General features: G+C 68.2%; 90 protein-coding genes (1 of these 90 running past the window's edge). 45 read left to right on the forward strand and 45 right to left on the reverse strand.

Features of this window, described 5'->3' with window-relative positions:
• Positions 1–43: 43 nt before the first annotated feature.
• The 4 genes from ACLKM7_RS13715 to ACLKM7_RS13730 form a co-directional block, all read right to left on the reverse strand.
• Positions 44–1603: a PTS mannitol transporter subunit IICB gene (locus ACLKM7_RS13715; RefSeq protein WP_436447720.1), complete on the reverse strand. Its 1560-nt coding sequence runs from the start codon at positions 1601–1603 to the stop codon at positions 44–46.
• Positions 1600–3246: a phosphoenolpyruvate--protein phosphotransferase gene (ptsP, locus tag ACLKM7_RS13720; RefSeq protein ID WP_436448043.1), complete on the reverse strand. Its 1647-nt coding sequence runs from the start codon at positions 3244–3246 to the stop codon at positions 1600–1602. Before ptsP ends, ACLKM7_RS13715 begins: the two co-directional genes overlap by 4 nt.
• Positions 3247–3323: 77 nt before the next feature.
• Positions 3324–3599, reverse strand: a complete 276-nt coding sequence (locus ACLKM7_RS13725) for an HPr family phosphocarrier protein (protein ID WP_436447721.1) — start codon at positions 3597–3599, stop codon at positions 3324–3326.
• A gap of 17 nt (positions 3600–3616) precedes the next feature.
• Positions 3617–4003 (reverse strand): PTS sugar transporter subunit IIB, encoded by a 387-nt coding sequence (locus tag ACLKM7_RS13730; protein WP_436447722.1) that lies wholly within the window; start codon positions 4001–4003, stop codon positions 3617–3619.
• A gap of 163 nt (positions 4004–4166) precedes the next feature.
• On the opposite strand from ACLKM7_RS13730, the gene ACLKM7_RS13735 reads away from it, so the two are divergent.
• Positions 4167–6104 carry a BglG family transcription antiterminator gene (locus tag ACLKM7_RS13735; RefSeq protein ID WP_436447723.1) on the forward strand — a complete coding sequence of 646 codons (1938 nt, stop codon included), beginning with the start codon at positions 4167–4169 and terminating at the stop codon, positions 6102–6104.
• A 465-nt stretch (positions 6105–6569) separates the two neighbouring features.
• Here ACLKM7_RS13735 and ACLKM7_RS13740 read toward each other — a convergent pair whose 3' ends face one another.
• From ACLKM7_RS13740 to ACLKM7_RS13760, 5 genes are all read right to left on the reverse strand, one after another.
• Positions 6570–7154, reverse strand: coding sequence for a GNAT family N-acetyltransferase (locus ACLKM7_RS13740; RefSeq protein WP_436447724.1), 585 nt, complete (start codon positions 7152–7154; stop codon positions 6570–6572).
• 68 nt (positions 7155–7222) lie between these two features.
• Complete coding sequence (locus tag ACLKM7_RS13745) at positions 7223–7792, reverse strand: dihydrofolate reductase family protein (RefSeq protein WP_436447725.1); 570 nt, start codon at positions 7790–7792, stop codon at positions 7223–7225.
• A 10-nt stretch (positions 7793–7802) separates the two neighbouring features.
• Positions 7803–9293, reverse strand: a complete 1491-nt coding sequence (locus ACLKM7_RS13750) for an MFS transporter (protein WP_436447726.1) — start codon at positions 9291–9293, stop codon at positions 7803–7805.
• Between the two features lie 116 nt (positions 9294–9409).
• Positions 9410–11335 (reverse strand): phospho-sugar mutase, encoded by a 1926-nt coding sequence (locus ACLKM7_RS13755; RefSeq protein ID WP_436448044.1) that lies wholly within the window; start codon positions 11333–11335, stop codon positions 9410–9412.
• A 56-nt stretch (positions 11336–11391) separates the two neighbouring features.
• Entirely contained in the window at positions 11392–12225 is an 834-nt protein-coding gene (locus ACLKM7_RS13760) for a purine-nucleoside phosphorylase (RefSeq protein WP_436447727.1), read from the reverse strand.
• Positions 12226–12319: 94 nt separating this feature from the next.
• Here ACLKM7_RS13760 and ACLKM7_RS13765 point away from each other — a divergent pair, with 94 nt between their 5' ends.
• Positions 12320–13777 (forward strand): NAD(P)H-quinone dehydrogenase, encoded by a 1458-nt coding sequence (locus tag ACLKM7_RS13765; RefSeq protein ID WP_436447728.1) that lies wholly within the window; start codon positions 12320–12322, stop codon positions 13775–13777.
• A 566-nt stretch (positions 13778–14343) separates the two neighbouring features.
• On the opposite strand, the gene ACLKM7_RS13770 is transcribed toward ACLKM7_RS13765, so the two are convergent.
• Both ACLKM7_RS13770 and ACLKM7_RS13775 read right to left on the reverse strand, forming a co-directional pair.
• Positions 14344–16110: an acetyl/propionyl/methylcrotonyl-CoA carboxylase subunit alpha gene (locus ACLKM7_RS13770; RefSeq protein ID WP_436447729.1), complete on the reverse strand. Its 1767-nt coding sequence runs from the start codon at positions 16108–16110 to the stop codon at positions 14344–14346.
• A 75-nt stretch (positions 16111–16185) separates the two neighbouring features.
• Positions 16186–16866 carry a Maf family protein gene (locus ACLKM7_RS13775; protein ID WP_436447730.1) on the reverse strand — a complete coding sequence of 227 codons (681 nt, stop codon included), beginning with the start codon at positions 16864–16866 and terminating at the stop codon, positions 16186–16188.
• A gap of 139 nt (positions 16867–17005) precedes the next feature.
• Here ACLKM7_RS13775 and ACLKM7_RS13780 point away from each other — a divergent pair, with 139 nt between their 5' ends.
• Genes ACLKM7_RS13780 through ACLKM7_RS13795 form a run of 4 tightly spaced genes read left to right on the forward strand, consistent with a single transcriptional unit; the run spans position 17006 to position 21343 of the window.
• A complete protein-coding gene (locus tag ACLKM7_RS13780; protein ID WP_436447731.1) occupies positions 17006–18355 on the forward strand; it encodes a class I SAM-dependent RNA methyltransferase in 1350 nt (449 codons plus the stop codon).
• A gap of 9 nt (positions 18356–18364) precedes the next feature.
• Positions 18365–19039: a response regulator gene (locus ACLKM7_RS13785; RefSeq protein WP_436447732.1), complete on the forward strand. Its 675-nt coding sequence runs from the start codon at positions 18365–18367 to the stop codon at positions 19037–19039.
• Positions 19014–20276: a sensor histidine kinase gene (locus tag ACLKM7_RS13790; RefSeq protein WP_436447733.1), complete on the forward strand. Its 1263-nt coding sequence runs from the start codon at positions 19014–19016 to the stop codon at positions 20274–20276. Before ACLKM7_RS13785 ends, ACLKM7_RS13790 begins: the two co-directional genes overlap by 26 nt.
• A complete protein-coding gene (locus tag ACLKM7_RS13795) occupies positions 20273–21343 on the forward strand; it encodes a hypothetical protein (RefSeq protein ID WP_436447734.1) in 1071 nt (356 codons plus the stop codon). Before ACLKM7_RS13790 ends, ACLKM7_RS13795 begins: the two co-directional genes overlap by 4 nt.
• 282 nt (positions 21344–21625) lie before the next feature.
• Here ACLKM7_RS13795 and ACLKM7_RS13800 read toward each other — a convergent pair whose 3' ends face one another.
• Entirely contained in the window at positions 21626–21856 is a 231-nt protein-coding gene (locus tag ACLKM7_RS13800; RefSeq protein ID WP_436447735.1) for an acyl-CoA carboxylase subunit epsilon, read from the reverse strand.
• Between the two features lie 37 nt (positions 21857–21893).
• Positions 21894–23492 carry an acyl-CoA carboxylase subunit beta gene (locus tag ACLKM7_RS13805; RefSeq protein ID WP_436447736.1) on the reverse strand — a complete coding sequence of 533 codons (1599 nt, stop codon included), beginning with the start codon at positions 23490–23492 and terminating at the stop codon, positions 21894–21896.
• Between the two features lie 101 nt (positions 23493–23593).
• Between ACLKM7_RS13805 and ACLKM7_RS13810 the strand changes: the two genes are divergently transcribed.
• The gene (locus ACLKM7_RS13810; RefSeq protein WP_436447737.1) at positions 23594–24391 is read left to right on the forward strand and encodes a biotin--[acetyl-CoA-carboxylase] ligase; all 798 of its coding nucleotides are present in this window, start codon (positions 23594–23596) and stop codon (positions 24389–24391) included.
• Positions 24392–24439: 48 nt separating this feature from the next.
• Here the strand turns inward: ACLKM7_RS13810 and ACLKM7_RS13815 are convergent, their stop codons facing one another.
• Positions 24440–25114: a hypothetical protein gene (locus tag ACLKM7_RS13815; protein WP_436447738.1), complete on the reverse strand. Its 675-nt coding sequence runs from the start codon at positions 25112–25114 to the stop codon at positions 24440–24442.
• 115 nt (positions 25115–25229) lie between these two features.
• Complete coding sequence (locus ACLKM7_RS13820) at positions 25230–25796, reverse strand: PH domain-containing protein (protein ID WP_436447739.1); 567 nt, start codon at positions 25794–25796, stop codon at positions 25230–25232.
• A gap of 130 nt (positions 25797–25926) precedes the next feature.
• Between ACLKM7_RS13820 and ACLKM7_RS13825 the strand changes: the two genes are divergently transcribed.
• From ACLKM7_RS13825 to ACLKM7_RS13845, 5 genes are all read left to right on the forward strand, one after another.
• Positions 25927–27063 carry a 5-(carboxyamino)imidazole ribonucleotide synthase gene (locus ACLKM7_RS13825; protein ID WP_436447740.1) on the forward strand — a complete coding sequence of 379 codons (1137 nt, stop codon included), beginning with the start codon at positions 25927–25929 and terminating at the stop codon, positions 27061–27063.
• Positions 27064–27159: 96 nt separating this feature from the next.
• Positions 27160–27627 carry a 5-(carboxyamino)imidazole ribonucleotide mutase gene (gene purE / locus ACLKM7_RS13830; protein ID WP_436448045.1) on the forward strand — a complete coding sequence of 156 codons (468 nt, stop codon included), beginning with the start codon at positions 27160–27162 and terminating at the stop codon, positions 27625–27627.
• Positions 27624–29096, forward strand: coding sequence for an LCP family protein (locus ACLKM7_RS13835; RefSeq protein ID WP_436447741.1), 1473 nt, complete (start codon positions 27624–27626; stop codon positions 29094–29096). Before purE ends, ACLKM7_RS13835 begins: the two co-directional genes overlap by 4 nt.
• Entirely contained in the window at positions 29096–30223 is a 1128-nt protein-coding gene (locus ACLKM7_RS13840) for a glycosyltransferase (RefSeq protein WP_436447742.1), read from the forward strand. Before ACLKM7_RS13835 ends, ACLKM7_RS13840 begins: the two co-directional genes overlap by 1 nt.
• 85 nt (positions 30224–30308) lie before the next feature.
• Positions 30309–32870: a hypothetical protein gene (locus ACLKM7_RS13845; protein ID WP_436447743.1), complete on the forward strand. Its 2562-nt coding sequence runs from the start codon at positions 30309–30311 to the stop codon at positions 32868–32870.
• 36 nt (positions 32871–32906) lie between these two features.
• Here ACLKM7_RS13845 and ACLKM7_RS13850 read toward each other — a convergent pair whose 3' ends face one another.
• A complete protein-coding gene (locus ACLKM7_RS13850; protein ID WP_436447744.1) occupies positions 32907–34313 on the reverse strand; it encodes a sugar nucleotide-binding protein in 1407 nt (468 codons plus the stop codon).
• A complete protein-coding gene (rfbB, locus tag ACLKM7_RS13855) occupies positions 34313–35311 on the reverse strand; it encodes a dTDP-glucose 4,6-dehydratase (RefSeq protein WP_436447745.1) in 999 nt (332 codons plus the stop codon). Before rfbB ends, ACLKM7_RS13850 begins: the two co-directional genes overlap by 1 nt.
• Before the next feature lie 70 nt (positions 35312–35381).
• Between rfbB and rfbA the strand changes: the two genes are divergently transcribed.
• Genes rfbA through ACLKM7_RS13885 form a run of 6 tightly spaced genes read left to right on the forward strand, consistent with a single transcriptional unit; the run spans position 35382 to position 44172 of the window.
• Positions 35382–36254, forward strand: a complete 873-nt coding sequence (gene rfbA / locus ACLKM7_RS13860) for a glucose-1-phosphate thymidylyltransferase RfbA (protein WP_436447746.1) — start codon at positions 35382–35384, stop codon at positions 36252–36254.
• Between the two features lie 17 nt (positions 36255–36271).
• Positions 36272–38218, forward strand: a complete 1947-nt coding sequence (locus ACLKM7_RS13865; RefSeq protein ID WP_436447747.1) for a rhamnan synthesis F family protein — start codon at positions 36272–36274, stop codon at positions 38216–38218.
• Positions 38215–40155 (forward strand): rhamnan synthesis F family protein, encoded by a 1941-nt coding sequence (locus ACLKM7_RS13870; protein WP_436447748.1) that lies wholly within the window; start codon positions 38215–38217, stop codon positions 40153–40155. The genes ACLKM7_RS13865 and ACLKM7_RS13870 overlap by 4 nt, the downstream gene beginning before the upstream one ends.
• A gap of 38 nt (positions 40156–40193) precedes the next feature.
• Positions 40194–41108: an ABC transporter permease gene (locus tag ACLKM7_RS13875; protein ID WP_436447749.1), complete on the forward strand. Its 915-nt coding sequence runs from the start codon at positions 40194–40196 to the stop codon at positions 41106–41108.
• 2 nt (positions 41109–41110) lie between these two features.
• On the forward strand, positions 41111–42325 hold the full coding sequence (locus tag ACLKM7_RS13880) for an ABC transporter ATP-binding protein (RefSeq protein ID WP_436447750.1): 1215 nt from the start codon (positions 41111–41113) through the stop codon (positions 42323–42325).
• A gap of 5 nt (positions 42326–42330) precedes the next feature.
• A complete protein-coding gene (locus ACLKM7_RS13885) occupies positions 42331–44172 on the forward strand; it encodes a glycosyltransferase (protein WP_436447751.1) in 1842 nt (613 codons plus the stop codon).
• A 297-nt stretch (positions 44173–44469) separates the two neighbouring features.
• Here ACLKM7_RS13885 and ACLKM7_RS13890 read toward each other — a convergent pair whose 3' ends face one another.
• Together ACLKM7_RS13890 and ACLKM7_RS13895 are read right to left on the reverse strand one after the other, a co-directional pair.
• Entirely contained in the window at positions 44470–45876 is a 1407-nt protein-coding gene (locus ACLKM7_RS13890) for a glycosyltransferase family 4 protein (RefSeq protein WP_436447752.1), read from the reverse strand.
• A complete protein-coding gene (locus ACLKM7_RS13895) occupies positions 45873–47468 on the reverse strand; it encodes a DUF2142 domain-containing protein (RefSeq protein WP_436447753.1) in 1596 nt (531 codons plus the stop codon). The genes ACLKM7_RS13890 and ACLKM7_RS13895 overlap by 4 nt, the downstream gene beginning before the upstream one ends.
• 109 nt (positions 47469–47577) lie before the next feature.
• On the opposite strand from ACLKM7_RS13895, the gene ACLKM7_RS13900 reads away from it, so the two are divergent.
• Genes ACLKM7_RS13900 through ACLKM7_RS13915 form a run of 4 tightly spaced genes read left to right on the forward strand, consistent with a single transcriptional unit; the run spans position 47578 to position 51874 of the window.
• Entirely contained in the window at positions 47578–49428 is a 1851-nt protein-coding gene (locus ACLKM7_RS13900) for a hypothetical protein (RefSeq protein WP_436447754.1), read from the forward strand.
• A gap of 43 nt (positions 49429–49471) precedes the next feature.
• Positions 49472–50203, forward strand: a complete 732-nt coding sequence (locus ACLKM7_RS13905; RefSeq protein WP_436447755.1) for a glycosyltransferase family 2 protein — start codon at positions 49472–49474, stop codon at positions 50201–50203.
• Positions 50200–50634 (forward strand): DUF2304 domain-containing protein, encoded by a 435-nt coding sequence (locus ACLKM7_RS13910; protein WP_436447756.1) that lies wholly within the window; start codon positions 50200–50202, stop codon positions 50632–50634. The genes ACLKM7_RS13905 and ACLKM7_RS13910 overlap by 4 nt, the downstream gene beginning before the upstream one ends.
• Positions 50624–51874 carry a hypothetical protein gene (locus ACLKM7_RS13915; RefSeq protein ID WP_436447757.1) on the forward strand — a complete coding sequence of 417 codons (1251 nt, stop codon included), beginning with the start codon at positions 50624–50626 and terminating at the stop codon, positions 51872–51874. Before ACLKM7_RS13910 ends, ACLKM7_RS13915 begins: the two co-directional genes overlap by 11 nt.
• Here ACLKM7_RS13915 and ACLKM7_RS13920 read toward each other — a convergent pair.
• From ACLKM7_RS13920 to ACLKM7_RS13945, 6 genes are read right to left on the reverse strand one after another with little or no spacing between them, the layout of a single operon-like run.
• A complete protein-coding gene (locus ACLKM7_RS13920) occupies positions 51871–52806 on the reverse strand; it encodes an NAD-dependent epimerase/dehydratase family protein (RefSeq protein ID WP_436447758.1) in 936 nt (311 codons plus the stop codon). The two genes, ACLKM7_RS13915 and ACLKM7_RS13920, sit on opposite strands and share 4 nt — an antisense overlap.
• Complete coding sequence (locus tag ACLKM7_RS13925) at positions 52803–53813, reverse strand: GDP-mannose 4,6-dehydratase (RefSeq protein WP_436447759.1); 1011 nt, start codon at positions 53811–53813, stop codon at positions 52803–52805. The genes ACLKM7_RS13920 and ACLKM7_RS13925 overlap by 4 nt, the downstream gene beginning before the upstream one ends.
• Before the next feature lie 55 nt (positions 53814–53868).
• Entirely contained in the window at positions 53869–54966 is a 1098-nt protein-coding gene (locus ACLKM7_RS13930; protein ID WP_436447760.1) for a glycosyltransferase family 4 protein, read from the reverse strand.
• 33 nt (positions 54967–54999) lie between these two features.
• Complete coding sequence (locus tag ACLKM7_RS13935) at positions 55000–56100, reverse strand: acyltransferase family protein (protein WP_436447761.1); 1101 nt, start codon at positions 56098–56100, stop codon at positions 55000–55002.
• The gene (locus ACLKM7_RS13940; protein WP_436447762.1) at positions 56100–57236 is read right to left on the reverse strand and encodes an NAD-dependent epimerase/dehydratase family protein; all 1137 of its coding nucleotides are present in this window, start codon (positions 57234–57236) and stop codon (positions 56100–56102) included. The genes ACLKM7_RS13935 and ACLKM7_RS13940 overlap by 1 nt, the downstream gene beginning before the upstream one ends.
• Before the next feature lie 51 nt (positions 57237–57287).
• A complete protein-coding gene (locus ACLKM7_RS13945) occupies positions 57288–58178 on the reverse strand; it encodes a glycosyltransferase family 2 protein (RefSeq protein ID WP_436447763.1) in 891 nt (296 codons plus the stop codon).
• A gap of 73 nt (positions 58179–58251) precedes the next feature.
• Here ACLKM7_RS13945 and glf point away from each other — a divergent pair, with 73 nt between their 5' ends.
• From glf to ACLKM7_RS13965, 4 genes are all read left to right on the forward strand, one after another.
• Positions 58252–59388, forward strand: coding sequence for a UDP-galactopyranose mutase (gene glf / locus ACLKM7_RS13950; protein WP_436447764.1), 1137 nt, complete (start codon positions 58252–58254; stop codon positions 59386–59388).
• A gap of 22 nt (positions 59389–59410) precedes the next feature.
• A complete protein-coding gene (locus ACLKM7_RS13955) occupies positions 59411–60217 on the forward strand; it encodes an ABC transporter permease (protein WP_436447765.1) in 807 nt (268 codons plus the stop codon).
• Positions 60217–60975, forward strand: a complete 759-nt coding sequence (locus ACLKM7_RS13960) for an ABC transporter ATP-binding protein (RefSeq protein WP_436447766.1) — start codon at positions 60217–60219, stop codon at positions 60973–60975. Before ACLKM7_RS13955 ends, ACLKM7_RS13960 begins: the two co-directional genes overlap by 1 nt.
• A gap of 106 nt (positions 60976–61081) precedes the next feature.
• On the forward strand, positions 61082–61435 hold the full coding sequence (locus ACLKM7_RS13965) for a hypothetical protein (RefSeq protein ID WP_436447767.1): 354 nt from the start codon (positions 61082–61084) through the stop codon (positions 61433–61435).
• A gap of 15 nt (positions 61436–61450) precedes the next feature.
• On the opposite strand, the gene ACLKM7_RS13970 is transcribed toward ACLKM7_RS13965, so the two are convergent.
• The 6 genes from ACLKM7_RS13970 to ACLKM7_RS13995 form a co-directional block, all read right to left on the reverse strand.
• A complete protein-coding gene (locus ACLKM7_RS13970; RefSeq protein WP_436447768.1) occupies positions 61451–63763 on the reverse strand; it encodes a glycosyltransferase family 2 protein in 2313 nt (770 codons plus the stop codon).
• Positions 63764–63771: 8 nt separating this feature from the next.
• Positions 63772–66300, reverse strand: coding sequence for a glycosyltransferase family 2 protein (locus tag ACLKM7_RS13975; RefSeq protein WP_436447769.1), 2529 nt, complete (start codon positions 66298–66300; stop codon positions 63772–63774).
• Complete coding sequence (locus tag ACLKM7_RS13980; protein WP_436447770.1) at positions 66297–68426, reverse strand: acyltransferase family protein; 2130 nt, start codon at positions 68424–68426, stop codon at positions 66297–66299. The genes ACLKM7_RS13975 and ACLKM7_RS13980 overlap by 4 nt, the downstream gene beginning before the upstream one ends.
• 129 nt (positions 68427–68555) lie before the next feature.
• Positions 68556–69818, reverse strand: coding sequence for a nucleotide sugar dehydrogenase (locus ACLKM7_RS13985; RefSeq protein WP_436447771.1), 1263 nt, complete (start codon positions 69816–69818; stop codon positions 68556–68558).
• Positions 69819–70008: 190 nt separating this feature from the next.
• Positions 70009–70959 (reverse strand): class I SAM-dependent methyltransferase, encoded by a 951-nt coding sequence (locus ACLKM7_RS13990; protein WP_436447772.1) that lies wholly within the window; start codon positions 70957–70959, stop codon positions 70009–70011.
• Between the two features lie 310 nt (positions 70960–71269).
• Positions 71270–72127, reverse strand: a complete 858-nt coding sequence (locus ACLKM7_RS13995) for a hypothetical protein (protein ID WP_436447773.1) — start codon at positions 72125–72127, stop codon at positions 71270–71272.
• Between the two features lie 265 nt (positions 72128–72392).
• Here ACLKM7_RS13995 and ACLKM7_RS14000 point away from each other — a divergent pair, with 265 nt between their 5' ends.
• Positions 72393–73382, forward strand: coding sequence for a hypothetical protein (locus ACLKM7_RS14000; RefSeq protein WP_436447774.1), 990 nt, complete (start codon positions 72393–72395; stop codon positions 73380–73382).
• 36 nt (positions 73383–73418) lie between these two features.
• Here ACLKM7_RS14000 and ACLKM7_RS14005 read toward each other — a convergent pair whose 3' ends face one another.
• Complete coding sequence (locus tag ACLKM7_RS14005; protein ID WP_436447775.1) at positions 73419–75815, reverse strand: glycosyltransferase; 2397 nt, start codon at positions 75813–75815, stop codon at positions 73419–73421.
• A 250-nt stretch (positions 75816–76065) separates the two neighbouring features.
• Here ACLKM7_RS14005 and ACLKM7_RS14010 point away from each other — a divergent pair, with 250 nt between their 5' ends.
• A complete protein-coding gene (locus tag ACLKM7_RS14010; RefSeq protein WP_436447776.1) occupies positions 76066–76917 on the forward strand; it encodes an ABC transporter permease in 852 nt (283 codons plus the stop codon).
• Between the two features lie 506 nt (positions 76918–77423).
• A complete protein-coding gene (locus ACLKM7_RS14015; RefSeq protein ID WP_436447777.1) occupies positions 77424–79088 on the forward strand; it encodes an ABC transporter ATP-binding protein in 1665 nt (554 codons plus the stop codon).
• Positions 79089–79090: 2 nt separating this feature from the next.
• Here the strand turns inward: ACLKM7_RS14015 and ACLKM7_RS14020 are convergent, their stop codons facing one another.
• Complete coding sequence (locus tag ACLKM7_RS14020) at positions 79091–81412, reverse strand: glycosyltransferase (protein ID WP_436447778.1); 2322 nt, start codon at positions 81410–81412, stop codon at positions 79091–79093.
• Between the two features lie 391 nt (positions 81413–81803).
• Here ACLKM7_RS14020 and ACLKM7_RS14025 point away from each other — a divergent pair, with 391 nt between their 5' ends.
• From ACLKM7_RS14025 to ACLKM7_RS14055, 7 genes are all read left to right on the forward strand, one after another.
• Positions 81804–83168, forward strand: coding sequence for a sugar transferase (locus tag ACLKM7_RS14025; RefSeq protein ID WP_436447779.1), 1365 nt, complete (start codon positions 81804–81806; stop codon positions 83166–83168).
• 219 nt (positions 83169–83387) lie between these two features.
• Positions 83388–84227 (forward strand): glycosyltransferase family 2 protein, encoded by an 840-nt coding sequence (locus ACLKM7_RS14030; protein WP_436447780.1) that lies wholly within the window; start codon positions 83388–83390, stop codon positions 84225–84227.
• Positions 84224–85198, forward strand: a complete 975-nt coding sequence (locus ACLKM7_RS14035) for a glycosyltransferase (RefSeq protein ID WP_436447781.1) — start codon at positions 84224–84226, stop codon at positions 85196–85198. The genes ACLKM7_RS14030 and ACLKM7_RS14035 overlap by 4 nt, the downstream gene beginning before the upstream one ends.
• On the forward strand, positions 85198–86361 hold the full coding sequence (locus tag ACLKM7_RS14040) for a glycosyltransferase (protein ID WP_436447782.1): 1164 nt from the start codon (positions 85198–85200) through the stop codon (positions 86359–86361). Before ACLKM7_RS14035 ends, ACLKM7_RS14040 begins: the two co-directional genes overlap by 1 nt.
• Before the next feature lie 46 nt (positions 86362–86407).
• Complete coding sequence (locus ACLKM7_RS14045; protein ID WP_436447783.1) at positions 86408–87295, forward strand: glycosyltransferase family 2 protein; 888 nt, start codon at positions 86408–86410, stop codon at positions 87293–87295.
• The gene (locus tag ACLKM7_RS14050; RefSeq protein WP_436447784.1) at positions 87285–88331 is read left to right on the forward strand and encodes a Stealth CR1 domain-containing protein; all 1047 of its coding nucleotides are present in this window, start codon (positions 87285–87287) and stop codon (positions 88329–88331) included. Before ACLKM7_RS14045 ends, ACLKM7_RS14050 begins: the two co-directional genes overlap by 11 nt.
• A 108-nt stretch (positions 88332–88439) precedes the next feature.
• Complete coding sequence (locus tag ACLKM7_RS14055) at positions 88440–90221, forward strand: DUF4012 domain-containing protein (protein ID WP_436447785.1); 1782 nt, start codon at positions 88440–88442, stop codon at positions 90219–90221.
• A gap of 37 nt (positions 90222–90258) precedes the next feature.
• On the opposite strand, the gene ACLKM7_RS14060 is transcribed toward ACLKM7_RS14055, so the two are convergent.
• The 4 genes from ACLKM7_RS14060 to ACLKM7_RS14075 all read right to left on the reverse strand — a co-directional run bounded on the left by ACLKM7_RS14060 (position 90259) and on the right by ACLKM7_RS14075 (position 96667).
• Positions 90259–92655 carry a GH39 family glycosyl hydrolase gene (locus ACLKM7_RS14060; RefSeq protein ID WP_436447786.1) on the reverse strand — a complete coding sequence of 799 codons (2397 nt, stop codon included), beginning with the start codon at positions 92653–92655 and terminating at the stop codon, positions 90259–90261.
• 119 nt (positions 92656–92774) lie between these two features.
• Entirely contained in the window at positions 92775–93767 is a 993-nt protein-coding gene (locus ACLKM7_RS14065; protein ID WP_436447787.1) for a glycosyltransferase, read from the reverse strand.
• Between the two features lie 57 nt (positions 93768–93824).
• Positions 93825–95210: an O-antigen ligase family protein gene (locus tag ACLKM7_RS14070; protein WP_436447788.1), complete on the reverse strand. Its 1386-nt coding sequence runs from the start codon at positions 95208–95210 to the stop codon at positions 93825–93827.
• Positions 95207–96667 carry an O-antigen ligase family protein gene (locus tag ACLKM7_RS14075; RefSeq protein WP_436447789.1) on the reverse strand — a complete coding sequence of 487 codons (1461 nt, stop codon included), beginning with the start codon at positions 96665–96667 and terminating at the stop codon, positions 95207–95209. The genes ACLKM7_RS14070 and ACLKM7_RS14075 overlap by 4 nt, the downstream gene beginning before the upstream one ends.
• A gap of 82 nt (positions 96668–96749) precedes the next feature.
• Here ACLKM7_RS14075 and manA point away from each other — a divergent pair, with 82 nt between their 5' ends.
• From manA to ACLKM7_RS14095, 4 genes are all read left to right on the forward strand, one after another.
• On the forward strand, positions 96750–97901 hold the full coding sequence (gene manA / locus ACLKM7_RS14080; RefSeq protein WP_436447790.1) for a mannose-6-phosphate isomerase, class I: 1152 nt from the start codon (positions 96750–96752) through the stop codon (positions 97899–97901).
• Between the two features lie 172 nt (positions 97902–98073).
• Complete coding sequence (locus ACLKM7_RS14085; protein ID WP_168912385.1) at positions 98074–98400, forward strand: WhiB family transcriptional regulator; 327 nt, start codon at positions 98074–98076, stop codon at positions 98398–98400.
• Positions 98401–98489: 89 nt separating this feature from the next.
• Positions 98490–101513, forward strand: a complete 3024-nt coding sequence (locus tag ACLKM7_RS14090) for a glycosyltransferase (protein ID WP_436447791.1) — start codon at positions 98490–98492, stop codon at positions 101511–101513.
• Positions 101510–102925, forward strand: coding sequence for a DUF5719 family protein (locus tag ACLKM7_RS14095; RefSeq protein WP_436447792.1), 1416 nt, complete (start codon positions 101510–101512; stop codon positions 102923–102925). Before ACLKM7_RS14090 ends, ACLKM7_RS14095 begins: the two co-directional genes overlap by 4 nt.
• Positions 102926–102932: 7 nt before the next feature.
• Here ACLKM7_RS14095 and ACLKM7_RS14100 read toward each other — a convergent pair whose 3' ends face one another.
• The gene (locus tag ACLKM7_RS14100) at positions 102933–103373 is read right to left on the reverse strand and encodes a metallopeptidase family protein (protein WP_436447793.1); all 441 of its coding nucleotides are present in this window, start codon (positions 103371–103373) and stop codon (positions 102933–102935) included.
• Positions 103374–103556: 183 nt separating this feature from the next.
• Here ACLKM7_RS14100 and ACLKM7_RS14105 point away from each other — a divergent pair, with 183 nt between their 5' ends.
• Both ACLKM7_RS14105 and ahcY read left to right on the forward strand, forming a co-directional pair.
• Complete coding sequence (locus tag ACLKM7_RS14105; RefSeq protein ID WP_168912382.1) at positions 103557–103763, forward strand: DUF3499 family protein; 207 nt, start codon at positions 103557–103559, stop codon at positions 103761–103763.
• 56 nt (positions 103764–103819) lie between these two features.
• Positions 103820–105298, forward strand: a complete 1479-nt coding sequence (ahcY, locus tag ACLKM7_RS14110) for an adenosylhomocysteinase (protein WP_436448046.1) — start codon at positions 103820–103822, stop codon at positions 105296–105298.
• Between the two features lie 17 nt (positions 105299–105315).
• Here the strand turns inward: ahcY and ACLKM7_RS14115 are convergent, their stop codons facing one another.
• The gene (locus ACLKM7_RS14115) at positions 105316–106161 is read right to left on the reverse strand and encodes an RDD family protein (protein ID WP_436447794.1); all 846 of its coding nucleotides are present in this window, start codon (positions 106159–106161) and stop codon (positions 105316–105318) included.
• Between the two features lie 16 nt (positions 106162–106177).
• Here ACLKM7_RS14115 and ACLKM7_RS14120 point away from each other — a divergent pair, with 16 nt between their 5' ends.
• From ACLKM7_RS14120 to katG, 3 genes are all read left to right on the forward strand, one after another.
• A complete protein-coding gene (locus ACLKM7_RS14120; protein ID WP_436447795.1) occupies positions 106178–107173 on the forward strand; it encodes a stage II sporulation protein M in 996 nt (331 codons plus the stop codon).
• Between the two features lie 106 nt (positions 107174–107279).
• Positions 107280–107750, forward strand: coding sequence for a Fur family transcriptional regulator (locus ACLKM7_RS14125; RefSeq protein WP_436447796.1), 471 nt, complete (start codon positions 107280–107282; stop codon positions 107748–107750).
• A 39-nt stretch (positions 107751–107789) separates the two neighbouring features.
• The gene (gene katG, locus ACLKM7_RS14130; protein WP_436447797.1) at positions 107790–110102 is read left to right on the forward strand and encodes a catalase/peroxidase HPI; all 2313 of its coding nucleotides are present in this window, start codon (positions 107790–107792) and stop codon (positions 110100–110102) included.
• 69 nt (positions 110103–110171) lie between these two features.
• Here katG and aqpZ read toward each other — a convergent pair whose 3' ends face one another.
• From aqpZ to ACLKM7_RS14160, 6 genes are all read right to left on the reverse strand, one after another.
• Positions 110172–110969 carry an aquaporin Z gene (gene aqpZ, locus ACLKM7_RS14135; RefSeq protein WP_436447798.1) on the reverse strand — a complete coding sequence of 266 codons (798 nt, stop codon included), beginning with the start codon at positions 110967–110969 and terminating at the stop codon, positions 110172–110174.
• A 147-nt stretch (positions 110970–111116) separates the two neighbouring features.
• Positions 111117–112418, reverse strand: coding sequence for a DUF58 domain-containing protein (locus ACLKM7_RS14140; RefSeq protein ID WP_436447799.1), 1302 nt, complete (start codon positions 112416–112418; stop codon positions 111117–111119).
• Between the two features lie 5 nt (positions 112419–112423).
• Positions 112424–113413: an AAA family ATPase gene (locus ACLKM7_RS14145; RefSeq protein WP_436447800.1), complete on the reverse strand. Its 990-nt coding sequence runs from the start codon at positions 113411–113413 to the stop codon at positions 112424–112426.
• The gene (locus ACLKM7_RS14150; RefSeq protein ID WP_436447801.1) at positions 113410–114600 is read right to left on the reverse strand and encodes a DUF4350 domain-containing protein; all 1191 of its coding nucleotides are present in this window, start codon (positions 114598–114600) and stop codon (positions 113410–113412) included. Before ACLKM7_RS14150 ends, ACLKM7_RS14145 begins: the two co-directional genes overlap by 4 nt.
• Positions 114597–115298, reverse strand: a complete 702-nt coding sequence (locus ACLKM7_RS14155) for a DUF4129 domain-containing protein (protein WP_436447802.1) — start codon at positions 115296–115298, stop codon at positions 114597–114599. Before ACLKM7_RS14155 ends, ACLKM7_RS14150 begins: the two co-directional genes overlap by 4 nt.
• On the reverse strand, positions 115289–115343 hold the 3' portion of the coding sequence (locus ACLKM7_RS14160; RefSeq protein ID WP_436447803.1) for a glycerophosphoryl diester phosphodiesterase membrane domain-containing protein. It continues 1442 nt past the right edge of the window; the window shows 55 of its 1497 coding nt (coding positions 1443–1497); the start codon falls outside the window, past its right edge; its stop codon occupies positions 115289–115291. Before ACLKM7_RS14160 ends, ACLKM7_RS14155 begins: the two co-directional genes overlap by 10 nt.

Here is a 115343-nt window from a genome sequence, read left to right on the forward strand (position 1 = left end):
GGAGCCGGGGGCCTCCCGCCGCCCGGCTCCACCGCTGTCTCAGCTACGCACCATCCTCATGCTGCGCGCGGACGAGGTCCACGACCTCGTCGTACTTCGGCGAGTTCATGAAGTTGTCTACCGAGACGTGGACGGCGTTCGGCGTCTGCTGACGCGCCCGGTCGGTGAGCTGGTTCTGCGTGATGACGAGGTCGGCCGAGGCATCCAGGTTCGCGATCGCCTTGTTGACGACCGTGACGTCCTCGATGCCCGCCTTCTTCATCTTGTTGCGCAGCACGCTCGCGCCCATCGCGGACGAGCCCATGCCGGCGTCGCACGCGAACACGATGCTCTTGATCTCGCGCTCGGTCATGGTGGCCGGCTCGATGCCGCCGCCGGTCTCGGTCGCCGCGCCGCCGCGGAGGCCGCCGAGGTGCTCGGACGACTTGCCCTTGGCCGCCTCGGTCTGCGTGATCGCTGCTCCGAAAGCGTCGTCGGTGGCCGCCATGGCCTCGAGATCCCGCTTGCGAGAGGCCCGCAGGATCACCCAGGCGATGAGGAACGTGACCGTCGCGGACAGGATCACCGACAGGATCACCGCCAGGTAGGCGCCGGAGGCCGTCTGAGCGAGCACCGCGATGATGCTGCCTGGGGCGGCCGGCGCTCGCAGCGCGCCGCCCAGGAGCATGTTCGTCGTGACACCGGTCATGCCGCCGCCGATCAGGGCCAGGATCAGGACCGGCTTCATGAGCGCGTACGGGAAGTACACCTCGTGGATGCCGCCGAAGAACTGGATCACCGCGGCACCCGGAGCCGACGCCCGCGCCGCACCCAGGCCGAAGAAGGTGAAGGCCAGCAGCAGGCCGACGCCGGGTCCCGGGTTCGCTTCGAGCAGGAAGAGGATCGACGCGCCGTCCTCGGCCACCTGCTGGATGCCCAGCGGCGTGAGGACGCCGTGGTTGATGGCGTTGTTGAGGAAGAACACCTTCGCCGGCTCGATGATGATGCTCGTGAGCGGCAGCAGGTTCATCTCGACCAGCCAGTCGACGGCGGTGCTGAGCCCGCGCATAACCCCGTTGACGAGCCACGCGATCGGGTAGAAGCCCACGATGGCCATGACGAAGCCCCAGATGCCCGCTGAGAACATGTTGACGAGCATTTCGAACCCGGCCCGGATCTTGCCCTCCCACAGCGAGTCCAGCCACTTCATCGTGTAGGCCGCGATCGGCGCCATGATCATCGCGCCGATGAACATGTGCACCTGGCCCAGCTGGTTGTCCTCGGGCAGCGTCGCGTTGACCTGCGCGATGAGGAGGTCGGACCCGGCGATCGCGCCCATGGTGGCGATCGATGCCACGACACCGCCGCGGATGCCGTACACGATGCTGCCGCCGGTATAGGCGATCAGCAACGGCAGCAGATAGTGGATGAAGGGTCCGACGATCGTCGCCAGGTCGGCGTTCGGGGTCCATCCGACATCGATGAAGAACGCGGTGAAGATGCCCCACGCGATGAGCGCCGGGATGTTCGGCATGATCATGCCGGACAGGTAGGTGCCGAAGCGCTGGACTCCGACCCGTGCTCTGCTGCCGCCCGTCCGTGCGGGCGTGGACGCCGTTGTCATTGCTGTGCTCCCTTGTTTTCGGGGTTCGCGTCCGCGGATGCGGCGCTTCGGGTTGAGGCGGCCTCCTGGGCCGCGGTGCGGGCGGATGCCGCGGAGTCGGCCGCGAGAGCGGCCTGGGCGATCTCTCGCGCGCCCTCGAGGGTGTGCTCGAGCAGTGTCGCCCGCACGTCGGCGAGCGCCGTCGGGGCCATCGAGAGGCTCGTCGCGCCCAGCCCGACGAGCACCACGGCCAGCAGCGGATCGGCCGCCGCCTCGCCGCAGATGCCGACGGGCTTGCCGGTGGCGCGGCCGGCATCGCCGACCTCGCGGATGAGGCGCAGGACGGCCGGATGCCACGGGTCCTGGAACGTCGCCACCGAGCCGAGCAGGCGATCGGCGGCCAGCGTGTACTGGGTCAGGTCGTTGGTGCCGATCGACGCGAAGTCCGCGTGCTCCAGGATGCGGTCGGCCAGCAGCGCCGACGACGGCACCTCGACCATCACCCCGGCGGTCTTCACGCCGTAGTCGCGGGCGACGTCGACGAAGTACTGCGTCTCTTCGACTGTCGCCACCATCGGCGCCATGACCCACAAGTCGGCCTGGGTCGCGGCATCCGCTTCGGCGAGGGCCGTGAGCTGCTCGCGCAGGATGTCCTCGCTCGCTCGCAGGGCCCGCAGACCCCGCAGCCCGAGCGCCGGATTCTCTTCGTGGGCGTCGTTGAGGAACGGCAGCGGCTTGTCGGCCCCGGCGTCCAGCACGCGCACGACGACCTTCTTGCCCGGGAAGGCGGCGAGCAGCTTGGTGTAGGCCTCGCGCTGCTGCTCGACCGTCGGTGCCTGGTTCGCGCTCAGGAACAGGAACTCGGTGCGGAACAGGCCGACGCCCTCCGCTCCGAGCTCCACCGCTTCGGCGGCGGCGTCGGCGTTGCCGAGGTTCGCCAGCAGCGGTACCGGCGTGCCGTCCGCGAGGGCGCCGTCGGTGACGGGAGCGGTGGCGGCCGCCGCGCGTGCAGCGGCGCGGTTCTGTGCGCGGTCGAGCTCGTCGGGCGTCGGATCGGTGGTGACGACGCCCGCTGCGGCATCCACGATCACCGTCTGTCCGTCGCGCAGGCCCTTCGCCTCGACGGTGCCGACCACCGCCACGATCGACTTCTCGCGGGCGAGGATCGCCGTGTGCGAGGTCGGTCCGCCCTCGGTCGTGACCAGCGCCAGCACCTTGTCGAGATCGAGCAACGCCGTGTCGGCCGGCGCCAGATCCTTCGCGACGAGGACGAACGGATGCCCCGGGTCGGGCACTCCGGGAGCCGCGACCCCGCGCAGCCGGGCGATGACCCGCTGTGCGACGTCGTCGAGGTCGGCGGCGCGCTCGCCGAGGTAGCCGCCCATCGCGGCGAGCTGATCGCGGAACGACGCGAACGCGTCGAACACCGCGTACTCGCCGGTCTTGCCCTGTGCGAGACGTGCGTCCACCTCGTCGGCGAGGCTCGGGTCCTCGGCCATCATCGCCTGCGCCTCGAGCACGTCCTGCGCGGCACCGCCGGCCTGCGCACCCCGCTGCTCGAGCTCGCGCGCGACGGCGGCGACGGCATCCGTCACCCGCACCTTCTCTTCGTCGGCGCTCAGCGTGCTCGCCGCATCGCTCGGAGCCGGCAGCGGTTCGGCCATGCGCGCGACCGGTCCCTGGGCCACGCCCAGACCGATCCCGACGCCTCGAAGCTCTCGAGTCACCTGCTCGGCCATGGTCATGCCGCGTCGTGGTCGGTCGTGAGCAGCTCGGCCAGAGTGTCGAGCGTCGCGTCGGCCCCCTCGCCGTCGGCGGTCAGCGTCACATAATCGCCCTGCTCGACGCCGAGCGCGATCACCCCGAGGATGCTCGCCGCGTTGACCGGGCTGCCCGAGTCCTTGGCGATCGTGATCGGGATGCCGGCATCTTTCGCCGCCTGCGCGAAGAGCTTCGCGGGGCGGGCGTGCAGCCCGTGCGAGGAGCCGATCCTGACCGTGCGGGAGATAGGTGGCATGTCGTGTGACCTCTCTGTCAGATGTCGTGGCCGTCGCTGTCGGGTTCGGAAGTGGTCGGTGCGGCCGGCGCCGGCTCCGCGGCCGGAAGCGGCCCCCCGGAACCTCCGACCGCGGCGCGCACCAGCGCGAGTGTGCGGGTGCCGTCCAGATCCGTGAAGATGTCGGGCGGCAGCAGCACCACCGTTGTGCCCCGTGGCGCGGCATCCCGTTCGATGCGCTCCAGCGCATGACCGAGATGCGGCCCCACGAGGACGACGTCGGCGGCGTCGAGGTCGATCGGAAGCGACTGCTCGGTGCCGGCGAAGGCGATGTAGGCAAGGCCCTGGTCGTGTGCGGCGTGCCGGACGCGCTGAGCGACGAAGGTGCTCGAGGCACCAGCTCCGCAGACCACCAGGATCCTCATCGACCCGCCTCCTCGTGAGCCCATTCTTGTGAAACAGCTGGGAGCCGACAACCACTCCTTCTTCCGCGGGGGCGGAAACCGCGCCCGGCCCGCGCCAGTCGTCGATCGAGCGGGGCGAGACGAGCGCTGCGAACCTCGCCCGACCGCATGGTTGACTGGCAGCGTGACGAGGGCGAGACAGGACCGGCTTCTCGGCTTCCTTGTGCGCGACGGGGAATGGGCCACCGCTGCGACTCTCGCCGATGCGCTGGGTGTGACGCCCCGGAGCGTGCGCTCGTACGTCACGTCGCTCAACGCCCGCGTCGCACCGGGGATCGCCGTCGAGTCCGGTCCGCAGGGCTACCGCGCCGGAGTCGACGCTGCCGCCGCCCTGCGCGCGGCCGGCGACGCCGGCACGCCGCGTGATCGGCTTCACACGCTGGTGCGGGCGCTGCTGGACGCTCCCGACGGCATCGACGTGTTCGAGACCGCCGACGCGCTGCACGTCTCGCCGGCGACTCTCGACGCCGATCTGGCGCGCGTGCGCGGATTGCTCGGAGGCACCGAGCTCACGCTCGAGCGGTCGGCTTCGCGCGCGCGCCTGCGGGGCACCGAGAGCGCCCAGCGGCGGCTGCTGAGCAGGCTCGCGCACGACGAGATGGATGCCGGCTCCTTCGATCTCTCGGCGCTGCGCCGCACCCTGGGCGAAGGTTCGGTGGGTGCGCAGGCGTTCGGCCCGTTCAAGACGGAGCTCGTCGAGCGACTGGGCACGATGGGCTGGTTCGTGAACGAGTTCGGCATCGGCGACGTCGTCATGCACATCGCGATCGCCGCCGACCGCGTCTCGCGCGACCGGCCCCTCGACGCCGTCGCGATCGCCGGCGACGAGCGCCCCGAGCAGGCGGAGGTCGCCGCCGTCATCGCCGAGCTCGCGGAGCGCCATCTGGGCGTGCGGCTCGGGGCGGGCGACCTTCGCCACCTCGCGATCCTCGTGCTGACGCGGGTCGTGGCCCCGGGCGCCGCGCAGGCCGACAGCGCCCGCGAGCACACCCGGGCCCAGCTCGAGCCCGAGGTGGAGTCCGCCGTGCGCGACATCGTCGGCCAGGCGGCGGCGGAATTCCTCGTCGACATCGTGCACGAGGACTTCCTGCTGCGGCTCGCGCTGCACGTGCAGAACCTGCGGTTGCGCGCGCGGGAGCAGGCGTGGTCGCGCAACCCGCTCACGCGGTCGCTCAAGTCGACGTACCCGATGATCTTCGAGGTCGCCGTCTACATCGCCAACGGCCTTCACGAGCGGCTCGACATCCCGCTTCTCGACGACGAGATCGCGTACATCGCGATGCACGTCGGCGGGCGCCTGGAACGCAGCCGCCAGGCCGATCAGCTGCTCACGGCGACGATCGTGTGCCCCGGCTACTACGAGCTGCACGAGCTGCTGCGCTCGTCGGTGGACCGCTCGCTCGGGCAGGCGATCGAGGTCGTGGGCGTCGAGACGCGCGTCGACCCCGACTGGGCCTCCATCGACACCGATCTCGTCCTCACCACCATCGACCCGGCCGTGCCGGGGGAGCGGATCGTGCGCATCCAGCCGTTCCTGACCGACGCGGATGTCGAGCGCGTGCAGGCAGCGGCCGGCCGCATCCGTCGCTCCCGTCGCCTCGCGCGGCTGCGCGCCGAGCTCGAGCGCTACTTCGAGCCGACCGGCTTCGTGCGGGGCCTCGATCCTGCGCTGGGCGAGGAGGGTGTGATCCGCCTGCTCGGACAGCGGCTCGTCGAGCGCGGCGTGATCGACGATGACTACGTCGACCGGACGATCCAGCGCGAGCAGCTGTCGTCGACGGCGTTCACCGATGCGCTCGCCGTGCCGCACGCCCTCGGCATGACGGCATCCCGCACCGCCATCGCCATCGGCATCGCCGACCCCTCGATCCCGTGGGGTGACGGGCGCGTGCAGGTCGTGGCGCTGGTGGCGTTCTCAGAGACCGACCGCGAGGCGTTCCAGACCGTGTTCGAGCAGTTCGTCGAGGTGTTCTCGGAGCGCGACAGCGTGCAGCGCATCGTGCGCCGCGCGACGTCGTTCGCAGCCTTCCTCGACGAGCTCGTCGCCGTCATCGACGGCTGACCGGCGGCAACCCTCGTCGCCCGCGCTCGGTGGCTGCCCTGCCCTCGGGTGGCGCAACTCGCGGGATGGTTCCGGCGATGCGGCGTGTTGTGCCACCTCAACCGCGGCTGCGAAGGCCGCGACGGATGCCGCGGGCCGGGGTCAGCGATGTCCTTCGGGTGGCGGAACACGCGGAATGACGGCGGCGATGCCGCGTGTTGCGCCACCTCAACCGCGGCTGCGAAGGCCGCGACGGATGCCGCGGGCCGGGGTCAGCGATGTCCTTCGGGTGGCGGAACACGCGGAATGACGGCGGCGATGCCGCGTGTTGCGCCACCTCAACCGCGGCTGCGAAGGCCGCGACGGATGCCGCGGGCCGGGGTCAGCGATGTCCTTCGGGTGGCGGAACACGCGGGATGGTTCCGGCGATGCGGCGTGTTGCGCCACCTCAACCGCGAAAACGGCGACGGATGCCGCGGGCCGGGGTCAGCCGCGGGCGAGGCGCTCCTGCAGGCCGAGCTTCACGGCGGGCCACTCCTGAGGGAGGATCGAGAACACCACGGTGTCGCGGAGCGTGCCGTCGGGGCCGAGGCGATGATTGCGCAGCACGCCGTCCTGCTTGGCGCCGAGCCGGGCGATCGCCGCGCGGGACTGCCGGTTGTGCCAGTGCGTGCGGAACTCGACCGCGATCGCGTCGCACTCCTCGAAGGCATGCGACAGCAGCAGCAGCTTCGCGGCGGTGTTCACCGCGGTGCGCTGCACCTCCACGCCGATCCACGTGTGTCCGATCTCGACGTGGCGGTTCGGCTGGTCGATGTTGCAGAAAGTCGTCGTCCCGACCACGCGGTCGGTGTCGAGCTGCCGCACCGCCCACGGGTTCATCATGCCCTCGTCGCGCCACGCGAGGCGTTGCGCGATGTCGTCCCTGATGCTCTCGGGCCGCGGCACCGACGTGTACCACACGTGCTCGAGGCCGACGGTGGCGTGAGCGAGATCCTGCTCGTGCTCGGGAGCGAGGGGCTCGAGGCGCACGAAGGCGTTCTCGAGGGTGACGGGCGTCGTCAGCAGCATTCTTCGAGCCTAGGGCTCACCGAGCGCCGGGCGAGGCCCGGGCGGCGCCGACGTGACAGTGCGTCACGTCACGTCGCGACTCGCGCGGGCCGGAACCGCAGAGCGACCGCGCCCGACCGGAACTCCTGGCGGTGCACGAGCTCGAGCTGGATGCGCTCGCGCAGCCCCGCGAGAAGCGTCGGCCCGTGTCCGGCGAGCACCGGCTGGACGACGAACTCGTACTCGTCGATGAGCCCCAGATCCGCCAGCGCCAGGGGGAGCGTCACGCCACCCACCCACAGGCCCTCGCCAGGCTCCTCCTTGAGCCGCCTAACCGCCGCCCCGAGGTCGCCGCGCATCACCTCGGCGTTCCAGTCGACCTCGTCGAGCGTGCTCGACACCACGTGCTTCTTCGCCCCGTCGATGGCCTCGGCGAAGGGGGTCTCCCAATCACGCATCCAATCGGGCCACGTGCCCGTGGCCGGCCTCCGCCACGCGGACTGCATCATCTCGTAGGTCACCCGGCCGAAGAGCAGAGCATCGGCCCGCTCCATCTCGGCGGTCCAGTACTGCATCGACTCCTCGTCCGGCGGCAGCCCTGCCTCGTGATGGCAGCAGCCGTCGAGCGTGACGTTGATCGAGTATCGAAGGGTTCTCATCTCGTTCCTCTCACGCGTCCTTCGTGTGCATCTCGGCCTCGACGACGGCGGCGCCTGCCGCCGGGTCTTCGCCGGCGACGGTGGCGGCCCGCCGAGCGGCGGCGATCGCTCGCTGACCGGCCGGCAGCCAGACCGCGAGGCCGACGACGATGAACGTCAGCACACCCGCGGCGACCAGCAGCACCTCGATCGGCATGACGTCGGCGAGCGGACCGAACACGACCATGCCGATCGGCATCGCGACGGCCATCACGATGCCGACGAAGCCGAACACGCGACCCTGGCGCTCGGGCTCGACGGTCTCTTGCAGCAACGTCATGGACGGCGTCGAGAAGAACGGCACCGCGAGGCCGACGAGGAACATGAAGCCGAAGAACACCCAGATGTTCGACGAGAGGCCCAGGCCGATCGAGAGCGCGCCGAAGACGAGCGACGAGACGATGATCAGCCCGATCCGGCTGCGCTTGGCGAAGAAGGACGCGACGAGGATGCCCCCGAGCATCATCCCGATGCTGAAGGCGATCTCGAGCACCGCGAGGTTGACGACGTCCTGCGCCTCGCCCGCCGGGAAGGTGCGCACCAGCATGAGCGGCGTGAGGTTCGACGGGGCCACGGTGAGCAGGAAGATGATCGCGAAGAGCACCAGCAGCCACCGCACGAACGCATGGTTCACGATGTACCGCACGCCGTCGACGAGGTCGGCGAAGTAGCCGGTCTGCACGTCGCCCGCGCGGCGGATCGTGGCGACCGGGATGAGCGCCACGATCCCGATGCCGATCACCGCCGTCACGACGTCGATGAAGAAGATCGGGATCAGCGAGGCCGCGGACCCGTCCGAGGCTGCCGACGCCCACGCGTACAGACCCCCGGCGGCGGCGGGAGCCAGCAGCATCATCGCCGATTGGATGGAGCCGTTGATCCCGTTGACGCGGATGAGGTTGCGCGTCGGCACGATCTGCGGAAGCAGGGCCGAGACGGCGGGCATCTGAATGCCGGCACCCGCCGAGCGGATCGCCATCGTCGCGAAGATCAGCCAGACGGCGTCGTAGCCCGTCATCATGATCAGCGCCAGCGCCAGCGTCGTCACCGCGATCGCGGCGTCGGCGCCCATGATCAGATACTTGCGGTTGTGGCGGTCCGCCCACACGCCGCCGAAGATCGAGACGATCGCCTGCGGCAGGAATCCGAACACCGCCGCCAGGGTCATCACGAGGCCGGACTGGTACGTGATCGTCAGGTACCAGAACACGGCGTACTGCACGAGCATCGAGCCGAACAGCGTCACCGTCTGCCCGCCCAGGAACATCACGACGTTGCGCAGCCAGTGCGGTGGATCCGGCGTCTCGTCGGCGTCGTCCGCAGCCGCGGGCGTGCCCGACCCCTCGCCGGGTGTCACGTCCGTGGCTCCCGCAAGCCCGGCGGCGCCGAGCGGTGAAGCTTCAGGGGGAGTGGGGGCCGGGGCCGAGGCATCCGTCTCGTCGTTCTCCCGCGCGCCGGTCATCGTTCGCTCCTCGTATCGATGCGGAATCTCCCCCCGCGACATCGCATCGCGATATATCGCGAACGTGACTCTAGCACGAGGGTCGGACACCGCGCACGGATGCCCGAGCCTCGGGTTCAGCCGCCGTACTCGGCGAGGAGCGCCCGAGCGCCGTCGGCGAGTGCCGCGATGCGCGCCGCGGCGTCCTCTCGCGAATCGCCTCGAACGTCGAGGTACAGCTTGAGCTTCGGCTCGGTGCCGCTCGGCCGCACGATCAGTCGGGCGCCGTCGGCGAGCCACAGCCGCAGCACATCGCCCGGCGGAAGGTCGTCGATGCCCTCGAGCAGATCGTCGACGCGCTCGACGGCGGCGTCGCCGACGGATTCCGGATGCCGCGACCGCAGCGCCTGCATGATGCGGGCGATCTGCGACACGTCGTCGACGCGCACCGACACCTGATCGCTCGCGAACGAGCCGAACGTGTCGTCGAACTCGTGCAGGAGGTCTGCGAGGGACGCATTGCGGCCGCGCGCCTCGCATACCATCCCGAGCATCGCGACGGCAGCCGAGACGCCGTCCTTGTCGCGCACGGTCTCGGGGTTGACGAGATAGCCGAGCGCCTCTTCGAATCCGTACACGATGCCGGGGGCGCGCGAGATCCACTTGAAACCGGTGAGCGTCGCGTGGAAGGCGAGGCCGTAGTGCTCGGCCACGGCATGCAGACCGGGTGACGACACCAGCGAGCACGCGAGCGATGCGCCCTCGGTGGCGCCCGCGGCAGCGACGCGCTGCGCGGCGCGCCAGCCCAGGAGCAGGCCGATCTCGTTGCCGCTCAGGCGGCGCCACCCGCCGTCGGCAGTCTCGTCCGGGATCGCGACGGCCAGCCGGTCCGCATCCGGGTCGTTGGCGATCACGAGGTCGGCGCCGGCCTCGCGGGCCGCCGCGAACGCGAGGTCCATCGCGCCCGGCTCCTCCGGGTTGGGGAAGGCGACCGTCGGGAAGGTGCCGTCGGGCTCGATCTGCGGGGTCACCGGGATCGGGGACGGGTATCCGGCGGCCTCCACGATGCGCGACAGGGTCTCCCACCCGACGCCGTGCATCGCCGTGTAGACCCACTTCAGGCCGTCCGCGCCGGGGGGAGCCGGCGCCACCGCTGCCGTGGCGGCGATGTACGCGTCGACGACCTCCTCGGTCGCGACCTCGAACGCGAGCGACCGCGGCAGCGTGCTGATGTCTCCGGCTTCCGCGACGGCCTGAATGTGCGCCGCGATCTCGGCGTCGGCGGGCGACACGATCTGCGAGCCGTCGTCCTCGCCCCCGAGATACACCTTGTAGCCGTTGTCGTCCGGCGGATTGTGGCTCGCGGTGACCATGACGCCCGCTGCCGCGCCGAAGTGACGCACGGCGAAAGCCAGGACCGGCGTGGGGAGCAGGCGCGGCATGAGGATCGCTCGCAGACCGGCACCGGCGAAGATCTCGGCCGAATCGCGTGCGAATACGTCGGAGTTGCGGCGACCGTCGAACCCGATCACCACGACCGGGGCGTCATCGAGGATGCCGGGGGTCTCGGGACCCTCGGCGGCCAGGGCGTCCACGGTCGGGGGCTGCACGAGCGCGTCCGCGGTCGGGGCGTCAGTCTCGGCGTCGCGACCCGGTTCCTCCTGGGCGGACCCTGGGGTCTCCTCGGGCTCGGTCTCGTGCTCGGCGTCGGTCTCGGCCTCTGGCGGTGCCGTGGCAGCCGGCCGTGCCGGGGCATCCGTCCCGCCGGCGTCGAGCGCCGGCATGCCCGCCTTCTCGCGCACGTACGCGGCGAGCCCCGCCGCAGCCTGCGCGACGAGCACGCGGTTCATGCGGTTGCTGCCGGCCCCGAGCGCGCCGCGCAGTCCCGCGGTGCCGAAGGCGAGACGCTTCGAGAATCGATCGGTCAACCCAGCCTGTGCGGAGGTATCGCCGGCCTCGGCCGCCGCGAGCAGTTCGCGCAGCTCGGTGCGGGTCTCGCCGTCGGGGTCCTGCGCGAGCCACGCCCGCGCAGCCTCGAGGATCGAGCCACCGCCTGCGGGCACCGCGTCGGGAGCGGGCTCCTGACGTTCAGGGTCGGCCGCCGGCACTTCCGCGCTGTTCACATCGCCCCGATCACGCGAGCGAGCAGCGACGAGATCACCGGCTCGGCCTCACGGCCGGCCTCGATGACCTCGTGATGGCTGAGCGGAGTGGTCTGGATGCCGGCAGCCATGTTCGTGATGAGCGAGAAGCCGAGCACCTCCATGCCCGCCTGCCGTGCCGCGATGGCCTCGAGCGCCGTCGACATGCCGACGATGTGACCGCCGAACGACTTCGCCATCTGCACCTCGGCCGGCGTCTCGTACTGCGGACCGCGGAACTGGCAGTACACACCCTCGTCCAGGCTCGGGTCGATGGTGCGGGCGAGGTCGCGCAGCCGCATCGAGTACAGGTCGGTGAGGTCGATGAAGGTCGCACCCTCGAGCGGCGATGCGCCGGTGAGGTTGATGTGGTCGCTGATGAGCACCGGCTGCCCGGGGGCCCACGTGTGCTTGATGCCTCCGGCGCCGTTGGTGAGCACCATCGTGCGGGCACCGGTGGCCGCGGCCGTGCGCACGCTGTGCACGACGCGACGCACCCCGTGACCCTCGTAGAAGTGGGTGCGCGCACCGATCACCAGCACGTGACGGCCCTTGGGGGTGACGACGCTGCGGAGCGTGCCGACGTGCCCGGCGAGGGCGGGGGCGCTGAACCCGGTCACCTCCGTGGCGGGGAACGTGGCCGTCGTCTCTCCCACGAGCTCAGCGGCCTTCCCCCACCCCGAGCCGAGGGTGAGCGCGATGTCGTGGCGCGCCACGCCGGTGATGCGCGCGATGTCCTCTGCGGCCTGGGCAGCGACCTCGAACGGGTCGGCGGCGGGGTCGTCGAGAGGATTGCCGGTGGTGTCTGACATGCCCCCACTCTAGGAACCCGGCGGCACAAGGGCCAGCGAACCCGCGGCACCGACGCGGCGGCACGGTCGTGGCCGGGGCATCCGTCAGGAGAGAATGGAGCACATGTCCTTGAGCTTCGAGCGCACGCAGAGCGTCGCCATCATCGGCGGCGGACCCGGAGGCTACGAAGCGGCGCTGGCCGCCGCCCAGCTCGGAGCCGAGGTGACGGTGGTCGAACGCGCCGGTATCGGCGGCTCGGCGGTGATCACCGACGTGGTGCCGTCCAAGACGCTCATCGCGACGGCCGACGCCGCGGTGGCGATCTCGGGAGCCAGCGACCTGGGTGTACAGCTGTTCGCCAAGGGCAAGGACGGCAAGCCGCTCAAGCCCGAGATCGCGATCAACCTCAACGCCGTCAACAAGCGGCTGCTCTCGCTCGCGCGCCAGCAGTCCGACGACATGCGCGCCTCGCTCGTCGAGGCAGGCGTGCGCATCATCTCCGGCCACGGACGCCTCGAGGGCGACAACGCGGTCGTCGTGTCGACCGGTGCCGGTGGCACCGACTTCGACCGCATCGAAGCCGACACCCTCGTCGTCTCGACCGGCTCCTCACCGCGCGAGCTGCCCACCGCGAAGCCCGACGGGGTGCGCATCCTCACGTGGACGCAGCTGTACGACATGACCGCCATCCCCGAGCACCTGATCGTGGTGGGCTCCGGGGTCACCGGCGCCGAGTTCGCGGGCGCCTACATGAACCTCGGCGCGAAGGTCACGCTCGTCTCGAGCCGGGACCAGGTGCTGCCCGGCGAAGACTCCGACGCGGCGGCGGTGCTCGAGAAGGTGTTCAAGCGCGGCGGCATGACGCTGCTGTCGAAGTCCCGCGCCGACAAGGTCGAGAACGTCGGCGACGGCGTCGTGGTGACTCTCAGCGACGGCCGCACGGTCGAGGGCAGCCACTGTCTCGTGGCGGTCGGCTCGGTGCCCAACACTTCCGGGATCGGCCTCGAGCAGGCCGGCATCCACATGACCGATTCCGGTCACATCCAGGTGAACCGCGTCGCGCGCACCTCGGTGCCCAACATCTACGCCGCGGGCGACTGCACGTCGTTCATCCCGCTCGCCTCGGTCGCCTCGATGCAGGGCCGGACGGCCGTCTTCCACGCGCTCGGCGACGTCGTGATCCCGCTCGAGCATCGCCGCATCACCTCGAACATCTTCACCGCCCCCGAGATCGCGACGATCGGCTGGCAGGAGAAGGACATCGCCGACGGCCTCATCAACGGCGTGGTCCACAAGCTCCCGCTCGCGGCGAACCCGCGCGCCAAGATGATGGGGATCAAGGACGGCTTCGTCAAGCTCATCGCCCGTCAGGGCAGCGGCACCGTGATCGGCGGCGTCATCGTCGGCCCGCGCGCGTCCGAGCTGATCTACCCGATCGCGATCGCGGTCGAGCGGCGCCTGACGGTCGACCAAGTCTCGCGCGTGTTCGCGGTGTATCCGTCGCTGTCGGGCAGCATCACCGATGCCGCCCGCGCGATGCACGTCGTCGACCACACGATCTACGGCGGCTGAGCCCGGCCTCGCTTCCCACTGCGGAAACACCAGCCGGTGACGGCGACGCGCCGGCGGCGGGCGTTGCCGCGCGGCGTGTCGCGTGACGGACTGGTGTTTTCGCTGGGGAGTCGGGTGGCGGCGGGGCCGGCTGCAGGGGGACGGATGCCTCGGGTCGAGGCATCCGGAATCCGGCAGCTGATGGTGAGCAGCTGGTGGCCGAGCTCTGTTCCCACTGCGGAAACACCAGCCGGTGACGGCGACGCGCCGGCGGCGGGCGTTGCCGCGCGGCGTGTCGCGTGACGGACTGGTGTTTTCGCTGGGGAGTCGGGTGGCGGCGGGGCCGGCTGCAGCGGGACGGATGGCTCGGGTCGAGGCATCCGGAATCCGTCAGCTGATGGTGAGCAGCTGGTGGCCGGGCTCGGTTCCCACTGCGGAAACACCAGCCGGTGACGGCGACGCGCCGGCGGCGGGCGTTGCCGCGCGGCGTGTCGCGTGACGGACTGGTGTTTTCGCTGGGGAGTCGGGGTGGCGGCGGGGCCGGCTGCAGGGGGACGGATGGCTCGGGTCGAGGCATCCGGAATCCGTCAGCTGATGGTGAGCAGCTGGTGCCCGGCCGAGACCGTGGTTCCGGGGTCGGCGTTGATGCCGCCGATGACGCCGTCCTTGTGCGCCTGGATCGGCTGCTCCATCTTCATCGCCTCGAGCACGACGACGAGGTCGCCCTTGACGACCTGCTGGCCGTCCTCCACGGCGACCTTGACGATCGTCGCCTGCATGGGCGCCTTGACGGCGTCTCCGGATGCCCCGGCCACGACGGTCGGCGCGTGCGAGCGACGCGACGGGGGCACGGCGGCGGGGCGGCCGCTCGAGCCGGGCGCCGACACGACGCGGTCGGGCAGGCTCACCTCGAGGCGCTTGCCGGCGACCTCGACGACGACCGTGTGGCGGTGCTCGGCGGGCTTGAGTGCCTCGAGCTCGCCGTCCCACGCCGGGATGTCGTTGACGAACTCGGTCTCGATCCACCGCGTGTACACGCCGAACCGGCCGTCTTCGGCGGTGAAGGCGGGGTCGCGGACGACCTTGCGGTGGAAGGGGATCACGGTGGGAAGACCGGCGACCTCGAACTCGTCGAGGGCGCGGCGCGCGCGCTCCAGCGCCTCGGCGCGGTCGCGGCCGGTGACGATGATCTTGGCCAGCAGTGAGTCGAACGCGCCGCTCACGCTGTCGCCGGCGGTGACACCGGAATCGAGACGGATGCCGGGACCGCCGAACGTCTTGAAGACGTGGATCGGGCCGGGCTGGGGGAGGAACCCGCGGCCGGGGTCTTCGCCGTTGATGCGGAACTCGATCGAGTGCCCGTCGGGGGTGGGGTCGTCGTAGCCGAGCTCTTCGCCCTCGGCGATGCGGAACTGCTCGCGCACGAGGTCGACGCCGGTGATCTCCTCCGAGACCGGGTGCTCGACCTGCAGGCGCGTGTTCACCTCGAGGAACGAGATCGTGCCGTCCGCTCCGATGAGGAACTCGCAGGTTCCCGCACCGATGTAGCCGACCTCTTTGAGGATCGCCTTCGACGCGTCGTACAGGGTCTTGTTCTGCTCGTCGGTGAGGAAGGGCGCGGGCGCCTCTTCCACGAGCTTCTGGTGCCGCCGCTGCAGCGAGCAGTCGCGCGTCGAGATGACGACGACGTTGCCCGCGGCATCCGCCAGGCACTGCGTCTCGACGTGGCGCGGCTTGTCGAGGTACTTCTCGACGAAGCACTCGCCGCGGCCGAACGCCGTGATCGCCTCGCGCGTGGCGGACTCGAACAGCTCGGGGACCTCCTCGAGCGTGCGGGCGACCTTGAGTCCGCGACCGCCGCCGCCGTACGCCGCCTTGATCGCGATGGGGAGGCCGACCTCCTGCGCGAACGCGACCACCTCGTCCGCCCCCGAGACAGGTCCCGGGGTTCCGGGTGCGAGCGGAGCGCCGACCTTCTCGGCCACACTGCGGGCCGTGACCTTGTCGCCGAGGGCCTCGATGGCCGCGGGCGACGGTCCGATCCAGATCAGGCCCGCCGCGATCACGGCGCGCGCGAAGTCCGCGTTCTCGGCGAGGAAGCCGTAGCCCGGGTGCACCGCGTCGGCGCCGGAGCGACGGGCGATCGAGAGGATCTTGTCGATCGACAGGTACGTCTCGGCGCTGGTCGAGCCGTCGAGCGCGTACGCCTCGTCGGCGAGACGGGCGTGCAGGGCGTCGCGGTCCTGGTCGGCGTACACGGCGACCGACGCCTTGCCGGCGTCGCGGGCGGCGCGGATGACGCGGACGGCGATCTCGCCGCGGTTGGCAACGAGAACCTTGGCGATCTGGGGCATGAAGGCCAGCCTACCGACGGGTTTGATCGGACTTTTGACCGGTTCGTACAAGAACCGAGCAGAAACGTGGGATTCCTACGACAAGTTCGGCGTGTCGTCGAGTGACGGGTCGGTCGTGTTCCAGAGCGCCGTCCACTCCACTCCGAGATCGCGTACGAGGCGCCGCAGGGTCGACACCGACATTCCGACGACCGTCGACGGGTCGCCGTCGACGCGGTCGATGAAGGCCCCGCCGAGGCTGTCGACCGTGAACGCGCCGGCCACGTGCAGGGGCTCGCCCGATGCGACGTACGCCTCGATCTCGGCATCCGTCACGTCGTCGACGAACGAGACGGATGCCGCGGCCGTCGCATGCACCTCGCGCGGAGGCACTCCCGGCTCGAGGCGCACCACGGCGTGGCCCGAGTGCAGCACACCGGTGCGCCCGCGCATCGCACGCCAGCGCGCGATCGCGCTGTCGGGCGTGTAGGGCTTGCCGAGCACCTCTCCGTCGAGCTCGAACATGGAGTCTCCGCCGATCACGATGCCGTCGAAGCCGGGGATGTCGTCGGCCAGGCGTGCAGCGACTTCTGCAGCCTTGCGTCGCGCGAGCAGCAGCACGTGCTCGTCGGGATCCAGTCTCCGGCCCTCGGAGGCCTCGACCGCCTCGACGACCGCTTCCTCGTCGACGTCGGGGGCGATGGTGAGGGGACGGATGCCGAACTGCTGCAGCAGCATCAGCCGGGCGGGAGAGGTCGAGGCGAGGCACACGCGCATGCCCCCAACGGTACGCGGCGGTCATCACCGCGATGAACTGGCCTCCGGGTGTTCACTTGCCCTACTTGTACGGGGACCAGTGGCGCGGCGTACATTCAGGGCAAGTGAACCCCGTTTGGCTGGGTCGTAAGCTCGACGGGTGAGCGAACCAGGCGAGACCATCGACCTCGAGATCACGGGTGTCGCCCACGGCGGCGTGTTCGTGGCCCGCCACGAGGGGCGCGTCGTGTTCGTCTCGGACGCGATTCCCGGCGAGCGTGTGCGGGCTCGCCTCACCGACACCGGCAAGAAGTCGTTCTGGCGTGCCGAGACGCTCGAGGTGCTGGACGCCTCGCCGCACCGCCAGCCGCACGTGTGGCGACAGGCCGATGTCGACGTCGCGCCCGAGAAACGCCCCGGCGGTGCGGACTTCGGGCACATTGCGCTCCCGCACCAGCGCGAGCTCAAGCTCCGGGTGCTGCTCGAGGCGCTCGAGCGGTTCGGCGGGATGACGGCTCCCGTTGCCACCATGCGGGCAGCTGGCCAGGCCCTCACGGACACCGTGGACGTCATCGACGACGAGACGCCCGACGGCACTCGCTGGCGCACCCGCGTCAGCCTGCACGTGGACGACGAGGGGCGTATCGGGCCGTACGCGGCGCGGAGTCATCGCGTGATCGAAGTCGACGACCTGCCGCTCGCGACCGCCGAGGTCGAGTCGGCCGCCCGAGGCCTGCGCGGTCACGCCACCGGCCGCATCGACCTCGTGCAGCCCGCCGACGGCAGAGTGCGCGTCCTCCCTCGCCCGGAACGGCGGACGGATGCCGGGAGCCCGCGCGCCGGTCGTTCGCGCAGGCCGTCCAAGCCCGCGCCGAAGGCCGAAGTGGTGATCGAGCGGGTAGGCGGCCGCGAGTTCCGCGTCGACGCCGGTGGCTTCTGGCAGGTGCACCGGCTGGCGGCGCACTCGCTGACCACGCTCGTCTCGTCGCGGCTGCGCGCCGCGCGGCCCGACGGCCCGGCCATCGACCCCGAAGCGTGGCACCTCGACCTGTATGGGGGAGTGGGCCTGTTCGCCGCGACCCTCGGCGACCTCGGCGGACCCGCGACGCGCGTGACGACGGTCGAGTCCGACCCTCGCGCCACGGAGCACGCCGGCGAGAACCTCGCCGAATGGGTCGGAGCCCGTGCCGAGACCGGGCGCGTGGACCGGTGGCTCGCGCGACTGGAGGCCGAGGCATCCGTCACCGAACGCGAGCGTCTGTCGCGCGGAGTCGTCCTGCTCGATCCGCCGCGGTCGGGGGCCGGACGCGAGGTCGTCGAGCGCATCGGCGCCCTGACGCCGGCGACCGTCGTCTACGTCGCGTGCGACCCGGTCGCGCTCGCTCGTGACCTCGCGACCTTCCGCGACGTCGGCTACGAGGCGGCGTCCATCGACGCGCTGGACCTCTTTCCGCACTCTCATCACGTCGAGGCCGTCGCCGCCCTCACGCGGCGCGACGCGCGTGGGTAGGCTGACGGCATGACGCGTGTGGCTCTCATCGACGACCACGAGTCGGTCCGGCTCGGGCTCGAGGCCGCGGCCGCGCGCGCGGCGACGAAACAGGTGGTGTTCTCGGGCAGCACCGTGACCGAGTACCTGAACTGGCGCGCATCGTCGTCGGCGGCGCCGGCAGACGTCGTGGTGCTCGATCTCACCCTCGGGGACGGCACGACCGTGACCGAGAACGTGCGCCGTATCGTGCTCGACGGCTCGAGCGTGATCATCCACAGCGTCGCCGACCGGCCCGCCGCGGTGCGCGAGGCGCTCGCCGCCGGCGCCGCGGGCGTCGTCAGCAAGTCCTCGCCGATCGACGACGTGATCGCCGCGATCCGCACCGTGGCCAAGGGCGAGCCGCTGAACAACGTGGAGTGGGCCAGCGCCGTCGAGGGCGACCGTGAGTTCGCCGACGCGCAGCTGTCGGCACGCGAGCGCGAGGTGCTCCGGCTGTACGCCGCCGGTCTGCCGCTGAAAGTGGTGGCCGACAGGCTGGGAGTCGCCTACTCCACGGCCAAGGAGAACATCACCCGCGTGCGCGTCAAGTACGTCGAGGTCGGCCGGCCTGCACCCACCAAGGTCGATCTGCTGCGGCGGGCCATGGAGGACGGACTGCTCGCCGATACGGCGACGGATGCCGGAGGCACGCGTGGCCGGTGACGGCCAGACGGTACTCGACACCGCGTGGGCGCAGATCCCGCGTTCCCGTGAAGCGACCTCGGGCATCGGGACGTTCACCCGCTCGCGCGTAGAGCGGATCATCTCGATCGCCACCGCCTCGGGATCGGTCATCATCGGGACCCAGGCCTTCCTCATCGCCCTCGGCTCCACGCAGGAGCGGGCAGAGTGGCACGTGCCGCTCATGGTGGTGGTGTTCGGGACGCTCGCCCTCATGCTCCTCGCGTGCGCGATCGGACGCGCCGTGCGAATCGCATCGGGCGTCTTCGCCCTCGTGTATGTGGGCGCGCTGGCCGCGTGGCCGGTCGCGACGGCCGGCGTCGTCCCGGAGTCGCTGGACGAACCCTGGATCTGGTTCCTCGTGAACCTCGCGACCCTCGCCGCCGTCCTCGCGTTCCCGCTGCCGCTCCAGATCGCATGGACCGTGCTGGCTCCCCTCCTCTTCTACTTCGTGCGACTCGTACAGGGCGGGTTCGCGCCCGACTTCTGGATCGCGGTGGGGCTCGACGTCTCCTTCGCCGTCATCCTCGGCGGAGTGCTCCTGGCACTGGGATGGATGCTGCGGTCGGTCGCTGCGAATGTCGACGAGACACGCGCGCGCGCCGTGACCTCATACACGCGGGCGGCCGCTGAGGACGCCGCCGAGCAGGAGCGCGTCGCGGTGGCGGCGCTCATGCACGACAGTGTGCTCGCGGCGCTCATCGCCGCCGAACGCGCCACGACGCCGCGCGAGCGAGCGCTGGCCGCCACGATGGCGCGAGAGGCTCTGACGCGTCTGGCGAACACCGAGCAGGATTCGCACGAGGGGACGGACGAGCCCCGCGATGCGGTCGAGCTCGCCGGAGACATCGAGGCTGCGGCGGCCGAGCTCGGGGCCGCCGTCGACGTGCATCGAGAGATCGCCGCCGACAGCAAGCCGCTTCCGGGCCGCGTCGCGCGAGCCCTGGCGCTGGCTACGACACAGGCGGTCGCCAATGCCCTGCAGCATGCCGGCGGCGCCGGCCTGGGCATCGCGGTGGTCGCTGACGAGGGACGGGTGCGCGTCGAAGTGCACGATGCCGGCGAAGGGTTCGACATGGCTGCCATCCCCGATGATCGACTCGGCATCCGAGCGTCGATCGTGGCGCGCATCGCTGCTGTGGGAGGGGTCGCCGACATCGAGACGGGCCCGCATGGCACCATCGTGCGGCTGACGTGGAAGCCGGTGCTGCCCGCATGATCAGCGTCAAGAACATCCTCACCCTGCTGGCTGTCGCCTTCACCGCATACATGGCTGCGCGGGGACTGTGGTGGACCGAACCGGTGTCCCAGCCGCTGGTCATCGTCGCGGCGCTCGGGATGTACGTCGCCGTCACCTGGCTCTGCATCTTCTGGCAGTCGTCGGCCGATGCTCCGGAGGTGGAGCACGACGACCGAGATCGAGCGCGCCGCGGGCAGCGACTGCCGGTGCTCCCACTCGTCCTCGCGATCGCATGCGCGGTGGTCGTCCCCAACGCGATCTCGTGGGCGGTGGGCGAGGGGGCGCGTACGGAGTCCTTTGCCACCTGGTACATCGGCGGTATCGGCGCGCTCATGGTGATCGTCATCGTGCGCGGACGCCCATGGACCGCGTGGGCGGGCTTCGCACTGCTGGCCATCGCGTCCATCGCTTGGATGGGGGTGCTGCCCGCGATCCAGCTGGGCCTGATCGGGTCGCTGGTGTGGCTGGTGGTGGCGCAGCTCGTGGTCCACTCGGTGAACCGCGCCGCTCGGGACACCTCCCGGCTGACGCTCCTGCAACGCGCGGCATCCGCCTGGCAGACCTCGCAGGTCGTGCGCCAGCGCGAGCGTCGCGTGCAGGTGCAGAAGGCACTCGCGGTCGCCGGACCCGTCCTCACCCGCACGGTCGCCCAGGGCGGCGAGCTGACCGATGACGACCGACTCGAGGCGCGGATCGCCGAAGGCCGCCTGCGAGACGAGATGCGCGGTCCTCGCCTGCTCGACGACGACGTGCGGGCAGAACTCGAGCGTGCGCGCCGGCGGGGTGCCAACGTCACGGTTCTCGACGAGGGCGGGCTGGACGACGTCGACGAAGAGACTCTGGCGGTCATCCGGGCTCAGCTGGCCGACACCCTGCGCTCGGCGAGTTCGGATCGGCTCTACATCCGCACGTCCCCTGACGCGCGCGTCGCCGTCACCGTCGTCGGCCGCTCGCCCTCGGTCGGCGCGCCCAGCGACGAGGATGCCGTCGACCTGTGGCGCGAGATCCCTCACCCCGACGCGGCGCGACACGCCGACGCGGGCTGAGCGGAGGGGTCGCAGACCCGCGCAGACAAGCTCGTCCCCCATTCAGCAGGGGGAGGGGAAGCTGAACAGGGGACGGAATCGAAGGAGGCGAGGGGCGGCGAAGCCGCCCGCCCCTCGCCTAGCGGACGGTTACCCGAAAACCGTCCGCGTGGCCGAATCCGGGTGGTCCGCAGAGCGGAAATCGGATCGGCCGAACGCAGAAGCGTTCCAGCGATACAAGTATCGCCGTGCCGCAAGACCCGCGTCTGTAGGTATTTCGGGGGACAAAACCGGCAGAACGGCTCAGCCGCCGAACCTTCCCCAGCCGAGGTCGCGGCGCAGCGGCTGGCGGAGCGATCGCTGGGAGAGCTCCCATGCGCTCCGCGACCGCCGGTCGTCGGCGACGGCCTCCGCCGCCTCGCCGGTGTAGGCCTCTGTCACCACGGCGATGAGTGCCGCGAGCTCGTCCTCCGTCGGCGACCCGCGGTGCACATCGATCGTGACGCGCTCGATGTCGTCGTCGGCGATCGTCATCGTGTCATCCCGCCCATGCTCTTCACGCGCACCAGGGTCACAGCGGGATGTTCCCGTGCTTCTTGGGCGGCAGGCTCGCGCGCTTGCCACGCAGCGCGCGCAGGGCCTTGGCGATCGAGACCCGGGTCTGGGCCGGCTCGATGATGCCGTCCAGTTCGCCGCGCTCGGCAGCGAGGAACGGGGATGCCACGTTATAGGTGTACTCGTTGGCCAGGCGCGTGCGCACGGCCGCGACATCTTCGCCGGCTTCCTCGGCCCGCTTGATCTCGCCGCGATACAGGATGTTGACCGCGCCCTGACCGCCCATCACCGCGATCTCGGCGGTCGGCCATGCGAGGTTGATGTCGGCGCCCAGCTGCTTGGACCCCATCACGATGTATGCCCCGCCGTACGCCTTGCGAAGGATGACCGTGACCAGGGGCACGGTCGCCTCGGCGTAGGCGTAGAGCAGCTTCGCGCCGCGACGGATGACGCCGGTCCACTCCTGATCGGTGCCCGGGAGGTAGCCGGGCACATCGACGAGGGTCACGATGGGGATCGAGAACGCGTCGCAGAAGCGCACGAAGCGGCTCGCCTTCTCACCGGCCTCGATGTTGAGCGTGCCCGCCATCTGCGACGGCTGGTTGGCGATGATGCCGACGCTGCGCCCCTCGATGCGGCCGAAGCCGATCACGATGTTGGGCGCGAACAGCGGCTGCACCTCGAGGAAATCCTCGGCGTCGACGATCCCGCGGATCACCTGGTGGATGTCGTAGGGCTGATTGGGAGAGTCCGGAATGATCGCGTTCAGCGCGCGGTCGGCATCCGTCGTCTCGAACTCGAAGTCCGCCTCGTACACGGGGAGTTCGGACATGTTGTTGTCGGGCAGGAATCCGAGCATCGTCCGGACGTAGTCGATCGCGTCGTCCTCGTCCTCGGCGAGGTAGTGCGCGACGCCCGAGCGGGTGTTGTGCGTATAGGCGCCGCCGAGCTCTTCCATGCCGACGTCCTCGCCGGTGACGGTCTTGATGACGTCGGGACCGGTGACGAACATCTGACTCGTCTTGTCGACCATCACCACGAAGTCGGTGAGGGCGGGGGAGTACACCGCGCCGCCCGCCGCCGGACCCATGATGATCGAGATCTGCGGGATGACGCCCGAGGCCTGGGTGTTCAGGCGGAAGATCTCGCCGTACTTGCCGAGGGCCACGACGCCCTCCTGGATCCGCGCGCCGCCGGAGTCGAGGATTCCCACGATCGGGATGCCGGAACGCAGGGCGAACTCCATGACCTTGATGATCTTCTCCCCGGCCACCTCGCCGAGCGAGCCGCCGAAGGTGGAGAAGTCCTGCGAGTACACCGCGACGGTGCGCCCGTGGATCGTGCCGACGCCGGTGACGACCGAGTCGCCGTACGGCCGGGAGCGGTCCATGCCGAACGCCGTGGTGCGGTGGCGCACGTATTCGTCGAGCTCGACGAAGCTGCCCGGGTCGACGAGCTGTTCGATGCGCTCGCGCGCGGTGCCCTTGCCCTTCGCGTGCTGCTTCTCCTTCGCGACCGCCTCGGCGTCGAGGACGGCCTCCTGATAGCGGGCGCGGAGGTCGGCGATCTTGCCTGCGGTCGTGAAGAGATCGGGCTGGTCGGTCACGGGTTCCACCCTATCTGCGGGCTCGCGGCATCCCTTGGAGGGTTCGCACAAGGGGTCGCGGCATCCGCTGTGCCTATCCCGTCGCGGCCGACCTCGATAACGTGGCGTACATGCCGATCCCCGAACACGGATATCCGCTCACGGCCGCGATCAGCCCTCGCGTCCAGGTCGTCGAGACGACCGAATCGACGAACGCCGACGTCGTGCGGCACGTGGTCGAAGCTTCCGGCGAGTGGCCGCACTTGTCGGTTCTGCTCACGACCGACCAGCGCGCCGGTCGCGGGCGCCTCGACCGGAAGTGGGTCACGCCGCCGGGCACGGCGCTTGCTGTGTCGACGGTCGTGCGGGTGTCGGGCATCCCGTACGCCTCGCGCGGATGGATCCCGCTCATCGCAGGTGCCGCGATGACGCGGGCCGTCCGTGCCCAGCTCGCGGGAACCACGCACACCGCGGCGCTGAAATGGCCGAACGACGTCATCCTGGACGGCGGCAAGGTGTGCGGGATCCTGGCGGAAGTCGTGCCGGGGCATGCGGATGCCGTCGTCATCGGCACAGGCGTCAACACGCGGATGCCACGCACCGACCTGCCCGTCGAGACCGCCACGTCGTTCGAGGCCGTCGGGCTCGAGTGCGACGACGACCGTCTGCTCGCCGATTACCTTCGTGCCCTCGACGAGCAGCTCGGCGCGCTCGTCGGCGCCCGCGGAAACGCCGCCGCGGCCGGTGTGCACGCCGAGATCGAGGCGCTGTGCGGCACGGTCGGCAGTGATGTGGCCGTGGCTCTGCCCGACGGCGAGACGCTTCGCGGCCGGGCGAGCCGCATCGACGAGGAGGGCCGGCTGATCGTCGTGCAGCACGACGAGTTCGAGAGCGCGGTGTCGGCCGGCGACGTCATCCACGTGCGCTGAGGCGGCGTGCGCTGAGTGCGCGGTGCGCGCGGCTGTGCTCGTGGGAGGTCAGAGATCCGAGAAGTCGTTCGAAGGCGACCACATGCCCTCGACGATGTCACCGTTCAGGGATAGGCCGATGAATTCAGCACCGACCTCACCCGGACGGCTGAGCGAAGTCGTCTGCGGCACCGTTCGCATGCCGAGGTTGATAAGTTCGGCTGCCCCGTCCCCGTCTCCGTCCCATTCTCCCCAACCACCCGCCGCGAGTACTTCAGCCCGGGTTGACCCGACTCCGATGCCCTCCGCAGTCTTGACCTCTGCGTCGCCCACGGTGGGGCTGAGGAACGTCACTGTCACCGGGCCCTGGTCGAGGCTGGCGATGGTCACATCCGCCCACCGGAAAGAAGTGCCGAAGACGTCGCCGTTGCCCCACGGGTCCTCGATCTCCTCTTCGGCCGGCGGCTGCCCGCTAAGTTGCTCGATCAGGGCGACGAGCGGACCGGGTTGATCCAAAGCGACGATTTCAGTGCCGCCGTTCTCCCTGTATTCGATCGTATCGAGTGTGACGATGAGCTCGGCGGCCGAGGCTGGAGCACTCGTGGAGGAGGGTGCCGCCTCGGGGGTGGAAGCACCCGTCGCTGTGGGTGGCGTGCTCGTCGGGTCGGGCGACGCGGCGCCAGCGCACCCGGTGAGCAACAAAGCCAGCAGGAGGATCGACGTGGATATCGAACGAACGCGCATCTACGTAATTTACGTCCCCTTGGGCGTGGACCTGGCATGCGCGCTCAGTCCGTCGTGTCGGCCGGTGACATCATTCGCGTGCGTAAAGACGACCCGCGCCGACGTCGGAGCGCGCCTAGGCGTTCGGGTCGTGCTCGGCGACGCCCGGTGGCAGCGGCTGCGCGTCGCGGTGCGCGAGGATCTGGTTCACCTCGACCTGATCGACGAGCGCCTCGTGGACCAGTCCGATGTGGGGGATGTTCTTCAGCCGCATCGGCTCGTCGACGCCGTTCGAGAGCGTGAGCGTGCCGGTTCCCCACATGCGCTGCAGGATGCCGCGATGCTCGCGCACCGTGTACCCCCGCACATGGTGCAGCTCGCGACGCCGCGTTCCGAAGATGCCGGACCGCTCCAGGACCCGCCGCGTCGTGATCGTGTACACGTGCGACCACCACGCGAGGAAGGGCAGGAGTACCAGCAGCAGGACGATGCCTGCGGCTGCGGTCAGCAGCATCCAGTTCTCGAGTGGCGCCGGAAGGTTGCCGTAGAAGTAGCCGCACGCCCCGGCCACGACGATCAGCACCAGGGCCGACCAGGTCAGCCGGCGGGCGTGCGAGCGGAACCGCGCGACGCGCAGCTCGGGCGTCGGGGCGCCCGGCGCAGGCGTCAGGGGACGTCCCGCGATGCTCGACGGCTGAGTCACCCTCCTATTCTGGTCCCTCCCACCCCCATGGCCCGGTTCCGACTCCCGGGCGATCCCGGACTGCCGCGGCCCGATGCGATGCGCGGCGGTGGGGGATGATGGAGGGGTTGTCCATCGAGGAGGGAGCGGCATGGCGCTGCGAGTAGGAGTCGTCGGCGGCGGGCAGCTGGCCCGCATGATGATCGCGCCGGCCGTCGAGCTCGGCGTCGACCTGCGCGTGCTCGCCGAAGAGGACGGGATGGCAGCATCCCTCGCCGCCACTGCCGTGGGCGACTACCGCGACGCCGAGACGGTGCTCGCCTTCGCGCGCGATGTCGATGTGGTCACGTTCGACCATGAGCATGTGCCGCAATCCGTGCTCGCCACCCTCGTCGACGCGGGCGTCGCGGTGCACCCCGGCCCTCACGCCCTCCGCTTCGCGCAGGACAAGTTGGTGATGCGTGCCCGTCTGCAGGAACTCGGGATGCCGCAGCCCGACTGGGCGGCTGTGTCGGACGCAGAGCAGTTGCAGGCCTTCCTCGACGATCACGGTGGCCGCGCCGTCGTCAAGACGCCGCGCGGTGGCTACGACGGCAAGGGCGTGCGGGTCGTCTCGGCGGGAACCGAGGCCGATGACTGGTTCGCGACGCTCGCCGAAGACGCGCGCGGCGGCGCCCTCCTGGTCGAGGAGCTCGTCGACTTCACTCGCGAGCTCGCGCAGCAGGTCGCCCGGCGCCCGTCCGGTGCCGTCCGGGCGTATCCCGTCGTCGAGACGGTGCAGCGAGGCGGCGTGTGCGCCGAGGTCATCGCCCCTGCGCCGCATTCCGGGGGACGGCTCGAGGAAGTCGCGGCGCGCATCGGGATCACGATCGCCGAAGGACTGGCAGTGACCGGGATGCTGGCGGTCGAGCTGTTCGAGACCACCGACGAGCGCCTGCTCGTCAACGAACTGGCGATGCGGCCCCACAACAGCGGGCACTGGAGCCAGGACGGCGCCGTCACCAGTCAGTTCGAGCAGCACTTGCGCGCCGTACTCGACTTGCCGCTCGGCGACCCGTCGCCGGTGTCGGAGTGGGCCGTCATGGTGAACGTGCTCGGCGGGCCGGCCAACGGCTCGCTCGACGAGCGGTTCGACGCAGCGATGACCAAGCACCCCGGCGCCAAGATCCACACTTACGGCAAGACGCCGCGACCCGGTCGCAAGGTCGGGCACGTCAACGTCGTGGGCGACAACCTCGACGATGTCGCATACGAGGCCCGGGCCGCGGCATCCTTCTTCGTCGACTGAGCCGCGCCGTTGCGGGGATCTTCCAGGCACGCGCCCTAGCCTTGACGGGTGACTGGGCACCTGCATTCTGCTGACGCGCCGCTGGTCGGCGTCGTGATGGGCTCCGACTCGGACTGGCGGGTCATGAGCGACGCCTCCCAGGCGCTCACCGACTTCGGCATCCCGCACGAGGTCGAAGTCGTCTCGGCCCACCGAACGCCCGACAAGCTCATGCGCTACGGCCGCGAGGCGCGAGGCCGCGGGCTGCAGGCCATCATCGCCGGTGCCGGTGGCGCGGCGCATCTTCCCGGCATGCTGGCATCCCTCACCGCTCTTCCCGTCATAGGGGTTCCGGTGCAGCTCGCCACTCTCGACGGGCTCGACTCGCTGCTGAGCATCGTGCAGATGCCCGCGGGCATCCCGGTCGCCACGGTCTCGATCAACGGTGCGAAGAACGCCGGCCTGCTCGCCGCGCGCATCCTCGGCGCCTCCGATCCTGTGGTCGGCGATCGCATCGAGGAGTACGCGCGAACCCTCGAGGGGCAGGTCGAAGAGAAGAACCGGCGGCTCAAGGAGTCGCTGTGAGCGTCGTGAGCCCGCCGCGATCCTCGGCCGCGCCCAGGCGCGCGGTCGTCGAAGAGCGACCGATGCGATATCCGGATGCCTCGTCCCGGGCCGTCATGACCAAGCGTGGGTGGTGGCTCGTGCTGCTGAACTTCCTGATGCCCGGGTCGGCGCAGGCGCTTGCCGGCAATCATCGGCTGGGACGCCTCGGTCTCGGCTCGACACTCCTGCTGTGGACGCTCGCGATCATCGCGGTGCTGTTCGCGCTGCTCGCACCCACCGCGGGATTGAGCATCGCCACCGGAGCCTGGATCCCTGACTTCCTCGCGCTGCTGCGACCCCTTCCGCTACTGATCGCGCAGGGCCTGCTGATCGGGTACGCCGTGCTGTGGATCGTCCTCACCGTCGACACGCTGCGCCTCGTGCGCCTCGTCAAAACCGGGCCGGCGGCGCGCTTCGGCATCGCGGGGCTCGCCGTCGCGCTGCTCGTCGTTGCGAGCGGAGGCGCTGCGTACGCCGCCAACGTCGCCGGAACCACCCGCGACACCCTCGGCGCGATCTTCCAGGCGACCGGTCCCGTCGTCGAGCCGTCGGACGGGTACTACAACATCCTGCTGCTCGGCGCCGACAGCGGCGAGGGCCGTGACTCGATGCGGTTCGACAGCATCTCGGTCGTGTCGGTCAACGCCGAGACCGGCGCCACGACGATCACCGGCATCCCGCGTGACATGCCGCACTTCCCGTTCTCGGAAGGCCCGATGCAGGACAAGTACCCGAACGGCCACGAGGGTCACGCCGACGCGAGCTGCGGTTGGGGGAGCGGCATCAACCAGCTGCGCACAGAGGTCGAGGTCTGTCAGGACGGCACCGCGCTGTATCCGGATGCCGAGGCCAACGGCTCGGAGCCGGCGATCGAGGCGACCAAGGACGCCGCCGAAGGCATCCTCGGCATCGAGATCCCCTATTACGTCTTCATCGACATGCACGGGTTCGCGTCGCTCATCGACGCCCTCGGTGGTGTCGACATCGAGGTCGCGCAGCGACTTCCGAAGGGCGGCGGGCCCGCCTATCCGGGTCAGCCCGTCGACGAATGGGCCATCGGGTGGATCGAGGCCGGACCGCAGCACATGGACGGCGACACAGCCCAGTGGTACGCGCGTTCGCGCTACACGACGGACGACTTCGACCGCATGGGGCGCCAGCGCATCCTGCAGCAGGCGATGCTCGGCCAGTTCACGCCCCAGACGGTGCTTACGCGCTTCCAGGAGATCGCCGCTGCCGGCACCGACATCGTTCAGACCGACCTGCCGCAGTCGCTCGTGCCGTTCCTCGCCGACCTCGCACTCAAAGCTCGGGAACAGCCCGTGACGACGATCGAGCTGACGCCCAAGGGCGGCATCGACGAATTCGACCCGGACTACGCCTACATCAAGGAGCTGGTGCACAACACGCTCCACCCACCGACGCCGACCGCCGAGCCGGAGGGCTGATGGTCGCGACACTGCGCGTCGTACTCGACCAGGTCGTGGCGCCGACCGACCGGCCGCTGGCCGAGGCATCCCGCGAGCTTGCTCGCGCCCTGGTTGCCGGTGCGCCGTCGGGGTGCGAGGTCGAAGCGATCGTGCCGGCAGGGGGCGAGGACGTCGGCGAGGCCGTTCCCGGGCTGGCAGATGTGCGACGTGCCGCCCTCGCACGCCGTGAACTGTCGGGAGCGCTCCAGTTCGGGCTTGCGACCGGTCTCGGTGGCGGCATGATCCACTCCCCATCGCTGTTCGCGCCCCTTGTGAAGCACGACCGCGTGCACAACAACGATCAGACGGTCGTCACGGTGTGGGATCTTCGCCCGTGGGAGGCCCCGGTCGAGCTGCCTAGGCCGGTCGTCGCGTGGCACAAAGCCATGCTGCGGCGCGCGGTGAAGTACGCGGACGCCGTCGTCGTGCCGACGCATTCCCTCGCAGCGCGGCTGGTCGAGATCGCGCCACAGCTCGGCGATCGGGTGCGGGTGATCGCCGGCGCCTCGCCCATCGGCTTCTCGGTGCCGTCCGACGAGATCGGGCGTCGCCGTGCGTTGGACCTTCCCGAGGGCTTCGTGCTGCTCGCGGGCGGACCCCTGGGTTCAGAAGGCTTGGACACCGGACTCGCCGCGGTTGCGGCATCCGGGGTGGACCTTCCCGTCGTCGTGATCGACGTCGAAGAGGGTCACGAGCCGGCGGTGGTCGAGCTTGCATCGGCGGCGGGTGTGCCGGAGCGGCGGATGCACGTCCGTGGATCGTTGGACGCTGCGGATCGTGGTGCCGTGTTCGGCGGTGCGGTGGCGTTCGTCGCGCCGTCGCGCCGCGCAGCCTTTCCGTGGCGGGTCGTGGACGCGCTCACTCTGGGTGTGCCGGTGGTGGCCGCTTCCTCGGCCGTTCAGGACGAGGTCGTGGTGGACGGGGGAGTGCTCGTGCCGGGCGCGGATGCCGCGGAGGTGGTGTCGGGGATGGGTGAGGCACTCGCAGCCGGCCTTGGGTCGACCGCGGCCGCCGAGCGACTCGGGGTGCTGGCCGGCGACCGCGGGCGCGCCTTCTCGTGGAGCGAGGCCGCCGACAAGGTGTGGATGCTGCACGCCGAGCTGTAGCCCTCGGTCCTACCAATCCCCGGCGCGTCGGCGAGGCAACGCGCGAGCGGGACACGTTTGCGTCACACTGAAGAGGTTTCCGCATGTGAGCAGGGGGGATCTGCGCGTGTTCCAACGCCGTCAGCTCGGTGTCGTCGCTGCTGCGATGAGCCTCCTCGGCTCGTTGCTTCTGGCACCCGCGCCGGGATTCGGTACGGCCTCGCAAGCGGCTGCCACCGAAGCGCCTGCGGCGGCCGGTCAGGCCGCGATCCCAGGATTCGTTGCGAACGCGGAATCTGCTGCGAAGACCATGCGCGTCAAGAGCGCCGATCTTTCTCAGTTCCGACCCGGTCACATCATCAGCGACGCGAAGTTCTTCGACCGCGGGGCGATGACGGAAATGCAGATCCAGCAGTTCCTGGAATCCAAAGTTCCCAGGTGCGATGCCGGCTACACGTGTTTGAAGGACTGGTACGACACATCGCGGAGCACCAACGCGGATGCCATGTGCGGTGCATATTCGGGCGGAGTGCGGGAGCGAGCCTCGCGCATCATCTATAAAGTCGCGCAGGCGTGCGGGATAAGTCCGCAGGTGATCCTGGCGACGTTGCAGAAGGAGCAGGGACTCGTCACTCATAACTGGCCGAGCGAATGGCGCTACACGATCGCGATGGGACAGGGCTGTCCCGATACAGCCGCGTGCGACACCCGCTACTACGGGTTCTTCAACCAGGTCTACGGTGCGGCGTGGCAGTTCAAGCGCTACGCCAACCCCCCTGGGACCAGCAACTACTTCAATTGGTACGCACCAGGCAAGACCTGGAACGTTCGGTTCCACCCCAATGCGGCGTGTGGAACCTCGCCGGTGTACATCGAGAACCAGGCCACCGCGAACCTTTACTATTACACGCCGTATCAGCCCAACGCCGCCGCACTGGCGGCGGGATACGGCGAGGCGAACGACGCGTGCTCGTCCTACGGGAATCGGAACTTCTACAACTACTTCACCGACTGGTTCGGGTCGACGGCCGGTGGCGGCGACCCATTCGGGAATGTGGAGTCTCTCCAGAGTGTCGCAGGTGCCGTGCGCGTCACTGGATGGGCCGCAGACCCCGACACGACGAATCCCATTGAGATCCACGTGTACGTGGGCGGCGTGGGCCGAGCCTTCACGGCCTCCAACGCGCGACCTGACGTCGGCGCCGCCTTCCCCTCGCTGGGGTCCATGCACGGCTTCGACGTGAGGGTACCGGTGCCGGCCGCCGGTACGCACAACGTGTGCACCTACGCGATCAATGTCGGAACCGGAACAAACCGGCTGATCGCATGCGGCGCGGTCACGGTGACGGGAACGATCGACCGTGCACGCGTCCCCTTCGGGAGCTTCGACTCCCTCGCAGTCTCTGGCTCCGTCGCGACCGCCAAGGGGTGGGCGATCGATCCCGATACGTCAGGACCTATCGCCGTTCGCCTGACAGTCGGGAACACGACATCCCAGGTCAGTGCGAACCAGAATCGAGCCGATGTGGGGGCGGCGTATCCCACGGCTGGTCCGAACCACGGCTTCGCAACCAAGCTCACCCTCCCCGTCGGCACTTCCACCGTCTGCGCGACTGCCGTCAACAACGGAATCGGCGGAGACGCCGCGCTCGGCTGCAGGTCGGTGACGATAGCACCACCGCTGCCGACCGAGAACAAGGCGCCGATCGGCAACTTCGAGTCGCTGGGAGCGGCGAAAGACTCATTGAGCATCGGTGGCTGGGCGCTGGATCCGAATGTGGCCGGTCCTATCGAGGTGCACATCTACGTCGACGGCGTCGGCAGGTCCTACACCGCAAACGTGTCGCGTCCTGATATTGCTGCGGCGTACCCGGGGCACGGTGACAAGCACGGGTTCACCGTCCAGGTACCCGCGTCACCGGGCTCGCATCAGGTCTGTGTCTACGCGATCGACAATGCGGGCGTCTCCAATCCGACCCTCGGCTGCCGATCGGTGACCGTCTCCGGCCCGGCGCCCGCAGTGAACAAAACGCCGATCGGCAACTTCGAGTCGGTGGGGGTTTCTGCGGGTTCTCTGAGCATCGGTGGCTGGGCCTTGGATCCGAACGTTGCGGGTCCGATCGAGGTGCACGTCTATGTGAACGGGGTCGGCAGGTCCTACACGGCAGACGTGTCGCGGCCGGATATCGCTGCCGCGTACCCCAGTCATGGCGACAGACATGGCTTCGTGGTCCAGGTGCCGGCCTCGAGCGGGACGCATCAGGTCTGCGTCTATGCGATCGATGACGCAGGTGTCTCCAACCCCACGCTCGGCTGCCGCTCCGTCACCGTCTCAGCGCCGGCGCCAGTGGCGAACAAGGCGCCGATCGGCAACTTCGAGGGGGTATCGGCAACGGCTGGCACCATCTCGGCGTCGGGCTGGGCGATTGATCCCGACACCACGAGTCCGATCGAAGTCCATGTGTATGTCGACGGCATCGGCCGCGCTTACCCTGCGAACCTCAGCCGCACCGATGTGGCCGCCGCGTACCCCGCAGCGGGCGACGCCCACGGATTCAACGCCTCAGTAGCGGCGGCGCCGGGACTCCGGACGGTGTGCATCTACGCCATCGACGCCGCAGGGGGATCCAACACCACGATCGGCTGCAGAAGCATCACTGTTCCCTAGCGTCGAGGTTTCGCGTGTCGGGCAGTGCGAGAGCGGTCAGTTCGCGAGGAAGCCCCGCAGCATCGACATGGCGTCGGCAGGCTCGAAACCGGTAGCGCGAATCTTGGCCAGGTCGAGGGCGCTGTTCCGCGGGCGCGGCGCTACCGGTCCGGCCGCGGAGGCGAAGTACTCCTCGGTGCTCACTCCGCTCACCTTCGAGGGGTCGTGGCCCGTGAGCGTGAAGACCTCTCGAGCAACGTCTGCCCAGCTCAATGGCGCCCCGCTGCAGGTGAGGTTGTAGGTGCCGAACTTCGCACCCGAGTCGATGAGGTGAGCGATCGCGCGCGCGATCTCTGAGGTGAAGGTCAGTCTGCCGCGTTGGTCATCTACCACGTTCGGGTCGATGCCCCGCTCCGCGAGCGAAGCCATCGTGCCGACGAAGTTCTTTCCGTCCCCGATCACCCAGCTGGTCCTGACGATGTAGTGTTGCGGCGCGGTCGCCGCCGCCGCGTCGCCCGCCGCCTTGGTCTGCCCGTAGACGCCCAGGGGCGCCACCGCGTCCGTCTCGCTGTACTCCGTCGACTTCGTCCCGTCGAACACATAGTCGCTCGAGATGTGAACGAGCGTGATCCCGTACTTCGCGGCGATCCGCGCGAGCGCGGCCACTGCTGTCGCATTGGTCGCCCAGGCATCGCGACGGCCTGCGGGTGTCTCGGCGAGATCCACCGCGGTGTACGCGGCCGCATTGATGATGACCTCATAGTCACGCCAGTGGCGTGCCGAATCGAGATCCGTCATAGTGAGATCGAAATCAGCCCGGGCCGCGTACTCGACATGGGATGCGTCGCCGAACTCGCCACGCAATGCCCGCCCGAGCTGCCCACCGGCTCCTACGACGAGCACCTTGCGGGGGAGGACGGGGGTGACGTCGGCGAGCCGTGGGTGTGCAAGATCCTTCGCCGAGATCTCCACATCCGACAACGGGATCGGCCACGCGATCGCGGCCGTCTCGTCGGCCAGATTGAGGAAGGCGTACTCCGCCTCTGGCGACCAGTGGTCATTGACCAGGTACGTGTACGCCGTATCGATCTCAAGCGTCTGGTAGGAGTTGCCCACGCCTCTCGGGACGAAGATCGCGCGCGAAGGATCCAGTTCGGTGCTGAAGACCGCACCGTATGTCGGCCCCTCGCGAAGGTCGACCCAAGCGCCGAATATCCGGCCGGTCGCCACCGATACCCACTTGTCCCACGGTTCGGCGTGAATACCTCGAGTCGTTCCGACAGCGTCGTTGAACGAGATGTTGTTCTGGACGGGACCGAAGTCGGGCAATCCCAGCGCCATCATCTTCTCGCGCTGCCAATTCTCCTTGAACCATCCCCGCGAGTCCCCGTGCACAGGCAGATCGAACACGACGAGGCCCGGGATGTTCGTCTCGGTGCGTGCCAGGGCCTTACCGAAGCTCATCACTGACCCTTCGATGCGTAGAAGGCTTCGACGCCGTCCTTTGACGGCGCCCACCAATCCTCGTGATCCCGGTACCACTGGATCGTCGCAGCGAGACCAGCCTCGAAGTCGCGGTACGCGGGCTGCCAGCCCAGCTCCGTGCGCAGTTTGGTCGAGTCGATCGCATACCGCAGATCGTGGCCTGCTCGGTCTGTGACGTGGTCGTAGGCGTCCGTCGGCTGACCCATGAGGCTGAGGATCGCCTCGACGACCTCCCTGTTGTTCTTCTCGCCATCCGCCCCGATGAGGTATGTCTCACCGAGCACACCCGCCTCGAGAATGGCCAGGACAGCCGAGGAGTGGTCGTCGGCATGGATCCAGTCGCGCACGTTCTCGCCCGCGCCATACAGCTTCGGGCGGATGCCGCGGATGACGTTCGTGATCTGCCGGGGGATGAACTTCTCGACGTGCTGGTAGGGCCCATAGTTGTTCGAGCAGTTGGAGAGAGTGGCGCGGACGCCGAACGACCGCACCCACGCCCGCACGAGCAGGTCACTGCCGGCCTTCGTCGACGAGTATGGCGATGAGGGGTTGTAGGGCGTCAGCTCGGTGAAACGGGCCGGGTCATCGAGTTCGAGATCGCCGTAGACCTCGTCTGTCGAGATGTGGTGGAAACGGCGGTCGTGTCGACGCGCTGCCTCCAGCAGGGTGTACGTGCCGATGATGTTCGTGTCGAGGAATGGACGTGGGTCGTGCAGCGAGTTGTCGTTGTGGGATTCAGCCGCGTAGTGGACAACTGCATCCACCTGTGAGAACAGGTCGTCGACGAGGGTCGCATCGGTGATGTCGCCGTGGACGAAGGTGAACCGGTCTGACGAGAGCCCGTCGAGTGAGGCCCGATTACCGGCGTACGTCAGCTTGTCGAGGACGGTGACATGGTCATCGGTGTTCTCGAGCACATGGTGGACGAAGTTCGAGCCGATGAAACCGGCGCCGCCAGTGACCAGGAGTCTACGCATCGTTCCAGGATACTGGGCAGTGCTTTGGGCCAGGTTTGGTGCTCCTCGACCCATGCCGGAGACTAGATGCATGCGTGGCATCATCTTGGCAGGCGGCACGGGCTCGCGACTGCACCCGATCACCCTGGGAATCTCAAAACAGCTCGTCCCTGTCTACGACAAGCCGATGATCTTCTACCCGCTGTCGACCCTCATCCTCGCGGGCATCCGCGACATCCTGATCATCACCACTCCTCAGGATTCGGACCAGTTCGAGAGGCTCCTCGGGGATGGCAGCCGCTTCGGCGTCTCCATCACCTACGTCAGGCAGCCGTCTCCTGACGGGCTGGCCCAGGCGTTCATCCTCGGGGAGGAGCACATTGGCAGCGACTCGGCCGCGCTGGTGCTCGGAGACAACATCTTCTATGGCCAGGGGATGGGCACGAGGCTGCGCCAGTACACCGAACTTTCCGGGGGCGTGGTCTTCGGCTACTGGGTGGACGACCCGACGGCATACGGCGTGGTCGAGTTCGACGGTGACGGCAACGTCGTCTCGCTCGAGGAGAAGCCCCTGGCGCCGAAGAGCAACTACGCGGTCCCGGGCCTCTACTTCTACGACAACGATGTGGTCGAGATCGCGAAGAACCTGACGCCTTCTGCGCGGGGCGAGCTCGAGATCACCGATGTCAACAAGGCTTATCTGGAGCGCGGAGATCTGAAGGTGGAGCTGCTTCCACGTGGCACTGCCTGGCTGGACACGGGCACTTTCGATTCGCTGAGTGAGGCGACCGACTTCGTTCGCACGGTCGAGAAGCGGCAGGGTCTGTCGATCGGCTGTCCCGAAGAAGTGGCTTGGCGCATGGGCTTCCTGACCGACGACGAGCTGCGCCAGCGGGCGGAGCCGCTGGTGAAGAGCGGCTACGGCGCCTACCTTTTGAAGGCGCTGCAGCAGGGTTTGCGCTGAACGGCTCCGAGTCGCCGATGAAGTCCGACGACGTAACCGCTGCCCCGTCCGCCGACGCCGTGACGAATGGGTCCCGACTCATCGTCTACGCGCTATCGCGAGCCGACCGTCGCATCGACGATTTCGTGCTGCACGCGCTGTCGGCGTTGCGCCCGCACGGTGAGCGCGTCGTCGTGATTGTGCCGGATGATGCACAGGTTTCGGAGCTCGAGCGACTTCGTTCAGTTTCGGATGACATCCTCTCCGTCGCCGCGACCGGATTCGATGCCGCCTCGTACGCGCTCGTCGTCGATGCCGAGGACGACATCTCCCGGTACGACGAGGTGGTGCTTACCGGAGATGCCTGGTTCGGTCCCGTCTCCCCTTTCGGTCCGGTGCTCGAGCGTATGGCGGGCGAGTCCTCGGTGGTGTGGGCGATGGTCGAGAACGCGGCAGGGCTGCCTGAGGCGTTCCCGCATGCCGAATTCTCTCGGCCGGTTCTGCCGTGGGCATGGATCGCGGTGCGCCGCGCCGCGTTCGCGTCCGGTGAGTGGAAGCGGTACTGGTCCGAGCGCGCCACCGACCTGGGACCCGGGGAGGAGACGGCATTCCTTCGCCATTTCGAACAGGCAGGGTATGAGCCGTCGTTCGCGTTCCCCGCCGCCTCGTACCCGAGTGCCGATCCGGCCCTCCTCACCCCGAGCCTGCTGCTCGATGAGGGATGCCCGTTCCTGCTGAGAGCGCTGTTCCTTCAGTACCCGCCATTCCTCGATCGCTTCGCCGTCATCGGCCGCGAGATCCTCCAGCATCTCGACGAGCTCGGCTTCCCCATGGCGCTGGTATGGCAGAACCTGGCCCGCAACGTCCAGCCGAAGGCGCTCTACGCGATCGGCGGCATGGTGGAGGTACTCCCGGACATCGACATCACCTACGACCACAGTGCACCGCTGCGGATCGCCGCGATCGTACACGTGAGCGATCTCGTCTCGGTGCCGGATCTCTTCTCGCGCTTGGGGCATTTACCGTCGCCCTATCATCTGTTCGTCACTACGACAGACGGCAAGCGGGCAGCGCGACTCCAGCGCCTGCTGGAGGGCCGCGACGACCCCCATCTTCTTTCGTTCGATGTGCGAGTGACGCCCGCAAACCGCGGTCGCGACATGAGCGATTTCTTCGTTGGGTGCCGTGACGTTCTGCTCAGCGGGGACTTCGACCTCGTGGTCAAGGTTCACGCCCGTCGTACGCGCGCAAAGACGGTGAACGTCCGTCGCTATTTCCGGCGATACCAGTACGACAACCTGCTGAACAGTCCAGGGTACGTAGCCAACCTCGTCGCCCTGTTCCAGAAGGAGCCCGGACTCGGCGTCGTCTTCCCTCCGATGATGCACATCGGACACTCCACGATGGGCCACGCGTGGGGAGGCTTGAGAGAGACTGCGGAGGAACTGGCGCGTGATCTCGGCATCGCGGTCCCCTTCGACGCCGTGTCCCCCCTCGCGCCCTTCGGGGGGATGTGGATCGGTCGGCCCGAGGCGCTTCTGCCTCTCATGGGCAGACGCTGGATGTTCCGAGACTACGGAAAGCGGACCGGGCAGCCCTATCGGAATCTGGCGCGGGTGCAGGAGCGCCTCATCGCCTACGCTGCCGCTGATTTGGGGTACCACACTCGGACGGTGCTCACTCGGGAGCATGCGTCCATCAGCCACACCATCCTCGAGTCCAAGATCGACAACCTCTTCTCGACGACGCGGGGGTGGCCGGTCGAGCAGATCGCCCTCATGCAGCGTGCGGGAGATGTCGGGCATTTGGGGATCGTCGCGCTCGCGCGCATGTACATCCGACTGAATCACCGTCGCCTCGCGCGGATGACGATGCCGCTGTTCGAGCTCGCGCTGCGCACGGTCGTCGTCATGAAGTACGTGCGCCGCGGTGGCCGCATTCTCACCTCGGTCATGAGAGGGCGCTCGCTGGAGGGTGGACGATGAAGACCGCGGAGCTGATCACCTTCCCGACGAAGGACGCCGCCGAGTTCCCTCCCGACGGACGGCGGCTCCTGATCTACGTCATCTATGACATCCGAGGTGACGTGGAGGAATACATCCCCTACGCGCTTACGCGTCTGCGTGAGCATTGCGCCCGAATCTTGATCGTCGTCAACGGTGCGCTGTCAGAGATCGGCAGGTCTCGGCTCGCCCCGCTCTCGGATGAGATCGTCGTCCGGGAGAACCGTGGGTTTGACATCTGGGGGTACAAAGCTGGGCTGGATGCGGTAGGTGAGGACATCGCGGAGTATGACGAAGTACTCCTCGCCAACGACACGTGGTTCGGCCCCATTCGCCCCTTCGGCCCGATCTTCGAGCGGATGGACCGCAGCGCCCTGCACTTCTGGGGGATGACCGATCATGTGAGAGTCGAGCCCAATCCGTTTACGAACTCGGGATACCTGCCCTACCACCTGCAGTCGTACTGGATAGCCGTGCGACGTGACATGTTCTTGTCACAGGACTGGATCGAGTATTGGCGCGATCTTCCTCAGATGGACACCTACGCTGATGCTGTCGTCAAGCACGAGGGCATCTTCACCGAGCACTTCACAGATCGCGGCTATGTCGGCGAGGTCGCCTTTCCGACGCTCACCGACAAGGTGGAGAATCACGCGGTCCTCTACGCCGAGCAGTTGATCCGTGCCGGGTGCCCGACGCTCAAGAGACGGCCGTTCTTCCAGTGGCCCGCTTATCTGGACCACCTCGCGGTCGTCGGCCGGTGGACGCTGGACGCCGTCGAAGAGTACGGCTACCCGATCGAGCTGATCTACGCTGATCTGGCCCGTAACGTCGAGCCCCGCACGCTCAACGCCGACGCTGCCATGCTCGAGGTCCTACCGGACTTCCCATTCGCGTACGATCCGGCGATTCCGCTGAGGATGCTCGCGGTGGTGCACATCTTCTACCCCGAGATGACCGACGAGCTCCTTGACCGCCTGAACGTGCTCCCCGGCGCGTTCGACCTCGTTGTGACCACATCGGATGATGAGAGGGCGAAGACCATCCGTGAGGCCATCGCGGCCAGGCCCACGCCAGGATCGATCGAAGTGCGCGTCGTCGGGTCGAACGATGGACGGGATCAGTCGGCGTTCCTCATCGGATGCCGCGACCTGCTGTTGAGCGACGATTACGACCTGGTCATCAAGCTCCACTCGAAGAAGACGCCGCAAGATGCGCACAACGTCGGTCGACATTTCAAACGTCAGCAATTCACGAACCTGCTCAACAGTCCCGGGTACGCCGCGAACCTCGTCGGGCTCTTTCAACGAGAGCAAGGTCTCGGACTGGTGTTCCCCCCGACGATCCACCTCGGTTATCCGAGTCTCGGCCACGGTTGGTGGGCGAACAAGCCGGCGTTCGAGGAACTCGCACGGGAACTCGGCATCCGGGTTCCGATCGACGAAATATCGCCGCTCGCGCCGTTCGGGTCCATGTTCGTCGCGCGCCCGGCTGCGCTTCGCCTTCTGGTCGAGCGCGAATGGAGATACGAGGAATTCGGGGGGGCGGAGGCCTACCAGGACGGGGGGCTCGCGCACGTGCTCGAGCGGATGCCCGTGTACGCGGCCGGCGAACTCGGGTTCCATAGTCGCACCGTTGCCAACGCCGAGTACATCGCCTCCAGCTATGCCGCACTCGACTACAACCTGGATCAATTCTCGAGCACATTGCGGGACAGTACGATGGAGCAGATCCAGTTGCTGCGGGCCGCAGGTCCGGTGGAGTACGGAACGCTGACAGACTTCGCACGCATGTACTCCCGCTTGCGCCGACCAGGGGCGGAGGCGATTCTGGTCGCTGCGGCGGAGCGGATCCTGAGAGTCCGTGGCGCGCTTGGGCGCGTCAGGGCAGTGGTCCATCGGCTCCGCCCACGCCGTTGATCAGTGTCCCAGGGGCGCACGGTTAGGATTGACCAGTTATGCCCGAGTTCATCCCCGCCGCTGAAGAGCGCTTTGCCCGTCTGGACGGGTTGCCCATGCGCAGCGTTGGCGCGCCGGGATCGGGCTGGGACGCCTTCGCGCGACCAGTGCGGGAGATCTTCGCGCACCGCGAGATGCTGGGACTGCTCGTCCGTCGGGATCTCAAGGCGCGATACAAGGATTCGGCGCTCGGCTTCCTCTGGGCGCTCGCGCGTCCGCTCGTGCAGCTCGCCATCTACTACGTGGTGCTCGGACACTTTCTGGGCGCGGCGCGCGGCATTCCCGACTTCGCGGTCTACGTCTTCGCCGGCCTCACGGCGATGGGACTCTTCCAGGAGATCGCGGTCGGTGGTACCGGATCGATCATCGCCAATTCCGGCCTCGTCAAGAAGGTCTACATGCCGCGCGAGGTGTTCCCGCTTGCCAGCGCGGGCTCTGCGCTGTTCAACTTCGGCGTGCAGGTCGTCGTGCTGTTCATCGCGACCCTGCTCGTGGGCAAGCCACCTTTCACTCTCGACTTCTTGTTCGTCTTCCCTTCGCTGGCGGTCCTGCTGGTGTATGCACTGGCTTTCGCGCTGCTCTTCTCGGCGTTCAACGTCTACCTGCGCGACATGCAGTATCTCGTCGAGGTGGCGACGATGCTGCTGTTCTGGATGTCTCCGATCGTCTACTCGTGGCAGATGGTCGCGTCGATCATCACGAACCCCATCCTGCTCGAGATCTATACCGACAACCCGCTGACCTTGGCTGTGCTCGGCTTCCAGCGAGCCTTCTGGGTCGCGGGAGAGGACTTGGCGCAACCAACTCACCTGCTTCTCAGACTTTTCATCGCTCTTCTGATCGGGCTCGTTCTGTTGCTGGTGAGCCACCGTGTCTTTCTGCGCCTACAGGGCGACTTCGCACAGGAGCTGTGAGCATGACCACCACGTCCACAGCCTCGTCCACGGCGCGATTGCGCCCCGAGGTCGTCCGGATCAGCAACGTTTCGAAGCGCTTCACGGTGCGCAAAGACTCCTCGCTCAAGGAGCGCATCGTCACGCTGGGGAGAGCCGGCCGGGCGCACAAGCAGGATTTCTGGGCGCTCAGCGATGTCAGCCTCGACATCCGTGCAGGAAACACCATCGGTCTCATCGGACACAACGGCTCGGGTAAGAGCACCCTGCTGAAGGTGATCGGCGGGATCATCCAGCCGACGTCAGGATCGGTCGAGCAGCGCGGTCGGATCGCGGCGTTGCTCGAACTCGGGGCTGGCTTCCACCCCGATCTCACCGGGCGCGAGAACGTCTTCCTCAACGCTTCGGTACTGGGACTGAGCGCCGAGGAGACCGCCGCGCAGTTCGACGCGATCCTCGAGTTCTCAGGCGTCGGCGAATTCATCGACACGCAGATCAAGTTCTACTCGTCGGGCATGTACGTCCGGCTCGCTTTCGCCATCGCCGTACACACCGACCCCGACATCCTCCTCGTCGATGAAGTGCTGGCGGTCGGCGACGAGCAGTTCCAGCGGAAGTGCCTCGACAAGATCAGAGAGTTCCAGTCCGAGGGGCGAACGATCATCATCGTGAGCCACGCCCTCGACCAGATCGCCGCACTGTGCGACCGCGTCATTCTTCTGAACCGCGGACAGATGGCGTACGACGGCATACCCGTGACGGCGATCGAGCGTTTCCGTGAACTCCTGGCGAACAACGCCGTGGGCCAGGCGCGGCCGGACGAGATCAGCACCGCCATGGCCATTCAGGGCATCGAGATCCTGGGCGCGGACGGATCGGAACGGCACACGCTGTCGGTGGGTGAATCCTTCGTCATGCGCGTCCGCGTCAAGTCATATCTGCCTGTGAGCGAATGGGCGATCGGCTTCAGTATCGACACGGAGATGGGCCAGATGGCCCTCGCATCCAACACGGATCTGCTCGAGCTGCAACTCGCTCCCCTCGATGGCCAGACGTCCGTGGACATCGCGGTCGATGGTGCGCAGCTCAGCGCTGGTCGCTACGTGGTCAACGCAAACGTCTCAGGCATTAGCGTCAGCGCCTCGCACTCGCTCATGCAGGGTGCTCAGTTCACCGTCGAAGGCCGACAGGTCACCATCGGGCCGGTCGCGGCCTCCATTCGCGTCGTCGAGAACTAGCACGGATGCCGGCAGCAGTGCGGAGGCAGTGCGTCCAGCGCATTCTGTTCCCCCAGCCGGGAGACGACGATGCGCGTTCACTGTACGTCCGCGCGGAGCCGGGTACGGTGTCCTGGGATCGGTCGAGCCTCACGATCGCAGGCGGTGCCACGGCATCCCTCTCGACGTATTTCGGAGCCTTCCCGGCGGGGCACTGGCGAACTCACACCGGCGTCGAGCACGTCACGGTCGTGGCGGAGTTCGATCGCCCGGCGACCGTTCGCGTCTGCGCCGCCGACGATCGGGTGGGGCGCCGCGTCCTGGCGACGGTCACTGCCGACGGCGCATTCTCGTGGGACCTCGCGATCAGCGACGGCACCTGGTTCTGGCTCGAGATCGACGCCGGTCGCGAGGGCACGACGCTGCGCGAGGCAGCCTGGCTCGCAAGAGAGGCGCCCTCTGCCACGGCGACCGTCTGCATCACCACCCACAACCACGGCGCGGATTGCGTCGGCGTGCTGGAGCGGCTGGCAGCGGATGAGAGCGTCGCGGAGCAGGTGGTGCGGATCATCGTGGTCGATCAGGGCGATCGGCCGGTGCGCGCGGCGCCCGGCTTCGCCGAGGTGGCAGTCGTGCTCGGCGAGCGGCTCACGCTTGTCGAACAGCCCAATCTCGGGGGATCCGGGGGCTTCAGTCGGGGCATCGTCGAGTCGCTCGAAGAGGATGCCAGCCATGTGCTACTGCTCGACGACGATGTGCTGCTCGAGCCGGAGTCCCTCCGGCGGATGCTGGCCTTCGCGGCCCGCGCGTCGGGTGAGTGCATCGTCGGCGCTCAGATGCTGAGCCTCACCGACAGGACGCTGCTCCACTCCGTCGGCGAGCGGATCGAACCCCGCGGATTCTGGTGGACCTCGGTCGACCCGGCCCTGGCGCCCGTCGATGTCGTGGCCGCGACGCTCGAGGACACTCCGGGCCTTCGCGTCGTCCATGACGTGGATTTCAACGGGTGGTGGATGTGTCTCGTGCCGCTCGCACTGGTACGACGGGTGGGCGCATCCCTCCCTCTCTTCATCAAGTGGGACGACGCCGAGTTCGGCCTGCGAGCCGCCGCCGACGGCGTGCCCACAGTCACTCTCCCCGGTGCCGCGATCTGGCACATGCCGTGGACAGGCAAGGATGACGGCCTGGACTGGCAAGCGTATTATCAGCTGCGCAATCGACTGGTCACGGCGTTGATCCACTCTCCGTCCCACCGGGGCGGCGGCGTGCTGTCGTCGTCATTCGCCCAGGATGTCAACCACCTGCTCTGCCTGCAGTACGGGTCGGCGGCGGCGCGCCGGGTTGCGCTTCGCGACGTGCTTCGCGGTCCGGCGCACCTGCCCCACACGATCGCCCGCCGCACCGCCGACATGCGTGCCCTCATGGAGCGCGCCGGACAGACGATCGTTCCGCACACCGCGCTCCCGGGCGATCGTGGTCAGTTGCCGCCGCCGCCGCCGTCCGGGCGTCTGGAAACCGCGCGACGCCTGGCGCACGTCGTGGCACATCAACTCCGAGGGGCTCGCACGGCACACGGAGAACCGGTCGACCTCGCGCTTGCGCGCTCCGAGGGAAAATGGTGGGCGCTCGGGCTGGTCGACAGCGCGACGGTCGAGAGCGCCACAGGCAAGGGAGCCTTCATCGCGCGCCGTGATCGGCGCCGGTTCACCCGGCTGCTGTGGGACACGCTCAGCTTGCGCGCCCGTCTCTGGGTGCGCTGGCCGCGGTTGGCCCGCGCGTATCGGGCTGCAGCTCCGGGACTGGCCTCGCCGGCCGCATGGCGCAGGCTGTTCGAGGTTGCTGAGACCGAACTCCTCCACGACGGGTAGCAATCGAGCGCACAGCAGGCCGACTCGCGGAACTGAGTCCGCGCCCCCTTTGCTTCTGAGACCCGGGCAATGGAGCGGGGCGTATGGGTGTGCCCTTCGACATGAGATCAGCCGAGCTCGGCCGAGCGGCCGCTCGATTCTGGCTTGGCCCGGCGTGGTACTCAGGCTGCTGGGGCTCCACGGGGGCCGGGGTTCGCTCCGACTACGAGCATCTCGGCCGTGTCGTGTCACGCCAAGCGCGGCTTGAGACCGTCCCGACAATGCGCAACGGGCGTGGGCGGAGGTTCGCCGCCGGCGTCAGTCTCTCTGGAGGCGCTCCCGCCGGGTCAGCATCTTGCTGCGCACGAGCGCCGGCCCTCCCTGTTTCCAATAGTGACGGAACAGTGCGAGATCCCTACGCGGTCCGCGTGGCATCGCCAGGATCCTCTCGAACGGCGTGCCGCCCGCCGAAGACCTCTTGAGCACGAGCTCGCGGTCGGGGGCCGGGCGGGGGTCGACGCAGAACTCGACGAGGGGGGCGAGAGCGCGCGACCACGTGAATTCGTCCCGGACGATGCGGAGGTTGCGTGCCGCCGTCTCACGCGCCTCTTCGTTGCACACCATCTCTATGATCGCAGCGGCGAGTGCAGTCGCATCGGCGGGCGGAACGACGCGACCGATGCCGCGGTCCCGGATCAGCGTGGCGAAGCTGTCACCCTCGGTCGCGACGATCGGGAGCTCTGCCCAGAGGTAGTCGAGGATGCGCGTCCGGAATGCGAACCGCGTCTCGGCATGCAGGAGATGCGTGCTCACTCCGAGGTCGGCATCGAGCAGATAATCGGCGCGTCGCTCGTAATCGACCCAGGCGTCGTTGAAGAATACCGTGCGGTCGATGAGCCCGAGCCGCTCGGCTATCTCGACGGTGTCGGCGAGCGCCCGCATCTCGGGGATGTCGGGATTGAAATGTCGCGCGCTCAAGAAGAAGAGCTTGATCTCTGGATGGTCCTCCGCCAGCAGCCCCATAGCCTCGACGAGGGTAGCCGGATCGAACCAGTTGTAGATGCCGCCGCCCCAGATGAGAACCTTGTCGTCGGCGCCGATCCCGGGAACCGTGCCCTTGATGCCATGGCTCCGCTGAACGGGGCGCTCCTCGGGAAGCCCGAACGGCACGAGCCGCAACAGCGATTCGAAAGTGGGATCCGCAACGTACGTCGTCGGATTCAACCGACCCATTGATGACAAACCGCCGAGCCAGAGGTCGCGCTGCGCTTCAGACGCACACAGAAAGCAGTCAGCCCGGCCGAGCTGCTCGTTGAGCAGAGACACCGCCTTCGTGACCTCGTCGGCCCACTCGGCCGGCGGTGCGTACTTGTTCATCTCCAGCTGCTCGAGCTGGAACGGGTCGTAGAGATCGGCGACGACGATCTTCTGCGTCTGAGCGATGCTCGGAAAGACCCGGAACGACGTGCCTTGCACGATGATGACGTCGGCCCACTGCTCATGGTCGCGCATCTGACGGTCGTCGGCCTCTCGCACGTGCACCGTCTCGAAGCGGTCGGACGCACGTTCGATCCGATTCCACGAGACGATCCGCACGTCGCAAACCGCCGACAGGGCGTCGGCCATGTGCCATACGCGGATCGCCGGTCCCGCCATCCGCTCGCCGATCAGGTCGCCCGTGATGATCAGCACGCGAGTGCGTGCCACGGCGGCTTCCGGCGTCACGGGGTCGCGCCTTCACGGGCAAGAGCGTCTTCGTTCGTGATGGTCCTGTCCGACCCAGCAGCCTCGGGACGTGGAACTGCCGGCGTCTCGTGGGACTCGCGGTCGCCGTCAGCATCCGGCGATGGGATCGCGTCCTCGTTCGCTGCGCGTCCGATGGGAAGCTGGAACGCGAGCAGCGCGAGCATCCCCGCGAACGCCAGCCCGCCACCGAGCCACACCAGGAGCGGACTGGGCATCCATGCCCACCACCACTCTGCATTCGCGCCGGGGTCCGCCGTGAACCGGTCGAGACCGGTGGTGTACCGCTGGATGTTGGTGTGCAGCGCGACGACGTTCGCGATCCCCAGCGCCGCGACGACCGCGATGGCCCGGAACCCGCCCCAAGCTCGGGCGATATCGAAGCGCGCCGATGCGACTCCGATCGTGATGATCATCAAGGGCATGAGGTAGCGCGGCTGGATGAGCTCCCCGACGAGCATCCGCGACTGGCCGAGCAGTACGACGGGCACGAGCCACATCGCAGCCACGCCGAGCGTGATGGAGATACCGCGCCGCACGTTCGCACCCCCGCCGCCGATGAAGAACGCACCCCAGAACACCGCGCCCGCGAGTACTGTGACGACGGCCGGCATCGGGGTGTCGAGCCAGCCGAGTCCCCAGCCGCCCAGCGCGCCCATCCACAGGGTCGGAGCGTGGAGCAGATTCGAAACATGCTGCGAACCCGACAGCGGCAGACGTTCGCTGTCTATGCCCCCGACGATCGAGGATCCCTGCCACGCGCTCAGGTAGAACGCGACGCTCATGACGGTGATGAGCGCCGCCGTGATGATCGGGATCAACGGAGGGCGCCTCCATCGAAGACCCAGCACCAGGGCCATCATGACCCCGAATACGGCATATACGGCTGAATCCGCGCGCGCTCCTCCGCCGAGGACGGCGCCCAGAACGGCGAGCCCGGCGAGAACCCATCTGCGGCGCCCGTCGGTCTGGAGCGCGCCGTACAGCGAGATCCACACGGTGGCAGCCGACAGCAGTGCCCACGATGACGGATTGGTCGAGCCGTAGACGAACATGCCCAGCGGAACCGCAGTCGCCACGACGGAGATGAGCAGAACCGGCCGCAGTCGACGAGGCAAGGCGAAGAAGACGCCCGTGAGGAGGCCCACAGCGATGGCGCTGTTGACGAGCTTCATCACGAGCACCGAGGCCGCGACATTTGGACTGGCGAATACCGACATCGCGCCGTAGAAGAGGGGCGGGTACAGGCGGTCGACGTTGGCGCGCAGCACCTTCGACATGCCCTGGGCCTCGCCATTCCAGCAGTCGGCGCTGGCGCCATTGTTGTACGCGTAACAGGTCGCGGTCGTCACCGGCGTCGGCACATAGCGCTCGACTGCGTCGTCGTCGCGGTTCTCGCACAGACCGTCACGGTCGCCCAGGCCGCACCAGATCGAAGCGAGGTGGAAGTCGTCGTCCGGCGATGCGCCGACAGGAGATGCGACGGACCAGGCGCCGAGTGACAGAAACGCCAGTACGGGTATCAGGATCGAAATGATCAGCTTATGGCGAGGCGATCGGGTGCGGCGTGTCACCTGAGCATCGTACCCGCAGGGGGTGTGAGGCCACTTTTCACAGGCGGTACGGACTATTGTTCAGACGGCGCCTTCCCTGGTCGACCCGCGCCGAAAGAGGAGAACTGGGATGCCGCGACCTCTGGGAGCGCACCCGCGCATGATCGTGCTCGGCGTGTATCTTGCCCTGCTCGTCGGCGCGTGCGTGCTTCCGATGTTCGGGGGTTCCTTGCTCGTGCTGGTCTCTGTCGTCCTCGCGCCGGCACTTCTGCTGCTGAGATCACGCATGTCGCTCAGCGCCGGCCTGGCGTTGCTCTTCGTCGTCTTCGCGTGGGCGGTCCTTGTGATCATGGTGGTCGCTCGCTACACGGGACTTCCCGCTCTCGCGATGGTGATCGTCGTGGGCGCGGTGTCCGGTGCGTTCTGCGCGATCCGCCTGCACCGCCGTGGCTCCTTGTTCACGAGGGTCGACGGCGTCGACCTGGGGTTTGCGGCCTTCGGGGCGCTGTTGTGGTGCGCTGTGCTCCTGGGTGCTGCCGTCGTCCCCGGAGGGACGCCACTGTCATGGGCGATGTCGGGCGACGCTGCCAACAACGTGCTGTTCGCGCGGGAATTGCTGCAGGAAGGCGGGGTGGGACTCGGAAGGGGAGAGAATCCGGTCCCGCTGACGGCTGCCCTGATCGCACTCTTCACGCTTCCGGCGACGGTCATGGGTGCGCCCTCAGCGGGGGCGCAGATCATCGCGCTCGCCGAGATGTGGTCCTTCGGCATCGTCGTCTCCTGTCTGCTGTGCGGCGCTCTCGCGCTGAGCCTCGCCAGGGGGCGATCGACGATGTCGCTGATCGCGGCGGCCGTCACGTCGGCTCTTCCCCTGACGTGGATCATGCTGTCCGGTCCGGTGACGCTCGGGTTCGTGAATTTCCACCTCACGATCGCCCTGCTGATTGCGAGTCTCATCACACTCGTGCACGCAGGGCGTGCCGTGCTGACCTCGTTGGTCACACTCGCGCTGGCAGTCGCGCTCACACTCGCGCTCTGGGCGCCACTGGCAGGCATACCGGGCCTGGCCTTCCTGGTGCTATTGATCGTGCAACGCAAGGCGGTGCTGGGTCTGCGTCGCGGCAGACTGATGCTTGCGCTCGTGGCGGTGGCCCAGCCGGTCGCCGTCTTCTTCGCACTGTCGGTGCCGGCCCTGGTCGGCCAGGGGAATCTGCTCGAGGAAGCGCTCGGCGCCGTGTTCGAGTTCAAGAAGGTGATCGTCCTCGCCGTTCTCGTTCTCGCTGTCGGATTCGGTCTGCTCCACGCCCGCGCCACGAGGTCTCTCGATCTGATCTGGGTGCTGACCGCCCTCGTGGGCGGGGGTGGCGCCTGTCTTGCGCTCCTGCTCTGGCTGCGCCGCAATGAGGAGAATCTGTGGAGCTACTACCAGCTGAAGTTCCTGTGGTTCTTCCTCGCCATGCTCCTGATCGTCGGCGTCGCGGCCGGCCTCACCTTCGCTGCGGCAATCTCCGCGCGGAGCGTGCGCTCCGCGTTCGCTGTCGTCGTCACGCTGGCGACGATCGTGGGAGTAGGCGAGTATGCGCGAGCGACCGTTCCCACGTTCAGCAACGACTCCCAGGCGGTGAAGAGCCCACTCGCACGCATGCTCGTCGGCGATTTCTTCTCGGTAGGGGAGGACGACAGGGTCTTCGATCAGGTCGTCGACCTGACGGCGGCGACGGACCGCACCATTCTGTGGGAGTCGACGGACCCGGACGAGGACTCCATAATGTTCTGGGTCGTCCAGCTGTCGTCGACGGGTGTCGACGACGTCGCGTTGCGGAAGTTCGCGTATTACCACGATGGCCAGTCGATGGACGATCTCTGTACAGTGCGCGAACTCATCGGTCCGCCCGTGACTGTCGTCACGGCCGACGAGGCCATCGTGGCGGGGGCGGCGGAGGCCTGCCCGGAGCTTGGGCCAGTGGTCTTCGCGCCCTGAGGTCCGCGGGTTTGTGACAGTCGATTGATAGAATGGGAGCACCATGCCTGAGCAGTCCGAGCGAACGCTCATCATCGTGCCCGCATGGAACGAAGCACGTAACGTCGGCAACACCGTGCGTGAGATCCTGGATCAGGGTGCGGACTTCGATGTCGTCGTCGTCGACGACGGATCAACGGACAATACCGCGCAGGTGGCGCGCGAAGCAGGTGCCCGCGTCCTGGTTCTGCCGTTCAACATGGGCGTCGGAGGCGCGATGCGCACCGGCTTCACGTTCGCTCAGCGTCATGGGTACGAGCGCGCGATCCAGGTCGATGCCGACGGTCAGCACAATCCGCGTGACATCCCCCTGGTGCTGGCAGGTCTCCAGCGGGCGGACATCTCGATCGGCGCCCGCTTCGCCGAGGTGGGCGAGTACCAGGCGAGGGGCCCGCGGCGCTGGGCGATGGTCTTCCTCGCAGGCGTGCTCTCGCGGGTCGCGAGGACGAAGCTCACCGACGTAACGAGCGGCTTCCGGGCCGCCAACCGGCGAGCCATCGATCAGTACGTCCATTACTACCCGGCGGAGTACCTCGGCGACACCGTCGACTCGCTCGTCAGCGCGATCCACTCCGGACTCACCGTCACGCAGGTACCGGTCGCCATGCGCGCTCGCGTGCACGGCAAACCGAGCCAGAACCCGATCGGATCCACCATCTATCTGCTTCGATCGGTATTCGCACTGTCCCTCGCGTTGATGCGGGGCCGTCGCCGGTCCCTGGAGGTCAGCGCATGATCGTCATCGCCGGAATCGTCCTGGCGCTACTGGTTCTGGCCATCATCATCTCGCTCCTGCTGCGCCGCCGGCTGCGTGAGAAGTATGCGACGCTGTGGCTGCTGATCGGCATCGTGATCCTGATCCTCGCGATCTTCCCGGGACTGCTGCTGTGGCTGTCCAATGCGCTCGGCGTCGCGGTGCCCTCGAACCTCATCTTCGCCCTTGCACTGGTGCTCCTGATCGGTGTCGCGCTCCACCTCTCATGGGAGCTGTCCCAGGCCGAGGACGAGGTGCGGCGAGTCGCGGAGGATGTTGCGATCGTCCGCACCGAGGTCGAGGAACTGCGTAAGGCCGCGGGACTGGACCGTCAGGGCACCGGACCGACCGTGACGGGCCACGAGCCGGGGGAGCGTGCGGACGCCGACGGCCGCAACGGCGATGAAAGCTGAGGACGCCCGCGCCGGACTGCGCAGCATCCTGATCGCCACCGGGGTGGCGGGTATCCTCGGCTACGCTGTCCAACTCCTGGCTCCGGCCCTTCTGCCGGATGGAGCCGGATACGTCACCTTCGCGATCTACTGGTCGACGCTCTACCTTTGCGTCGCTGCCCTTTCCGGCGTGCAGCAAGAGGTGACACGTGCCTCTCGGCGTGCCGGGGATTCCCCGCCCAACGCGACGGTGCGCAACTTTGCGCTGATCCTCATCGGGATCGTGGTGGTGGCGGTGACGCTCGTCGCGCTCCTCGCCGGGCCGGTGGTGTTCCCGGGTGCCACCGGTGCTCTGGCGACCGCGCTCGGCGCGGGTCTGGCCGGATATGTGCTCGTCGCCGTCCTCGGTGGAGTGCTCTACGGCTTGCGGCTGTGGACGGCGGTGGCTTGGCTGACGATCATCGACGCGGGAATTCGTGCGTTGCTGGTGCTGCTGGGGTTCGTCGGCGGCTGGGCTCCCGAGTGGATCGCGCTCGCTGTGTCGGTGCCGTTCGGTCTGGCCTTCCTGCTCGTGTGGCTGCGCATGCGACGCAGCGTGGTGGGAGCCTTCCGCCTGGACGTGCGTCTTGGACGGCTGCTTGCCAACACTGCCGGCACGGTCCTGGCTGCAGCAGCCCTGGGCCTCATGATGAACGGGATGCCGCTACTGCTCGGCCTCGCGTCGTCCGGCACCGACCCCGTGGTGCTCGCGGGCCTGATCCTCACGATCACCCTGACGCGCGCCCCGCTCGTCGTCCCGCTTCTCGCGCTCCAGAGCTACCTGATCTCGATATTCCGCGAGGCGGGGCGGACGCTGATGCGTCGGATCCTCCTGGCGCTCGCTGCGGCGGCGGTCGCCGTCGCCGTGCTCGCCGGCCTTGCGTGGGCGATCGGGCCGTGGGCTATCGAACTGATCTCACGTGGACAGTACGCCGTCACACCCGCGATGATGGCGACGATCACGGCCAGCGCCGGTCTGGTGGGGATGATGTGCGTGACCGGCCCCGCGCTCGTCGGGCGCGGCAGGCACATTCCGTACACGGCGGGCTGGGTCACCGCCGCTGCGCTGACCGTCGCCGCGATGTTCCTTCCGCTGCCCTTTGATGCGAGGCTGACCTTGGCCCTGCTGGTTCCGCCGGCCGTCGGCCTGAGCGTCCACGTGGTCGCCGTGTGGCGGCATCCGGAGGCCGCCACCGCGCCGGAAAGCGAGAGCCTCGCCTAGACGGTTGGAGGGGCTTCCTGCGTCGCAACGAATTCGGCGACCGATCGGCGCCAGTCGATCGTCGGTGCCCAACCGAACTCGGTGCGCAACCGCTCGGCCGAGCCCGTGATCCGCGCCGGGTCCCCAGGGCGGAGGCGGGCGGCATCCACGATGAGTGGGGGAACGGGACGTCCCAGCTCCTCGCAGATGGCGGTGAGGATCTCGTGCCCGGTGCGGCTCGCGCCGGAGGCGACGTTGTAGATGAAATCGCGACGCTGCCCGGCCGAGACGATCGCAACATAGGCGCCGGCCACATCGCGTACGTCGGTGTAATCGCGAGCGGTCTCGAGATTGCCGACCCGCAGCCGTTCCCCGTCGGCGAGCTCACGGACGGCGCGGGTGAGGTCGGGCACGATGAAGCCGGGGTCCTGACCGGGGCCGATGTGGTTGAACGGGCGCGCGACGGCGATGTCGATGCCGCGGTGGGAATAGTACGCGGCCTGCGACTCGACGAGCAGCTTCGCGACCGCGTACGGCGAGGTCGCCCCCGTCGGAGACGACTCGGTGACGAGGGCGCCGTCCAAGCGCGGCGCATAGACAGCGCCTGAGCTGACGGCGAGCACGCGCGTGGGATGCCCGGCGTCCAGGATCGCCTCGCACATGACGGTGACCATGCGGCTGTTGACCTCGATGTAGCGCTGGGGTGCGTCGAACGACGGTCCGACCGCGGCGAGGCCGGCGAGATGGATGACCGCGTCGACCGGAGCCGTTACCGGCCATTCTCGAGTGAGGTCCGCCTCGAAGTACTCGTCTAGCAGCGTCGCGATCTCTTCCGGCGCCGTCTGCTCCCTGCCCACCGCCCACACGCGGTAACCCGCGTCGTGAGCGACCCTCACCAGGTGCCGGCCGACGAACCCGGTGGCCCCTGTGACGACGAGCGTCGGCGAGCTCACGAGGCCGGACCGCCCCCACTGCCCTGCTGGAGCCGGATGTCGTGCGCGACCATGCGCGAGACCAGTCCGGGAAAGTCGACGTCGCGGCGCCAGCCGAGGACGGATTCGGCTTTGACGGGGTCGCCGAGCAGGATGTCCACCTCTGCGGGTCGCAGCTGTGCGGCATCCTGCTGGACGTAGGGCCGCCAATCGTCGATTCCGATTTCGGCGAAGGCAAGCGTCAAGAAGTCCTCGATGGAGTGCGTCTCGCCGGTGGCCAGCACGAAATCGTCCGGCGTCTCGTGCTGCAGCATCTGCCACATTCCGCGCACGTAATCACCTGCATAGCCCCAATCCCGTTTGGGCCAGAGACTGCCCAGCTTGATGTGATCCTGCGTGCCCAGGCTGATCCGCGCGACCGCGTCCGTGATCTTGCGCGTCACGAACTCTTTGCCACGACGCTCACCCTCGTGGTTGAAGAGAATTCCGCACGAGACGAACATGCCATAGCTCTCGCGATAGTTCTTCGCGATCCAATGACCGTAGAGCTTGGCGACGCCGTACGGGCTGCGGGGATGGAACAGTGAATCCTCGTTGTAGCCGCTTCCGGGTCGGTTGTAGTCCAGCCCGCCGAACATCTCGCTGGTTGATGCCTGGTAGAAACGGCTGCGCTCGGCCCGGCCGGTGATACGGAGCGCTTCGAGCAGGTTCAGCACGCCCTTCCCCGTCACATCGGCCGTGAGCGTCGGGTTGGCAAACGAGAAGCCGACGTGGCTGACGGCGGCGAGGTTGTACACCTCATCGGGGTCGGAGCGTTCCACCGCCCGCACGAGCGAGGCGGGGTCCGTGAGGTCGCCCTCGATGATCGTCATGCCGGGGAACTCGGCTTCGAGCGTCGCGCGGCGCGGGTTGTTCTGACCGCGCACCAGACCGAAGACCTCGTAGCCCTCGGCGGTGAGGAGTTCGGCGAGGTGGCCGCCGTCCTGTCCCGTCACGCCGGTGACGAGCGCACGCTTGGTTGTTGACATATCTGTCCTCTTCTCGTTCGAGAGCTCAAGGCCACGCTGGATGGTGGCCGTTGCGTCAATGGAGGGCGAGTGCGCGCTCGAAGACGGCGAGCGTCTCGCGAGCAGTCCGGTCCCAGGTGAACAGGCGTTCTTGTGCGTGTCCGGCGGCGGTCATTCGGGCCTGGAGCGCCGTGTCGCCGACGATCTCGTCGATTGCCTCTGCGAGCGCGGCGGGGTCCTGCGTCGGAAAGAAGCGAGCGGCGTCCCCTCCGACGTACCGGTGCACGTCGATGTCGCTGAGCAGCACGGGCACCCCGGCGCTCATCGCTTCGAGCGTCGGCAACGAGAACCCTTCGGCCAATGAAGGGATCGCGAGCGCTGTGGCGGTCGAATAGAGGTGAGCGACCTCCTCATCACTGACCCAGCCGCGAAGCTCCACCCATCGTTCGAGGCCGAGCTCTTCGACCAGCGGCGCGAGCGGGTCCTCGCCGCGTCCCCCGGTGATGACGATGCGGGGCCGGCGCTCCGGCGGCAGCAATGCGATGGCTTTCGGCAGGGCGCTCCAGTTCTTGTGCGGCCGGCGATTGCCCATCGCGATGATGAGCGGCCCCTCCGAGTTGGCGAGCGAGCGGTCCACCCCTTGAGGGTGGCCGCCGGCGAGGGGAACCACATGCACGCGGGAGGGGTCCACCGTGAGGTACTTGTGGATCTCGGACTCCGACCCGGGGCTGTCGGTGATGATGTGGGCTGCATTTCGTGCGACCTGGCGCTCCATCCATTTCACCGGCTCGGTGTAGAGCGGGGTCGACATGAACTCCGGGTGACTCCAGTAGAGCATGTCGTGAATAGTGACCACAGTCGGCATCGCAGTGCGGCGAGGTCCCAGCGTTGCGGGAGAATGCACCAGGTCGGCGCGGAGCCTGCGGGCTTGCCGAGCCACCGAGAAGAGTTCGCCGTAGGCCCACGCGAACCGGTTCTCGCCACTGATACCGGAGTCGATGGTCGCTCCGGGGAACCACGACCGGTCCAGACCGTAGCCCTCGCGGCTGAGGTAGCCGATGAACTCCCAGCCAGGGGCGAGCTCGCCCAGTTTTCGGTACAGCTCGCGCGCGTAGACCTCCATACCGCCCTTCGTGCCCGAGTACGAGAGAAGGTCGACGAGCACGCGGGGCATGAAGAGCAGTCTACCAATCGGGCTCTGGCCGGATCAGGCGGCGGCGCCCGTCGCCGGGGCCGCGATGACGGCGTTCGGCTTGCTCCGCGATCGGCGGGTCGCACGCATGACCGGGCGCTCGATGAGCAGCCAGCTGGCCGTAGCGAAGACGACCGTTGCGAGGATGTTGACACCCATGAAGACCCATACGCCTGCGCCGGCGACACCGAGCAGGACGAGGAGCTGGGCCGTTGGCCACGCGTAGATGTAGAAGCCGTACGAGATGTCGTGCTTCGCGATCAATCGCGGCTGCGGCACGACGGTGCTCAGCCAGAGCAGTCCGTAAGCGAGCAGCGGCGCGGCCAGCTGTCCCCCGAACCCGGGAAGGAAGATGATCGGCACCAACGCACCGACAAGGCTCACGATCCCGATCCAGGTCCGCATGCCCCAGCGCTCGAAGACCACGTACGCGACAACTCCGCCCATGAAGTACGGAAGGAGCTTGAACAGCAGTGTGAAGTCGCCGTCCAGTCCGAGACGGACCCAGAACGACATCGTCGCCTGCACGCCGACCGACGCGAGCCAGAGAGCGATCGGGAACCACGCCGTGCGCCGGAAGATGGCGAGGAATCCCAGCGTCCACACGATGATGTAGCAGAAGAACTCGTAGTACAGCGTCCACAGCGAGCCGTTCCACGCGCCCTCGTAGGGGACCGTCTGGAGCGTCCACGAGATCGTGTACGAGTTGACCTGGAGCCCCATGTTGCCCCAGATGTATTGGAGCGGTGTGACCGGCGTCGTGAAGAACCCCGCGAGATCGCCTCGTTCGAGAAGGCCGGCCAGCGGCGCGAAGACGAGTGCGGTCACGACGAGCACCACGAGGAACGCGGGGTAGATCCGTGCGATCCGGTGCACCAGGAACTCGCCCGTGGAATGCCGGAATCGGCTTCCGGTGATCAGGAAGCCGCTCAGCACGAAGAAGCCGGCGACCGCCCACCCGCCGAGGTTCTCGCCGTGGAGCATCGGCCCCGTGCCGTTGCCGGTGATGTAGAAGGCGTGGGCGAACAGCACGAGGCCCGCGAGGATGAGCCGGAAGAGATTGAGGCTGTTGCGGCTGTGCGGGAAGGCGCGGCTGGAGGTGGGGGCGGTGACCATTACTTGAGAAGGCTCCGCTCGGCCATCTCCTGCAGCGAACGCTCGTAGCCGCTCTCTTCCACCGGCTCCGTGAGCACCCACTCCACGAAACGGGCGACACCGGTGCGGAAGTCGGTCTGTGGCTCGTAGGCGAGAACATCGCGCAGGCGTGTGATGTCGGCGACGTTGTGGCGGATGTCACCCAGCCGGTAATTGCCCGTCACCGCAGTCGGCACTTCGGTGTCGAATGCCGCGAACAGCGCGGCCACGACCTCGTCGACGGTCGTGGCGATGCCGCTGCCGACGTTGATGATGTGCCCGGCAGCGGCATCGACGGTCGCTGCACGGAACGTAGCCTCGACGACATCGTCGATGTAGACGAAGTCCCGGCTCTCCCGCCCGTCTTCGAAGATGTTGATCCTCTTGCCCTGACGGATCAGCGTGGAGAAGATCGACAGGATGCCGGTGTAGGGATTCTTCAGGGACTGGCCCGGTCCGTAGACGTTCTGATACCGCAGCGCAACAGGCTCGATGCCGATCGTCGGCGCGACGGTCATCACCAACGATTCCTGCATCTGCTTGGTGATGCCGTACACCGACGACGGATGCAGCTTCGCGGTCTCGTCCGTCGGGATCATCACGATCTCGCCCTCGCCGGGCAGATGGACCTCGAAGTCGCCTGCGGCCATATCGGCGTCGGCTCGATGCGGGGGATAGACAGTCCGGCCGTCTGAGGTGCGATAGGCCCCCTCTCCGTATATCGAGCGCGACGAGGCGATCACGAGACGCTTCACGGAGTGCGACTCATTGGTGAGGAGGTCGAGCAGCTTCGCCGTGCCGCCGACGTTGGCCTCGACGTACCGGTCGATTTCGTACATCGACTGGCCGGTACCGGTCTCCGCGGCGAGATGGACGACGGTCTGCACGCCCTCCAGCGCAGTGCGTACGTCGTCGCGGGACGTCACCGTCCCTTCGATGACCTTCGCGATTCCCTCCAGCGACGTCAGCAGAGCGGACGTGGTGCGAGGATCCTCTCCGTGCACCTGCGGCACCAGCGAGTCCAGCACCGTCACCGTGTGGCCCGCCTCAGCGAAGCGTCGCGCCAGACGCGTGCCGATGAAGCCTGCGCCGCCGGTGATGAGCACGTGGTGGGGCATCCGTCACTCCAGGGAAAGGGGGACGCGCTCGTTCGGAACGCAGCCCGCGCGTTAGATGGCGAAGATGTGCGCCAGCGTAGATTGTAGCCCGGCACCTGTTCCGTGCCTGATCACGCGGGGAACTTCCGAGACGCCGTGCAGACGCGACATCAGCCGCAGCCGCGCGGTGGCGGCGGTCCTCCTCCAGCCTTTCGAGGTGGCGAGAGCGCGCGCCTGCGCGTAGTAGGTCCGCTCGTCTCGGAACCGCCGGCCGTCCAGCAGCGTCTTCTGCGAGGCGCTGGCGCCGTGACGCCGATACGAAAAGGCCAAGGTGGGGTTGTAGGCGAGGCATCCGCCTTCGAATGCGATGTCCATGAGGAGCGCCAGATCCTGAATGATCGGCAGTCCCTCTCGAAAGTCGATGCGCCGCATGGTCTCGGTGCGGAACGTGAGGGACGGCCAGTAGAGCCAGTCACCCCGGATCAGGCTCGTCGCCATCGCCTCTGCCCGCAGGACCGCGATGCCGCGGCCGCCGCGGGGCGCGAGGAGCCCCGTCTTCACGCGGTCGACGAGCGGACGCACGACGGATCCGTGCTCATCGATGACCTGCACACCGGGCTGCACCACGTCCGCGTCGGGCACCGCGGCGATGGAAGCACGAACCACATCGAGATAGTTCGGATGCATGAGGTCGTCGCAGCCGAGGATCGTGATGTGCTCGGATGTCGCGCGACGGATGGCCTCGCGGTAGTTCTCGGTGATGCCGAGGTTGACCTCGTTGCGCACGTAGACGACGCGGTCGTCGTCGAGTCCCGCGAACCATGCCGCGACGCTCTCGTCGGGATAGCAGTCGTCGATGACGATGAGCCGCCAGTCAGGATCGCGCTGGGCACGGACGGACTCGACGGTCGAATAGAGCAGCCCGGGGTCGCCCCAGAAGGGGACGAAGATCTCGTGTGTCATGGCGCGACGAGCCTACGAGATCAGCCTGGGAGCCGCGCAATCCACCCGTCTGCCGGAAGGTAGCGTTGGCCCTATGGATCTTCTCGTCGTCGGCTCCGGATTCTTCGGCCTCACCATCGCGGAGCGGGCCGCGGCATCCGGTCGCAGAGTCGGTGTGATCGACCGTCGCCCGCACATCGGCGGCAACGCCTACAGCGAGGATGAGCCGACGACAGGCATCGAGGTGCACCGCTACGGCGCGCACCTGTTTCATACGTCGAACCCGGCTGTCTGGGAGTACGTCAACCGGTTCACGACGTTCACGAGCTACGTGCATCGCGTGTACGCGAACCACAAGGGCGTCGTGTACCCGCTTCCCATCAACCTCGGGACCATCAACCAGTTCTTCCAGGCGGCGTACTCGCCGGAGGAGGCCAGGGCACTCGTACATGAACTCGCCGGCGAGTTCGACGCGAAGGACGCTGCGAACCTCGAGGAGAAGGCCATCGCGCTCATCGGGCGTCCGCTCTACGAGGCGTTCATCCGTGACTACACGGGCAAGCAGTGGCAGACCGACCCGAAGGATCTGCCTGCCGAGGTCATCAGCCGACTGCCGGTGCGTTACACCTACGACAATCGCTATTTCAACGACACGTGGGAGGGTCTGCCGACCGATGGATACACCGCCTGGCTCGAGAGGATGGCGGACCACGCGAACATCGAAGTCAGGCTCGACACCGACTTCTTCGACGAATCCCAGCCGCTGAGCAAGAAATCGACCGTCGGGCAACTGCCTGTCGTCTACACCGGCCCCGTCGATCGCTACTTCGACCACGTCGAGGGTGCGCTGTCGTGGCGCACGCTGGACTTCGAGGAGGAGGTGCTCCCGGTGGGCGACTTCCAGGGAACGCCCGTGATGAACTACTCGGATGCGGAGGTGCCATACACGCGCATCCACGAGTTCAAGCACTTCCATCCCGAACGCGCCGACCGGTACCCGACCGATGCGACCGTCATCATGCGCGAGTACTCACGGTTCGCGTCCCGTGAGGACGAGCCGTACTATCCGGTCAACACCGCGGAAGACCGTGCCCGGTTGCTCGCGTACCGCGAGCTGTCACGGGCTGAGGCGGACGTCCACTTCGGGGGTCGCCTGGGCACCTATCAATACCTCGACATGCATATGGCCATCGGATCCGCGCTGTCGATGTGGAACAACCAGCTCGCGTGAGACGCGCAATAGACTCGATCCCGTGAGCACAGCCGCCGTCGGCACCCCCGGATCGCCCCGGCGCTATCTCCACTCGCTGTGGCTGCTGTCGGCGCGTGACCTGAAGGTCCGGTACTCGACGAGTGCTCTCGGGTACCTGTGGTCGATCCTCGATCCGCTCGTGATGAGCGCGATCTACTGGTTCGTCTTCACCCAGGTGTTCCAGCGGACCGTCGGGCACGAGCCGTACATCGTCTTCCTCATCACCGCGCTCCTGCCATGGGTGTGGTTCAACGCGGCAGTCTCCGACTTCACGAGGGCGTTCAAGAAGGACGCGCGCCTGGTGCGCTCCACGGCGATCGCGCGTTCGATCTGGGTGAACCGCATCGTTCTCTCCAAGGGAATCGAGTTCCTCTGCTCCCTGCCTGTGCTTGCCCTGTTCGTCGTGATCTCGCAGTTCTCGGAGGCGCCCGCGCAGGTCGGCTGGGGACTGCTGCTGTTTCCGGTCGCTATGCTGCTGCAGACGGTGCTGCTCCTGGGCATCGGCCTGCTCGTCGCACCGCTGTGCGTGCTCTGGACCGACCTCGATCGCACAACGAAGCTCATCCTGCGCGTGCTGTTCTACGCGTCACCCGTCATCTACGGTGTGGAGAATCTTCCGGGTGCGTTCGAGACCCTCGCCGCGTTCAATCCGCTGTCAGGCATCTTCGCGCTCTACCGGGTCGGTTTCTTCCCGGAGGAATGGGACCCCTGGGTCATCGGCGTCGGGGCAATCCTCTGCTTCGCCATCCTGGGTCTTGGTGTCTGGGTCTTCCGGCGGCTTGAGCGTCCCGTGCTGAAGGAGCTGTGATGGCAGAGGCATCCCCGGCATCCGCCCATGCGATCGAGGTCGCGGACCTCGGAGTTCGGTTCCGTCGCAACCGCGGTGGACGCCGCAGCTTCAAGGACCTCTTCGCGGGGTCGGAGCGTCGCGCGCGCCCGGATGAGTTCTGGCCGCTGCGCGACGTGTCATTCACGGTGGCACCAGGCGAGTCGATCGGTGTCGTGGGTCGCAACGGTCAAGGCAAGTCGACCTTGTTGAAGCTCGTCGCGGGAGTGCTCCTCCCCGACGAGGGCACCGTGCGGGTCAACGGGGGCGTCGCGCCTCTCATCGAGATCACGGGCGGATTCGTGGGCGATCTCACGGTACGCGAGAACGTCTACCTCGCAGCGGGACTGCACGGGATGCCTCGCTCCCACGTCGCCGGCAAGTTCGACGAGATCCTCGAGTTCGCCGAGATCGGCGACTTCGTCGACACGCCCTACAAGCACCTGTCCAACGGCATGAAGGTGCGTCTCGCGTTCTCGGTCGTGTCGCAACTCGACGAGCCGGTGCTCCTGGTCGACGAAGTGCTCGCGGTCGGTGACAAGGCGTTCCGAGAGAAGTGCTATCGGCGCATCGACGAGCTTCTCGAAGACGGCCGCACCCTCTTCTTCGTCAGCCACAGCGAGCGTGACCTCCGCCGCTTCTGCAAGCGCGGCCTGTACCTCGACAAGGGTCGCCTGGCGATGGACGCCTCGATCGAGGACGTACTCGATCGGTACAACGCCGACTACGCCGCGGGCTGACCGTTCGTCGTCGTAGGCTGAGGCCCGCCGTCGTCAATGGGCGAGGGCGAAACTCGATTAGCCTGTTCGTCGGGCGATCGCCGCCCACGTTCCAGGGAGAATCACCATGCGCAAAGTCGGCACGTTCCACATGCTCGTCGCGATCGTGGTGGTGCTCGGTCTGGGCTCGACGATCGCGGCCGTTCTGGGCGCTACCGCGTTGGCGATTTCACTCGTCGGGTTCGGGCTAGCTGTGACGGCCGTGCTCCTGTGGAGCATGGATCGCCGCGCGCGGGCTGCGGCCAGCCAAATTCGCCGATCGGTCGATCAGGCGACCCGGCAGTCGACGAACCGCATCGTCGGCGAAGTTCAACGCGTCGAGACGCTCGTCGATGCGATGCAGCGCCGCGTTGTCGCATCCGTGGAGTCCGCGAGAGTCGAAGCGGCCGACCGCCACCGCGCTTCCGCCACCGCGAAGTAAGCGTTCGCCCTCTCGTCAGGTGAGAGTGGACACCTTCTCGAACCAGGATCGAACGGCGGCTTCCGTCGCCGCTTGATCGTTCGGATCGAGCGGGCTGCTCTCGGTCGGCGCTTCAGTGAGAATTCGCTCCAGGAGGTCGCCGAATCCAGCACCGCTGGCACCTTCCGGATGGTCTTCCGGTCCGAGGAGATGCGTGCGCACGCCCCAGATCCGTGCGTCGTCAACCAGTCGATCGAATTCGATTCCGCTCGCCGGGCCGATGATGATCAGGTCCGTTGCTATGGCGGTCGTGGTAGCGGCTGCCCCGGCGAGCGGCGTCCCCCAGAAGAGCCTGGGCGACTGTGCCCCGACGCGACTCCGGATGGCCTCACGCACGCCCTCTGCAAGTCGCACTCGGACGTCCAATCCGCCTCCTGCAAGGGCAGAACTCACTGCCGCCGTCTGATCCAGGACGTCGGGAGCGATCCCGATGGGAGCAACCACGACGACGGGTCTCGGTCGGTGGAGCGGTCGCCGAACCTCTCCGGGCATGAAAGGCGGAAACGGTCGGTCGAGCACCTCGGCACTCGCGTGCGGCGGGACCGCCAGCGCCGCCGCTCCGCGCGGGCTCCACACCGCTCGCGAGCCCCAGCGGTGCTTGATGATGGCCTCGGTGGTGCCGATCGCACCTGCCGCCCGCGGAGTCGCATCGAGAAGGACGACCATCGCCGGAGCTCTTGCGCCCGGCTCGGTGTCTGGGAGGTACTCGAGGACCTCCGGCTCAATGACAACGAGGGAAGTCGTCTTCACAGGCTCGTCCCATGGGACAGCCTCGACTGTCCCCGCAGCCACCAGTTCCTGAACGGACGCCATCAGCCCCGGTCCCCGTCGCCCGTCGAAGTTCAGGCTCTCGGCGTGGACGAGTGCGATCCGCACACCGTCTGCTGCGAGGAGTCGGATCCACTCGACCGCGTCGCGAGCGGCGTTCGCGTCGCCGCGCCAGTCTCCCACCACGACCAGATCGAACTCGGCGGGAGGCGCAGCCTGGTCGAGACGAAACCTGTGCGGAGCTGGGAAGCGCCGCACCGCACGAGCAAGGTTTGGCGAGGCGCCCAACCGAATCTCCTCATGCCAGCGACTGTAGGCGGATCGGTAGAGGACTCGCGCAGGATGCTTCCAGGTCGCGCGGAACTCACTGCGCGAGAGCGATCCTTCGCCCAGCCGAACCCACATCAAGGGAATGTCGAGGTCGATGCTGTACCCAGGCAGTGCGGCAGCCATCCGCTCCTGGAACTCTGTATCGGCAGCCTTGCGTACCTCGTCATAGCCACCTAGGACGGGCCAGACTTGTTGACGCCGGAACATGAGCGTGGCCGCAGCTGGCGCACGCACGGGCGTGCCTTGCCGGGAGAACACCAGCGAACCAGAGCTGCGCAGAGACTGCGCCCGGACGGCGTGGATCAGTGGGTTCTGCTCGAGGACTGCCAGTTGTCTCTCAATCCGCTGGGGATGAGACCAGTCGTCAGCGTCCTGGAACGTGACATACGCGCCGCGCGCCTGGTCGATGGCGGTGTTGCGAGCGACATAGGTGCCGCCGTTCTCCGACTGATGGATGACTCGTACGCGCTCGTCGAGTGCCGCTACCCGCGCATATACGTGCGAAAACTCCGGGCCGGACGCATCATCGATCACAAGGACCTCAAGATCGGCCCATGTCTGGGCCAGGATCGAGCAGACGGCGGTGTCCAACGCTCGGTCCGGTCGGTATGAGCTGATGATGACAGACACAAGATCGCCGCGTATCGTGCCAGGCTCGACCTGCGTGGTGAGTCGGTCGATCGGCTCGTAGCCTTCGTCTGCCGGCACCGGCCCCAGCGCTACTGGCGCGAGGTCGCCGAGGAGAGGCTGGATCGTTCGCAACCACCCCAGCTCCGACAGGCCCGGCGTGCGGAATGGATTGGCCAGGTCGGCGTCGAGCATCTGTCGCCGGGTCCTGCTGAGCCCACGCAGTTTTCCGGTCGCGACGAGGTGCAAGACTCGCGCATCCTCGCGGAGGAGAACGAGCAGCTCGGCGAGCAGCACCTGGTACCGGGCGGGGAGCTTGACCGATTCCAGTGCCTGCAAGAGCTGCGACGCTGCGAGATGAGCCGCTTCAGACGTGGTCGCGCGGGTTCCGCGTTCGTAGCCGGCTGCCGCTAGCCACCCTGGGTCGCCGGACCGCTCGGCGACGAGGTCGAGGAGTGCCTGTGCCCGGGAGGATGCGGTCCGGTGGGCGACCCAAGCCACAGTGCTGGCCGGGAGGTCCGCGGCCAACAGTTCTGCGGCGCGGGAGTGCATCGTATCGTCCATCGCGTCCGTCAAGACTGCCTCCCGTCGATCTGAAGGATTCCGGGAAGAGACTGCTCTGCGAGAGCACTGGGGAACTGCTCCCGCACCGAGGCCTGCGCACGCGCGACGACGGCGGCGTACTCGTCGGGGTCTACGAACAGCCGTCGTACCACGTCCGACACCTCGTCGGCGGCGGCATACACGGCCGCATCTCCGAGGACGCCTGCGAAGGAGGGCGGAACCACCGCGACCGCACCGGCAGACACGGCGTCGATCACACGAGGGACGACCTGATCCACGCGCTGGGTGCCGGTGGACGAGATGAAGAAGTCAATCTGCCTGTAGAAGGCGCGTTGGGTGATGTCGTCGGGGCGGTACAGCAGCCAATGGTCCGGGACGGGATCCAGGAGTTGGGATAATCGCGGCGGCGCAGCAATCAGCCGCACGTCGAACGCCTGGTCATCCGGAAGAAGCGCCAGCAATTCCTGGGAGGTCGCGGGGACCCCGTCCTCGCCTGCTCCAATCACCGCGCCGATGATCGGGCGGGCGCGCCGTGTGCTTCGACTCATGCTGGTTTCCAAGGTCAACCCAGCCGGAAGATCGGTCGAGGCAACGCTAACGCCTACGATGCCGGCCAACGCGGTTCGAACGCGCTCGCCGCCCGGAATCCACACCGGGTCGACCCCCCAGACGGCCTTGACCACCGACGTCACCGAAGCGGCATCGTACCGGTGGGGGCTCGATGTGGGCTCGCTTGGGGGGGATGACGCGAGGACGACGACCTCATGGACCTGGACAGCCGGCATGCGATCGGGCGCATAGTTCAACACGGCCGGATCGCCGAGCAAGAGTCGTCCGACGATGACCGGGTCGTCGGGGAGCACCTGGGTAACTACCCCCTCAAACAGAAGATCGCCGATGTCCCGACAAATCGTCTCGCTCACGCAGTCGAGCGCTCGGGGCGATTCGAGATGCATGACCCCAACGCGCCGTCCGCGTGCCACAGCCGAGTGCACTTGCTGGAGCAGCGCACTCTGCGCTCCGCCGAGCTCGCGCCAGTCGGCCACGAACAGGAGGTCGAAGAGCGCATGGTCGGGTTGGTGACCCGTCCCCCGGAGGAACGCGCGCGGCGCCGGAAACTTGCGGACCTCCGCGGAGGGCGAAAGCCATGATGCCGCGCCGCTCGAGATGGCTCGATGCCAGCGTTGGAAGCCATCGCGATACGCATGCCTTGCCGGATGCCACCATCCCGGCTTGAAGTCCGACCGGGAGAGCGAGCCCGGGTCCAGCCTCACGAAGGCCAACAGATCAGGCATCACGGTGACGCGACGGCTGTAGTGTGCAGCGATCCGCAACTGGTACTCCGTGTCTGCCGCCTTGCGGACGTGGTCGAAGTACCCGAGCGTCTCGATCGTCGAGCGCCGCAGCATGAGCGATGACACGTTCGGCCGTGTCGTGCGGTAGCCCAAGAGTTGAAGCTTCAGGTCGGGCGTGCACCGGATGGAGCGGCTCATTATGGCGGGAAGGGTCGGGTCGTCGAGCAGTCGCTGGGCTTGGCGTGCGATTCGCTCCGGATGCGACCAGTCGTCCGAATCCTGGAACGTAACAAAGTCGCCACGTGTCTCCGAAAGTGCGCGATTTCGCGCACCATAGGTGCCGCGATTTTCTGGTTGAATCAGCACGCGGACTCGTGGGTCCAGGGCCGCGACACGGTCGAGGATATCGATGTACTCCGGACCGGACGCGTCATCGACTACCAGCAGTTCCAAGTTGGTCCAGGATTGGTTGAGGATGGACCGTACGGATGTCAGAATCTCGGGCCCCGGGTGGTAGGCCGACATGATGATGCTCACGAGCGGACCGTCGACCGGTTTCGGAATGCTGATCGGCCGAAGCCCGTCAAATGGAGTCGGGGCATCGGCATCCACAGTCACCCCAGCGACTATGGCGAGCATCCGAGCCAGGGCTTCGTTCCAACTGACGCTGCCGACCCCTTCGGCGTCTGCAGCCAGGTCGACCTCGAGCGATAGCCGTTCATTGGAATCCAGAGCGGCGAGAAGCTCCTCGTCCTGGCGCAATCGAGCGCCCTGTCCGTTGATCCAGAGGAGCTGTGCGTAAGTGAGTGCGTCGGCTGGTGCCCAAGAACTGACGGGGAACAGAACTCGAGCGATGTCGTGAAGGCGGAGACCGTCGAGACCATCGGTCTCGTCGAGCCCCTGGAGCGCAACAACACGTCCTAGCGCCCGCCACCACGCGCCCAGTGTCTCGGCAGCGACGAACGGCGATCGTCGTGTATAGGCATCCTCGGCGATGCGCTCCACACTCGCGGACCGGACGTTCGAGAGCAGCTCCTCGAATGAAACGTCCGGATCAAGGCCATGCGCGAGCACCCGCCGTGCTTCCCACGCCCGTAGGCGCAATGCGGACCGTACGAACGCATCGAGTCGAGCCGGTGAGAGCGCAACCGCCGCCACGTCGGACTCCAGAACGGCTCGATCCACCGCCCGATTCCGGACATCGATCTCGCGATCGTGTCGCTGGGGGTTGCTGCGGGTCATTCGGCCGAGGCTTTCACGAGTGGCTCCAGGCGCATTGAGAGAATCGGTTCGAGCGAGCGGAGGTACGTGTTGGTGAGATGCGACCCTTGTCGGTAGACCAGCACATCGCCCACGATGGGAGGGCAGGTCGTTTTGTTGCAGATGGCGTCCGTCATGTCCACGACATCGACCTCGGGCACCTTCTCCGCGGCCGCGAGCAGGGCGACGGATCCACTTTGTTTCGACCCGAGCTGCCGATCGAACGCACAATCTGCCAGATCGTCGACCTCGGTGACGCACTTGTAGATCTCGCCTCCGCCCGGCCTCACCCCCGACGGGGCGGGGTTGTCGAGCAGAGCGATGACATCGATACTGTGGTCCTCGAGAGTGGTCCATGTCCGCACCAGGGCGTCGCGCATCTCATCCTTCGAGTACTCCGTCGTCCCAGGAAGGTAAGCAGTGCTGTGGCGCTGTGACGTGATGACGGCGTCGGGTGCGAGCTGGAGCACCTGATTCATCAGCGCCTTGTTGTACTGCGGGCATGCCACGTATGGCTCGCCTTCCGACAGTTCGCGAAGGCCGTCCGAGAACGCGCAGGCCGCCTTGGTCGCGAGGAACATCCTCCATCCCTGTTCCCGGGCGATCTTGCCGAGCACGTCCGCCCACTGCTGGATCTTGGAGTCGCCCACGACCACGATCGTTACTTCGCCGTGCTCCGCCCCAATTGAGCAAGGCTTGGGGTCGACGGCGTCGAAGCCGCGACTGCACCCGTCGACGGATGACGTCGGAACGTCTTTGGTGGCGGCCGCGGCTGCGGGGATCATGGTGGAAAGTGTTCCCGCCAGCTTCACTCCGCGCACAGAGTCCGCGTCGAACGTGAGGGTCGCGCCGCCCCGTGGGGCGCTCGTTTCGGGTGACGTCGTCGGCGTCGATGGAACGGCGAGGATCAGCAGTAGTCCCGCTACTACCGCGATGGCGGTGAAGTTCACACCGACGGAGAGTGACATCGCCGTCGATTGCGAGAGACGCTTCGAGAATCGGATGGGATTCTCTACAAAACGGTTGCTGAGCCACGCCGGGATGAAAGAGGCCGCCATCACAATCAGCCCGACCTTCTGGCCGGGTGAGCCGAAGAGGTTTCCCGCGGCAATCAGGAGCGGCCAGTGCCAGAGGTAGAGCGAGTACGACAGGCCTCCGACCCACACCATCGGCCGTAGACCAAGCAGCCGGGCGGATCCGCCCTGGTCGGCGGTGCCTGCGACGATCACCGCGGCGGTGCCGAGCACCGGAACCAATGCCAGCGAGCCTGGCCAGCGCGCAGAAGTGTCGATCAGCAGAACCGCCGCGAGTATTGCGGCGAGGCCTGCCCATCCGATGCTCCGTGCAGCAATCGTCGGCAGCTTCGCCCACAGTCCGACGCCCACGGCTACCAGCGCGCCGACACCGAGCTCCCAAAGTCGGGTCGTCGTCATGAAATAGGCGGACTCCGGTGACGAATCCGTCGCAATGACCGACCAGACCAGTGAAGGAAGCACGATGAGGGCTAGACCAGCACCCATCACCGCACGGAGGTTCCATCTCGATTTGCGTACGATAAGAACCACGATCAGCAGCAGAAGTGGCCAAACGACGTAGAACTGTTCCTCGACGGACAGCGACCAGTAGTGCTGGACGGAGGATGCCGTAATTCCTTCGGCGAGGTAATCAACGGACCGGGCCGCAAGCAGCCAGTTCTCCACATAGAGCGCTGCGGCCACGATATCGGCGCCCGAGGTGCTCCAATCAACCGGAGACGCCGTCAACCAGATGAGCACGGCAGTGACGACCAGCACCAGAGCTGCGGCGGGCAGCAGCCGACGGGCGCGACGCGCGTAGAACCGCGCCATCGACACGCTCCCAGTCCGTTCCACTTCACGGAGGAGGAGGCTCGTGATGAGGAAGCCGGAGATCACGAAGAAGACGTCGACGCCGACAAATCCGCCGGGGGCGAACTGCATCCCCGCGTGAGAGAGGAGGACGCTCCCGACGGCGACTGCCCGCAATCCCTCGATGTCTGGGCGGAACTGAGAGCCGGCCCTCTCACTCGCCGGGCCCCCCGCGGCAGGCACGGACGCGTGTGCCTGCGTCGGCGCGACGGGGCCGCCCATCAGCCGAGATCCTTGCGGCTCAAGGGCGGTCGATGTTCCGTGAGGCCGCCTCGTGCGCCCGCAGCACCCATGAATTGACGGTTCACGATCTACTCCGCGCGGACGTGATCTGCGCCTGGAGAAGATGGCTCATAGGCGAATGGCATGCGTGGACGTCGTCGCCCCACGGGTGTCGAAGAAGCGCTGCGAGGCTTCAGCGATGGCCTCAGCGTCGTACGACCTGTGGTTCTGCACCAGGATCACCAGGTCGGCAGTGTCCACGGACTGATCGAGATTTGCCACGCGGTTTAGCGTCGTGCCGTTCACGCGCCACTTGTCGACGTTCGGATCGTGGAAGACGACGTTTGCGCCCTGGCCGATGAGCGAAAGTGCGAGCGGAACCGCCGGCGACTCGCGTTGATCCGCGATATCAGGCTTGTACGTCACGCCGAGAAGGAGGATCGTCGAGCCCCGGAGTGCCTTGGAATCCTCGTTGAGGATGTCCTGTGCTCGGCGCGCGACATAGGCGGGCATCGTCGCGTTGATCTCTTGAGCGAGCTCCACGAAGCGGAACGGGTAGCCGAGTTTGGACCGAACGTTGTGGCTCAGATAGTTCGGATCGATGGGGATGCAGTGCCCGCCCACCCCCGGTCCGGGGTAGAACGCCTGGAAGCCGAACGGCTTGGTTTTGGCAAGCCGGATCACATCCCACAGGTCGATGTCGAGCTCGTGACAGAACCGCGCCATCTCGTTGACGAGGGCGATGTTGATGTGCCGGTACGTGTTCTCGAGAAGCTTGGCGGTCTCAGCTTCTCGGGCGCCGCGCGCAGGGACGACAGTGTCGACGAAGCATCGGTAGAAGTCGGCTGCCTGCTGAGTCGCCAGAGGAGTGAGACCGCCGACGACTTTAGGGGTGTTCTTCATCCCGTAGACAGCGTTACCCGGGTCGATCCGCTCGGGCGAGAACGCGACTTGGAAGTTCTCGCCAGCGGTGAGCCCGCTGAGCTCCTCGAGGAGAGGAGCGATGATTTCTTCTGTCGTGCCCGGGTAGGTCGTGGACTCCAGGATCACGAGCATGCCTTCGCGCAGGTTGCGTCCGATGGCCCGCGTCGCCGACATCACTGCGCCCAGGTCGGGCCCGCCGTCGTCGGATAGCGGCGTGGGTACACAGATGACCGCTACCGTCGCGGACTGAAGGGCGGCCTCATCAGCGGTCGCGCGGAACCCGGCGGCGAGCATCTCCTCGATCGCCGCACCGTCAAGGTCATCCACGTGGGAAGTGCCGCTGTTCAGGCCGCTGATGACCTGAGGGTCGACATCGAGTCCGACAACAGTCAGCCCGGCCCGAACAGCCTCGCGGGCCAAGGGAAGACCGACATAGCCCAGCCCAAGAATGACGACATCGGCGGACATGAAGACTCCTGCTGGCGTTGCGGGGGCGAGGTAGGGGAGGCAGCGCGGGAGCGCTGATTCGCGTCGTTGAGCTTAGCCGACCCACTGAGGACCCGAGAACCGACGCGCTACGTCGCTCCTGGAAGATGCAGAACCGCGCACGTGTGGCCAGGCATCGTCGTTCGACTCGGCGGATCGCTCCTTTCGCGCGTCAGCCGGCGAAGGTGAGGATCTCGATGCCGAACCCGAGGGACTCGATGTGGCGGAGCCGCGGTTCCTCCTCGAGCCAGAACTCCAGCATCTCTGCCTCATCCGACCGGTCGGTGTCGTCTGCCACGATGATCGCGTCCTCCGCGAGGCTTGCGGCGAACGCCGGCAGGGCGGGGTAGCGCGCATGTTTCCCAGTCGATTGAGGTGGGCCGTCCACCACCAGTACATCGATCGGCTCGGTGAGGTCAGCCGGGTCGAATGCGTACCAGGAGAACTCTCCGCGTGGCGTCTGTCGGAGCGAGAGCGGCGCAAGACGCACTTCGACGAAGTCTTCCAATCCGTGGGCGGCCACGACGGCACGCGTCTTGTCCGCGTACTCCGGCAGGTGCTCGAGGGAGACCACTCGTCCGCGCCCGAGCCGCTTCAGCGCATACCCGATCCAGAGCGTCGAGGTCCCGCTCCCGCACTCGACGACAGTCGTCGCGCCCTTCGCTTCGATGGTGTCCACGAGTGCCAGGATGCCGCTCGGGCTCAGCGCCCAGCCGCCGACGGGAGGTAGTCGAGCCTCGGGCGAGTACCGGGTGAGCAATTGCTGCAAGGCTTGGATGTCGGTCATCAGTTCGCGGTGGAGGAGCCGCACTTGTCGATTCGTCGCGCGCTCGAGCTGGTGGATCTCGCGCATCTCCTTCTTCACGGCGTCGATCGCGCGCAGCAAGCTGACGTCGTGCTCGTTGCGGGCGCGCGTGCGGTCGGCCCGTTCGCTGTCCAGCTGTTCCTTGAGCGCGTCGCGCTCGACTTGCGTGCGTGCGAGCTCCTCTCGCAGCGCGTCTCTCTCGGATCTTGCTTGGTCGCGTTCAGCTCGCGCCCCCCATCCCAGGCGCGAGCTCCTGGCAGCGGTGCCAGCCTCAGCCCTTTCGGCGGGGCTGGAGCTGTGGTCGTTGCCTCGGCTCATGTCTTCCCGTGCATCCTCGTCCCATATCGCTGTGCTGGGCGCGCACTTCGTCGCGGTCGAAACCGGCTAGGTTCCGCTCTTTGCTGGCAGCTTGCCAGGGCTATCGGGAACACTACGACGCGGCGCGCAGTGTCGGCCCTGAGGGGCTCCGCGAAGCCGCCACGGTTCGGGGCATCCGCTTCTGGCTCGTCTACCATCTCCCGCCCCTGTACGCGGCGCTTCCGCCTCTGGCGGCTCATCAATCGGGCCCCCGCAATCACCGCGGATGACGGCGGGCATCCGCCACGTTACGCCGCGCGGAGCCGGCATGCTACCGGCGCCGGACCGAGGCGGCCGCAGCGCGGAACGCGACCTCATATGCGGCGTGTGTGGCAGCCAGACCTCGGTCGTCGAGCGCTGGGCGGCCACTTCTCTCCACGCTGCGGATTGCGACGAACGCGTCGTCGACGACGCGTGCTGTGATGGCTCGATCACTCACCTGCACCCAGCCGGGACCGACCTGTGCGGCGAGACGAGTCATCGCCTCAGTGCGAGGCACGAGGACCGGGCGTTCGAGGGACAGCGCAAGGAAGACCAGTTGCAGGTCGCTCATTGTCTCGACCGTCGGCAACACCACGAGCTCAGCGGAGCAGATCTCCTGAACCTGGCCGCCGTCCGACAAGCGTTCGAGCCGCGCGGACACCGTTGCTGCGTGCCGCGCGACGGCCGCGCGCACCGATTCCTCCAGCTGGCGCGAGGCCATGCCCGCGAGTCGGAGCGAGAGGTTCTCGGTGTTCGTCACCTGTGGGATCGGGAGGAGATGCTGGGCCTCTGCGGGTATTTCGCCCGCGGAGACGCACAGGATGCGGCCGCGGACCATTTCACTGCGCGGGTAGCCCACGTAGCGTTCGCGGAAGTGCGGATGGGTGATCACCGTCGTGCGTCCGACGTCGGGAGTACGGGTCGAGTCGTCGAGGATCACGAATGTCGTAGTCGCCCGGTCGAGCACCCGCGTGGCCAATCGCAGCGCCCGACTCGGCCTCCGCTGCTTGCCGGAGGAGTGAAGCGTTCTGACGAGCGCGATGCCGTGGCGGCGGAGGTTCCGCGCGAGGACAAGCGCGGCGATCAGGCGTTGGAAGTCGCTCGCCCCCCGTGTCCCGAGGAGGTGATCGAGCTTGGGTTCTGCCACATGCACAACGTCGACATCGAACGCAGCCAGCGCACCCTGAGAGAAACGGAACTCGATGGCGGTCGGCGAACCCACGACCTGGTCGACATAGCGAAGAACGGGTGCCGGGGGGCGACCAGTTTCATGGACGACAAGGCTCGACCGGGCGTCGTTCGCCCGATTAGGAGGGTGCACCTCTCCATACTAGGTTTGGCGCCTGGAGGTCGGACCTGTGCAGGATGTCTTCATTCAACCGTCCGGCCAGGACGACAATCTCGGAGATTCGGTGTTGCGTGTCGGGCTGCTGCGCGCGCTGCGTGGCGACGACAGACGACTTCACCTGCTCCTCGAAGGACAGTCGTCCGACTATCTCGCCGCGATGCCGTTCGACGGCGACACGATCCTCTACCGCGAACGACCGGCTTGGCTCGAGGCGAGCAGGCAGGCGCGGGGGGCTGTGTTCGCCGTCAACGCCGGCGAGACGAATCCGACTCCCAAGCGACCTTTCCCCCATCCTCAGCGTGTCGCCGAGGCGCGGGGCGTGCTGGGTCGCGGTGGTGTCGTGATCGCTGCAGGCATCGGGTTCAAAGATCCCGCCGCAGCATCCGAGGTCGCGTTCGACGGCATCCTCCGAGACGCGTCCGTAGTCGCGTGGCGGGATGCTGCTACCCGCGGTGCGGCCGGCTTCGGCGGCGTCGCCCCGGACTGGGGTTTCGCCCTCGGATCCGATCCGTCGACATGGACCCCGTCCGACGAACGCCGGCTCATCGCTGTGACCCTGCGGTTCGACCGGCCCTGGCCGGACGACCGGTGGTTCAGCATGGTCCGCGGGCTGGCCGCGAGGACTGGCAGGAGCATCGTGACAGTCGCTCAGGTCGCGCGCGACGCACCGCGAGCTGTGCACCTCGCGCGGGCCCTCGAGGGCGAGTACCTCGTTGCACCCAGCACGAGGCACGACGACGTCGATTCATTCATCAGGTCGGTGTACTCGCGCTCGCTGGCGGTGGTGAGCGACCGCGCACACGCCCTCATCATCGGGGCCACTGAGGGGGCGTATCCGGTCGGCTCCGCGGCGAACCCGGAGAAGGTCCGGCGGCTGCTTGATGTTGTCGGCCTGGGGGAGCTGACCGGCGACCATGCTGGATTGGCCGAACGCACCGAGGACCTCGTCGGTGCGCTCCCCGGTCTCGCGGTCGGGGTCGATTCAGGCCGTCGCGACCTCGCGGCGCTCACCAACCGCATCCGTCAGGCGATGAATGCGGTCGCCTTGACCTGATCGAGCTTCAGGAACCGGCTCGGGGGTGCGGTCGAATCAGCCGCGCCACGGTGCGAGCGAGACCCTCGCGCGATCAGCGAGCGGCCGCAGTCCCGGAACGAGCTGCACCAGCGTGCGAGCGAGCGGCGCTGCAGTCCGCCATGTGCGACGCCCGAGCGAAGACGCCGCACGGCGCGCCGCGGCCGAACGGCCCTTCGTCGCGAGGCCGGAACCATCGGGTGCGGCGTCGATTTTGGTTCGCAGGCCCGCATTCTGCTCTGCGAAGAAGATCATCAGGTCGAGCAGCCGGCGGGCGTCGTCCAGGGTGGGCTCAGGAGACGACTCGGCGGTGAGTTCTCCGGTCACCACCTGTTGATAGATGCGCGCGAAGTCGCGGGAGCGCTCGCGCTGGGCGGCGACCAAAGACGATCGCGACAGCTCCTCATACCGGGCGGGTGAGGCGAACGCATGCGCGATCTTCGCGGCGAGATCGGCCGCGTCACCTTGCGTCGCGGAGACGATGCCGCGATTGTCCTGGGCCACCGCGAGCCACGGAAGCTCATACATGAACACCGGGAGGCCGCGTGCCTGAGCCTCCGCGATCGTGAGGGGATATCCCTCGATGATGCTCGTATTGACGAACGCGTCCGCGCTGTCGATCGCCTCTACCAGCGCCTGTCCTCGCCGTGGCCCGACTGCTTCGATGTACCCGTTCAGACGTCGCTTGCGAGCCAGAGCATTGAGTCGCTCGGCCGTCCAATCACCCCAGTCAGGGCCGATCACGGTGAGACGGAAGTCCGGGACCAGCCCACGCAAGTGGTCTGCGACATTCAGGAGCTCGCTGACCTTCTTCGTCCGCTCCTCGAGCCGACCCCACCAGATGAGGTGCAACCGACCTTCAGGCGCCCGCCTCGCTTCGGAGACCTCGGCGGATTGCAGCAGCAGAGGCGACGGCGGGTTGGGGACATACGCGGCTTGCGTGACCCCGCGCAGCTTCCAGAATGCCGCATCGAGCGGCGACAGCGAGACCAGCGTTTCGAGCAGCGGGGCGTTTTCTGTCAGCAGCGCATGCAAACCGTTGAGATCGTAGAGCGGGCGTCCTGCGAAGCTGTGGAGCCAGCCGATTGTCGGGACGTCGACCGTGCGGGCCGCGAGCGCGTACTCGGGCCAGTCCCTGCTGTAGAGGACCTGGTGGTCGATGATCACATCGATGTCGTGTGCGCGACAGATCTCCGCCCATTCGACGAGACGTTCGGGGAGTCCGCGTCCTGCCATCTCGATGAAGGTCGCGCCCTGGGGAACCGCGCCGTGATCGCTCCCTTGCCGTCGGGCGACGATCGTCACACGATAGCCCGCCTTCATGAGGAAGTCGGCCTGGGCGATGAGGACTGCCGAGACGCCGCCCGTCGTCAGGATCCGGGTCGTGAGAAGGATCCCTCGCGGAGTTCTGCGCCGGAGTGAGATGGGCTTGCTGTGGCGCTTCAGAGCCGTCAGCGAGTCGGGGTAGAACCGGGCGGCGGCGACCACGATGTCGGTCGCCGACGCGCAGGTGTGGAGATGCTCGAGTACGGCCGGGCGCAGGTCGCGATCCGCGTGCTTGAGCAGGTATGCGCATACATACCCGATGATCGACAGTCGCGCCGACTCATAGTTGTCCAGCAGAGTCGCGGGCTCACTGCTTTCGCGCGCGAGCGCGCGGACGGCGGGCGCTATGCTCTCCGCCGCGCGAATCGCTTCCGTCTGGAAGCGGGCCTCGGCGATGCCGGCGATCCCGCGACCGCTGCCGCCGCGACCGAAATGGTAACGGTAGAGATGATCGGGAATCGAGACGTACCGGGTGGCCAGCGCCGCCACGAGGTACATGATCGGCAAATCGTTGACGCGGGGGAGGACGAGGTCGGCGGGAAGCAGCGCGTAGGCGTCGCGCAACAGCTGGGTGCGGAACAGCATGCGCCAGAGCTGGCCCTGCGCGGGCTGGTCGACCGGAAAGAGTCCCGCCAGAACGCCCTTGTCCTCGAGAACCTTGTGCCTGGGGCTGAGACGGGATTGGTAGCCGTCCAGAACCCGGCCGAGGTCATCGACGACCTCGACACCGAACCCGACGAGGTCTGCATGGTGCCGCTGTGCGACGGCGAGCGACTTCTCAGCCGCCTCCGGCTTGAGTTCGTCGTCGCCGTCCAGGAACAATACGTGGTCGGCCGTCGCCGCGAGGATACCGGCCCGCCGCGCCTGGAATGCCGACGCGTTGCGTTCCTGTCGGATCACGCGGACGCGCGAGTCGCGCGTCCGGAAGTTCTCGATCACTGCCGCGGTGCCATCGGTCGACGCGTCGTCGACGCAGATGATCTCTATGTCGGTGAGGGTCTGCGCGAGGCAGCTTTCGAGTGCCGCGGCGATCGTCGACTCATCGTTGAAGACGGCCATGACGACGGAGACGCGGGGCGCGGGATGCATGGGAGCTCCGTGGTGTGCGTAATGGCGGGCACGGGTTCGCGACGCGGGTACGTCGGACGGTACGCGACCATATGAGGAACGGTGCGCCACCATACCAGGTCGTGAAGCGCGCGGCCCGGCCGCCCACCCGGGCATGGCGAGAAGGGTCGGTCTCAGGTTCGGACGATGTGAGGCAGAATGATCGCAAGACTTGTGTGCGCGGGATGGTCCCACGGCGTACGCGGCGGTAAGAGAGGTAGCGGGTTCCTTGGTGGATGCACGGCGCCACGCCCCCGCGGACGGGCTCTACGAGGTGGGTCGGCGCCCGGCGTTCGCCGCCTACGTCGTTGAAGCTTGGCGTCGCCGCGGCTTCGCCCTGACACTGGCAGGCTACCGCCTCATTGGAGGGCTGCTTCAGAATCGGCTCGGCGTGCTGTGGATCGTGCTCAAGCCGGTCCTGACAGCGATGATCTACGGAACGATCTTCGGGTTCGTCCTTGCGCCCGCCGCGCGGCCGGCGGACTTCGTGCCCTACGTCCTGACGGGGGTGTTCGTCTTCGAGTTCTTCACCGGCTGCTTCTCCGGTGGTGCTCGCTCCATCACGGGCAACGCGCGTCTGGTTCAGAGCCTGGGCTTCCCCCGGATCCTCCTGCCTTTGTCGGTGGTGGCCGAGCAGGTGATGCGAATCGTTCCGACGATGCTGCTGCTGGGCATCCTGCTTCTTGTCTTCGGGGTCCCGATCACCTGGTCGTGGCTGCTGGTGATTCCGATCCTCGCGCTGATGGCGGTCTTCAACTTCGGTGTCGCGCTGATCGTCGCCCGCATGTCAGTCTGGACCCGCGACGTGCAGCAGTTCATACCCATCATCAACCGCGTGCTCTTCTACGTGAGCAGCGTGTTCTTCCAGGTTGATCTGGTTTTCGCCGACAATCCGTTGCTGCTCACGATCGCCCACAGCATCCCGACCTACGACTTCATCGCCCTGGTACGCGGAGTGATGCTCGTCGATCATCCGGCGCCCCTCCTCGCCGTGATCCTCGCCCCGCTGTGGGCCGTGCTCGCGCTCGTCGTCGGAGTGGTGTACTTCTGGCACGCTGAGGCCAGGTACGGCCTCAGCGAATGAGTCGGTCCGGTCTGTGGGCGCGGTCCCGAGCATTCGTCCGGCTGGCGTGCGCCGACGAGGATGCGCATCGTGTCGCTCTCCCCGCCGGAGGCGAGTCGTCGTGCTGGCGCAGGTTCGCCATCGCCGCTGACCCGGTGCACCGGCATCGGTCCAGGGAACCGGAGCCACAGCGGTAGAATCACACGGTGAGCGACGCATTCTCGGTGCGGAGTGCACGTTCAGCATCCAGACAGGCGAGAGGACCGCATCGTCGATACTTCCGCTGCGCTCGACTCGGGCCGCCACGGCGTCGGTCAGCGACCACGCGACGGCGCCCTCTTCGCTGACGCTTGGCGCCGCTGCGCTTCCGCGCTCACTCTCGCGGGCTACCGGATTGTCACTGACCTTATGCCCAGCCGGGTGGGGCCGGTGCGGATCTTCCTGCGAGGCGGGGTGCGGCCCCTGTGACTGGATCCACGACAGGAGCAATCACTACGCCCGGTGTCCCGCCCGCGCGCCCGATGATCGTGGCTGACGACGCGCACGTCACGTATCGGGTGTACGCGTCCGGCAAGCGCCTGAGCGCGCGCGACGCGGTGTTCAACATGAATGCCCTGCGCGGTGGCCGAGGTCTTCACTCAGTCCACGCCCTTCGAGGCGTGAGCTTCACGGCGTCCGAGGGGGAGACGATCGGCGTCGTCGGTCACAACGGGTCGGGTAAGTCGACACTGTTCCGGGCGATGACCGGCCTCATTCCGACGTCAAAGGGGGCCATATGGGCGGCGGAGCGACCCGTGCTGCTCGGGGTGAACGCGGCGCTGGTCCCTGACCTCTCGGGCGAGAACAACATCAAACTCGGCCTGCTCGCGATGGGCTTCAGTGCCGAGGAAGCGGCCGCGAGTGTCGACGAGATCGCCGACTTCGCCGAACTCAATGAGTTCCTGTACCACCCGATGCGGACCTACTCGTCTGGCATGGCGGCGCGGCTGCGATTCGCCATCGCCTCGGCGAGGCCGCACTCGATCCTCCTCATCGACGAGGCACTCTCGGTGGGTGATCGACGGTTCAAGATCAAGAGTGAAGAACGCATCCACGCACTTCGCGACTCGGCTGGTGTCGTGATGATCGTGAGCCACTCGGCAGGATCGCTGCGCGATACCTGCGAACGCGTGATGTGGATCCACAAAGGAGAGCTGGTCGCTGACGGCCCGACCGACGCCGTGATCGATGACTATCTCGCCTGGACGAAGAAGCCCGGCGGGGCGGTCGGTGCCGCGAGCGTGGTGAAGGCAAGGGGGTCTGCTTCCGGGGTCGCAGCGCGCGGGGCAGCTGTCGCCGCCGGTGTCGCGATCGATGGCGGGGGAATCACTGCGCCCCTGCCGGTGGTGCCGCCCGAGAAAGAGGAGACCACCTTGCGCCGCGGGCGCTTTCGCCGGACCGTTGAAGCGGGCTTTCGCCGCCGCGTCGTTGCGATAGCCGCAACCGCTGGCGCGTTTCTGATCGCCCTAGGTGCCGTCGCCGCCATCGCAGTTCCACGCGCCGAGCCGGAGGTCCCGGAGGTTCGAGTGACGCCGGGTGCGGCAGGCGATGCGCCGACGATCGAGAGATTCACTTCGGGCGCCGCGTCAGCCGTGTGCATCGCCCCGGAAGGCAGGACACAGGTCCCGCTGAACTGGAGGATCGACGGAGCATCCCGCGTCGCGATCGCTTCAGCGCCGAAAGAGATCGACGCGTTCGAGAAGCCGCTGCACGACAACCTGCCCACCGAGGCATCCACGTTCCTCGTGTCTTACCCGTGCGAGGAGGCTTCACGCGCCTACACGCTCATGGCGGAGTCTGCCGACGGCGGGCGAGTGAGCACAGTCGTCATCGTGTCACGGACAATCGCTCAAACCCCCAAACCGACACCGACCGCCACCCAGACGCCGACGCGGAAGCCGGGGGGAGGCGAATCTGGCCGGGGCGGAACAGGCGTGAACCCCGGCAGCTCCGGCGGCACCGATACCGACAGCGGGGGAGCCGTGGGTCCTGGCCCTGTACCGGTACCGGAGCCCCCGGCTCCGCAGCCGACGCCCGAACCGACACTGCAGCCGACGCCCGAACCGACGCCACCACCGGAGGAGACGCCGCCTCCCCAGCCTGGCGAGCCCACACCGACGCCGGATCCGCCGGAGGCGCCCGCCACTCCCTGAGCTCATCTGCGGCGCAGCCAGTGCCTCGCGCGCCGCGCGACGCGTCGCAATCCCGGCACCCTGACCAAGGCTGCACGTGCGCGTGCATACGCGTGAGCGCTGATGCGTCGAGCACCTAGCGAACGTGCTCGAGACGAACCGCGCTCGGCATAGAACGTCATGAGTTCCAGGAGCAGTGCAGCATCTGCCTGCGTCGGCTCGGGGGAGTACTCGGCGGGCACGTCACCAGTGAGGAGCTCGCCGTAGAGTCTGGCGAGATCGGTGTCGCGCACGCGGCGCGAGGCCCGCACCGACGCTCTGGACAACGCGGCGTAGCGGTCCGGGTCGCCGGTGAGCTGCACGATCTGTCGCGCGAGCGAAGCGGCATCTCCCTGAGGGGCAGTCACGACACCGTCGTTGTTCTGCAGCAGACTGAGCCACGGCAACTCGTACATCGCGACGGGCAATCCGCGCGACTGGGCCTCGGCGATGGTGAGCTGGTAACCCTCGATGATGCTCGTGGACAGAAACATGTCTGCAGCGTCGATGGCGTCCAACAGCGTGGGGCCGTGCAACGGACCCACAGCTTTGACGCGGTTGCCGAGTCCGCGCCGACGCGCGTCAGCGTTGAACCGCCGTGCCGTGGTGCCGTTCCAATCCGGCCCGATCACGGTCAGGTGAAAGTCAGCACCGAGCTCGCATAGCTCCTGCGACACATTGAGCAGCTCGCTGATTCGTTTGGTCGACTCCTCCAATCGGCCCCACCACACCAGTGAGACGCGACCCAGCGGTGCGGATCTCGGAGCGCGGTCTTCTCCGGAGGAGAGCATTAGGGGAGAAGGGGGATTCGGGATGTGGGCCACGTTGCGCACACCTCGAAGCTTGAAGTAGCTCACATCGAGTGGCGACAGGACCACGAGCAGCGCGAGCGCGCTGCTGCACCGTTCGAGCAGCGTCAGCCGATCCGTTCCGTCATAGACGGGGCGGGCGACGAAACTGTGAACCCACCCGATTGTCCCCGCTCCCTCCGCCCACGCCACAAGGGCGAAAGCGGGCCAGTGCGGCGTGTACAGCACCTGATGGTCGATGACCACATCGATCGATCGTGAGCGGCAGAGGTCGGCCCACTCCGCCAGTTGGGCGCTCAGTCCGCGACCCCGCAACTCGACGAAATCCACTCCGGAGGGGACCACGGTGTGGTCACTACCTGGCTTTCGTGCCGCGATGGTGACGCGGTATCCGGCTTCGATCAGATAGCGCGCCTGAGCCAGCAGCACTCCCGTCACACCGCCCGCCCCGAGCAGCGAAGACGTTGCGAGCAGGACACTCAGTACCGGCTTCTTCCCCGGCGGCTCGTGCGGCGCGAGTCGGGCGAGGTCGGTCAGCGTGTCGGGATAGAAGCGGGCGACGGCGCGGACGACGTCCCGCGGCGATGACACCGCGAACACCTGCTCGAGTGCGTCCATGACGACCCTGTCGTCACTCCGGGTGACCACCTGCTGGCACACGTACGCGACGATCGACTGTCGCACGGACTCGTAGGAGTCCAGAAGGAGCGCGCGATCCGCGTATTGAACGGCGAGTGCGGCCACTGCCGGGCGGATGCTCTCGACGGAGCCGATCGCGCCTGCGTAGAACCGCGCCCGCTCGATGCTATCGACGCGATGCCCGCTGCCGCCGCGCCCGAGGTGATAGCGATAGAGGCGCTTCCGCGTTGACACGTAGCGCGTCGCGAGTGCGGCCACCAGGAACGCCAGCGGCAGGTCGTTCACTCGTGTCAGAACGAGGTCTTCCGGCAGCATCGCGTACGCGTCCCGCAGCACTTTCGAGGTGAACAGATGCCGCCAGAGCTGCCCCTGCGCCGGTTCGCCGACAGGAAAGAGGCCGCGCAGCACGTCCGACCCGTCGAGCGACCGATGCGTCGGTTGAAGCCGCTGTTCGTACGATCCGCCGCTTTGACCGTCCTGCCCGATGATGGTGACACCGAATCCGACGATGTCGGCGCGCGACCTCCGTGCGTGAGCTAAGGCGGTGCGAGCGGCGTTCGTCTCGAGCTCATCGTCACCGTCCACGAAGAGCACGTGCGCTGCGGACGCGGCGAGGATCCCCGTGCGCCTCGCCTGGAACGCCGACCGGTTCGTGCTGTGGCGAACGAGGCGAATTCTGGGGTCGCGAGCCTGAAAGCCCTCCACGACCCGAACCGTCTGGTCTGTCGAGGCATCGTCGACGCAGATGACTTCGATCTCGCGCAGCGTCTGCGCGAGGCAGCTCTCGAGGGTGGCGGCGATGGTCTCCTCGTCGTTGAAGACCGGCACCACAACGGAGAGGAGCGGTGTCGACGTCATCGGCCGTCATTCTACTCGGCCGGCGCGGCCGAGGGGCTCGAGTACCCTTGACCCGAACCGCGACTCTGGCGAACCCTTTGACGTCGCGACCGAGGTGTATGCCAGAGACATCTACGGCAGGGACTGATCACGTGCGCGGTCCGGGTGCCATTCCCGCGCAGGTCGAATGGCTTCGGATACTCTGTGAGACGTTGAAGGCCTTCGTCGGAGCGTTGTCTGCCCGCGATGCCGCAGACAGGCGTCGCTCGAGGAGCGCTCGAGCAGATCGTGGGAGATGATGCGAAGGGGCGACTCGCGAGTGCGCCGAGCCGCCCGGCTCGTCAAGCCTCGGCGATCGTCGCGGGACTGGCCCTCGCGGTACGCGGGCCGGCTGGTGTATAGCGACCTGGCCGTGATCGTCGCGGTCCTCGCAGCCTTTCGCATCCTCGGAATGCCTCCTCATGCGGTCGAGGTCTCATGGGCGGAGGGGCCCCCGTTCCCGTACCTCCTCCTCCTGGTGGTGGTGGCCGCGTTATGGCTGCTTGCCCTGAGTGTTTTCGACACCCGGGACAGGCACATCGTAGGCAGCGGGACGATCGAGTACGCGCGCATCGCCAATTCGAGCCTCGCTCTGTTCGCCGTCCTCGTGTCGTTCGCGTTCTTCTTCCGCATCGAGGTGTCGCGCGGGCTCCTCCTCGTCGCGTTGCCGGTCGGTGCGGTGCTGCTGATCGTGTCCCGCTGGTTGTGGCGGCAATGGCTGCGCCGCCAGCAGAAGGGCTCGAAGTACGTGTATCGCGCCGTTGTGCTCGGAGAACCGACGAAGGCGGCGCACGTCATCGCGGCCATCCAGCGAACCCCCGCGACGGGGTTCGAGATCGTCGGCGTCGTTTCAAACGTCCGCAGCGAGCCGTTCATTCGCGGCGTGCCCGTTGTCGGCGGCTTCTCGACCGCAGTGCGCGCGATGGACGCGGTCGATGCGGACACCGTCATCGTCGCAGGTTCTGCCGACCTCGACCCGCTGGCATTGAGGCGGCTGGGCTGGGCTGTCGCTGACAGAGACGCGAACCTTGTCGTCGCTCCGGAGCTCACGGATGTGGGCGGTCCACGGATCCACTCCCGCGCGGTCGCCGGTCTGCCGCTCGTCCATGTCGATTTCCCGGCCCTGGAAGGCTATCGCCGGTTCATCAAGCGCGCATTCGACATCGTCGGCTCGATCTTCCTCGTTGTGATCGCATCGCCCCTGATGGTTGCGACGGCGATCGCGATCCGCATGGAAGGGCCGGGACCGGTCCTTTACCGGCAGGTGCGCATCGGTCGTAGCGGAACGCCGTTCGGGATGATCAAGTTCCGTTCGATGACCGCTGACGCGGATGATCAGCTGGCCAGCCTGCTCGATCTGCAGGGTACGAGTGACCGGCCTTTGCACAAGGTCGTCGACGATCCCCGCATCACCCAGGTCGGTCGCTTCATCCGACGGCACTCGATCGACGAACTGCCCCAACTGTTCAACGTGCTCGCCGGCACGATGAGCCTCGTCGGGCCCCGGCCTCAACGTGAAGCCGAAGTGATCCTCTACGACGACGCGGCCGAACGGCGTCTGCTCGTCAAGCCGGGCATGAGCGGGCTCTGGCAGGTCAGTGGGCGGTCGTCGCTGTCGTGGGAGGACGCGATTCGACTCGATCTCTACTACGTCGAGAACTGGTCGTTCATGCAGGACCTCCAGATCCTCTTCCGAACGCTGAAAGCCGTCATCACCCCGGGGGACGGTGCACTGTGAGGATTCCTCCGAGGCACCACCCACGAGGGCTGTGCCTCCGTCGGCGCTGAAACGCGATGCCCCGATCCGCGCCGTTCAGGATGCCTGCAATGCTGGCCGAACGACCGGGTGGGCCGCGCTGCGTTGGCCGCGGTCGCTGTCAGGCTACTCGGAGGGCGCGACTACCATGGGAGCGGTGTGCTCGGCGCGAAAGGGGAGTGACGCTCAGTGGAGCCTGACGTGACCTCAACCGACCACACAACGGTCGACGTGACGGTGTCTCTGATCACGGTGAGCCACAACAGTGCCGAAACCCTGCGCCGCTGCTGGGGCTCCTCGCCGCTCCCAGAAGGTGTGGAGTGGATCGTCGTCGACAATGCATCTACCGACGACAGCCTCTCGGCGGCTCGCGAGCTCGGTGCGACGGTCATCGATGCGGGAGGCAACCTCGGCTTCTCCGCAGCCAACAACCTGGGGCTGGAACACGCGACGGGGCGCTTCATCGGGTTCGTCAATCCTGATGTGGTGGTGGAGTTCGACGAGTTGTCCGGCTTGGAGTCTGTCGCGCGCGAGCTTGGCGCCCTTGTCGCACCGCAGCTTCTCAACGCTGACGGCACAGAGCAGCCGAATGGTCGCGGCTTCCCGCTGCTTATCGCCAAGGTGCGTCATCGACTGCGCGGTGGCGACCCGTCCTACCTCCTGCGCTCCGACGACGGGAAGCCGCGAGCGGTCTGCTGGGTGATGGGGGCAGCGATACTCGGCGATCGTGCGGTCTTCGAGCGACTGGGCGGCTGGGACGACCGCTTCTTCCTCTACTACGAGGACAAGGACATCGGCCTTCGCGCGTGGAAGGCGGATATCCCGGTGCTGCTGGTGCCCACGGCAAGGTGGAAGCACGGATGGGCGCGTGAGACCACGTCGCTGCGCTGGGCTCCGTGGCGACGTGAAATCGCATCGATGGCGAAGTTCTATACGCGATACCCGGAGTTCCTGATCGGGGTGCGCGCCAGTCGGCGGGCCCATCCGCTGGCCACTGCGGGAGTGTACGGCGAAGTGTCACGGCGAGGACATACGTGGTGACCGTACACGAGATCAGAGAGAACACATCGCTGATCGCCACTGTGCTGAACGAAGAGCGATCCCTCCCGGCATTCCTCGCGAGCCTGGAGGCGCAGACCATCCATCCGGCTGAGATCGTCGTGGTGGACGGCGGATCGAGCGATCAGACCGTACCGCACCTGCGTGCGTGGACTCCGTCGTGCGGTTGTCGCGTGATCGTGCACGTTGCCATGGACGCCGGTATCTCCGCCGGTCGCAACCTCGCCATCGCGCTCGCGACCAACGCGCAGATGGTGGTCACCGATGCCGGCACTGTGCAGCGAAGCGATTGGTTCGCCGCTCTGACCGCCCCCTGGGAGTCCGATCCTGATGCGGTGATCGCCGGGTTCTTCGAACCCGCAGGAGACACCTTCTGGTCTCGCACGATCGCTGCCGTGATCACTCCGACGCGTGACGAGATCGATCCGAGGAGCTTCCAGCCATCGAGTCGGTCGGTCGCTTTCCCCCGGGACGTGTGGCGAGAGGTCAAGGGCTACCCGGAATGGCTCGACTACTGTGAGGACCTCGTGTTCGATCTGGCGATACGCAAGACCGGACGCCAGTTCACATTCGCACCCGACGCGATCGTCGCGTGGGTCGGCAGGCCGAATCTCTGGGAGTTCGCGAAGCAGTACTACCGCTATGCACGAGGAGACGGCAAAGCCGCCCTCTTTCCGCGACGTCACAACCTCAGATACCTGGCATACGCGTTCGCCGTGTCCGCATGGTGGATCTCACCCTGGCTGTTCCTCACGGGCGCCATCGGCTTCGTCGTGTACGTCCGCACCGCCCTGCGGAGAGTATGGGGACGACGGACGATGTTCCGCGCGCCCGCTGCGGCGGGTGCTCTCCTCACCGCACCGCTCGTGGTCGTCGTGGGTGACGTGGCGAAGATGGTGGGCTACCCCGCGGGGATCGTATGGCGCCGGCGCCGGGCGGCAGAGAAGAGCTGATGGTGCGCGAAGCATCGGCCTCACGCGTCGTGCTCGTTTGGCGCAACGATGTGCTCCACGGGTCCGAGACGTTCATCCGGAACCAGGTCGACGCCACCCGGGAATGGCGGGCCATTCTGGCCGGTGCGCGCCGATGGACGTCGGCGATCTCAGCCGAGACGGATGAGATCCTGTTCGGGAGTGTTCCTACCGAGCGCCTGCGGCGCCGCCTCTTTCTCATGACGGGGCGATCGGCGCGGCTGGACCGACTCATCCGTACGAGCGGCGTATCTCTCATCCACGCCCATTTCGCCACCAGCGCCACCGCCGTTGCAGGCACCGCGCGCCGCCTGAGCATGCCGCTCATCGTGACCGTGCACGGCTTCGACGTCACCAACCACGAGATGCGGCGCGGGCTGCGGGGCGCCCGCGCCGCGCATCGGATGCGCCGTGCGCTACATTCCGCCAGTCGCGTCGTCGCGGTCTCGGACTTCATCGCAGCCCAGACGACCGCCGCCTTCGGTGTGGACCCCGAGCGGATCCGCGTAGTGCCGATCGGGATTCCGCTTCGCCCAAGGCCGGCGCCTTCCAACGCGACTCGAGACCTCGCATTCGTCGGGCGGCTCGTCGAGAAGAAGGGTGTCTCCGACCTTCTGGCAGCGCTGTCCCTGCTGGCTGAGCGGGGTCTGCGGCCGACGCTCGCGATCGTGGGTGACGGCCCGTTGCGGCAGACCCTCGAGGAGGTGGCGTCATCTCGAGGACTCGCGGTGGAGTTCCTCGGGCACCTGCCGCCGGATGCCGTCGCGGAAGCACTGCGGGAGTCCAAGGTCTTCGTTGCCCCATCACGCACGGCATCTGACGGTGATGCGGAGGGCTTCGGCATGGTCTACCTGGAAGCCGCGCTCGCGGGCATCCCTGCTATCGCGTACAGGCATGGCGGCGTTCCAGAGGCGATCGTCGACGGGGTGACCGGTCTCCTCGCCGAAGAAGGGGACGTCGAGGGTCTCGCCGCATCGATCGAGACCCTGCTTACGGACGCCGGGGCGCGTGCGAAAATGGGGCGCGCCGCAGAGGCGCGCGTGCGTGCGGACTTCGATATCGAATCCCGCACCGAGCATCTGGTCGCGCTGTACGACGAGGTGGTGACCGATGCGGCTCCCTCCGGTGGGGTGTCGGATGCCTGAGGGCAATCGCAGCGCCGTGAGAGTGCCGGCATCGACAATTCTCGGGATGCTGCGGCGAGAGCGAGGGGATGTGAAAGTCGAAGTCTCAGTCGTGATACCGACCCACCGACGGCCCGATCTGGTTGGACGAGCGATCACTTCTGCGTTCTCGCAGACCGCGCGTCCCGCCGAGGTCATCGTCGTCGATGATGCGCGAGACGCGGCGACAGAAAACGTCGTGCGGACGCTCATGCAGATGTATCAGGGAGCGCTGTTGTACGTGCCGGTGGAACCCGCACCGACCTCCGGCGCGTCTGCGTCGCGCAATGCGGGGGTCGCCCTCGCCGCCCACGGGCTCGTCGCGTTCCTCGACGACGATGACTGGTGGGATGAGCGATATCTCGAGCAGGCGATTGCTACCCGTGCTCTCTGCAGCGCGGACCTCGTGCTCACGCCCAGCTGGATGGTCGTGGATGGGGAACGCGAGGAATGGGCGCAGCCGTCTCAGCGAGCCTTTGCGAGTTTTCGGCCAGGGGTGAGCGGCTCCAACATCCTCATCACACGCGAAGCCTTCGACAGCGTCTCGGGATTCGACACCGGCATGTGGGTCATGAACGATGTCGACTTCTTCGTACGTCTCCGTAACCAGGGCGTGTCGGTGGTTGCCGCGCCCGACCGCCTCGTGTTCCACGAGGGGCGCGGCGATGGTCACCTGACGTCGCCGAGCGAGCGTCGTGCCCAGGGCCTGGAGCACTTCCTCGCCGTGCACAGGGTTCGCATGGACAGGAGCGCGGTCAGGCTGCTGAAGCGGCGCATCCACGCCGCACGCATCTCGCACGACACACCGCGGCTCGAGAGGATCGGTCATCAGCTCGGCGTGGCGTGGTTTTCGACCCCCGCCGATGTGGGCGGGACTCTGCGAAGACGATTGCGAGGACGCAGACGTGCGCACTGATCCGGAGATGGACGTCGACGTCGTCGTGCTATGGGTGGATGTGGCCGACAAGGAGTGGCAGCGTCGCCGCGCCGCAGCGCTCGGCCAGGAGCCTTCGGACCACGTCGGGGCGACGAATGACACGAATGAGTGGGACATGCTGCGCTATCTGCTGCGCGGCATCGATCGTCATTGCCCCTGGGTTCGCCGCATCCATCTCGTGACTCCCGGTCAGACGCCGGAGTGGCTGGATCCGGAAGCCGGCGTCGTCGTCGTCGAACAGGATTCCATCCTGCCCGCCGGCCACCCACCGAGCTTCAACTCCATGGCGATCGAGGCGAACCTCGATCGCATCCCCGGCCTTGCCGAGCATTTCGTCTACTTCAACGACGACATGCTGGTTGTGAAGCCGACACGGCGTGGGGACGTCTTCCCGGGCGGTCGCCCCGCCGGGTTCGCCATCCACAACGCCGGTACAGGGTCGGGCGCCTGGTCGCACTGGGTCCTGAACGCGGTGGCGATCATCGACCGAGCGTTCGACAAGCGCTCCGTGATGCGCCGCCGTCCTGGGCAGTGGTTCTCGCTACGATACGGGCGCTATCTTCTGCGCAACATCGCCCTGCTGCCCTGGCGTTCGTTCACCGGCTTCTTCGAACCTCACCTGCCGATGGCGCTCGAGCGCCGCACGTTCGCGGAGGTCCGCACGGCTGCGCCTCGCGAAATGGAGCGCACCACCGAAGCCCCGTTCCGGTCGCTCGACTGCGTCATCCCCTTCGTCTACCGATACTGGCAACTGTGCACCGGACGGTTCACTCCGGTCTCGCCCGATCGCTATGGACGCTTCTTCGAGATCCGCGCCGACACCATCGACGCGATCGAATGTGAGCTGGCGCGTCCGCGAGGGCACTTCATGTGTCTCAACGACAACGGCGAAGCCCAGGATGCCGACCTTCGAGACCGAATAGGTCGGGCACTCGAGGCAGCCCTCCCCAGCCCATCCAGGTTCGAGCGAGACGGATTCAGAGAGGACAAGCCGCCCATCAGCGCTCTCCCATGAGCGTCGTGGTTGAATCTTGCAGTGTCTGTCCCCTCGCCGTCTTTGCCGACCCGCCGTGAACGGTCGGACGACGCCCGCACACGTCGGAGCTCTTCGCGCCGTCGCTGGATGTGGGTCGGGCGCGCTGCGCTCGTCCTGCTCGTCGCCGCGGTGGGCTGGATCGGTGTCCGTGGTCTCATGGCGAAGAACGACCTGGAGGGCGCCCAGAACCAGGTCGGCGACCTGAAGAAGCAGGTGCTCGCGTTCGATGTCGATGGGGCTGCGTCTACGCTCGACGCGATCGCCGCGCACACCAGTCGCGCGGCAAGTCTCACGGACGATCCGGTGTGGCGTGCCGCCGAGTACCTCCCGCTTCTCGGGCCGAATCTGACAGCCGTGCGCGAGCTCGCTGCAGTGACCGACCAGACGATCGATGGAGTAGTGCGCCCGCTTCTCTCGGCGGTGTCAGTGATGGACCCCGGCTCACTCCAACCCAAGGACGGCGCCATCGATCTGGCTCCATTCGTTGCGGCCGCCGAACCCGTGTCACTGGCCAACGCGAGTATGCAGCAGGTTCTGACGCGCGCGGAAGCCATTCCCGACGGCAACACGCTCGGACCGGTTCGCGACGCCCGGGCGAAGGTCGTCGGGATGCTGGCCGAGATCTCGCCGGTGCTCTCCGCGTTGAACATGATGGTTCCTCTGCTGCCCACGGCGATGGGCGCCGATGGCCCGCGCTACTACGCACTGATGTTCCAGAACCCCGCTGAGCCCCGCGCGCTGGGCGGCGCCGCACTCAGCTTCACGCTCATCGAGGTCGACAACGGAAAGCTCAATCTCGAAGCGACTGTTGCTGCATCCACTGGGTCGTTCTCGAAGTACCCCGAATCGGTGATTCCCATCCCGGACGGCGCCGAGAAGGTGTACCCCTCAGGTGAATTCGGCACGTTCATCGCTGAGGCATCCGCCCGACCGAGCTTCACAACGGCCGGCGAGATGGTGACCGAGACGTGGAAGCGACAATTCGGGCAAGATCTGGACGGCGTCCTGTCGATCGACCCGATCGCGCTGGGCTATGTTCTCAGAGCCACCGGTCCCATCAAGATCGGCAAGGGCGATGTTCTCGATGAGAACAGCCTCGTGCCGCTGTTGCTGAACGGTGTCTATCTGCGCTACGCCGACTACTCGCCAAAGGCTGCCAACGCGAGGCACGACGCCCTCTACGCGAGGGTCGTGGCTGCGGTCTTCGGCGAACTTACCGGCGGTGACCTGGACGCGAAGAAGCTCATGGCGGCACTCGCCCAGGGCTGGGACGAACGCCGCATCCTCTTTTGGAGCGCGCACCCCGAGGAGGAGGCGCAGATCGCTGAACTCGGCCTCAACGGCGAGATGCCGATCACGGACGACTCCACCGTGCGCGCCGGTCTCTACCTGCAGGACAGCATCGGCTCGAAGCTGAGCTTCTACCTCCGGCAGTCTGCCACTTTGAGTCACGGGCAGTGCTTCGACGACGGGCGCACGTATTACCGCGTCGCCATCGATCTGACCAACACCCTTGACGACGCCGTGGCCCCTGGGCTCCCGTTCCACATCACGGGCGAGTGGGAGCGTGTGGGCGCGGGGGTCGGGGTCAATCGCATGACCGTTCGGCTTTACGCGCCACCCGGGTCGCGGATCGTCGGGGCCACGGTCGATGACGCGCCCATCGCGCTCGAAGACATGCATGACACCGATTACCCGGTAGGCAAGACCGTCGTAGAAGTCCTGCCGGGAGGTCGTCTGTCGCTCGTCTACTACTTCACGCTCGACGGTGACAAAGGTCGGGAGTTCGAAGCGCAGATCACGCCGCTGGTCACGCCGACCAAGGTGACGACGTCCGCGCTGGACTGCTCGTCTGTACCCCGCGGCTGAGGCCCAGCACTCGGCGCTCGGGCTCTGGGTCGCTACCTCACTCCGTGACCACCTGCGAGACGCTGACGTCGTCCACCCAAGCGCCGCCGCCTTTCGCGCTCGCGAGGGTGATCGTGACGCTGGTCTCCTGAGCGTCCGTCGTGAAGGTCACCCAGCAGTGCTGCCAGTTCGAGGTCGACGTCGCTGTCGCGGTGCTGCCGGACACCGGAAGCGCCGCGGTGAGCGTCGCCGGGAGATCCGCGGAGACCGCTCTCACATAGGCGCCGACCGTGTAGGTCGTCGCCGGTCGCAGACCCCGAATCTCGGTGGCGACGGATGCGCCGCCCTCCAAGCGGGCGGCGCTCTGACCACGGCGATCGCCGTCCGCCGTGACGGCGACACCGCTCTTCGAGGTCCATCCCGTCAGATCTCCGGTCTCGAACCCGCCGTTGAGAACGCCGGTGCGGTAGACCTCCATCTCCGCGAGCTGGAACGCGTACGAGGCCTTCTCACGCGTCGCCGCGCCCAGCGTAGTAGCCGTCACCTTCACGAAGCGCACCTCGATCGGCTCGAACGAGAAAGTCTGCTCGCCCGAGACGCGGGGTTGGGAGGGGTCACCCGCCAGTGTCGCCAGGGGCTTCCATTCGGTGCCGTCGACTGACCCGCTGATCTCCGCCTCGATCGGATACCCCGAGCTCTCCTGCGAGCGCGTCGTGTAGGGCCAGAGCGACACGCTGTCGATGGGACTGAGTGTTCCGAGATCAACCGTGAGCGATTCCGTCGCCTCGGCCGTGGGGTGCATCTCGGAACTCCAACCGCGGACCACGCTTTCGGCGACATCCACGGAATATCGACGCCCGTCGTTCGCCGCTGCGACCGCCCAGCCCTTCGCCGGGTCTTCGATGGAACTCGAGCCGGTGGCGACCGCCCCGGATGCCGCGGATGCAAGTGTGATCGCGGCGGGCTCGACACTCACAGCCGGAGTGCCGGTGTCGAGATCGGTCTCTTCCAGCCGCAGTTCGACCACACCGGCAGCCGGAACGGTGATGTCGCTGGAGTACTCGCTCGTCGGCGCGATCACCGCATCAGCGGTCACCGGCGCGTTCTCGTTCGGGCTCGGGTAGCTCGGCATGACGATGGTGGATGAGTCGGAGTATCCGTTGCCCTGCGTCCCGCTGATCACCCGTTGCGTCACGCGCACGTTCTTGTTCGCGTAGGGGAGATCTTCTAGAGACAGCGTCGCTGTCGCATCTGAGTCGGTGGCGTTCCACAGCAAGACCGTCGTGCCGAGCGACGTGCTGTTCTTCGTGGCGAAGCCGCCGATGGCGCGGGTATCCGTCCCCGCGCCCGACGCGGTCAGCGGGATCGTCGTGGCGCCGAGGCGCGAGTACATCTCGAAGACGTTGCCGACCGACTTGCGGTGGCCGTCTACGGTGATGAGTCCCAGATCCCCGTTGTAAGGGAGCGAGTAGGTCAGGCCCTCGACCGGCGAGAAGTAGAACATGCGCTCGGCGGAGGACTCGGCCGCCAAGGCGAGTCGCCGCGCCACGTACGCCGCGCCGGTCGGACTGGAGTTGCTGTCGGATCCGAGGCCCGGCCCGGAGTTCATGGTGGGATTCAGTGCCCACTCCGTGATGAGCACGGGGATGTCGAGGCCGGCATCGGTGAGAGCCGACTCGGCGGCTTCGACGACGTCCCAGTTGTCGCTGGAGTAGCTGTGGACCGAGAAGAAGTCGACGGGGATCTCGGGATGGGTGGCCGCGAATTCGATGAACTGCCCGGAGATGTCGCCCTCAGAGGTGAAGTAGGCCGCGGTCGCACCGCCGACGCGCGCCGTGGGATCGGCGGCCTTGACGGCGGGTGCGCTCGCCGCGTACAGGGAGTTGTACTGCTGGGCAGTCCACCCGTCGTGGTCCGGCTCGTTCCACACCTCCCAGGTCCATCCGCTGTAGCCGAGGCTCGCGTAGTGCGAGACCACTGCGGTCACCGCGGCAGCCCATTCGGTGAGCTGCGGGACCTCGTGCGTCTTGCCGAAGGCCGAAGGCGTATACGACAGCGCGAGAAGCGGTTGCATGCCCTGGTCGATGATGTCGAGCACCACAGCATCCAGACGAGTGAAGTCGTAGCTGACAGAGCCGTCGGGTGCGGTGTCGACCACACGGTAGAACGTGTCGTTGAGGACGTGATCGATACGGACCTCCCGGATGCCCATCTCGGAGAGCTGAGGGAGTCGATCCACGAACCAGCGCGGGTTCGTCATCGGAGCGTAGCCGCCCTGAGAGGCGTTCAAGATCTGGCCGGGGTCGTATTCGGCACCGGTGTGTGCGTAGCTCGCGGTGAACGTGACCGGCGTGGAGGTCGCCGTGGGAACGAAGGCCGCCGGCTCGAGGATCTTCGCAAAGTCCGGCTGGGCGTCGTACTGCGGCGGCGGCGCAGCTGTGCATGCGGCGAGCATCAGAGCGAGCGTAGCGAGCGCGACGAGTCCGGCCCGTCGGAGGTGCAGCGGCAAACCGGTGCGAGGTACTGAGGTTGCCACTGGCGGCCCTTCCTGTGTCGTCATGGTTGCCGGCGCGCTCAGCGGCCGGAGTCGGCGCGCTGCGACTCGAGCGGGGGCATCGGCTGCCACGAGGCATCCTTCGCGATCTTCCGTCCGTCTCGCAGGCCCCGGAACAGGTTCGACGTTCCGCGAACGGTCCTCTCGACGAAGACGAGGCGGATCAGCTCTTTGCCGAACGTAAGGGCCGTGCCGAGCGCGAACGGCACGCGCCGATACACCCCGAGGGACTGGTAGTAGCGCTTGATGATCGCGCGGTTGCGCATGATGTAGTAGCGGTAGGCGTTGCTCGACGCGTTCATGTGGCGGATGCCCATGTCCCACTGCTTGATCTCGCGCGTGCGACGCAGCACGAACTCGTCCACGATCACCGACTGGGTCTTGCGTGAGGCGAGCCAGCCGTAGGTCTGGTCGTCCCAGTAGATGAAGAAGCGCGGGTCAGGCAGGCCGATCTGCTTCACGATGTCGCGGTGGATGAACATGCCCTCGAAGCATCCGGAGTTCATCGGCTTGTAGCCGGAGGAGTCGAAGGATGCCGGGGCGAACGGGATCGGAATACCCATCTTCTCGGCGATCCGGTACTGCCAGTAGAACTCGCTGCCGTCGTAGTCGTAGCGGCGGCCCTGGATGCTCTTGAACCGCGGGGCCCACTTGCCCATCTTGGCCAGGCCGTCGTCGATGACCTCGACGTCGTCGTCCATGAGCCAGATCCACTCGGAGCCGAGCTCATATGCGACGCGCATGCCCTCGCTGAAACCGCCGGAGCCGCCCGTGTTCGTCTCCATGCGGCGGTAGACGATCTCGGTGTCGCCGAGGCGCTCGCGGTAGGACTCGACGACGTCGGTGGTGTCGTCGGTCGACGCGTTGTCGATGATGACGACGTGACCCGGCTTCGGATCCATCGCTGCGATGCTTCCGAGCAGGCGCGTGAGGAGGCCCGAGCGGTTGTACGTGACGATCGCGATGGTGGCGGTCGCCGGGTCGAACTCGGCGTCGGACGGAACGTGTGTCACGGGGGTGATCTCCGGGAGCGGGGCAACGGGCGCCGAGGCGTCGGGCCGGAGAGAAGCCTACCTTGCCGGTCCGTCCGGTCCCTGAGCGCCGGGTGGCCTGTCGGCTGCCGCCCCGGGCCGCCCGAAACCGGGGACGTGCGGCAGGCCGGTGCCGCCGGCATCCGTTCCGCCTCCGATGCGCTCGCGCCACGACCGCGACTGTCCCGCGCGGACGGCGCACAGGACGAGCATCATCCAGCCGAGGCCCGTGAGCGTGAAGCTCTCGAACATCGAGTCGACGAGCAGCGCGACGAGCATGAGTGGCGTCCATGCGTAGACGACCGAGCGCCGCTCGCTCGCGGCCAGCCACGAGCGCACGAGGGCCAGACCCGCCAGGCCCACGAAGAGCACCAGGCCGACCCAGCCGAGCTGCATCAGCACGTCGAAGTAGGCGTTCAGCCCGGTCGCGTGCGTCGCGTCGAGCTCGAAGTTCAGGTAGATGAAGGGATACTCCCGGGGCGCCCACGGGCCGTACCAGCCCCAGCCGTTCAGCGGGCGGAATCGCACCTGGTCGACCATCAGGTTCCACAGGTCGACGCGCATCGAGAAGTCGCTGCCGGCGCCGAGGAGGGCGATGATCGGATGCCGCGCCGCATAGCCGACGAAGACTCCGACCACGACGACCCCGCCCAGCGCCAGCTGCAGGCCGGCCCGGCGTTCCGGGCGGGTATGGCGAACCCAGGCCAGGGCGGCGACGGCGAGGCCCACCCCGACGGCCAGGACGAGCACGGTGGGGGAGTCGCTGAACGCGGCGAGACCACCGGCGAGCACGACCGACGCGACCGAGAGCCCGGGGCGGATCGACTGCGTGCGGTATTCGATCAAGAACGTGATGAGGGCCAGCACCGCGACGAAGCCCAGCATGTTGCGAGTGCCGAAGATGCCCTGGATCGGGCCCAGCTGGGCGAGATTGCCCTGCACGCCGAGGAAGGTGATGGGCAGGTCGAGCAGGATGCCCGACAGCACCTCCACGCCGAGCGAGATCGCCAGCAACACGCGCAGAACGTCGCCGAGCGCGCGGACGGTCTGCAGGGTGTCGCGGATGTGCCCGATCACGACGGCGAGGAAGGCGAGCGCCGCCGTCGAGACCCAGCTCCACCATGACGTCGACGTGTCTTCGCTCCAGAAGACGCTCGCGAGCGCCCACCCGATGAAGACCACCACGGTGGTGGGTACGAGGCGCAGCAGCGAGATCTCCTGCCAGCGCGCAGTCAGCACGCCCATACCCAGCACGGCGAGACCCGCGACGATCGTGATGTAGGTGACGCGGCCGGCGACCTGCTCGATGACGTACGACGCGAAGACGGCGCCGAGGACGGCGAGCGTATATGCACGGGCGAAGGATGCCGAGGCCAGCAGTGTGACCAGCCAGCCGTGCGGTGGGGTCTGGGCCGGCGACGTCATGTGGCTCGCTTCGACGGCGATTCGTCTCGCCCGGCGCGTTCGATGACCGGATACGGCTCGTCTACGGCCGGGGACCGCTCGCCGCGCTCGATCGCCGCGCTCTGCTCAGCGGGGCCCACTCCGACGTGGGGCGACTGCTTGATCTTGGCGCCGAGCATGACGACGAACAGCCAGCCCCACAAGAGGAGGGGAGTGGATTCGGCGAGCCCCTGCACGAGCAGGATCGCCCCGACGAGCGTGGGCAGCAACGTCAGCGAGGAGTACGGCCGGTCGGCCTTGAGGTCCCAGCGGGGCCGGTCGACGGCGAAGAACCACGACCGCCACACGAAGGCGAAGTACACCGTGGCCATGAGCACGACGCCGATGATGCCCAGCTGCATCGACACGTCGATCCACATGTTGTGGGCCTGCAGCACGGTCTGGCCGTGGTCGACCACCCAGCGGTCGAAGGCGGGGTCCCACGGGGCCCAGGGCGTGGCGAAGCCCCACCCGACCCAGGGGCGTTCGGCGGTTCGGCCGAGGACCGCCTCCCAGATCGCTTCGCGGCCGGTGAGGTCGGAGCTGCGCCCGAGGGCGCTGAAGATCGTGTCGCGCAGCAGCCACAGGCCGAGCAGCCCGCCGACGCCGACGACGGCATACGCGATGTAGTACTTGGTGCGCTCGCCGGGCCGGCGAGCGCGGCGCATGAGCAGCACCGTGGCGAGCACGACGGCGACTGCGGCGGCGGCGAGGTACGCCGTCGCCGATGACGCCCGCACGAACAGGAAAGCCGAGAGCACGATCCACGCGTAGAGCAGCGCACGCCGCGGTGCGCCGGCCGCGATGCGGATCCCGAAGACCACGATCGCCAGCAGCGCGACCGGGCCCAGCAGGTTGGCGTTGCCCATGATGCCCTGGAGGCGTTCGGGCCAGTCGAAGAGGTTGTTGCGCGACCAGTACTCGATGGGGTCGTCGGCCTTCTCGACGACGAAGCCCGGCAGTATCGGCGCCTGCACGAAGACCGAGACGGCCAGTTCGAACAGCAGCGAGAGCGCCATGACCCATTTGAGGGCGGATGCCACGGCCCGGACGAGTTCGCGCCACGTGAGGACGGTCCCGACGAAGAGCGCCTGGATAGTGGTGAGGTACAGCAGCAGCAGGGTGATCGCGGTGGTGCCGGGCCACTCGGACCACAGGATCGACAGCGTCGCCCACGCGACGTATGCCACGGCGAACCATGGCAGGCGGCGCCACTGCACGGGCGGACGCAGGATGATCCACAGCACGACCGAGAGCACGCCGGCGCCGATCGTGATGGCCGCCGCGACGGGAGTGCCGAACGTGTGCACCCAGGCCACGCCCGAGAGCGACAGGAACAGCACGAAGATGCACCAGCCGCGCAACAGCAGATGGCCGGTCTTCTCACGGACCGGGGGCGTGGGCGGAGCCGACGCCGGGTGCTTCGAGTGGACGGCCATCGCCATCAGGTTACCCCGGGAGGCCTGCGGAACCCGGGTGTAGCGACCCCAGGCCCGCAGGCGGCGTCATTAGGCTGGGCGGATGCTCATCCCCCTCGCCAACGACCCTCGCGACTACGCCTGGGGGTCGCCTTCGTTGATCGCAGAACTTCAGGGTCGCGAGCCCTCGGGGCACGCCGAGGCGGAGGTGTGGTTCGGAGATCACCCCGGCGACCCGGCCGAGACACCGGACGGTCGCACACTCGACCGGTGGATCGCCGATCAGGGTGCCGAGGCGGGCGTGGCGGAACCGCTGCCGTACCTGCTGAAGCTGCTGGCCGCGGCATCCGCTCTGTCGATCCAGGCCCACCCCTCCAAGGCGCAGGCCGAGGCGGGATACGACCGCGAAGAGGCCGCCGGAATCCCGCGCGCCGCCGCCGACCGCACCTACCGGGACGCGAACCACAAGCCCGAACTCATCGTCGCGCTGAGCGACACTTTCCGCGCGCTCGCCGGGCTGCGTGACCTCGAGGCCACGCGGCGTCTCATCACCGAACTGGGCCCGCAGGCACAGCCGCTCGCGGAGCGGCTGTCAGGCCCGGATGCTTCGCTCGCGGCCGTGATCGGATGGCTGCTGTCGGACGGCGCAGAGACCGCCCGTGACGTGATCGCGGCCGCCGTCGCGGCGGACTCGGACGAGTTCGCCGCCGAGCTGGACCTGGCCCGCACGCTGGAGGCATCCTTCCCCGGGGACCCCGGCATCGTCGTGGCACTGCTGATGAACCTCGTGACGCTCCGGCGCGGCGAGGGCCTGTTCGTGCCGGCGGGCGTCCTGCACGCCTATCTCGAGGGTCTCGGAGTCGAACTCATGGCGGCGAGCGACAACGTGCTGCGGGGCGGTCTGACGCCGAAGCATGTCGACGCCGCCGAGCTGGTGAGCGTGCTCGACGACGACCCGGGCCTTCCGCCGGTGCTGACCGCTCGTGAGGTCGGCCAGGGCGTCGGCCGGTACGACGTGCCCGTTTCCGACTTCGCGCTGTTGCGGGTGGAGGTGCGGACGGATGCCCCGGCCTCGGTGGCATTGAACGGACCGGCCATCGCGCTCGCCACGGCCGGCAGCCTGACCGTGACGGGCGGGGCGTCCGGCTCGTCGGCCGACCTCGCTCCGGGGCGTGCCGTGCTCGCCACACCGGACGAGGGAGAGCTGCGTGTGACCGGTGCGGGCGAGCTCTTCATCGCGCTTCCGGGTGCCTGAGCGAGGTTTCTCATCGGACCGTTATCGCGCACGACACGCCGTCGGCGCGTCGTGAAGGTTCAAGAATCGGTTGAGGCTTTAATATCTGCGACTTGACCTCCGCGAACTACACGGGTGTAATTATGCGTACACGCACCAGCGTGGAGCAGGATTCACGGGGGGTGAGAACGACATGACGGTTTCGCAATTCCGTTCCGGCGTTCCCGACGACTGGTTCGTCGATCCGGTTCAACTGGGGGTTCCGGGAGTTCGTCGCAACACCGACGCGGAGGATGACAATCCTCTCGCATGGCAGACAGACGCCTTGTGCGCCCAGACCGATCCGGAGGCGTTCTTCCCCGAGAAGGGCGGCTCCACGCGGGATGCCAAGCGCATCTGCACGTCGTGCGACGTTCGCGACCAGTGTCTCGAGTACGCGCTTCAGAACGACGAGCGCTTCGGGATCTGGGGCGGGCTGAGCGAGCGCGAGCGTCGCAAGCTGAAGCGCCGCGCCGGTTGATCGCTCGCGCGCCGATCGTCCGCCCGATCCGGCGGACGCGGCGCGTGCGCCTCGGACCCCGGGGCACGCGCACCTAGGCTGACGACGTCATGCCCGCAGCCACGCCCGACGCCGCAGCGTCCGATCCCGCCGCGCCCGGCACCTCCGTGCCCTCTGTCGCACTCGCGGACACCGCGTCGTCCGGCAATGCGGTGGGTGCCCCGGATTCGAGCGCCGGGTTCCACGCGTCACCATCGCCGGCGATGGTGGCCACGGCATCCGCTTCTCGCCGCGTGCACGCCGTCGTCGTCGTCCGTCCGGACGGGCGTGCACCCGCCGCGTTCCACCTCAAGCGCACCGTCGCGTCGCTCCGGGAGCAGACGCGTCGGCCGGACGCGCTCACGATCGTGCTGTGCGGCGGCGATGAGCGGCTCAGAGACGTCGTCACCGGCGCGGGCGCCGACTTCGTCGTGACCGCCTCGGCTTCGACGGGATTCGCCGCGGCGACCGCTCTGGCTTCACCCGAACTGAGCCCCGGCGAGGCGGTGTGGCTGCTCGCGCAGGACGCCGCCCCCGAGCCCGACGCCCTCGCGCGGCTGGCCGGTGCGCTCGAGCTCTCACCCTCGGTCGCATTCGTCGCCCCCAAGCTGGTGCGGTGGGACGACCGTTCCGAGATCGTCTCGCTCGGCGTCGGGATGACGCGCTACGGACGCACCGTCGGACTCGCGGACGGCGAGCTCGATCAGGGCCAGCACGATGCTCGCGAGGACGTCCTCGGAACCGACGTGCGCGGCATCCTGGTCCGCGGTGACGCGTGGCGTGAGCTCGCCGGACTCGACCGCGGCCTGGCGGGAGCGGACGAAGGTCTCGACCTCGGGGTGCGCGCCCGGCTGGCGGGCGCCCGCGTATCCCTCGTGCCCGCGGCGCTCGTGGCGGTGGCGGGCGATGGCGCCGCCGGTCTTCCCGCTCCGAACACGCCTCAGCGCCGGCGCCGGATCGTCTACGCAGAGCGAGTCGCGCAGCTCCACCGGCGCCTGGCGTACGCGCCATTGGCCGCGCTGCCGCTGCACTGGCTCTCGCTGCTGCCTCTGGCCGTGTGGCGGACGATCGTCGACCTGGTACGCAAGCAGCCCGGCCGCATCGGCCCTGAATGGGCGGCGGCCGTCGTCGTGTTCGTGCGACTCGTCTCCATCGGCCGTGCGCGGCGCCGCATCGCCGCGACCAAGCGCATCCCGTGGGCGCAGCTGGCGCCGCTGCGGATCTCGCAGGGCGAGCTGCGCGAGCGCCTGGACGACGAGCCCGAGGTCGCCATCGGCGGGCACCGCCGCGGCGACCTGCGGTTCTTCTCCGGCGGCGGGGCATGGCTCGTTCTCGGCGCCCTCGTGGTCTCGGTGGCGGCGTTCCCGGCACTGCTGGCCTGGCCGGTGCTCGGTGGCGGTGCGCTCCAGCCGCTGGCGAACACGGTGGCGGGGCTCTGGGACGAAGCCGCGTTCGGTCAGCGCGCGCTGGGCCTGGACACGGTCGGACCGGCCGACCCGTTCGCGTCCGTGCTCGCCGTGATCGGCTCGCTCGCCCCATGGGAGCCGTCGCGCGCGCTTGTGGTCCTGTGGGTGCTGGCGCTCCCGCTCGCGGCTCTCGGCGGGTGGATGGCCGCCACGCGCGTCACCGAGCGGCCGGTCCTGCGCCTGCTCGGCGGCGCGACCTGGGCACTGGCGCCCGCGTTCGTGGTGGCGCTCTCTCAGGGGCGGCCGACCGCGGTCATCCTGCATCTGCTGCTTCCGTGGCTGTTCTTCGCCGGCTCGGTCGCGCATCGGTCGTGGTCGGGCGCCGGCGCGGCATCGATCCTGCTCGCCGCAGTGGTGGCCACTGCGCCGTCCCTCGCCCCCGCGCTCGCCGTGATCTGGCTGGCGTCGATCCTCGTCGCCGTCGTGGTGCGCGCGGGCAGGGGAGTGGCGCGCCTGATCTGGACGGCCATCCCCTCGATCGCGATCGTGCTGCCCCTCGTCTGGAACGCCGCGGCGAACGGACGCCTGTGGGGTCTCCTCGCCGACCCCGGTGCGCCGTGGGCGGGACCACAGGTCGGTACCGACTCCGCGGCGAGAGCACTGCTGGCGGCCGGCATCCCGACGCCCGATCTCGCCGGCTGGACGACGCTGATCCCCGACGGGCCCACGTGGTGGGTGCCCCTCCTGACGGCGCCCATCGCGCTGCTCGCGCTCGCCGCCCCGCTCACGCAGCGTTGGGCGGTGGGCACCGCGCTGCTGGTGGTGACGGCCCTCGGCATGGGGACCGCGTTCGCCGCCGTCGGAATCTCGGTCGCGTTCTTGCAGTCGATTCCGGTCGCGATCTGGCCCGGCGCCGGCCTCAGCCTGGCCTGGCTCGGCGCCGTCGGCGGTGCGCTCGTCACGCTCGACGCGGGACTCGCCCCGCGAGTGGCCTTCGTCCGCGGCATCGCGACGGTCGTGGTGCTCGCCGCCGTCGCGACGCTGGCGGTGCCCTCGCTCACCGCCATGACCCGCCGCACCGCGACGATCGCGAACGGCCCGGAGAGCACCCTCCCCGCCTTCGTCGCGGCCCAGGGGAGGGACGATCCCGACGTGGGCACCATCGTGCTCACCCCGCAGGCGACGGGTGGTGTCTCGGCCGCCGTCGTGTGGGGCGCGAGCGAGACGCTGGGCGGACAGACCACGATGCTGTCGACGCGGACCCATCCCACGCAGCAGGATGACGTGGTCGCCGAACTGGCCGCCGACCTCGTCACGTCGTCGGCCGATGACGTCGTCGCGGGCCTCTCCGAGGTGGGCGTGAGCTTCATCCTCCTCGCGCCCGCGATGCCCACGGAATCGGATGCCGCGCGCACCATGCGCCTCTCGGCATCGACCGCCCTGAACCAGCGCGACACGCTTGACAGCGTCGGCGACACGGCCAAGGGCGAGCTGTGGCGCGTCATCGGCGAGGTGGCGCCGCGACCACAGGAAGCCGCATCCGTCGTCGGCATCGCGCAGCTGATCGCGATCGGGCAGTTGATCGTCCTCGGCATCGCGCTGCTCCTGGCCGTGCCGACCGCGGCCTCGCGCCGCGAGGCGCGCCGCACACCCCGCGTGGTCGGGCCGCACTGGCAGGAGGGTCGATGAGCGATCGGCGAGTGTTCCGGTGGGCGACGACGAGCGCCCGCCTGCTGATCGGCACGATCGTGTCGGTCGCCGCGGTGATCCTCGTCGTGACGGCGATCTCGCTGCCGTGGCCGACGCTGACACGAGACCCGGTGAGCGTGTCGGCCATGCCGGCGCCGGCCGCATCGACCGTCGCGTGCGACGGAGCGCTGCTCTCGCTCGGACGCGATCCGCGGGATGCCGCCTCGCTTGCCGCCGCCGCGCCGCAGACCGTGACATCCGGTGTGACCGCAGATGCGCCGGAGCCCGACGAGCAGCGCCTCGACGCGGCGGGAGTCTCGGGTGGTCTCGGACCGCTCGCGTTCACGGCGCAGCCTCTCGAACGCCAGCGGGTGGATGTCGCAGCCGCCGGTGCGTCGACGGTTTCTGCCGACGATCTCCAGGGCTTCGCCGCATCGGCATGTCGGCCCCCGCTTCTCGAGTCGTGGCTGGTGGGAGGCTCGGGCACGACGGGAGCCTCCGACCTCGTGCTGCTCGCGAACCCCGGGACGGTCGCGGCGACCGTGCAGCTGACGCTGTTCGGCGCGGCGGGGGAGCAGTCCCCTCCGGGAGGCTCCGACCTGATCGTGCCCCCCGGCACGCAGCGGGTCGTGCCGCTGGCCGGCATCGCGCTGGACGAAGCCAGTCCCGTGATCCGTGTCACGGCCACGGGTGCGCCGGTGCACGCGTCGCTGCAGACGAGCATCACCCGGACGCTGACGCCGGGTGGTGTGGACCAGGTCGGCGCCGTGCCTCAGCCCGAGCAGACCCAGACGATCGCGGGCATCAACGTCACCCGTTCGCCCGGGGCAGAAGGAGCCTCCGACGCCGCGACGGTGCTGCGCGTGCTCGCGCCGTCCGCAGACACCACCGTTCGGGTGACCGTCACCGCGATCGGCCGGTCGGAGCCCGCCGCCGAGCCCGAAGAGGTCGCACTCACCGCCGGGCAGCCGGCCGAGATCGCGCTGCCAGGGCTCACTGTCGGCGCATACACCGTCGAGGTCGACTCCGAGGCTCCGGTCGTCTCAGCGGTGTGGCAGGCGACCGGTTTCGAAGAGGGCGACGACTTCGCGTGGTACACGCCCTCGCCCGAGGTGGCGGTGCCGAGCCTGTTTGCCGCCCCCAGCGGTCCGCCCCCGGCGCTGACCATCGTGAATCCGGCGGACGAGGCGGCGACGGTGACCGTCACGTCCGAGGACGGCGCGTACCAGCTCGAGCTGACGGTCCCCGAGCGGGGCACGATGACGGCGCGCCTGTCGCCGCGCACGGTCTACCTTCTGGAACCGGATGCCCCGGTACGGGCTGCGCTGTCGCTCACGGGCGACGGTGCCCTGGCCGGGATCCCAGTGTGGCCCGCGGATGCCGCGACGCCCGAGATCGTCGTCTACCCCTGACCAGGGGTCAGAAGAACCGGAAGCGCTCGGGACCGAGGTCCCACGGGTCACGGTCGAGGTATTCGGCGGCCGCGCGGAAGACGGCGCTTTCGATCATCATGCGACGGTGCAGCTCGTCGTTACGGTGCAGGTGGCTCAGCCGTTCGATGGGGAGCCGATAGAGGATAATGCGCTTCGCGTCGCGAAGGATCGTCCACCGCGGGATGCCGTCGGCATCGGTCGCGGCCGGCATGTCGGCCACCTCGAACCGCACCTCGCGCAGGTCGGTCCATGCCGAGCGGAGGAACTCTGCCGCGGCGCCGACGGCGATGTCGAAGCGCTCCACCCGGGTGTCGAGCGGGGGGAGGGGCGGGCGCACGACGGGGCTGCGGCCCTCGCGGCCGTGACGGCCGTGGCGCGGAGCGCGCCGGGCAGCCCGCTCGCTCATCCGGGTGCGACGCCAAGCCATGCCCCCCATCCTAGGTCTGCGGGGCCGGTGGGTGCCGAGACGTCGCGAAAGGGCCGCCTGGGGTGGGAGACGGCGGCCGTTCGCGACGCCTCGAGGGTCGGCAGGACCGCGGGAGGGGGCGGGAGGGTGGGCGTGCGGCGCGGCATCCGTCCGGGCGGTCCGGCGCGCGGTAGCGTCGACCCGATGCGCGAGAGAGTCTGTTCCAAGGTCGGCTGTGCCCGTGAGGCCGTGTCGACACTCACTTACGACTACGGCGACCAGATGGCCGCGCTCGGCCCGCTCGGTGCCGTGGGCGACCCGCACGCGCACGACCTCTGCGCCATCCATACCGACCGCCTCTCGGTACCCAAGGGCTGGGTCGTCGTGCGTCACGAGACGATGCGCGCCTGAGCGCACCCGAGTCCGCGTGGGAGAATGGGCGGATGCCGACCCAGACCCCCGCTGCCATGACCGGTCCGACCGCGCCCGGCGCGGCATCCGTCCCCTCCTTCGAGTACGAGGTCGCCGACCTTTCGCTCGCCGAAGCGGGTCGCCACCAGCTGCGGCTGGCCGAGAACGAGATGCCCGGGCTCATGGCGCTGCGCGAGGAGTTCGGTCCCTCGCAGCCGCTGAAGGGCGCCCGCATCGCCGGGTCGCTGCACATGACCGTGCAGACCGCGGTGCTGATCGAGACGCTCGTGGCCCTCGGTGCGCAGGTGCGCTGGGCGAGCTGCAACATCTTCTCCACGCAGGACGAAGCGGCCGCCGCGGTCGTGGTCGGTCCGGACGGCACCGTCGACGCTCCCGCGGGCGTGCCGGTGTTCGCGTGGAAGGGCGAGACCCTCGAGGAGTACTGGCGTCTCGCCGACCGCATCTTCGACTGGACGGCCGAGGGCTTCGACGGCCCGAACATGATCCTCGATGACGGGGGCGATGCGACCCTCCTCGTGCACAAGGGCGTCGAGTTCGAGAAGGCGGGGGCGGTTCCGGATGCCGCGGCCGACGACTCCGCCGAGTACCGCATCGTGCTCGACACGCTGCGGGCCTCGCTCGCCCGCGACGCGCAGCGGTTCACGCGCATGTCGGCGGGCCTGCTCGGCGTGACGGAGGAGACCACCACGGGCGTTCACCGGCTGTACGAGCTGGCGGCATCCGGAGATCTGCTCTTCCCCGCGATCAACGTGAACGACTCGGTCACCAAGTCCAAGTTCGACAACACCTACGGCATCCGCCACTCGCTGCCCGATGGCCTCAACCGCGCCACGGACGTGCTGATCGGCGGCAAGGTCGTGTTCGTCGCCGGCTACGGCGATGTGGGCAAGGGCGCCGCCGAGGCGCTGCGCGGTCAGGGCGCCCGCGTCATCGTGGGCGAGGTCGACCCGATCTGCGCGCTGCAGGCGGCGATGGACGGATTCCAGGTCGCACGGCTCGACGACCTCGCCGGCCAGGTCGACATCGTGGTGACCGGCACCGGCAACACACGTGTCGTGACGGCCGAGCACCTTCTCGCGCTCAAGCACCTCGCCATCGTCGCCAATGTCGGCCACTTCGACGACGAGATCGACATGGCGGGTCTCGCCGCGATCCCGGGCGCGGAGCGCGTCGAGATCAAGCCTCAGGTGCACGAGTGGCGGCTGCCCACCGGACGCAGCGTGCTCGTCCTCAGCGAGGGACGCCTGATGAACCTCGGCAATGCCACCGGGCATCCGTCGTTCGTCATGAGCGCGTCGTTCACCAACCAGGTGCTGGCGCAGATCGAGCTGTTCACCAAGCGCGAGACCTACCCGATCGGCGTGTACACGCTGCCCAAGACCCTGGACGAGAAGGTCGCGCGCCTGCACCTCGCTGCCCTCGGGGTGGAGCTGACGACTCTGACGGACGAGCAGGCCGCGTACATCGGGGTGCCGGTCGAGGGTCCGTACAAGCTCGACCACTACCGCTACTGACCTCGCGGCCCGAGGCGTCAGCGCTCGGGGAACCCGCGCGGCGCGGCCGAGACGGCGGCGGTGAGCGCGTCGGCGCGGGCGGCCTCGAGCTGCAGCGCGCGCAGTTCGCGCTCGCGGCGCACCGCGACGACCGCGACGAGGAACGTCTCAGGATCGACGGCGGGCACCGGTGAGACGTGCTCGGCCGCTTCACGGGCGAGGGATGCCGCGACCCGGGCGCGTGCCGACGGCTCCATGTTCGCCGCCGACCGTGCGAACTGCGCGAGACGTCGCGACAACCGCTCCGGCAGGCGCGCGACATCGGCCACCGCGGCCCACTCGACGAGCATCGGCGGCACCCCGAGCGCGGGATCGGGGAGCTTCGGCGTGCGAGTGCGCTCGGAATAGGTGCCCGCCAGCAGATCGCCGAGCCGCTGCGACCGCGGCGTGAAGGCGCCCACGAGCGCGGCGACGGCCCCGAGTGTGAACCACAGCTCGAACACGCCGACGAGGGCGCGGATGAACGCGTGGCGGAAGCCGGCGGCACCGCCGTCGGTGCGGACGATGCGCCCGCCGACGGCGAGCTTGCCGAGGCTGCGGCCGTGGGTCGTGGTCTCGACGACGGTCGGGATCACCACCGTCACGAGCACGAGGACCACGATGGTGAGGATCGGGAACACCGCGCCGTCGACCGCCCCCAGGCCGATCAGCCACGTGGTCACGAGGACGAACAGCAGGATCAGCCCGACCCCGAGAAGCATGTCGATGAACACGCCCAGGGCACGCATGAAGAACCCGAGCGGCTGGACGTCGAGGGCGACGGCTTCGCCGGTGAGCACCTCGTCCTGATGGATGTCGACGATGGCGGGGCGATCAGTGGCCATGGCTACAGTTAATCGCATGGACCTCGACGCCCTCACCGCCGCTCGCCGAGCGGAGTGGGCGCGCCTGGACGAACTGAGCCGCTCGCGGCACCTGTCGGGCGCCGAGGTCGACGAACTGGTCGCCCGGTATCGGGCCGCGTCGGCCGACCTCGCCGATGCCAAGACGTCGATCGGGCGCAGCGTGCAGGGCGACCATGTCTCGACGATGCTCGCGCGGGCTCGGCTGCGCCTGACCGGCGCCCCCGAGAACGTCCTGCGGCAGATCCCGCGGTTCTTCGTGCTGCAGCTGCCCGCCGCGCTCTACCGCGTGCGCTGGCTGACGTTGGCGATCGCGCTCGGGTTCGTCGCCGTCGCCACCGTGGTGGCGCTGTGGGTGTCGGGAGACCCGGCGCTCGTGGCCAGCATGGGCAGCCGCGCACAGCTCGAGCAGTACGCCGAGAACGAGTTCACCGACTACTACAGCGAGAACCCGGCCGCCGTGTTCGCCGGCACGGTGTGGACGAACAACGCCTGGATCGCCGCGCAATGCGTGCTCTTCGGGGTGACCGGCATCTGGCCGCTCATGGTGCTGGTCCAGAACGCGATGGGCGTGGGGACAGCGGCGGCCGTCATGGCGGCGTTCGACCGTGCCGACGTGTTCGTGCTCTACATCCTTCCGCACGGCCTGCTCGAGCTGACGAGCATCTTCGTGGCGGGCGCCGCGGGCCTGCAGATCTTCTGGGCGTGGGTGGCGCCAGGACCGCGCACGCGCGGCGAGGCGCTCGCGGCAGCGGGGCGCTCGCTCGCGACGATCGCGATCGGCCTCGTGATCGCCCTCGGAGTCTCGGGCCTGATCGAGGGCTTCGTGACCGCCCAGCCCTGGCCGTGGCCGCTCAAGATCGGGATCGGAGCAGCAGCGCTCGGGCTGTTCCTGGCGTACATGCTCATCGTCGGCCGCCGCGCCCACCGGCTGGGCGAAACCGGCGACCTCACCGAGTACGAGGCCGGCACTCCGACTCTCGTCGCGGGCTAGCCCCTCGTCCGCGGGCTGGGCCTACGGCATCCGTCGCGTCTCGTTCATCAGTCCGATGCCGCATTGTTGTTTTGAGTGACTCAAAACAACGCGGTAGGCTGGAGGCATGACGAGCAGCCCGGCGATCGATGCGCACAGCGCCGACGCGGCGGAGCGGCTGCGCGGGGCGGGACTGCGGGTCACCGAGCCCCGGCGTGCGGTCGTGGACGCGCTCGGCATGCGGCCCCACTCCAGCGCCGACGAGCTGTTCGAGGTCGTCGCGCGCACGGTTCCGGGCACCAGCCTGCAGTCGGTGTACAACGCGCTCGGCGACTTCGTCGACGCCGGCCTGGTGCGCCGCATCGAGCCGGCCGGCCGCCCCGGCCTGTTCGAACTGCGTGTCGACGACAACCATCACCACCTGGTGTGCTCGGAGTGCGGTGCCGTCGTGGACGTGGACTGCGTGGTGGGGGATGCCCCGTGTCTGACGCCGTCCGATGCGCACGGTTTCGTCGTGCACTCCGCCGAAGTGACGTTCTGGGGTGTGTGCGCACCGTGCAGAGCATCCGCAGCCGTGGCATCCGGCCCCTCCTCCTGAGTTCCGAAGACCCCCGACCATCTGTCAAGGAAGGACGACATGACTGACAGCAACCAGGCGATCCCCGAGATCGGCGACGAGGCGAGCGGCGCCGACCAGGCGGTCACGCCGATCGACACGCCCGTCGACGAGCGTGCCGACGGCGAGACCCGGCCGCGGCCCAACGAAGCGGACGCCTGCCCGGTCATCCACGGCGGCCAGCCTCACCCGACCACGGGCAGCGCCAACCGTGTGTGGTGGCCGAACCAGCTGAACCTCAAGATCCTCGCGAAGAACCCGGCGGTCGCCAACCCGCTCGGCGAGGACTTCGACTACAAGGCCGCGTTCGAGTCGCTCGACCTCGCCGAGGTGAAGAAGGACATCGAGTCCACGCTCACCACGTCGCAGCCGTGGTGGCCCGCCGACTTCGGTCACTACGGTCCGCTGATCATCCGCATGGCGTGGCACAGCGCCGGCACGTACCGCATCACCGACGGTCGCGGCGGCGGCGGTGCGGGCCAGCAGCGCTTCGCGCCGCTGAACAGCTGGCCCGACAATGTCAACCTCGACAAGGCGCGCCGCGTCCTGTGGCCCGTCAAGAAGAAGTACGGCCAGAGCCTGTCGTGGGCCGACCTCATGATCCTCGCCGGCAACGTCGCGCTCGAGTCGATGGGCTTCAAGTCCCTCGGCTTCGGCGGCGGCCGCGCCGACGTGTGGGAGCCGGACGACGACGTCTACTGGGGTCCCGAGACCGAGTGGCTCGGCGACGACCGCTACTCCGGCGACCGAGACCTCGAGAAGCCGCTGGCTGCGGTTCAGATGGGCCTCATCTACGTCAACCCCGAGGGGCCCAACGGCAACCCCGATCCGCTCGCCTCGGCGCGTGACATCCGCGAGACGTTCGGCCGCATGGCGATGAACGACGAGGAGACCGTCGCGCTGATCGCCGGTGGCCACACCTTCGGCAAGACCCACGGCGCCGCCCCCGACACCAACATCGAGGACAACCCCGAGGCCGCCGGTCTCGAGCAGCAGGGTCTGGGATGGAAGAACAACCATGCCTCCGGCAAGGGCGATGACACCATCACGTCGGGCCTCGAGGTGACGTGGACCTACCACCCGACGCGCTGGGACAACGAGTTCCTGCACATCCTGTACGCGTACGAATGGGAACTCATGGAGAGCCCCGCCGGCGGTCACCAGTGGCGGCCGAAGCACGGCGCCGGCGCCGACATGGTGCCGTTCGCGCACGACTCGTCCAAGCGCCGTGAGCCCCGCATGCTGACGAGCGACATCGCGCTGCGCACCGATCCCGAGTACGCCAGGATCACGCGGCGCTTCCTCGAGAACCCGGAGGAGTTCGCCGACGCGTTCGCCCGCGCCTGGTTCAAGCTGACGCACCGCGACATGGGCCCGATCGAGCGCTACCTCGGCCCCGAGGTGCCGCAGGAGGAGCTCATCTGGCAGGACCGCGTGCCCGCGGTCGACCACGAGCTGATCGACGCCGACGACACGGCAGCCCTCAAGGCGCAGATCCTCAGCGCCGGGCTCACGACGGCCCAGCTCGTCTCGACCACGTGGGCTGCGGCATCCACGTTCCGCGGTAGCGACAAGCGCGGCGGCGTCAACGGTGCCCGCATCCGCCTCGAGCCCCAGAAGGACTGGCAGGTCAACCGTCCCACCGAGCTGGCGACGGTGCTGTCGGCCCTGGAGGGCATTCAGGCGTCGTTCAACGAGGGTCGCACCGACGGCAAGAAGGTGTCGCTGGCCGACCTCATCGTGCTCGCGGGCAACGCCGCGGTCGAGCAGGCGGCCAAGGCCGCCGGCGTCGACGTCGAGGTGGCTTTCCACCCCGGCCGCACGGATGCCACGCAGGAGCAGACCGACGTCGAGTCGTTCCACTTCCTCGAGCCGGTCGCCGACGGCTTCCGCAACTACTACGGCCCGAAGGCGTACCTGCCGCAGGAGCACCACCTGATCGACAAGGCGAACCTGCTGACGCTCAGCGCGCCGGAGATGACGGTGCTCGTCGGCGGCCTGCGCGTGCTCGGTGCGAACTGGGACGGCGCGCAGTACGGCGTCTTCACCGACCGCCCCGGCGTGCTCACGAACGACTTCTTCGTGAACCTGCTCGATCTCGGCAAGACGTGGAAGCCCCTCGACCCGGGCTCGCAGGCGTTCGAGGCGACCGTCGACGGCAGCGGAGAGGTCTTCGGCCGCGGCACGCGCGTCGACCTCCTGTTCGGCTCGAACTCGGAGCTGCGCGCCCTCGCCGAGGTCTACGCGAGCGACGACGCGAACGAGAAGTTCGTGCGCGACTTCGTCCAGGCGTGGGGCAAAGTCACCGAGCTCGACCGCTTCGACCTGGTCTGATCCAGCGCCGGTGACAACCAGAGCGGCCCGCCCCGAAATCGGGGCGGGCCGTTCTGCGTTGACCTGGGATCAGCGGGCGTCGGGGACGCGCGCCTCGGCGCGGGCCGGCGGCACCGAGCCCTTCGGCTCGAACAGTGCACGGTGAAGGATGCCACCGAGGATGCCGCCGATGATCGGGAACACGATGAACACCCACACCTGCGACAGCGGTCCCACCCCGCCGTAGATCGCCGCGGCGATCGAACGGGCCGGGTTGACCGACGTGTTGTCGATCGGGATCGAGATGAGGTGGATGAGGGTCAGCGTCAGACCGATCGCCAGCGGGGCCAGCGCGGCGGTGCCGCGCGACGGGTGCGTGACGCCGAGGATGATGAGAACGAAGACCGCGGTCAGCAGGATCTCGGCGACGATCGCGGCGCCGAGGCCGAATCCGCCGGGCGACAGCTCGCCGAAGCCGTTCGACGCGAATCCGCCGTCCTGCGCGGTCGCCAGCCAGTCACCGGGACCGAACAGGCCGATGAGCACGATGACCGTGGTGGCCAGCGCGCCGCCGATCAGCTGGGCGATGATGTAGCCGACGCTGTCCTTCCAGGCGAAGCGACCGGATGCCGCAAGGCCCAGGGTGATGGCCGGGTTGAAGTGGCCGCCCGAGACGGGGCCCCACGCGTACGCGCCCACCAGGACGGTGAGACCGAAGGCGAGCGCGACGCCGACGAAGCCGACGCCGAGCGGGTTCCCCTCCGACCCGGCAGGGAACGTGGCGGCGAACAGCGCGGTGCCCACGCCCCCGAACACGAGCAGAAACGTACCCACTGCCTCGGCCACGAGCTTGGTCGCCGTGCTCGGCAGGATGTTGGTATCCGACATGGCGGACTCCTTTCCTCGTCGCGAGAGTATCGGCATGTACAGCCGATTCCCAGGAAACGCGTGCGGAGTGTCCGCGCATTACATCGGTCGGGCGTGAGGTTTCACCTGCTGTTCAGGCATTCGTCCGCCGGCCGCCGCCACCGGCCCTCAGAGTCGCCCGGCCGCCTTGAGCGCGAGGTAGCGGTCCGCGATCTTCGGGGGCAGCGCGTCCGGCGTGTCGGCGATCGCCTCGGCACCCGCCCGGCCGATGGCCGCCGCGACGACGGCGGCGTCGCGTGCCGAGCGCTCGACGGCGGCGGCGTGGTAGACGTCCGCCGCATCCGGCCGCTCGGGCGTCGGCGGCCGCTCGTCGGTCACGGTGCCGACCAGCACGTGGGCACGCTGCGTGAGCGCCGGAAGCGAGCCGAGGAAGCCGCGTGCGGCCTCGGCGGCATCCTGCGCGGTCATCAGCACGACGAGCGAGGGTCGCGAGGCCAGCGTGCTCAGCTGGGCGAATGCGGCGTCCCAGTCCGTGTCGATCAGCTGCGGCTCGACCGGCGCCATCGCATCGACGAGTGCCGGGAGCAGGCCGGGGCCGTCCACCCGAGTCACGCGCGCCCGAACGACCCGGTCGAACATGAGCAGGTGCACGTGGTCGCCCGCGCGCGCCGCGAGGGCGGCGAGCAGCAGCGCCGCCTCCATCGCGGCATCCATCCGCACCCCGTCGCCGACGCGGGCAGCGGCGGTGCGCCCGGTGTCGATCACGATCACCACGTGGCGGTCGCGCTCGGGGCGCCACGTGCGCAGCATCGTGGTGCCCGCGCGCGCCGTCGCGCGCCAGTCGATCGAGCGCACGTCGTCGCCGCGGACGTACTCGCGCAGACTGTCGAACTCGGTGCCCTGCCCGCGCACTTGCACGCTGGTGTTCCCGTCCAGCTCACGCAGGCGAGCGAGGCGTGAGGGAAGGTGGCGTCGCGCCGTGAACGGCGGCAGCACGCGAATCGTGCCCGGGGCGTCGATGCGCGCCTGACGCCCCGCGAGACGCAGGGGTCCGTCGGAGCGCACCACGACGAAGCGGCTGGCGAGCTCGCCACGGCGGCGGGGGACGAGCGGGATGCCGAAGGTCCGGCTCTCGCCCGGTGGGATGACGATCGCGGGGTGGTCGCCGAGGGCGCCTGCGGTCGGCTGCCAGGCGTCGCGGAACCGCCCCCGGACCGTGCGCGTTCCGTCGTTGCGGAGCACGACCTCGGCGGCGACGGACTGCCCGAGCAGCACGCGGCGCGGCATGCGCCTCTCGACGGCGACTCGGCGCGGATCTGGCGCGGCCGCGACGTCGGCCAGCGCCGCGGCCGTGCACGCCAGCACCCATGCCGCCGCGCTGAGCCATGCGTTCACGCCCGCGATCGAGAGCAGCGCGACGGGCACGGCGCCGAGGGCGACGAGGAGCGGGAGGCGGCCGGTGAGGTACATCGAGCTCAGATGGGGACGCGGGTCTGCTGCAGCACCGAGCCGAGCACGGCGTCCACCGAGACGCCCTCGAGCTCGGCGTCGGTGCGCAGGCGGATGCGGTGGCGCCACGTGGGCACGAGCATCGTCTGGACGTGGTCGGGCGTGATGGCGGGGTATCCGCCGAGCCACGCCCACGCCTTCGAAGCCGCCAGCAGCGCCGTGGCCGCGCGCGGGCTGACGCCGAGCTGCACCGATGGGCTGCGCCGTGTGGCCTGCGCGAGATCGACGACGTAGCCGAGCACGTCGTCCGAGACGGTGACGGATGCCGCCGCCCGCTGCGCGGCACGGATCTCGTCGGCCGTCGCCGCCCGCGTGAGTCCCGCGGCGGCGAGGTCGCGCGGGTCGAAGCCGCTCGCGTGGCGACGCAGCACCGCGAGTTCGGCATCTCGCGCGGGAACCTCGACGACGAGCTTGAGAAGGAACCGGTCCAGCTGCGCCTCGGGGAGGGTGTACGTGCCCTCGTGCTCGATCGGGTTCTGGGTCGCCGCGACGAGGAACGGATCGGGAAGGGGACGTGTGACGCCGTCGGACGAGACCTGGCGCTCCTCCATGGCCTCCAGGAGCGCCGCCTGGGTCTTGGGGGGTGTGCGGTTGATCTCGTCGGCCAGCACGACGTTCGTGAACACGGGGCCCTCGCGGAACTCGAACTCCCCGGTCTTGGCGTCGTAGACGAGCGATCCCGATACGTCGCCGGGCATCAGGTCGGGCGTGAACTGCACTCGCTTGGTGTCCAGTCCGAGCGCCGTGCTGAACGCTCGTACGAGAAGTGTCTTGGCGACGCCGGGGACGCCCTCGAGCAGGACGTGGCCGCGCGCGAGCAGGGCGATGAGCAGCCCCGTCACCGTGCCGTCCTGGCCGATGACCGCCTTGCCGACCTCGACGCGCACGCGGTTCATCGCCTCGCGCAGCGCGGCGTCATCGGGCGCGACGGTCGTCGCGGGGGAGGTGTCGGTCATCTCGGATTCCTTTCCGGGCGGACGGCCGCGTGCACGGCGTCCTCGAGGTGTCGGAGGCGGGAGCTCAGCTCGACGAGGTCGGCGTCGCTGCGTGGGAGTTCGTCGATCAGGATGCCGCGCACCGCGCCCCGATCCAGCCCGGTGCGTCCTGCAGCGGCGTCGGCGATCTCGGGCGCCGACGCTCCCGGGCCGAGACCGAGCAGGCGCGCGAGCCGCTCGAGGGCGCCGATCCGCAGCTGGTCCGCGGCGTGGACCGCATCGCGGGAGCGGGCGTACAGGCGCGCGCGACCCTCGGTCGTCTCCGAGACGCGCACCATCACCGGCAGTCGCTCGGCCACGAGCGGGCCGAAGCGCCGGCCGCGCCAGATCGCCGCCGCGACGCCGGCGATCAGCAGCAGCACCATCACCGGACTCACCCACGGCGGTGTGAGCTCGCCGAGCGAGGGGTCGGCGTTCTCGAGGTCGGTGTCGCCGGGTCCCGGCACGTACCAGACGACGAGCGGATGCCGCCCCATGAGGTTGGCCGCGAGCGCGGCGTTGCCGTGCTGGGCGAGGCTCTCGTTCGAGAACAGCGCGCGACCGTCGACGGCCGCGAGCCGGCGGTCGCCGTGGGTGCCGACGACGAGTCCGTAGGCCCCGTCCACCGGATAGCACGCGGTCACCCCGGCAGCATCGTCGACCGCGAAGAGGGAGCCCGGCTCGATCGCGCCGGAGCGCTCGGCATCGGGCACGTCGCAGGCCGGCACGACCGTCCCGGGCGGTGCCACCCCGGCCGGGCTCGTGCCGGGCAGGAAGAGGTCGAGGGTGCGTGCGCGGGGATCGATCAGCACGACATCCCGCGCGCCGGAGGCCAGGGTCTCGACGGCGTCGTCCGACAGGGCGGGTGTGTCGGGCAGGACCAGCGTCGCGTCGCCGTCGGCGAGCGCTCGCGCCGCGGCATCCCGATTCCGCGCGATCTCGACCTCGACGCCGTTGTCGCGCAAGATCTCGGCGATCGCCCGTGTGCCTGCCGGTCCCGCGGACGCGGGGTCGAGCGCGCCGCGGGCCGCCCATTCGTTCGCCGCCGTGATCGCCGCCCCGGCGCCGCCGATCACCAGCAGCGCGACGGCGATCGCGATCCATGCCGCGGCCCGCCGGCCGCGGCGAGGGGCGGCGGGCGCGACCGCGGCGGGTGCGGCCGCGGTCACGAGATCGCCTCCTGGGGTTCCCGTGCGGCCGGTCGCGCGGCGGCCACCGCGTCGTCGACGTCGGCGACCAGCCGGTAGAGCTCGGCGGTGCCGGGACGACGCAGGTAGCGGACGTCGTCGAACGCCACCGCCGCCTTCTCGAGCCGTGCGGCCTGCTGCGGGAAGACGCCCGCAGCGGCTCGCGCGAACGCGTGGACGGTGGCTCCCGGTGGTGGATCGACGACGCCGCGCTCGAGGCAGCCGCGCGCCAGTGCGCGGAAGCGCAGCACGACCGCCGCCTCCCACTCGCCGGCGCGCGCGTGAGTCGCGGCGGCCGCGCGGAGCTCGCTCGCCGATCGATGCTCGCTCTCGCCGAACAGCAGCGGTGCCGATCGCGCCGCGCGCCGGGTCGCGCGCGGCATTCCCCACACCAGGAAGGCCGCGACGATGACCCCTACCACGACGATGGCGGCGACCACGGCGAACGCCGACGCCCAGCCGCCCGAGACGTCAGGCGAGAGCAGCGATGCGATGAAGTCGCCGATGGCGCGGGCGATGCGATCGAACGGGGTGGGCTCGGCGATGTCGTAGACCGGGTCCGACAACTCGGTCTCGGCCCACTCGCGCCCCTCATCGCCGTCGGGCGTGAGCGGCGGCGCACCGTCGGCGCGATGCGCGATCCCGCGCACGATGCCGCGCGCGAGGGTGGTCACGCCCACGGCGACTCTCGGTCGGTAGCGTCGGTGGCAGCTCCGGGTGCCGCC

Origin of the sequence: Microbacterium sp. I2, from assembly GCF_051364985.1 — a bacterium.
In the GTDB taxonomy this organism is placed as follows: Bacteria; Actinomycetota; Actinomycetes; order Actinomycetales; family Microbacteriaceae; genus Microbacterium.

What these genes read in the sequence shown, in the direction of transcription:
- ACLKM7_RS13715 (WP_436447720.1), bottom strand. Translation starts at nt 1,603, where the DNA reads ATGACAACGGCGTCCACGCCCGCACGGACGGGCGGCAGCAGAGCACGG.
- ptsP (WP_436448043.1), bottom strand. Translation starts at nt 3,246, where the DNA reads ATGGCCGAACCGCTGCCGGCTCCGAGCGATGCGGCGAGCACGCTGAGC.
- ACLKM7_RS13725 (WP_436447721.1), bottom strand. Translation starts at nt 3,599, where the DNA reads ATGCCACCTATCTCCCGCACGGTCAGGATCGGCTCCTCGCACGGGCTG.
- ACLKM7_RS13730 (WP_436447722.1), bottom strand. Translation starts at nt 4,003, where the DNA reads ATGAGGATCCTGGTGGTCTGCGGAGCTGGTGCCTCGAGCACCTTCGTC.
- ACLKM7_RS13740 (WP_436447724.1), bottom strand. Translation starts at nt 7,154, where the DNA reads ATGCTGCTGACGACGCCCGTCACCCTCGAGAACGCCTTCGTGCGCCTC.
- ACLKM7_RS13745 (WP_436447725.1), bottom strand. Translation starts at nt 7,792, where the DNA reads ATGAGAACCCTTCGATACTCGATCAACGTCACGCTCGACGGCTGCTGC.
- ACLKM7_RS13750 (WP_436447726.1), bottom strand. Translation starts at nt 9,293, where the DNA reads ATGACCGGCGCGCGGGAGAACGACGAGACGGATGCCTCGGCCCCGGCC.
- ACLKM7_RS13760 (WP_436447727.1), bottom strand. Translation starts at nt 12,225, where the DNA reads ATGTCAGACACCACCGGCAATCCTCTCGACGACCCCGCCGCCGACCCG.
- ACLKM7_RS13765 (WP_436447728.1), top strand. Translation starts at nt 12,320, where the DNA reads ATGGAGCACATGTCCTTGAGCTTCGAGCGCACGCAGAGCGTCGCCATC.
- ACLKM7_RS13770 (WP_436447729.1), bottom strand. Translation starts at nt 16,110, where the DNA reads ATGCCCCAGATCGCCAAGGTTCTCGTTGCCAACCGCGGCGAGATCGCC.
- ACLKM7_RS13775 (WP_436447730.1), bottom strand. Translation starts at nt 16,866, where the DNA reads ATGCGCGTGTGCCTCGCCTCGACCTCTCCCGCCCGGCTGATGCTGCTG.
- ACLKM7_RS13785 (WP_436447732.1), top strand. Translation starts at nt 18,365, where the DNA reads ATGACGCGTGTGGCTCTCATCGACGACCACGAGTCGGTCCGGCTCGGG.
- ACLKM7_RS13790 (WP_436447733.1), top strand. Translation starts at nt 19,014, where the DNA reads ATGCCGGAGGCACGCGTGGCCGGTGACGGCCAGACGGTACTCGACACC.
- ACLKM7_RS13795 (WP_436447734.1), top strand. Translation starts at nt 20,273, where the DNA reads ATGATCAGCGTCAAGAACATCCTCACCCTGCTGGCTGTCGCCTTCACC.
- ACLKM7_RS13800 (WP_436447735.1), bottom strand. Translation starts at nt 21,856, where the DNA reads ATGACGATCGCCGACGACGACATCGAGCGCGTCACGATCGATGTGCAC.
- ACLKM7_RS13810 (WP_436447737.1), top strand. Translation starts at nt 23,594, where the DNA reads ATGCCGATCCCCGAACACGGATATCCGCTCACGGCCGCGATCAGCCCT.
- ACLKM7_RS13815 (WP_436447738.1), bottom strand. Translation starts at nt 25,114, where the DNA reads ATGCGCGTTCGTTCGATATCCACGTCGATCCTCCTGCTGGCTTTGTTG.
- ACLKM7_RS13825 (WP_436447740.1), top strand. Translation starts at nt 25,927, where the DNA reads ATGGCGCTGCGAGTAGGAGTCGTCGGCGGCGGGCAGCTGGCCCGCATG.
- purE (WP_436448045.1), top strand. Translation starts at nt 27,160, where the DNA reads ATGGGCTCCGACTCGGACTGGCGGGTCATGAGCGACGCCTCCCAGGCG.
- ACLKM7_RS13840 (WP_436447742.1), top strand. Translation starts at nt 29,096, where the DNA reads ATGGTCGCGACACTGCGCGTCGTACTCGACCAGGTCGTGGCGCCGACC.
- ACLKM7_RS13850 (WP_436447744.1), bottom strand. Translation starts at nt 34,313, where the DNA reads ATGAGCTTCGGTAAGGCCCTGGCACGCACCGAGACGAACATCCCGGGC.
- rfbB (WP_436447745.1), bottom strand. Translation starts at nt 35,311, where the DNA reads ATGCGTAGACTCCTGGTCACTGGCGGCGCCGGTTTCATCGGCTCGAAC.
- rfbA (WP_436447746.1), top strand. Translation starts at nt 35,382, where the DNA reads ATGCGTGGCATCATCTTGGCAGGCGGCACGGGCTCGCGACTGCACCCG.
- ACLKM7_RS13865 (WP_436447747.1), top strand. Translation starts at nt 36,272, where the DNA reads ATGAAGTCCGACGACGTAACCGCTGCCCCGTCCGCCGACGCCGTGACG.
- ACLKM7_RS13870 (WP_436447748.1), top strand. Translation starts at nt 38,215, where the DNA reads ATGAAGACCGCGGAGCTGATCACCTTCCCGACGAAGGACGCCGCCGAG.
- ACLKM7_RS13875 (WP_436447749.1), top strand. Translation starts at nt 40,194, where the DNA reads ATGCCCGAGTTCATCCCCGCCGCTGAAGAGCGCTTTGCCCGTCTGGAC.
- ACLKM7_RS13880 (WP_436447750.1), top strand. Translation starts at nt 41,111, where the DNA reads ATGACCACCACGTCCACAGCCTCGTCCACGGCGCGATTGCGCCCCGAG.
- ACLKM7_RS13885 (WP_436447751.1), top strand. Translation starts at nt 42,331, where the DNA reads ATGCCGGCAGCAGTGCGGAGGCAGTGCGTCCAGCGCATTCTGTTCCCC.
- ACLKM7_RS13900 (WP_436447754.1), top strand. Translation starts at nt 47,578, where the DNA reads ATGCCGCGACCTCTGGGAGCGCACCCGCGCATGATCGTGCTCGGCGTG.
- ACLKM7_RS13905 (WP_436447755.1), top strand. Translation starts at nt 49,472, where the DNA reads ATGCCTGAGCAGTCCGAGCGAACGCTCATCATCGTGCCCGCATGGAAC.
- ACLKM7_RS13910 (WP_436447756.1), top strand. Translation starts at nt 50,200, where the DNA reads ATGATCGTCATCGCCGGAATCGTCCTGGCGCTACTGGTTCTGGCCATC.
- ACLKM7_RS13915 (WP_436447757.1), top strand. Translation starts at nt 50,624, where the DNA reads ATGAAAGCTGAGGACGCCCGCGCCGGACTGCGCAGCATCCTGATCGCC.
- ACLKM7_RS13925 (WP_436447759.1), bottom strand. Translation starts at nt 53,813, where the DNA reads ATGTCAACAACCAAGCGTGCGCTCGTCACCGGCGTGACGGGACAGGAC.
- ACLKM7_RS13930 (WP_436447760.1), bottom strand. Translation starts at nt 54,966, where the DNA reads ATGCCCCGCGTGCTCGTCGACCTTCTCTCGTACTCGGGCACGAAGGGC.
- ACLKM7_RS13935 (WP_436447761.1), bottom strand. Translation starts at nt 56,100, where the DNA reads ATGGTCACCGCCCCCACCTCCAGCCGCGCCTTCCCGCACAGCCGCAAC.
- ACLKM7_RS13940 (WP_436447762.1), bottom strand. Translation starts at nt 57,236, where the DNA reads ATGCCCCACCACGTGCTCATCACCGGCGGCGCAGGCTTCATCGGCACG.
- ACLKM7_RS13945 (WP_436447763.1), bottom strand. Translation starts at nt 58,178, where the DNA reads ATGACACACGAGATCTTCGTCCCCTTCTGGGGCGACCCCGGGCTGCTC.
- glf (WP_436447764.1), top strand. Translation starts at nt 58,252, where the DNA reads ATGGATCTTCTCGTCGTCGGCTCCGGATTCTTCGGCCTCACCATCGCG.
- ACLKM7_RS13960 (WP_436447766.1), top strand. Translation starts at nt 60,217, where the DNA reads ATGGCAGAGGCATCCCCGGCATCCGCCCATGCGATCGAGGTCGCGGAC.
- ACLKM7_RS13965 (WP_436447767.1), top strand. Translation starts at nt 61,082, where the DNA reads ATGCGCAAAGTCGGCACGTTCCACATGCTCGTCGCGATCGTGGTGGTG.
- ACLKM7_RS13970 (WP_436447768.1), bottom strand. Translation starts at nt 63,763, where the DNA reads ATGGACGATACGATGCACTCCCGCGCCGCAGAACTGTTGGCCGCGGAC.
- ACLKM7_RS13975 (WP_436447769.1), bottom strand. Translation starts at nt 66,300, where the DNA reads ATGACCCGCAGCAACCCCCAGCGACACGATCGCGAGATCGATGTCCGG.
- ACLKM7_RS13980 (WP_436447770.1), bottom strand. Translation starts at nt 68,426, where the DNA reads ATGGGCGGCCCCGTCGCGCCGACGCAGGCACACGCGTCCGTGCCTGCC.
- ACLKM7_RS13985 (WP_436447771.1), bottom strand. Translation starts at nt 69,818, where the DNA reads ATGTCCGCCGATGTCGTCATTCTTGGGCTGGGCTATGTCGGTCTTCCC.
- ACLKM7_RS13990 (WP_436447772.1), bottom strand. Translation starts at nt 70,959, where the DNA reads ATGAGCCGAGGCAACGACCACAGCTCCAGCCCCGCCGAAAGGGCTGAG.
- ACLKM7_RS14005 (WP_436447775.1), bottom strand. Translation starts at nt 75,815, where the DNA reads ATGCATCCCGCGCCCCGCGTCTCCGTCGTCATGGCCGTCTTCAACGAT.
- ACLKM7_RS14020 (WP_436447778.1), bottom strand. Translation starts at nt 81,412, where the DNA reads ATGACGTCGACACCGCTCCTCTCCGTTGTGGTGCCGGTCTTCAACGAC.
- ACLKM7_RS14040 (WP_436447782.1), top strand. Translation starts at nt 85,198, where the DNA reads ATGGTGCGCGAAGCATCGGCCTCACGCGTCGTGCTCGTTTGGCGCAAC.
- ACLKM7_RS14045 (WP_436447783.1), top strand. Translation starts at nt 86,408, where the DNA reads ATGCTGCGGCGAGAGCGAGGGGATGTGAAAGTCGAAGTCTCAGTCGTG.
- ACLKM7_RS14055 (WP_436447785.1), top strand. Translation starts at nt 88,440, where the DNA reads ATGTGGGTCGGGCGCGCTGCGCTCGTCCTGCTCGTCGCCGCGGTGGGC.
- ACLKM7_RS14060 (WP_436447786.1), bottom strand. Translation starts at nt 92,655, where the DNA reads ATGCTCGCCGCATGCACAGCTGCGCCGCCGCCGCAGTACGACGCCCAG.
- ACLKM7_RS14070 (WP_436447788.1), bottom strand. Translation starts at nt 95,210, where the DNA reads ATGACGTCGCCGGCCCAGACCCCACCGCACGGCTGGCTGGTCACACTG.
- ACLKM7_RS14075 (WP_436447789.1), bottom strand. Translation starts at nt 96,667, where the DNA reads ATGGCCGTCCACTCGAAGCACCCGGCGTCGGCTCCGCCCACGCCCCCG.
- manA (WP_436447790.1), top strand. Translation starts at nt 96,750, where the DNA reads ATGCTCATCCCCCTCGCCAACGACCCTCGCGACTACGCCTGGGGGTCG.
- ACLKM7_RS14085 (WP_168912385.1), top strand. Translation starts at nt 98,074, where the DNA reads ATGACGGTTTCGCAATTCCGTTCCGGCGTTCCCGACGACTGGTTCGTC.
- ACLKM7_RS14090 (WP_436447791.1), top strand. Translation starts at nt 98,490, where the DNA reads ATGCCCGCAGCCACGCCCGACGCCGCAGCGTCCGATCCCGCCGCGCCC.
- ACLKM7_RS14095 (WP_436447792.1), top strand. Translation starts at nt 101,510, where the DNA reads ATGAGCGATCGGCGAGTGTTCCGGTGGGCGACGACGAGCGCCCGCCTG.
- ACLKM7_RS14100 (WP_436447793.1), bottom strand. Translation starts at nt 103,373, where the DNA reads ATGGCTTGGCGTCGCACCCGGATGAGCGAGCGGGCTGCCCGGCGCGCT.
- ACLKM7_RS14105 (WP_168912382.1), top strand. Translation starts at nt 103,557, where the DNA reads ATGCGCGAGAGAGTCTGTTCCAAGGTCGGCTGTGCCCGTGAGGCCGTG.
- ahcY (WP_436448046.1), top strand. Translation starts at nt 103,820, where the DNA reads ATGACCGGTCCGACCGCGCCCGGCGCGGCATCCGTCCCCTCCTTCGAG.
- ACLKM7_RS14115 (WP_436447794.1), bottom strand. Translation starts at nt 106,161, where the DNA reads ATGGCCACTGATCGCCCCGCCATCGTCGACATCCATCAGGACGAGGTG.
- ACLKM7_RS14120 (WP_436447795.1), top strand. Translation starts at nt 106,178, where the DNA reads ATGGACCTCGACGCCCTCACCGCCGCTCGCCGAGCGGAGTGGGCGCGC.
- ACLKM7_RS14125 (WP_436447796.1), top strand. Translation starts at nt 107,280, where the DNA reads ATGACGAGCAGCCCGGCGATCGATGCGCACAGCGCCGACGCGGCGGAG.
- katG (WP_436447797.1), top strand. Translation starts at nt 107,790, where the DNA reads ATGACTGACAGCAACCAGGCGATCCCCGAGATCGGCGACGAGGCGAGC.
- aqpZ (WP_436447798.1), bottom strand. Translation starts at nt 110,969, where the DNA reads ATGTCGGATACCAACATCCTGCCGAGCACGGCGACCAAGCTCGTGGCC.
- ACLKM7_RS14140 (WP_436447799.1), bottom strand. Translation starts at nt 112,418, where the DNA reads ATGTACCTCACCGGCCGCCTCCCGCTCCTCGTCGCCCTCGGCGCCGTG.
- ACLKM7_RS14145 (WP_436447800.1), bottom strand. Translation starts at nt 113,413, where the DNA reads ATGACCGACACCTCCCCCGCGACGACCGTCGCGCCCGATGACGCCGCG.